Genomic DNA, 112987 nt, shown 5'->3' with positions numbered 1-112987 from the left:
GTGAGCGGGGTGTGCAGGGTGATCACGTCGGCGCGGGCGAGCAGGTCGTCCAGCTCCACCTTCTCCACGCCGATGGTGAGCGCGCGCTCAGGGGAGAGGAAGGGATCGAAGGCGATGACCTTCATCTTCAGGCCGATGCCGCGCTCGGCGACGATGGCGCCGATGTTGCCGCAGCCGATGATGCCGAGCGTCTTGGCGGTCAGCTCCACGCCCATGAAGCGGTTCTTCTCCCACTTGCCGGCCTGGGTGGACGCATCCGCCTGCGGGATCTGCCGGGCGAGCGCGAACATCATGGCGATGGCGTGCTCGGCGGTGGTGATGGAATTGCCGAACGGCGTGTTCATCACGATCACGCCCTTGGCGGAGGCGGCCGGGATGTCGACGTTATCGACGCCGATGCCGGCGCGGCCGATCACCTTGAGGCGCGTGGCCTTCTCCAGGATCTTCGGCGTCACCTTGGTGGCCGAGCGGATGGCGAGGCCGTCATAGTCGCCGATGATCTCGGCGAGCTTGTCCTTGTCCTTGCCGAGTTCGGGGCGGAAATCCACGTCCACGCCGCGATCCTTGAAGATCTGCACGGCGGCATCGGAGAGTTTGTCGGAAATCAGAACGCGGGGGGCCATATTGGGGGCTCCGGGTTGCGTGATGTCGGGTCAGGCCGCCGCGATACGGGACTCGAGCGGCGGCCGGCTCTGATGAATTTTGGCTCACTGGCCGGGCAAACGGCGCCGGCGATCTGACGCTCTGCGCGCCCTCTCCCTTTGCAGCCCTCTCCCGCTTGCGGGGGAGGGTTGGGAGGGGGAACTTGCGGGCGCTCTGACAGGCGCACGGGTACAATTTGGCGTACCGGCTGGGGCAGGAATGCCGTTGGGGCAGGCCCTGCCCCCTCCCCAGCCCTCCCCCGCACTGAAGTCGGATGTTTCCGACTTCAGCACCCTGGTGCCGAAACCGGCGTATGCCGGTTTCGCGCGGGAGAGGGAGCGCGTTACGCGATGCGGAGAGGTCGTGTCAGAACGCTTTGAAGTGGGCGCCGCCTCGGGCAGCGCGACGCCTCACGCCGCCTGCGGCAGAGACGACTTGGCGACCTCGAAGGCCCAGTCCAGCCAGCCGGTCAGCGCTTCCACGTCGGTCGCCTGCACGGTGGCGCCGCACCAGATGCGCAGGCCGGGAGGGGCATCGCGATAGGCGCCGATGTCATAGGCGATGTCGCCCTTCTCGAGGCCCGACGTGATCGCCTTGGCGAACGCCGCCTGCGCTTCCGCCGGAAGCGACGTGACCGCAGGATCAACCACCTTCAGGCACACCGAAGTGTTCGAGCGCGTGACCGGATCGACGGCCAGGAAATCCACCCACGCGGTGCGGTGCACCCACTGGGCGATGGCCTCGAAATTGCGGTTGGCGCGCTCTTTCAGGCCCGGCAGGCCACCCACGGACTTCGCCCACTGCAGCGCGTCGATATAGTCTTCCACGCAGAGCATGGAGGGCGTGTTGATGGTTTCGCCCTCGAAGATGCCCTCGATCAGCTTGCCGCTCTTGGTGAGGCGGAAGATCTTCGGCAGCGGCCACGCGGGCTTGTAGGTCTCCAGCCGCTCAACAGCGCGCGGGGAGAGGATGAGGATGCCGTGCGCGCCTTCGCCGCCCAGCACCTTCTGCCAGGAGAACGTCACCACATCGAGCTTGCCGAACTCCAGCGGCTGCGCGAAGGCGGCCGAGGTGGCGTCGCAGATGGTCAGGCCGGCGCGATCGGCCGGAATCCAGTCCGCGTCCGGCACCATCACGCCGGAGGTGGTGCCGTTCCAGGTGAAGACCACGTCATTGTTGAAATCGACGGTCTTGAGATCCGGCAGATGGCCGTAATCGGCCTTCAGGATGCGGGTGTTCTCAAGCTTGAGCTGCTTGGCGACATCCGTCACCCAGCCCTCGCCGAAGCTTTCCCAGGCCAGCATGTCCACGCCACGGGCGCCGAGCAGCGACCACAGGGCCATCTCCACCGCGCCGGTGTCGGAGGCGGGCACGATGCCGATGCGGTAATCCGCAGGCACTTCCAGCACTTCGCGGGTGAGGTCGATGGCCAGCTTGAGCTTGTTCTTGCCGACCTTGGCGCGGTGCGAACGGCCGAGGGGCGCGTCGCGGAGCGCATCCAGCGTCCAGCCGGGACGCTTGGCGCAGGGGCCGGAAGAGAAATTGGGGTTTGCCGGCTTCTGGGCCGGGGCATCCGTCGCAGTCATGTATCCATCCTTACAGATGGGCGCTCCCCGTTGGGGGGGAGTGTCCCGCTGACGGGTCTAGGACCGGCCTGTGGAAAAAGCAAGGTGCATTTCAACCCTGCGTCATCGCGCCGATCCGCTGCAACGCAACAGAACAACCGCGACATCTTTCATCCGCGGAAAGAAGCTTTCCGGCGCGTCTCGCAACTCCGGATCATCCCTCGCATCCAACTATTTCCCGCCCCTCGCCGGAACCTCCGTCGATACCGCGCGTTTGGAAAAGTATCAGTGATTTATCAGGAGTTTACAGTCATGCGACGCACCCTCGTGCTTCTGGCCACCGCCGCCGCGCTCGCAGCCCCGCTGGCTCCCGCCCAGGCCCAGAATGCGGTTGCCACCGAGACCTTCATCAAGGCCACGCCCACCGATGTGCTCAGCTACAACCTCATCGGCCTCAAGGTGACGAACCCCGCCAATGAGAGCGTGGGCGAGATCAAGGATCTCATCCTCTCGCAGGGCCAGCTCGCCGGCTACATCCTGTCCGTCGGCGGCTTCCTCGGCATCGGTGAGCACTATGTCATCGTGCGCCCCGCCGCCGTGAAGGTGGCCTATAGCGAGGCCGACAAGAAATGGTCGGCCGTGATGAGCACCACCAAGGAGGCGCTGAAAGCCGCCCCCGAATTCAAATACGACGGCCGCTGGAAGCGCTGATCCATCGCTCAGGAAGGGCCCCGGAGACGGGGCCCTTTTTCGTGCGCTGAGCATTACGCGCGCAGATCAAAATACCTCCGGGCAGGCGAAGGCCTGCGCTAGACTGCGGCTACGTCCGCAAGGACACGATCAGCTGGAGACGGCACATGGCCGGCGAGACGCCCACCGAGACCTCGCTTGCAGCCGTATCCCCCGCAGCCGCCACACCCGCAGCCACGATGCCCGCCGCGCCGCCCGCGGCCGATGCCGTCGTGCCGCTGGCGGACGACCAACTGGATGGCGTGTCCGGCGGTGCCAACATCGGCAATCGCAACACCGACTCCCCCTTCTGACGCGTAGCGCATCGATCCCTAGCGGAGGCCCCATGGACACCGATACCAAGCCCGGCACCACCCTCGACACCACCGCGGCCGGCACCGCCGGCAGCCGGCCGGACGCAGTGCCGGACGCCCCCACCGCGCTTCCCGACGAGGCGCTCGACAACGTGGCGGGCGGCAATCAGGTGCTGCGCAATCCCAAGTCCCCCTTCGATACGCCGCTGGACTGACATCCGGCCGACGCCGCCCGTCCCGCCGCATGCGGGCGGGCGATGCGCGCGGATGCCCCGGCAGGCCGGCCCGCAGCCGGACTTCCGTTCGGCGCGCCCTTCGCGATAGCATGCGGGATGCGGTTTTCTCCGCACGCGCCGCCAACACCGAAACGCCGCCATGCCCCAGCGATCGTCCAGTTTGCGCCCATCCACCCTGCGCCTGTCGCTTGCCGCCTTGTCCGGGCTGGGCGCGCTTGGCCTATCCGGCCCGGCGTCCGCCGCCGAGCTGACGCTGGCCCTGCCCGAGGGCACGCAGGTGCATCAGGTGAAGACCTCCTATGCCTGCCCTGCGGGCGCGGCTTTCACGGTCGCCTACATCACCGCCGGTAACAGCGCGCTGGCCATCGTGCCGGTGGCGGGGCAGGAGCTGATCATGGCCAATGTGCTCGCCGCCTCCGGCGCGCGCTATGCGGGCGGGGCCTATGTCTGGTGGACCAAGGGGCCGGACGCCGCGCTCTATGACGTGCGGCAGGGCGAGAACGCCGCCCCGGTCATGACCTGCCAAGAGAAGAAATAGCGGCACCGTTACGGCTGCTCAGGCCGGCGCGAAGATCAGCTTCACCACACTGCGGAAGGTCAGCACCTGCCGCTCCAGCCGGCGGGGATCGTTCAGCGCCTTGGCCATGATGATGCCGCCATCCACCACGCAGGACAGCATGGCGGCCAGATCCTCCAGATCCACCTCCCGGCGCGGCGGATGCACTGCCGCGATCTGCGTGAGATAGCCGTGGAAGCGGGCGTTCCAGCTCGCCACGGAGCGGGCGTTCAGGTCCCGCACCTCGCGGTCGAACAGCCGCTCCTGATAGCAGATGCTGGCGATGACGCAGCCGGGATGCCCGCTCGGCAGGTCCGCCATCAGCTCGGCCAGCAGCTTCAGCCCAATGAGGAAGGCTTGCAGCGGATCGTCGGAGAGCTGCCGGGCGCGGTCGAATATCTCATCGAACAGGCGGTCGTTGGCTGCCACATAGCGCAGCACCATGTCCCGGGCGAGCGCATTCTTATCCTTGAAATGATAGAAGAAACCGCTCTTGGTGATGCCCGCCTCGGCGATGATCTCATCGATGGAGGTGGCGCCGAATCCCTTCGCCAGCACCGCCGCCTCGGCGATGCCCAGAATACGCTCCCGTGTCGCCGCGCCTTTCCCCATGGCTCACTCCATGGTTCGTTCCGCACGTTTTCGCACCGCTGGTACAGTTTCCGGACGCCTGAGCATAACATTGGCGGCGGCATAGCCGCCACATGTCGGATCATCCATCTGTTATTGCTTTGAAAATCAGGAAAGCACAGCAACCGGACCACGCGTTTTCTAGCCGCCGGGACCACCGGCAAGGCACAAATCTTCCTGCATGCAGCCCGCCGCCGCCCCGGCGTCCGCGCTCCATGCCCGGAGCAAGCCCATGATGCCGAGATACAGAAACCACCTGCCGCAGCTCGGGAACGGGCTGTTCCTGAGCGACGGCGGTCTTGAGACCTCGCTGATCTTCCATGACGGCGTGGACCTGCCGCACTTCGCCGCCTTCATCCTGCTGGACAGCGCGGACGGGCGCGAACGGCTGACGCGCTACTACCAGCGCTACATGGCCATCGCCCGCGCCGCCGGCACCGGCTTCGTGCTCGACAGCGCCACCTGGCGGGCCAATGCGGACTGGGGGGAGAAGCTGGGCTATGACGCGGCAGCCCTCAGGGCGGTCAACATGGCCTCCATCCGGCTGCTGGAAGATCTGCGCGCGGGCTGGGATGCGGAGGCCGGGCCCTGCGTCATCAGCGGCGCCATCGGCCCGCGCGGCGACGGCTACAAGGCCGGCGCCATGGATGCGGACGCGGCGCAAGCGTATCACGCGCCCCAGATCGAGGCCTTCGCCGATGCGGGAGCGGACATGGTGACGGCCTACACGCTCACCGGCATCGCGGAGGCCATCGGCGTGGCCCGTGCAGCCCAGGCCTGCTCCATGCCCTGCGCCATTTCCTTCACGGTGGAGACGGACGGGCGGCTCATCACCGGCCACAGCCTGCGGGAAGCCGTCGAGCGCGTGGACACGGCCACCGGGTCTGCGCCCGTCTACTTCATGATCAACTGCGCCCATCCCACCCACTTCCAGCCGGCGCTGGAGGCGGGCGAGCCCTGGACGGCGCGGATCCGGGGCGTGCGGGCGAACGCCTCCACCCTGAGCCATGCGGAGCTGGACGAGAGCGAGACGCTGGATGCGGGCGATCCCGCCGAGCTCGGCCGCCATTACCGCGCGCTGCGGCAGTCCTTCCCCGGCCTCAAGGTGCTCGGCGGCTGCTGCGGCACCGATCATCGCCACGTGGCGGCGATCTGCGAGGCCTGCGTGGCCCCGGCCGGCGCGGCGTGATGACCACCCGGTGACACGCCCCTCCATTGCCGCACCGCAGCGGGTCTGTTAGGCGTGGGATGGACCGACACACGTGGTGATCGCGCGGCGGAACCGGGCCGTTCAGCCCTTCCGCACCCGCGCACCGCATGAGGATGCGCACCGCATGGCCCTGTTCCCGGCCTCCCTTGAGACCACGCTCCAGACCAAGCTCCTGGCCCCTCTCACCCCCACCGATCCGGCGCTGGGCTGGAGCGGCCTCGCGTGGGATTTCCTCACCCTCTACGGACTGACGGTGGCGGGCATCCTCGTGGTGCTGGTCACGGTGGGCACCTTCTTCGAGGTGATGAACGCCCGCCATCCCGAGCGGCGCATCCAGAAGACGCGCATCAACAAGCGCAAATGGCAGGAGCTGGCCCACGCGCCCGGCTCCATCGCCATCATCGCCTTCTGTTTCGCCAGTGGCCTGTTCGCGCAGGCACAGGGCTGGACGCTGGTCTCGCCGCTGGCGCTGAGCTGGTGGTCCGGGCCGCTGATGCTGGCCATTTCCGTGGTGCTCTATGATGCGTGGTTCTACTGGATCCACCGTCTGCTGCACTGGAAGCCGCTGTATCGCTTCCACGCCCTGCACCACAAAAGCGTGGCGCCCACCGTGTGGACCAACCATCACGAGAGCCTCACCGAGGGCCTGCTCAATCAGGCCTTCTATCTGCTGCTGCCCTTCATCCTGCCGATCCCGTGGCAGATGCTGGTGCTCCAGAAGCTCTATGATCAGGCGAGCGGCATGCTCGGCCATGCGGGGTTCGAGCATTTCGCCTCGCCCGCCGGGCGCACGCCCTTCCCCTTCGCCTCCACCGTGTTCCATGACCAGCACCACGGCCATTTCAAATATAATTACGGCCACACCTTCTCGTGGTGGGACCGGCTGATGGGCACGCTCCACCCGCGCTATGACGCCACGCTGGAAAGCTTCGAGCCCGCGCAGATGCAGGCGGCGGCCGGACAAGGCGAGAGCAAGGGCGCGAAGGCGGATTGATCAACAGGCACCCGCGCGCCGGACGGCAGCGCGGGCATGGACGGGATGGGGGAGACCATGACGGGCGACACGACCGGGACCACGCAGGAGCCGGGGCAATCTGCGGACAGCCCGTTCCCTCACACGCGCCTCCGGGGCGCCCTGAACTTCGGCAATGCGCTGTTCACCGGGCGGGATGAGAACGGCGGGCCCGTGGGTCTGGGCATGGACCTCATGCGGGCACTGGCCGCGGACTTCGGCGCCGAACTGGAGATCCTCTCCTATGCCCAGCCCGGCGACGTGGTGGTGGCGGCGAACGCGGACGCCTGGGACGTGGCCATTCTGGCCATCGAGCCGGCGCGGGAAGAATTCGTGTCCTTCGCCGCGCCCATGACGCGGATCGAGGCCAGCTGCGTGGTCGATGCCGCGCTCCCCGACACCCCGTTCGCGGAACTGGATCGCCCCGGCTTCCGCATCGCGGCCATGGCCCGCGGCGGATACGAGCTTTACCTCAGCCGCACCCTGAAGCAGGCGAGCGTGGTGAAGACCGCGTCCTTCGCGGAGTCCATCGAACGCTTCAACGGGGGCGAGGCGGATGCGGTGGCCGGGCTCACCACCATGCTCGCCGCGCGCCTGCCGGATATGCCGCGCGGGCGGCTGATGGCCGAGAGCTTCCAGACCATCCATCACGGCTTCGCGGTGCCGCATCACCTTGCCGCCGCGCTCCCGGCGATCAGTGATTTCGTCGCCCGCCGCGCCGGCGCGGTGATCGCGGATGCGATCCGGCGCCACGGCATCAACGGGCTGACGCCCCTGACATCCTGATGGAGAGCGCGGGGCCGGCCCGGCGGATGATCAGGCGCGCGCCTGCTTGCGCGGGGCCTTTTCGGGCGGGACGGTGCGGAGCTTGCCGCCGCCGCGCAGATAGTCGCAGCGCAGCCGGAAATCGGCCAGCCGCCCGGCGAAATCGGGCACCAGCGCGACGCGGCGGCTGAGTTCCTGATCAGCGAGCGTCCACAGCGTCTCGTCATGGCGGATCAGCTCATTGACGATGTCCAGCTCCGACAGGGAGAGCATGGCCTTGAGGCGCGGCACCGAGGCGGTGTGGGTGGAACGGTTGCGCAGGATGTATTCCATGCGCAGACCACGCGGCATGTAGACCGGCGAATTGAAATATTCGAGCACCACCATGGCCTCGTCATAGCGCTCCATGGGCCCGCACAGCGCGAACTCCCGATAGATCGCCCAGGCGGCCTCCACATCGCGCTCGATAATGGGGCGGCCGTAAAAGCCGCCGCAGCCAAAAATGTTCACCTGCGGACTGTTGATCTGGTTCGGATAGTGGCGGAGCACCCATTTGACGAAGACGTCGATGGACATGTCCCGCGCCGAACGGCAGAAGACGTCGTCCAGCCCCGCTCGCTGGTAGAAATTATACATGGAGACCAGACGGTCCCACGGCCTGCGCAGCAGCGCCATATGGAAGAAGCGGAGATCGAGCGCCTGCTCAACATCGCGAAACCCCTGCCCCATGAAACTGTGGCTGGAAACCGCCTTCAGCTGCGGATTGTCGCGGAGCAGTGTCGCCAGCACGTCCGGGGGGATCAACTCGCCGTTGCGCTCCAGCGTGGTGAAATCCGCGCCGAACTGATGGGCCAGCGAGGAATCCAGCGATGTCCCGGCATTCTTGAAAATATGGTGATGAAGTATAACGAACCGCATCCTGCTCTCAACCGGCGCACTTCAGACTCAAATTGACCCCAATAATGGTTATGCGCCTGTTGCCGGCAATTCAATCTGAAACAAGTAAAAGGCCAAAAATACTAACTCAGTACCTCCAAGCAATAGTTAGCAACATAAATGAGCAAGTCCGATCAATCTTGAGCTGTGCCTTACCTGACGTCCGGGACACGCGGCCATGGGTCGGCGCGCCCGAACCGGCTGTTGTCGTCAGGCGATATTGGGCCGGCGATGGCTGGCCGGCGCTCAGTTGGTGAGCGCGCCGGCCTCGAAGTCGCGCACGAAGGCGGCCACGCGGCGGTCGATGCGGATGTCGGAGGGGCGGATCGCCCGCACCAGCGACAGGCCCGCCAGCGAGCGGGCGCGGGAGAGCGCCACATAGGATTGCCCGGCCGCGAAAGCACCGTTGTCGAAATCGATGCGCACGTCTTCCAGGGTCAGGCCCTGCGCCTTGTGCATGGTCATGGCCCAGGCGGGCGCCAGCGGCATCTGGGTGAAGGTGCCCACCACCTGGCCCTCGATGCGGCCGGTCTTGTCGTCGAAGCCGTAGCGGATGCGCTCCCAGGTGAAGGCCTCGATCTCCACCGTGCCGCCGCCGTCGAGCCGCACCAGCACCGAGTGCGCGCCCATGCCGGCCACCGTGCCCACGGAGCCGTTGACCCAGCGCCGGGCGGGATCGTTGCGCAGCGCCATCACGCGGGCGCCGGTCTTCAGCACCAGATTGTGCGGCACCGGCAGGCGGTCGCCATCAAGGCCGAACTCGCCCTTCATGACGCCCTCATACATGCGCTCGCCGCCCGGCAGCGCCGCGAGGCCCCGCTGGTTATAGGCATCCGCGCGCGCATTGGTGGGGGTGAGCAGAACCGGCAGCACGCCGGAGCGGTGCGGCCGCACGCAGGCCTCGTTGAGCGCGCCGATGGCTTCCTGCAAATTCCAGCCGCGCCGGATGGCGGCCAGATGAGAGATGAATTCGCTGTCCGACTGGCGATGCACCACGGTGAAGGGCACATGCTCGAACGGATGGTCGGCCAGCACCTTGGCGTGGAAGGCGAACGGGCCTTCATAGCCCATATGCTCCAGCACCTCCTGCTCGGCCATGGGCACCACGGGGGGCAACTGGAGGAAATCCCCCACCAGCACCACCTGCACGCCGCCGAAGGGCACATTGCTCTCGCGGGCGATGCGCAGCGTCCGGTCCACGGTGTCGAGCAGGTCCGCCCGCACCATGGAGATTTCGTCGATCACCAGCCGGTCCAGCTTCTTGAGCAGCCGGCGCACCTGCACGCGCGGCTTCACATCCTCCGGGTGGAGGATGCGCGGCGGGATGCCGAAGAAGGAATGGATCGTCTGCCCGCCGAGCTGGAGGGCGGCGACGCCGGTGGGGGCGAGGAACACCTGCTTGCCGCGCTGGCTGCGCCGCAGATCGTGCAGGAAGGTGGTCTTGCCCGTGCCCGCGCCGCCGAGCACCATCACCCCGCGCGCGCCCGCATCAATGTGCTGGAGGGCGCGGACGGAGCTGTCGTCGGCGGCGTCAGGCAAAGTCACCGTGTCACACCTCTCAGGCCAGCAGGCCGGTCTCGCGGGCGAGGTCGAGCAGGTTGCGCTCGGGCCGGGCGCCCACATGGGAGATGACCTCGGAGGCCGACAGCGCGCCGAGGCGCAGCGAGGTGGCCGGATCGAGGCCCCTGGTGCGGCCGGCGAGGAAGCCGGCGGCGAACAGGTCGCCCGCGCCCGTGGTGTCCACCACCCGGTCCACCGGATAGGCGGGGGCGGTGACGACCGCATCCTTGGCCACGAACAGCGCGCCGCGCTCGGAGCGCGTCACCACGGCGGAGGCCACATCGCGGCGCAGCTGGATGAGCGCGGAGTCCACGTCCGCCGTCTCATAGAGCGACTTCAGCTCGGCCTCGTTGCAGAACACGAGGTCCACCACATTCTTGCGCATGAGTTCGAGGAACTCGGCGCGGTAGCGGTCCACACAGAAGGAATCCGAAAGCGTCAGCGCCACTTCGCGGCCGGCCCCATGGGCGATGCCGGCGGCGGCGAGGAAGGCTTCCTTGGCCGGCGGCGGATCCCACAGATAGCCTTCCAGATAGGTGATGGCGGCGCCCTTCACCAGCTCGGCGTCGAGATCGGCGGTGGTCAGGTTCTGGGCCGCGCCCAGATAGGTGTTCATGGTGCGCTCGCCGTCCGGCGTCACCAGAATGAGGCAGCGGGCGGTGGTGGGGCCGTCGCTGGCCAGCGGGGTGGCATAGGCCACCTTGGCGGCGCGGATGTCATGGGCGAAGGACTGGCCGAGCTTGTCCTCGCGCACCTTGCCGATGAAGGCGGTGCGGGCGCCGAGCGTCGCCGCGCCCACCGCCGTGTTGGCGGCCGAACCGCCGGAGATCTCCGTGCCCGCCCCCATGGCGGCGTAGATCGCCTCCGCCTTGGCCTCGTCGATGAGGGTCATGGAGCCCTTGGGCATGCCCTGCGCGGCCAGGAACGCCTCGTCGGCGCGGGCGATGACATCGACGATGGCGTTGCCGATGGTGAGAACGTCGAGGGTGGCAGACACGGGCGCTCGGCTCCTGAAGGGATTCTGTGCGGAAAAGCTCTTGGGGCCCCGGTTAGCATCCCCGGCCAAGGCAGGCAAACCGCAGGCCGCCTCCCGGTCGAGAAATACTCCCGCGAGCACTGCCATATCGGAACAGCTCCCGGTCGCAGCAGCTCTGAACCTCGGTTAAGCTCACTCACAAATCGTGACTGCGATACCCCGCGCGGGATGGTAAGAGCCGGGTGGGATTTGTGTGGGTGTGCATGGGGTTGGGTGCGGGCCGGTGCCGGCAAGGGGTTGAGTGTTTCCCACTCGCGGCTGGTAAGGGGTCGTGCGCTCTCCACTCTCGGGTCGTCATCCCCGGACTTGATCCGGGGATCCACGTCGGGCCGAAAGTGGACGGCGCGACAAGCTGGGACGCCGGCAACCGTTCGCGAGAGGACAAACCGTCCTCCCGGCGGATGGACGTGGATGCCCGGATCAAGTCCGGGCATGACGATGCTCTGTAATGAAGGCCGGGCACTGCGCATCCCGCGCGGTGATCGGATCACCGGGTGATCGGACGGGCCGCCCCGTCCGTAAGATTGCAGGCGGCCCCATCGCCGCAGGCTGAACAGAAGACAAAAGGGTTCGTCGCATGGCGCGCAAGTATTTCGGAACGGATGGTGTGCGGGGTCGGGCCAATGCGACCCTGACCGCAGATCTCGCCCTGCGCGTGGGCATGGCCGCCGGCCTCGCCTTCCGGCGCGGCGAGCACCGCCACCGCGTGGTCATCGGCAAGGACACCCGCCTGTCCGGCTACATGATCGAGAATGCGCTGGTGGCCGGCTTCACCTCCGTGGGCATGGACGTGATGCTCCTCGGCCCCATGCCGACCCCCGCCGTGGGCCTGCTCACCCGCTCCATGCGCGCCGACCTCGGCGTGATGATCTCGGCCTCGCACAATCCGTTCGACGACAACGGCATCAAGCTGTTCGGCCCCGACGGCTTCAAGCTCTCCGACCAGATCGAGCATGAGATCGAGGCGCTGATCGACGAGAACCTGACCAAGAAGCTGGCCGCCCCCGCCGACATCGGCCGCGCCCGCCGCGTGGAAGGCGAGCGCGCCCGCTACATCGAATATGCCAAGCGCACCCTGCCCCGCGACCAGTCCTTCGACGGCCTGCGCGTGGTGCTGGACTGCGCCAACGGCGCCGCCTACCGCGTGGCCCCCGAGGCGCTGTGGGAGCTGGGCGCGGACGTGGTGTCCATCGGCGTCGAGCCCGATGGCCTCAACATCAACCGCGACGTGGGCTCCACCCATCCCGCCGCTCTGTCCGCCAAGGTGCGCGAAGTGCGCGCGGACATCGGCATCGCGCTCGATGGCGATGCGGACCGGGTGATCATCGTGGACGAGAAGGGCCATGTGATCGACGGCGACCAGATCATGGCCGTCATCGGCAAGAGCTTCATGGACGACGGGCGCCTCTCCCGCGCCGGCATCGTCGCCACCGTCATGTCCAACCTCGGGCTGGAGCGCTATCTGCAGGGCGTGGGCCTGACGCTGGCGCGCACCTCGGTGGGCGATCGCTATGTGCTGGAGCGCATGCGCTCGGAGGGCTTCAACGTGGGCGGCGAGCAGTCCGGCCACATCATCCTGTCCGATTATTCCACCACCGGCGACGGCCTGCTGGCGGCCATTCAGGTGCTGGCCGTGGTGGCCCGTCTGGGCCGTCCGGTGTCGGAGGTGTGCCATCGCTTCGACCCGCTGCCGCAGGTGCTGAAGAACGTGCGCTATTCCTCCGGCAAGCCGCTGGAAGAGGACAGCGTGCAGACCGCCATCGCGGATGCCGAGCGGCGCCTCGCCAATCACGGCCGCCTGCTGATCCGCCCCTCGGGCACCGAGCCGGTGATCCGCGTGATGGGCGAAGGCGACGACCATGAGCTGGTGGAAGGCGTGGTGGACGACGTGATCGCCGCGCTCAGGAAGGTGGCGGCGTAAGGCGAGAGATCGCCCGATCAGCAGCACCCGGCAGCCGGCCCGAGGCCGGCTGTTTCCATATGACAATCAATAGCTTACCTTCCGCCACCTGAAATCGGCCCATGGCCGGAGCGGTGGAAGGTAAGACCATATGCGACACGCACAGCGGATCGCCCTCCGGGGTGTCCTCCTGCTCCTTGGCGCGCTTGCCGCCCCGATCAGCACCTATGCGCAGACGGCAGTTCCCCGGCCGTCCGATGCCGCACAGCCGTTCGACGCCGCGCGGGCCTTCTGCGAGCGGCAGACCTTCGCTCTGGAGACCATGGCGGAGGTCGACCCGTGGCTGGCGTATTTCAGCGGTCTGCGGACGGGCCGCACGCCTGCCCCGGACGACGATTGCCCGAGCAGGACCGTTCACACCATCATCAGCATCGTGGGCAGCGGCAGCGTCGAGGCCGCCGAGGCGTCGCGTGCGGCTTTCCACGGCTTCTATGTCACAAGGGCCATGGAGCCCCAGTCCGCTGAACGGCGGCTCGATACGGACACCTCGTTTCGCTATCGCAACGATCTGGTGCTGGCCGGCTTCGTCTGGATGCTCTGCCCCGGACGCGGGCCGCAGCAAGTGGCCTGCGTGAAGCGCGTCATCGAGGGCTTTCCCGCGCGCTTCCTCCAGACCAGCCCCGTCTTCTGCGACTTCGCGCCCGGCCAGCCAACGCAGGTGGAATGGCCCGCCAGCCCGCAGACCCGCCCACTCACCTGCGCGAAGGGTGGAAACGCCACCGCCGCCGATGCCGAGGCATGGCTGAAACAGGCCGCGAATGTGCTGGCGGACTAGGCAGGGTTCCGCCTGACGAAAAGTAAGGTGCCCTTATTTCGGCAATATCCAGCCACGCGGACAGAACATAGCAGCTTCAACGGCTGAGCATGTCGGCTTGTGGATAGCTCATCACCCCAGACACATGGGTCCAATCTGGAAATGGAATCTGTCCAAGCACGCCTTTGTGCGAACGCACATCGGTTGATATTGCGGCGCAACAACTGTAGACGGCCGTTCAGAGCTTAGCAGAACGGAGGGCTCTTCGCCCATGCGTCATAGTGACAACAGCGGCCGCCCGACCGCCTCGCCCATCCTCAGCATGAACCGCCGCCAGCTTCTGGGCTCCGCGCTCGCCGCCGGTGCTGTGGCAGCGCTGCCGGTCCTGCCGGCGCTGGCCCAGCCCGCGGGCAAGGCCGTGGATGTGCTGCTGATCGGCGGCGGCGTCATGAGCGCAACGCTCGGCGTGCTGCTGCATGAGCTGGAGCCCAACTGGACCATCCAGATGCTGGAGCGCCTCGACGATGTGGCGATGGAAAGCTCCAATGGCTGGAACAATGCCGGCACCGGCCACTCCGCCCTCGCCGAGCTGAACTACACGCCCGAGGACACCAAGGGCAATGTGCAGATCTCCAGCGCCATCAACATCAACGAGCAGTTCCAGATCTCGCGCCAGTTCTGGTCCCACCAGCTCGATCAGGGCGTGCTGAAGAACCCGCGCTCCTTCATCAATTCCACCCCGCACATGAGCTTCGTGTGGGGGGAGGAGAACATGGCCTTCCTGGAGAAGCGCCATAAGGCCCTGCAGGCGAGCCCGCTGTTCGCCGGCATGGAATTCTCCACCGATCCGAAGAAGATCGCCGAGTGGGTGCCGATCATGATGGAAGGCCGCGATCCCAAGCAGGGGATCGCCGCCACCTGGTCGCAGCTCGGCACCGACATGAACTTCGGCGAGATCACCCGCCAGTATGTGTCCTTCCTGAAGACCCAGCCGCAGTTCGCGCTCCACACCAACAGCGAAGTCACCGCCATGGAGCGGAACTCCGACGGCAGCTGGAACGTGACCTATGCCGACGCGAAGAGCGGCGCCACCACCAAGGTGAACGCCAAGTTCGTGTTCGTGGGCGCCGGCGGCGGCGCGCTGCACCTGCTCCAGATGTCCGGCATTCCGGAAGGCGAGGATTATGCCGGCTTCCCCGTGGGCGGCTCCTTCCTCGTCACCGAGAACCCGGCCATTGCCGAGCGCCATCTGGCCAAGGCCTATGGCAAGGCCTCCACGGGCTCCCCGCCCATGTCGGTGCCCCATCTCGACACCCGCGTGCTGGACGGCAAGCGCGTGATCCTGTTCGGGCCGTTCGCCACCTTCTCCACCAAGTTCCTGAAGAACGGCTCGCTGTTCGACCTGCCGGCCTCCACCACGCTCAACAACGTCCTGCCCATGCTGGATGTGGGCTATGAGGAGTTCGATCTGGTGAAGTATCTGGCCGGCCAGCTCATGCTGTCCGACGCCGACCGCCTTGCGGCGCTGCGCGAATACTTCCCCAATGCCAAGGCCGAGGACTGGCGCCTGTGGCAGGCCGGCCAGCGGGTGCAGATCATCAAGCGGCAGAGCACCGCCGACGGCGCGCTGAAGCTCGGCACCGAGATCGTCTCGGCCAAGGACGGCTCCATCGCAGCCCTGCTGGGCGCCTCGCCGGGCGCCTCCACCGCCGCGCCGATCATGCTGGATCTGGTGAAGAAGGTGTTCCCCGACAAGCTCGCCTCGGCGGACTGGCAGGAGAAGATGCGCCGCATCGTGCCGAGCTACGGCACCAAGCTGAACGGCAACCCGGAGGCCGTGGCGACCACCTGGGCCACCACCGCCGAGAAGCTGCAGCTGGCCATCGCCTCCCCTGCCCTCTCCACCACGGCGGCGCCCGCCGCCACTCCCGCCGCCCCGGCGGGCGAGGTGAAGCGTACCCCCGATATGGCGCTCTGAGCCGGCGCCACACCATCTACCCTAAGGGCACCCCGACCCGCCGGCCCTGCCGGCGGGTTTTTCTTTGCGTGGAAACGGTTTCACCCTTCGGTAGGGTTAATCCGTGGTTAAGTCCTGCATGCGAATCTTTGACCCTATCGCGGCGTTGCGCCGCCCGGAGTCGGATCCGTTCGGATGGTCCCATCCGAAGGGTGAATCCGCTTCCTGAACATTGATGGGGCCCCCCGCGCCCCGATGGGATTGCCGCCGCCCATGCGTCTCGTCAGTAGCGTTCTTCTCCTTCTCGCCGCCACCACCGCATCCGCGGCGGAGACCGAGAACCTGTTCAAGGATCTGCCCATGCTCGGCCGGCCCGGCGACTTCTCGCTGGAAGCCCCGGAGGTGGATGAGACCGAAAGCGCGTCCGGCTTCTATTTCCGCACCATGCTGGGCAAGTCGGGCGTGAAGGGACGCATCTCCGGTGCCGCGCGCGGCACCGCCGACGAGCCCACCTCGCGCCTCATGGGCATCGGCGCGGGCTATCAGTTCTCGCCCTGGCTGCGCGGCGACATCACCGTGGATCACGCCAACGACGTGTCCATCCAGCGCCCCATCGGCAAGGCGCGCTTTTCCGCCAATTCGCTGATGGCCAATGTCTATTGGGACATGTTCACCATCGGCCGCCTGACGCCCTATGTGGGCGCCGGCGCCGGTTTCGGCTTCACGCGCTTCAATTTCGAGCCCCTGCGCGGGGCCGCCGCCTGGGGCCAGACCGACATCAATTTCGCCTGGAACGCCACCGCGGGCGTGGGCTGGGCCATCTCCGACAACTGGACGCTGGACGTCAGCTATCGCTATGCGGCGCTCGGCCAGCCGAGCTTCTCCCTCATGGGCCAGCCCTTCACGGTGGAGGACGCCGTGTCCCATCAGGTCCGCGTGGGCGTGCGCTACAGCTTCCACTGAGCGGCGGCAGGGCTGAGCGCCCGCTGGGAAAAGCCGGACGGGTCGGTCCGCCGATGTCCCAGACGGGCTCTGAGCGCCCGCTCATTCCTGGAGCAGGCGCGCCCGTGCGGCGTGCTGGCGCTTGATGCGCTCCAGCACCAGTTGGGGATCATAGGGCCGCGCCAGCTGCGGGCCGTTCTCGCACAGCTCTGCGGCTTCCTCGGCCGCGCGCTCGGGGGCACCGGCCAGGATCACGTCGGTTTTCGGATGGGTCTCGCGCATCCAGCGGGCGAAGGAGAAGCCGCCGAGACGGCCCGGCGCCTTCATGTCGCAGAGCACCGCGCCCACGTCGATCTCGCCCAGCGCGAAGAAGTTCTGCGCCTCGTCCGTGCTCGACGCCTCGATCACCCGGTATCCGCAGCCGCGCAGATACTCCGAGAGCGCATGGCGCACCAGCACGTCCGCATCCACCACCATCACCGTGGGAAGGACTGTAACGGCAGCTTCCGGCATCAAGTCTCCTCCTGTCCTGATCACGTCCCGATCAGCTGCATCGCAATCCGATCGGTGAAACGTTCTCCATCAGCCTCTCAGCCGGTCGAGGATCAGGACCACGACCGTTTCGAGGTCATAGGGCTTGGCGACGAAATCGGGGAGCTGGGCTGCAACGGTCGGATCGAGATCGCCCGAGGTGACGACCACGGGCAGGTCCGGCCAATGCGCGCCGAGACGGCGGCGCAGCTCCACCCCATCCATGCTTCCGGGCATGCGGACGTCCGTGAACACCGCATGCACGACGAGACCGGCGGCGAGCGCGGTGAACGCCTCGTCGGCCGTCGCCGCCTCGATGACCGTGATCCCTGCATCACGCAGGGCGTCGGCGATCATCAGGCGCAGGAAGGCATCATCCTCCGCGACGAGAACCGTTGGGGAGGCGTCCGAGAGGTCCGGACGGTAAGCAGCACTGGCCATCCGACCATTCTCACACAAACCACTGGCCTCTCAACGTGAGGACCACGCAACGGTTCCGCTCAGGCTGGCATTTAAAAAGGTGATTTGGCTAGAGCGGGACTGCAGGCCCTGCGCTCAGCGGAAGGCGTAAGCGCCCACCACCGCCGCCAGTGCGATGAGCGGAATGGGGTTCACCCGCGCCAGCAGGATGGCGCCGAACACCACGGCGGCAATGGCGATGCTCTCCCAGCCGGTGATCGCGCCCTTGGCGATACTCATGACGCCCGCCAGCAGCAGGCCGATGGACACCGGCCCGAGCCCGCGCTGGATGGAGGCCTTCCACGGCCAGTCGGCAAGGCGCACCCACAGCCGCCCCACCAGCAGGGTGAGCAGGCCCGTGGGCAGGAAGAAGGCCGCCGTCACCACGATGGCGCCCACCGGCCCCGCCACCCATTGCCCGATGGCGGCGATCATCATCATGTTCGGCCCGGGCGCCATCTGCCCGATGCTGTAGAGATGGATCAGCTGCGGGAAGTTCACCCAGTGGTGCACGTCCACGGTCAGGTATTTCAGCTCGGGAAAGGCGGCCATGCCGCCACCCACCGTCAGCAGCGACAGATAGGAGAAGACCCCGATCAGCGGCAGAAGCTGGTTCACGGGTGGCCTCCGGTCTTCTTGTCCTTGCCCGTCTTGTCCTTGCCCTTGCTGCGCGACAGCCGGGCGGCGGTGCCATCGAGAAAGCGCAGCGTGCCCGCGAACAGCGCGCCGTCCTTGGAGGCGCCGCCGGGCCGATACCAGAAGATCGCCAGCGCGCCCACGCCCGCCAGCACCACCAGCACCGAGAGGTGGAACACCTCCACGCCGATGATCGTCAGCGCAACAAAGACGAGATCGGCATAATTCTTCAGCGTCTTGAAGCCGAGCTGGAGCGAGACCGCCAGCACCATGCCCACCGCCGCGGCGGAGACGCCGTGCAGCATGCCGTCCACCACATTGCCCTGCGAATGGGCGGCGCCGTAGGCGATGGCGGCGGCCACCATCATCAGCCCGCCCGGCAGGCAGATGCCCACCAGCGCCGCCGCCGCGCCTGACGTGCCGCGCAGCCGGTCGCCCACGAGGATGGCCATGTTGGAGGCGTTCAGCCCCGGCAGGCTCTGGCAGATGGACAGCAGCTCGATGAAGGTCTCGTCATCCACCCAGCGGTGCCGGCCCACGAGGGCCGAGCGCAGATAGGCCACCACGCCACCGCCGAAGCTGGTGGCGCCGATGGACAGGAAGGCGAGGAAGATGGCGAGGATGCTGGGGGGCGCATCCTGCGCCGTCGCGGGCGCGCCCTCCCCGGCTGTGATGTCACTCATGGCTCTGGGGCGGAGCGCCCTTCAGGCGATAGACGGCGCCGGTCTTGGTGGTGCCCAGCGACACCCAGTCCTGCGCCGCATGCTGGAGCGCCACGAAGAAGGCGCTGGAGCGCTCGATCGCCCTGGCGCTCACGTCGGCGCGGCGTTCCATGCGCATCTGGTAGGAGAACTCGCCCACCAGCTGGTGCTGGTCGCCGCGCGTGCGCCACACCGAGACGTTGGAGGCGGCCATTACGCCCTTGCCGAAATCCAGCGTGCCGAGCTGCTGGAGCACCTCTTCCACGGCGGTGCGGTTCACCAGCCCCACATGCTCCTTGGAGCCGGAGAGCACCTGCGCCAGCGCCGGATAGGTCTTGCACAGCGAGGTGGCGGAGGAGGGATCCTCCCACATGTCGGTGGGGTGATACTTGAACTCGACATTATGGGAGAAGAGCTGGCGCGAGCCGCCGAGGCGGTCCTTCAGCGGCAGCAGCTCTTCCTTGAACTTGATGCGGTAGGGGCCGGAGATGTTGGGCCGCACATCCAGCAGGGTGGCGGTCTCGAGATCCGGATGGCGGAACTTGAACACCATCTCCGGCTCGCCCACCGGGAAGCCGTCCTCATAATTGATGCGGCGGCGCAGGATGAAGGCGTTGTTGTAGAGCTTGAAGTCCTTGGTATCGAGGAACAGCACTTCGCGGATCTGCGGACGCAGCCCTTCCGCCTCGGTCTCGTCGAAATCGACGCCGGTGTCTTTCGCCACCTTGCGCACGATCTTGGCGAAGTCGAAGAAGTTCTTCACGCTGGTGAAGCGTGATCCGTGCAGGATGATCTTCGCCTCGATGTAATGGATCTCGTCCAGCGGATGGCCGTCCGCATAGGTGCGCGGCGCCTCGGGCGGATGGGCTGCCGGGTCCGAGCCCAGCGCATTATCGGACGCCAGCGCGCCCTTCTTCTTGTCCGACACCGCGTCCCCCCGTCCTTGACGTCCGCCGGTCCGATCTGGCCGTCCGGCGGGTTCGGGTAGAGTAGTGCGGCACCTCGCCGCTGGAAAGCGCGATTGCCCCCGGATTGGCGGGAACCCACCGGCGTGTTCGGGCCATGCCGATAGCCTTCCCCAGGGATAACGCGGCCTTTTCGCCTCCGCCCGGCGAAAGCACCCTCCCCGCTGGCCCCGGCGCGGCCGATGGTGTCACATGGCCATCAGCCGGACATGACACAACCGCCCGGCCCTTTTGAGGAGACATCCCATGTCCGATCTCATTGCCATCGTCTATCCGACCGAAGAGACCGCCGAGAAAGTCCGGCAGGAGCTGATCGCCCTGCAGAAGGAATATGTGATCACGCTGGAAGACGCGGTGATCGCGGTGAAGACCGAGGATGGCAAGATCCGCCTCAACCAGCTGGTGAACACCACCGGCGCGGGCGCGCTGGGCGGCGGCTTCTGGGGCCTGCTGGTGGGCACCATCTTCCTGATGCCCGTGGTGGGCGCGGCCATTGGCGCCGCCTCGGGCGCGCTGGCGGGGGCGCTGTCCGACTACGGCATCAACGACGACTTCATGAAGGATCTGGCCGGCTCCATCTCGCCCGGCAATGCGGCGCTGTTCGTGCTGATCAAGGCGATGACCGAGGACAAGGTTCTGGACGACATCAAGGGCTATGGCGGCGTGGTGCTGAAGACCTCGCTCGACCGCACCAAGGAGCAGGCCCTGCGCAACGCCCTCGCCGGCGTCCCGGCCCCCTCCGCGCCGGAGCGCGAGGAGCCCGCCGTCCCCGCCACGCCTACGCCGCATGTGCCGCCGGTGATCTGAGGCGGGAGTCGTGATTGATGGAGACGCCGCTCCATCTGTCTGGAGCGGCGTCTCCATATATTTCGCGCAACGTTCTTGCAGCAAAGCATCGTCATGGCCGGACTTGATCCGGCCATGACGAATGGAGAGGGAGCGGCTTCTTCATGTGGCGGCCAGCGAAACCCTAGCCCTTCCGCCCCACCAGCTGGATCACCGTCGCCAGCGCGGCCAGCACGATGCCGAAGGCCGTCACCGCCGACCAGCCGCCCTCGGCCCAGGCGAGCGCCGCGCCAGAGGAGCCCAGCGCGCCGCCGAGGAAGGCTGAGCCGATGAACAGGGTGTTGAGACGCGAGCGGGCCTCGGGACGCAGGCCGAAGACGATGTGCTGGTTCGGCACCAGCGCATATTGCAGGCCGAAGTCGAGCACGATCACGCCCACCACCAGACCGGGGATGGAGCCCCACAGCGCAAACACCACGAACGAGGCCAGCACCACCGCCGAGCCGATCACCACCACGCGCTGCGCCCCGAAGCGATCGGCGAAGCGGCCGGCGATGGGGGCGCAGACGATGCCCACCACGCCCACCACGCCGAACAGCCCCGCCACATCCGCGCCAAGCCCGAACTGCGGCTCGGCGAGGCGGAAGGCGAGCGTGGTCCAGAAGGCGGAGAAGGCCGCGAACAGCAGCGCCTGCGTGTAGCTCGCCCGGCGCAGCGCCGGCAGCTCGCGCCACAGCTTCAGCAGCGAGGCCATGAGGCCGCCATAGGAGAGGCCGCTGTTCTCCTTGCTGCGCGGCAGGAGCGCGGCCATCAGCAGACCGGCGCCGAGCGCCAGCGGCATGCCGAGCCAGAACATGGCGCGCCAGCCGAAATGGGCGGCGACGAAACCCGCCAGCGTGCGCGAGAGCAGGATGCCGGTGAAGATGCCCGACAGCACGAAGCCCACCGTCGCCCCCCGCTTCTCGGGCGCCGCCAGATGGGCGGCGAAGGGCACGATCTGCTGCGCCACCGTGGCGGCCACGCCCACGGCGGCGGAGGCGATCAGCATGGTGAGCGGGGTCGGCGCCACCGCCGCCAGCAGCAGGGCCACGGCCAGCAGCACGAACTGGCCCACGATCAGCCGCCGCCGCTCCACCAGATCCCCCAGCGGCACGAGGGCGAACAGGCCGAGCGCATAGCCGAGCTGGGTGGCGGTGGGCACCATGGCGGTGAGCGGACCGGGCAGGTCCTGCTCCATCACCGCCAGCATGGGCTGGTTGTAATAGATGTTGGCGACCGCAAGGCCCGCCGCCGCCGCCATGGCGAAGATCACCAGCCGGCCGCGTCCGGTATCGGCAGGGCTGGCGGCTGTGGTTTCAAGCGTACTCATGGGATCTCTCCGGGGCCGGATGGCCCTGCACACGGCCGGCGCGGGGACGCCGCAACCCGTGTTGCGTTGCGGCAAAGATAGCCAGTAACGCGTTTCGATCTAGCGACAGCGGACGTTACGCGATTATATCGCCCATCGTTACAATAAGGACGGCAGGCCATGGATTTCGACGGGCTGGCCATTTTCACCGAGACCGCTGCGGCCGGCAGCCTCGCCGCCGCCGCCCGGCGGCTGCATGTGACGCCCATGGCCGCCAGCCGGGCACTGGCGGCGCTGGAGCAGGAACTGGGCGTGCGCCTGATGCATCGCACCACCCGCGCGCTGGCGCTCACCGACGAGGGGCAGGTGTTCCTGCCCCATGCCCTTGCCCTGCTGGAGGCGCGCGAGGCCGCCATCGCCAGCGTGCAGCCCGGCCATGAGGGCGCCTCCGGCCTGCTGCGGCTGAGCTGCTCGGCCATGTTCGCGCGGAAGATCGTCAATCCGCTGCTGGAGCGCTTCATGGCGGAGAACCCGCGCGTGGCGGTGGAGCTGATGGCGGTGGATCACGTGGTGGACATGGTGGCGGAGGGCATCGACCTCTCCATCCGCATCGCCGTCCTGCCGGACAGCAACCTGGTGGCGCGGCGGCTGGTGGACAATCCCTGCCTGCTGGTGGCCTCCCCCGCCTATCTCGCCCGCCACGGCCGCCCGCGCGTGCTGGCGGACCTGAAGAACCACCAGTGCCTCTCCACGCCGGCCCGGCCGCACTGGACCTTCGAGGCCGACGGCCGCAAGACGCGGGTGAAGGCGCAGGGGCGCTACGTGACCAATGCCATCGAGGCCATCCATCAGGCGTCGGTGTTCGGCTTCGGCCTCGCCGTGCTCTCGGCCTGGAACGTGGCCGAGGAAGTGGAGCGCGGCGTGCTGGAGGCGGTGACGCTGGAGGATGCGGAGCCGGAGACGCTGGCCATCTGGGCTGTTTATCCCACCCGCCGCCTCGTGCCGGCCAAGGTGCGGCTGTTCATCGAGGCGCTGTCGGGGCACCTGCGGGGGTGAAGGGGGCGTTGCCGTGGGACGCGGCCGGCGTCCTTTGCGTCCGGGACAGGCCGTCGCCGTCGGTGGGGCCGGACACCTTCTCCTCCAGGATGGCCACATAGAGGTCCTGCATCCAGCGCGAGGTCATGGTGTGGTCGGAGCCATCCACGATGCGCAGGTCCGCCAGTCCTCGCTCCAGCAGCCGCCGGCCCTGCTCGGCGAACACGATGCCCAGTTCCACCAGCCCCCAGTCATCCCTGCTGTAAACGAGGGTGAGCGGCACGCCGGCCGCCTTCACCGCCGCCACCAGCCGCTCCTCGTGGCTCGCCAGCCAGTCCCGGCCGGACAGGCGGTTCAGGGCGGCGATCAGCTTCAGCTTCAAGGCCAGCTGGCCATAGTGGAGCACCAGCAGCAGGCGGCCCGCCACATAGCGCCGGCGGAAATAGGCCGGGCCGAGCATGGGGCGATCATCGGGCCGATGGTCCAGCCCGTGGTTCGCCCACCAGTTGCGCGTGCGCGCCAGCAGATGCAGGGCGAGCGCCAGCGGCCGGCGCCAGAGCGGGATGGAGGGGTCTTCGTCGCGGATGTAGAAATAGGGCAGGTTCACCAGCACCGCGCCGCTGACCCGTGGATCACCGGCCGCCGCCGCATGCAGGCCCATATAGGCCCCCGCGCAGATGCCGGTGAGCACCACCCGTCCATAGCCCGCCGCCGCCAGCAGATCGAGCGCGGCGCGGATATCAGCCAGCCGGCCGAGATCATGATAGCGCACCAGTTCGGCCGGATCGGTGGGAGCCGCCTCGCCGATGCGGCCGAAATCCATCCGCAGCACGCCGATGCCGGCGGCGGCAAGGCGGCGGGCAAGGCGCACGCTGCCGCGCCCGTTGCCGGTGTGCAGATTGAGGCCGGCATTCAGGATCAGCACGGCGCGGTCCCGCCGGCCGTTCGCGGCGTGGGTGAGCACGCCGAAGCAGCTGCCGTCGGCGCCGAAATGCATGCGCGTCTCGCTGAGGCCGGGGGCGACCTGAAGCTGCGAGGGTTCGCCCGGCAGGGGCCGGTGCGCGGGCGCGGGCGGCGCCCCTCGCCGCAGCCAGGCGGCGCAGCTCTCGAATACCCGCACCGGAATGACGATGTCGGCCGCATGCTGCATCAGGCCGTCGAAATGCTGGAACGGCAGATAGTCCACGCCGGACGGCAGATCGTCCGGCCATTCCTCCGGCGACACCAGCAGGACACGCCGTGCGCTGCCGGCGCCGCGCGTGGCGCGCTGGTCCATGCTGCGCAGGCGCTCAATGTCCGTGGCGTGCAGGCGATAGCCGAGGATTTCCTTCCAGTCGCAGGGCACGCTGCCTTCCGGGAAGGGCAGCATGGCGCCGCTCAATATCTGCTCGCGCGCAAAGGCGCGCCCGGCCAGCACCGGCGCCAGCAGCGCCAGCGCGCAGATGTCGCCGAAGCGTTGCGCCGCCTCGATGGCCAGCAGGGCGCCGAGCCGGTAGCCGCACAGCGCCACCTCGGCCACACCGTGACTGTCCTTCAGATAGCGGGCGGCGGCGCCGATGCTGTCGATCCAGCGGTCGATCTGCCCCGGCTCCTCCTCGCGCGCGCTGTCGCCCGTGCCGGGATAATGGAAGCGCAGCACGGTGAGGCCATCGGCGGCGCACAGTTCGGCCAGCGTGAGCATGGCGCGCTGGGTGGCGAGCGCCTCATAGCCGAAGGTCTCGCAGATGATCACCGCGCGCCCGCTCAGCCCCGGCCGCCGCGCGGGGTGCAGCATGGCGGCGCAGCCATCGAAGGCGACGGGAATGGAGGGCGGCGGCATCATGGCCCGCCTCGTACAGGACGGGAGACATGGGAGCCGGACACAGCGGGGCCACTTTTGCCCCAGCCTTGCCTTCCCCCTCCCCAGCCCTCCCCCGCAAGCGGGAGAGGGGGCCTGTCGCGCTCACCGATACGGCACGCGCGAAAACCAGGCGGGGAGAGCCCTCTCCCGCCCGAAACCGGCATCGCCGGTTTCGGCACTAAGGTGCCGAAGTCGGAAACATCCGACTTCGGTGCGGGGGAGGGTTGGGAGGGGGAAGGGTGCAACGGGTGTTCGTTGAACATGGGCTCACCCGAACAGCGCCGCCCGCACGGCGGCGGGCCAGCTGGTGGGTGTAAAACCGTGGTGGCGGAACAGAGCCAGCGTCAGCCGGTCGATGCCGAAGGCGACGCATCCGGTGTGGGCCATGGCGCCATCCGCCGTGGTGAGCGGCCAGATTTCCGAGAAATGCGTCATGTGGAGATTGCAGCTCATGCAGGCGGTAGGTTCCTCCACACTGCCCACGGGCACCAGCATCTCGAACTTCAGCTCCTGATCGCGCTGGCCATCGGCCATCAGCTTCCCGGCACGGCCGAAGAAGGGATCGTTCGCCAGCGCCGCCTCGAACGGCAGGCCGAGGCGCTCCAGCCACGCCGCCCCGCGTTCCAGCCACCGATTGCGGAAGGCGACCACCTCATCCGGCGTGCCGATGCGCACATTCTCGCGCATGCGGAACATCTGCATGCGGCAGGGGTCCACGGAGGGCTCGTGGCGGAAGCACCAGGAGGAGACGTCCACCACCAGCCCGCCCGCCTGCAGCGGGCCACGGCGAGCGATGACCGGATAGATGGGGTAGCAGGCCGCAGGGGTGACGACCACGTCCGCCGGCTGCTGGAACTGCGAGAAATCCTCGCCCTCGCCGATGCAGGCGAGCATGCGGCGGTGGTCGGCCTCATTGCCGCAGAAGCAGCTGATGGTGCCAGCCAGATGCGGAAAGCCCTTCAGATAGCCGCTGGCGAGAAAATCCTGCCGCGACAGCAGCGGCGGAAAGCGCATCTGCTCCGGCCTGTCGGCGGCGGACAGGCGTGTGATCGACTGCTCAAGGGCGGTCACGACCTGCTCATAGGTCTCGCTGCGGCCATAGAGGCCATCGACGCCCGTGGGGATGAGCAGGCCGGCGTCAAGGAGCGCCGCGCGATAGGCTGCCGCCGGGGAGAGCGGGGTTTCGCCTTCGGGGGCCAGGGTCTCATGCGTCATTGCGCGATCTCCTCTCCCGCCTCGTGCGCCGCATCGAACTGCCCGACCGTGAGGCGGGTCGCCAGCAGCAGGCGGCCGGCATCGCCGAGGATGGCGTCGTTATTGATCATGAGCGGCGCGGCGGTGAGATCGCGCAGGTGGCGGCCGAGACTGTAGGGCGTGTCGTTGCGATAGCCGGAGAGGCCGCACACGCGCATGCCCGTGGTCGCCACCCGCAGCGCCATCTCGGACAGGCTGGTCTTCAGCAGGATGATGTCCAGCGCCTCGCGCGCGGCGTGGCCCGCCTCATACAGTGCGATGGCCCGGCGCAGGCAGGTGTCCATGTCGGTGACGAGGCCGGTCATCTGCGCCAGCAGCGGCAGGCCGACGCGCGCCGCATCCGGATTGGTACGCATGCGGTGGCGCAGGAAGGCGCGGCAGCGCGCCACCACGTCCATGGCGATGCCCAGCCACACCGCGCCCCACAATATGTGCGAGGTGGGCACCATGGTCTCGGTGGCGATCACGCCGAAGGGTACGGGCAGGATCTGGCCCGCCTCCCCCTCGCCCGCGATGTGGAAGGCGCCGCTGGCGGTGCCGCGCAGGCCGAGCGCATCCCAGCCGCCCTTCGCCTCCAGCCTCACCTGATCGCGCGGCAGCACCACCAGCACCTGATCGCCGGCATCCGCATCCGGCGCACGGCGCGCGGTGACGAGATAAGCGTCGGCCTCGGCGCCATAGGAGACGGCGGAGGCCGCCTTCTCCAGCGCGAATCTGTCGCCCGCGAGCGGCGTCACGGCGCAGCGGCTGGTGCGCAGGCGCCCGCCGATCCCCTCCTCCGAGGTGGCGGAGGCGAGCAGCAGGCCCTCATCGGCGATGCGGCGCTGGAAATCGCGCAGCCACGCCCCCTCCCCCGCATGGCGGATGAGGCAGGCCAGCTGGTTGTGATGCATGGCGAAGGCCATGGCGGTGGAGGCGCAGGCCGCGCCCAGCTCGCAGGCCATGCGGGCCAGCGTGGCGAAGCCCATGTCCCGGCCGCCAAGGTCCCGCGGCAGCGCCATGGTGAGCGCGCCGGACGCGCGCAGCGCCGCCGCCGCCTCGACGGGGAAACGGCCCGCTTCATCCACCGCCACCGCATGGCTGCGGGCGATGGCGCAGACGCTGGTCCAGTCCGGCGCGGTGGGGATCTGTGTGGCTGCGGATGCGGGCGCGTCCATCACGCCGCGCTCGCGGCGGAAAGGCTCGTGACCAGGGCGCAGAGGCTGGCGATGGTGCGGAAGGTCTCCCGCGTCAGTGCCGCCTCGGGGATGTCGGCATCGAGGCGCGTCTCGATGTCCATCATGACGTTGACGGTGGCCAGCGAGGACAGGCCGAGGCGATAAAGATCGGCATCGACCGCGATGGCGGCGGTGGAACCAGCCAGCTTTCCGTGCTGGCGAAGAATCTCGCGGACCATGCGCTCCGCGTCGTCATGGGCAATCGGCACAGGGACCTCCCACCAAACACTGAACTCACAAATCAGTTACCTTGATACCGCATTAATGATGAATGAGCGGTAAAAGTGGAATACTGAAGTACCGTATTCATGATAGTTACCTCTGTGAGGCTTGTGCCAGGCTTTGGTGCCGCAGCGGCACGGAAGCGCAGGCGCCGGCGCGTGATCGCCCCCTCATACGCGGGCAGGCGCCGGCCGGATGCGGGCTTACAGAAGGTAAAGCTGTCCGGCTGTCGGGCGCCTGAAAACGGCACGCGCGGCAGGGGAGAGCGGCTCGGGAGAGAGGCTTGGGCGGGGCAGCGAGGCCACGCAGGGCCGGCGCGCGGGGCGCCTGTCTCAACGGCAGGGCCGGAGACGCACAAACGCGAAAGGCCCGCTCGGGCGGGCCTTTGCTTACGGTCAGGATGCCGCCGGGCGAAATGTCCGGCGGGCAACAGTCAGGTGGCGCGCACTTACGCGGCGCGCTTGCCGCCGAGCGGCACCTCGATGTCCACCGCGAGGGTGGAGACGCTGGCCCCGCGCTCCATGCGGACGCTGACCTTGTCGTCATCGATCTGCATGTGCTTGGCGATCACGCGCAGGATCTCTTCCCTGAGCTTGGATACGAGGTCAGGGCCGTCCATGGACCCGCGCTCATGCGCGAGCAGGACCTGCAGGCGCTCGCGCGCGGCCGGAGCCGACGGGGGCCTTGAAAAAAGGCGGAGCAGGTTCATGCCGCTTTCCTTCCGAAAAACTTGCCGAAGAAGCTTCTCTTCTCGCCCGGAATAGTTACTGGCAGGTTCTCGCCGCGCAGACGCTTCACAGCATCGAAATAGGCCAGAGCCGGCGCGCTGTGCTCATCCGCCAGCGTGACGGGGGCGCCGAGGTTGGAGGCGCGCAGCACGTCCATGCTCTCGGGGATGATGCCCAGCAGCGGGATCGACAGGATTTCGAGGACGTCGTCCACCTTCAGCATGTCGCCCCGCTCGGCGCGGCTGGGCGAATAGCGGGTCAGCAGCAGGTGCTTCTCCATGCGCTCGCCGTTCTCGGCCTTCACGGTCTTGCTGTCGAGCAGGCCGATGATGCGGTCCGAGTCGCGCACCGAGGACACTTCCGGGTTCGTGACCACGATGGCCACGTCCGCATGGCGCATGGCCAGCGTCGCGCCGCGCTCGATGCCGGCCGGGCTGTCGCAGATCACCCAGTCGAAGCTCTCCTTCAGCGCGCCGATGACAGCTTCCACGCCCTCGGGGGTGAGGTTGTCCTTGTCGCGGGTCTGGGAGGCGGGCAGCAGGTGCAGGGTCTCCAGCCGCTTGTCGCGGATGAGGGCCTGGGAGAGCTTGGCCTCGCCCTGGATCACGTTCACGAGGTCATAGACCACGCGGCGCTCGGCGCCCATGACGAGGTCGAGATTGCGCAGGCCCACATCGAAATCCACCACCGCGACCCGCTCGCCGCCGCGTGCGAGAGCGGCGCCGAGGGCAGCGGACGAGGTGGTCTTGCCCACGCCGCCTTTGCCCGAAGTGACTACGACTACCTTGCCCATCGATCTCTCCTGTTAAATGGACGCGCCGTCTTCAGGCGAGCGATCCGACGTTGAATGTTTCGCCGTTCAGCCAGAACTGGACGGCATGGCCGCGGATGTCCGGACCAAGGTCATCGGCGGTCTTGTAGAGGCCGTCGATGGAGACGAGTTCCGCTTCCAGCCGGCGGCAGAAGATGCGGGCTTCCCCATTGCCCATGGCCCCCGCCAGCGCCCGGCCGCGCAGCGTGCCGTACACATGGATGGAACCGCCGGCGATCACTTCCGCGCCGGAGGCGATGTTGCCCATCACGGTCACGTCGCCATCCAGATGGATGATCGACTGGCCGGAGCGCACGTTCTCGTCGAGGATGAGGGAGGACGAGGCCTTGCGCGGCTGCGTCTCCACGATGCGCTCCACCACCACGCTGCGGCCGGAGGCGGGAGCGGTGCTCTCCTCCACCGTCTCGCCGCTGTCGCGGCCGCCGGACATGGCGGGCGGCAGATCGGGGGCAAGCGCCGAGGGACGGGCACCCTCGATGCCCAGCACGCGGACATTGCGGGCCGCGAGCTGGGTGGACAGCGCACGCAGCTGGGTGCGGTCGATGTCGAGTTCCTCGACATCCAGGACCACGGGCCGCCGCAGGAAGAAACCGGGCGAGCGGGCCGCGAGGTCGTCGAGCCGCATCAGCCAGTCCTCGATCGGCAGATCGGGCTTGAGCGTGAGGGCAAGATAGGAGCGCCCCTTGAGGCGGATCGGCCGGGGTGTGGTTAACACGGCGGTTATCTTCGTGAATTTTCGGTTGCCAAGATTTAGCGACGGAATGGTTAACCAGCCGTAAAGAGGGGTTAACGGGAGTTGTGGATTCCGCCCCCTGCCCTCACTCCGCCGGGGTTGGCGCCGCCTTCTCCACCGCCGGCTTTTCCCGCGCGGGATCGCGGAACAGCCACAGCGCCAGCGCGCCCGCAAGCAGCGCGCAGCCCGCCGCCACCAGCACCAGCACCCGATAGCCATGGGCCTGCGCGATGCTGAGCGCCAGCGCACCAGAGGCAAAGCCCATCAGCGTGTAGAAGCTGCACTGGGCGGTGAAATCCGTGCCCGCCGTGCGCGGATCGGCATGGTCCATCATGATGGTCATCATGATGGTGGCGATGGGATTGTAGATCAGGAACACCAGCAACAGCGCCGGCAGCACCAGCTGGCTCTCCCGCTCGCCCCCGGCCAGCGGCAGCAAGGCGAGGATGGCCGCCGCCTGCACCAGCGCCGCCCCCACCAGCATGGCGCGCCGGCTCCATCTGCGGATGAGCACGCCGGTGATCAGCACCGCCGGCAGGCCGACAAGGGAGCCGGTGACGTTGAGCGTGAAGCCCACCCGCTCCAGCGACCAGCCGATATCCACCAGCATGGGGGTCAGCAGGCCGAACACCATGCCGATGCCCACAGGCGTCAGCATCATCACCAGCGCCCAACGCCCGATGCCCGGCCGGCGCCAGAAGCGCCACAGCCGCGCATAGGACTGCCCTGCCCCACCCTTCGCCTCCTCCTCCGCTTCCGTGGCGGCGGGTTCGCGGAACAGGACGATCTGCACCAGCGTGGTGGCCACCACCGCCGCCATCAGCCACAGGCAACCGGCCCAGCCCACCAGATTGTAGAGCGCCAGCGTCGCCCCGCCGCCGAGCGCGATGCCCACCAGCCCGCCGCCCACCTGCAGGCTGTTGCCCACCCCGCGCATACCGGGCGGGATGAGGCGCACGGCGATGGCATCGGTGGCGATATCCTGCGTGCCCGCGCACATGGTGAGCACGAGGCTCAGCGCCATGAGCAGGCCCATGTCCGACACGCCGTCGATGCGCGAGATGAGCAGCAGCATGATGATCATCGCGCTCTGCATGAAGATGAGCCAGCCGCGATAATGGCCGAGGCGACCGAAGGAGATGCGGTCCACCAGCGGCGCCCACAGCACCTTGACCACCCACACCAGCCCCAGAAGATAAAGCACGCTCAGTTCCTCCAGCGAGCGGCCCTCGCTGCGCAGGATGGCCGGCAGGCCCATGAAGAAGAAGGACACCGGCAGGAACTGGGTGACATAGAGGCTGGCGATCAGCAGCCAGTGGGCGGGGGTCATGAGCGGCTTCTCCACAATGACGCCGGCCGCAGCACGAATGCTGCGGCCGGCGCGCGTCTTCAACTGTGCGCCCCGGGGGAGGCGCGATGGGGGTTTCAGAACGTGGTGGCCACCCCGAGGCCCAGCACCCGCCCGCGCGAGACCAGCACCGAATTGATGCTGCCCGTCATGTTGGCGCCCTGCTGCTCCAGCAGCTCGCCGACGAGGTTCTCGCCATAGGCATAGACTTCCATCCGGCCGGTCTTCACGCCGAGGCGCGCATCGATGATGTGCTGCGGATCAAGATCGAAGGTGTTGGCGGTGTCGCCGGCCCGCTCGCCCACATAGCGATAGGCCAGATAGCCGTTGAGCCGCGCCGCATCGAAGCCCATGAAGCCCGTCTGCCCCTGATAGGTCAGGCGGATGTTGCCGGACCACAGCGGCACGTTGGGCACCTCGTTGCCCACGGTGGCCGGCAGCACGCTGTTGAGCGGCACGCCGGTGATCTCCGCATGGGTGAGCGCGAAGCCCGCCGACAGGCCGAAGCCGTGCGCCAGCTCCTGCTGCACCTCGCCCTCGACGCCATAGGTCTTCAGGTCGAAATTCTCGATGGGGAAGGAGGCGGTGAGCGCGTCATAGCCGAAGATCGCCTCGTCGCTCACGTCATTGTAGAACAGCGCCGCGCTGAAGGAGGTGCCGGTCTCGCGGATGCGGGCCTTGGTGCCCAGCTCGTAGGCCCACACGGTGGTGGCGTCATAACCCTGCTCGGGCTCGCCGATGGCGGCATTGCCGGTGAAGCGCGGATAGCCGCCCGCCTTGGTGCCCCGGTTGAGGCTGGCATAGATCAGGCTGTCGTCGGTGAGCTTGTAGCTGAGCGACAGGCGGCCCGAGAGCAGGTCGAAATTGCGCGCCGCATCCTGCGCATAGGCGGCCACCGTGCCGGGGAAGCCGTTCGACAGATAAGTGGCGTCGATGGACTTGCGATCGTGCGTGTAGCGCATGCCGAAGCCGATCTCGAACCGCTCCGCGAAGGGCTGGGCCACATCGAAGAACAGCGCCGCCGACGTGCCCTTCAGATTGACGTCGCGGGTGCCGTTGATGGACGCCGACATGGAGGAGGAGCCGTACACATTCTCCGTGAAGTCATTGTAGGAGATGACGCCGCCCAGCACCCATTTGGTGAGCGCATTCTCCAGCGACTGCAGGCGCACCTCCTGATAGAGCTGCGTCTCGCGCTGGCCGGTGACGTTGTAGTCGCCATCGAACGTATAGGCCGAGACCGGCACCGGCATGCCATAGGCGCCGAAGGTGGCGCTGTTCACATAGCCGTCGGAATTGTCGGTCCAGTTGTAGATATCGTAATAGGTGACGCCGGTGACGGTCTTCAGCGTGAAATGCTCGAAATCATGCGAGCCGTTGACCGTCAGATACATCAGGTCGCGCTCGAAGACCGGCGTCTGCTGATAGGCATTGTTGTCGCGCAGCAGATAGGGATAGCCGGTGTCGCCGTTGTATTTCTCATAGCCGGCGGTGACGCGGATCTCGGTGCCGAGGCTGGGCAGCCAGCGCCACGAGGACTTGAACGCCCCCACATCCATGGCACCGATGTCGTCCGCGCCGGGATGGTCGTTGGTGACATAGGCGCCGCGCCGCTGGTAGCGGGCCGAAAAGCGGCTGTAGAGCGTGTCCGTGATCGCCCCGCCGAAGCTCATCTCGCCCTTCAGCGCGCTGTCGGTGCCCACTTCCGTGATCAGCATGCCGCCGGGCTTGCCGTCCGGCAGCACGCTGATGACATTGATGGCACCGCCGGTGGAATTGCGGCCGAACAGCGTGCCCTGCGGGCCGCGCAGCACCTCCACCTGCCCGATGTCGAGCAGCTGCGCATTGGCGGCAAAGGCCGGCATGGGCACGCCATCGATGATGGTGGGCGCGGTGCTGTTGTCGGGCGAGAGCATGGTGGACAGCGTGCCGATGCCGCGGATGATCGGCTGCGCCGTGCGCGGGTCGTCGCCGTAATTGGGGATCAGCAGGTTGGGCACGCGGTCGGAGAGATCCTCCATCACGCTCACGCGCTCGCTTTCCAGCTGCGCGCCACTGACCACCGACAGGCTGATGGGCACGCTGAGCGCATCCTCACCATAGCGGCGGGCCTCCACGGAGACCACGTCCAGGAGGATGGAGCCATCCTCCGCCAGTTGCTGCGCCCGCGCCGAACCCGCGCCCATGGACAGGATCACCGCCACGCCGCAGAGCAGATGGAGATGCAGGCAGCTGCGCCCCTGCACCGCCGCAGCCACGCCGTTCTGTCCCGCATTCCGGCCACGCCGGCCCCCACGCGCTGGGAACTCCATTGCCCTCATCCCTCCGGCTTCCTCAGAAAACCGCCGCGTCCGATGGTTTCCCGCGGGAAACCGCATGATGCGGCGGCTGATTGGCCGCTTATTCCATATCCGAGAGCTGGCCAGAACGTGCCCCATTATGATCCGGGACAGGACGATTATGCGGGAGGACAAAACACTTCAACCGCGAATAGGATCAGGGCCGAACTCTATATTTTGATTTATTATAGGGTGACGCAGAAGGACGGACGGCTCACGCATGGCCCGCGCGGCCAATGTCGTCCGGCTGGCCGCTCATGCGCCCCGGCGAGGTGCCGAAATGGCGCAGGAAGGCGGTGCAGAAATTGCTCGCATGGGCATAGCCGGAGAAATGCGCCGCCTGCGCCACCGTCCAGCCCTCGCGCAGCAGCCCCTCCTTCGCCCGCTCCATGCGCACGTCGTGCAGGAAGGCGAACACCGACTGGCCATAGACCTCGCGGAACTTGGCCTTCAGCCCGGACACGCTGACCCCGCCCTCGCGCGCCAGCGATTGCAGGCTGTGGGGCGCGGCCGGTTCCGCCATGATGAGATCGCGCACCCGCGCCATCTGCGCACGATGGGAGGCACGCACCACGGCACGGGTGGCACGGCCGATATCGTCCGCGCAGCTGATGGCGATGGCCAGCAGCTCCAGCACGCTGCTTTCCATCAGCAGCCGCCCCACCACGCCCTCGGATGAGCGGCCGAACAGCTGCTCGGAGAGCGCATGCATGCGCGGATTGAAGCCCAGCGGGCGGATGTGGCTGCCGGCGACACAGCGCTCCACATGCTCGGCCAGACTGTCCTCGGCGATGGTGCCGGGGCGCAGCTGGATGAGGATGGACTTGCAGCTGTGGCCGTTGCGGTAGTGGCCCTGCGTCTCCACCTCGTCGGAGAAGGAGAAGAAGGCCGCCTCGCCCGGCCGCAGCACCATGCGCTCGCGCCCGTTGCCGGGATCGAACTCGGAGGAGAGGCCATCCAGCGTCAGCACGAGGCTGAGCGATTTCGGGAAGATCGCCTTGTGGGTGCTGTCGCTGAGCGCGATCATCTCGGCGGTGCTGAGGCGCGGTCCGGTGCTCAGCTCGCGGGTGGCGAGCTGGCCCCGGAACAACTGCCGCCCCGCCGCCGCGCCGTCATCCAGCGCATAGCGGTCGCAGAAGCGCATGGAGGCTTCCGAAAAGGCCTCCGCCGAGACGATGACGTCCTGTGCCGCCGCGGGATCGGGAGACGCACGCATGTCAGGCATCCGCAGCCCCCGCCGGCCGGGCGGCGGTGGGGGAGACGCCGAAGCGGCGGCGAAAGGCGGTGGTGAAATTGGCCGGGTGCCGATAGCCCACATGGAAGGCCGCCTGCGCCACGCTCCAGCCCTCCTCGCGCAGGCCGGTGCGCGCCCGCTCAAGGCGGTGCTCGCGCAGGAAATGGAACACCGGCTGGCCCAGCACGGCGGCGAACTTCACCTTGAAGCTGGAGGGGCTCATGCCCGCCATGCGCGCCAGATCGCCCAGCCGGTGGTCCGCATCCAGATGCGCCAGCAGATGATCGCGCACCGCCAGAAGCCGCGCCCGGTCGCGTGGATGGACGGGGCCGCTCTCCTCCGGCTCGTCCTCCAGCGCCAGCGCCAGCAGCTCCAGCGCGCAGCTTTCCACCCGCAGCCGGCCCACCACCCCGGCGGCGTCGGGCTGGAACAGCGCATGGGCCAGTTGGCCGGCACGGCGGGAAAAGGCGAGCGGCGCGCAGCGGGTGCGGGCGAGCCGGCGATGGAGCGCCTCGGCCAGCTCGGGATCGGCTGCATCGTCCTCATGCACCTGCAGCACGAGGCTGCGGGTGCGGTCCCCCGCCTTCAGCACCTCGGTGAGCGAGAGGCTGTCCGACACCGCCACCGCCATGGCCTCGCCGCAACCCACGGTGAGCGGCGCGCGGCCATCCACCAGATAGTGCTGCGCCATGCCGTCGAGCACGAGCATGATGTTGAGCGAGCGCGTGAACGTGCCGGTGCGGCGATTGCCGGACAAGGTGGTGAGGTCGCAGGCACAGAGCCGAAGGCCCGAGGACAATTGCCGCGTGGCCAGCAGCCCGCGCGCCAGCAGCGCATCGGTGGCCACATCGCCCACGGCGGGGCCGGCCTCGCTGACGCCGCAGGCATAGCCCCAGTCGCGTGCCACATCGGTCAGGCTGGAGGCCGCTATTGCCTGCCCGCTCATTGCCGCGCCGTCTCCGGCTGCCTGTCCGTACATCCTGCCCATATGCTGGCGCGTTGCTGGAAACCTGCCCTGAGGGTACCGCCTCCGCTGCCCCAAATCCATGCGGCGGCCGAACATTGGGAGTGTTCCAGACGGCGCCGGCGCCAGCCCGTCGCGCCGGCTCAGAACCGCACCTCCGCGCCCAGCCCCACCACGCGGCCGAGGCCCGGCGTCACTGCAAACACCGTGCTGGTATAGGCCGTGCCCGCCGTCTCGATATTGTCGTCGAACAGATTGCGCGCGAAGGCATAGACCTTCACCTGTTCGCCCTGCCAGCCCACGCGGGCATTCACGATGTTGTAGGGCGCGAGATAGAAGGTGTTGGCAAGGTCCGCCGCCCGTCCGCCCCAGGCGAACTGGTATTCCACATTGCTCACGAGCCGCCCCGGCAGGCCGAGGGAGGAGAGCGGCGTGCTGGTCTCGATGCCCGCCACGCCCTGCCAGTTGGGCACGTTCGGCAGGCTGTTGCCATCGGCCGCGCCGGAGGCATCGCCCGTCGCCACATCGAAGAAGGCGGCTTTGGTGTAGCCGATGCCGCCATAGACGCTCAGGCCCTCGTTGATGCGCAGCCGCGCATTGGCCTCGAAGCCGTAGGTGTAATAGTCGAGCGCCGTGATGGTGAAGGAATTCGCCAGCAGATCGAAGGCGTTGACGTGGCCGTCCTGCACATTGTTGTAGAAGATGGAGCCGTCCAGCCTCAGCCGCCCGTCCAGCAGCGCCGTGCGCCCGCCGATCTCATAGGTCCAGGCATAGGAGGCCGGATAGGAGGGAGCCGGCTGGCCGAACACCGAGAAGATGTTGAAATAGGGGAAGCCGGCGTTGGAATAGCCGCGCCGGATGGAGCCGTAGACGAGGCTGTCCGCATCCACCTTGTAGGAGAGCGAGAGACCGCCGGCCACATAAGGGTCGCTCACCTCGCCGCTCTCGGCGAAGGCGGGCACCGTGCCGGCGGCGCCGTTGGAGATGTAGAGCCCGTCGCGGGAGAGCGTGTCATAGCCCACGCGCACGCCCGGCGTCAGCGTCCAGCGCTCGTTCAGCGGAATGCCGATCTCGCCGAAGGCGGACGTGCTGTCGAGCGTCATCTGCGTGTTGTAGGTGCCGTTCTGGGTCGGGCCGAAGGAGGACACATTGGTGCCGCCCTGCTCGAAATCCGAATGGTAATAGCTGACGCCCGCCGTCCAGCGCACCGGCGCATCGGCCCTAGAGGAGAGCCGCACCTCGGCCGAATAGGCCGTCTCCTGGAATTTGTAGCGCGTGCAGTCGGTGCAGGCCGGGCCGGCAGTGCCGGTGAAGAAGGAGGGCGAAAGCCCCGTCACCTGCGCATAAATGAGCGCGTCCGTATTATCGGAATTCTGGTGCGAGGTGATGTCCTGCACGCTGAAGGTGGCCGTGAGGTCGAAATCATCGAATGCGTGCTTCACCTCCGCCGTGCCGATGGCCAGCCGGCGCGAGAAGCCCAGCGGCTGGTCCAGCATCACCGCCGGATAGTTCGCCCCGCCGCGCAGGATATAATTGAAGGTGTCGCTCTCGTTGTTCTCGTAGAAGCCGGAGACGGTGATCGTGGTGCGCTCCCCGGCGAACAGCCGCAATGAGCCGCGCGCGGCGGCGATCTGCTGGTCCGGCAGGGTCTGGCCGGTGAGGAGGTTCGTCACATCGCCCTTGCCGCCGGTGAAGCGGATGGCGCCGCGCCCGTTCAGCACGCCGGGAATGAGCGTGCCGCCGGCGATGACGTCGGTGAGGTAATTGCCATTGGTGCCGATCTCGCCGCGCACGCGCATGTCGCGCACGCCATCGGGCTGGGCGGTGACGATATTCACCGTGCCGCCCTCGCTGGAGCGGCCGAACAGCACGTTCTGCGGCCCGCGCAGCACCTCCACGCGCTCCACATCCAGCATCTGCTGCGAGCCGGAATAGAGCGAGAGCGGATTGCCGTTGAGCGCATAGCCGATGGTGGAATCGAACGGGTTCTGCGGGAAGCTCAGCGTGCCCACGCCACGGATGGCGCCGAAGGCGAACAGCGGGTTGCCCACATCCGTCACCGCATAGTTCGGCACCGCGCGGGAGATGTCCACGGCCGCATTGGTGGGCGCCTCCAGCTCCAGATCCTGCGCCCGCACCAGACCGACGCTCACCGGCACCGCGCTCAGCGGCTCGGCATCGCGGCGGGCCGTCACCTCCACCGCGTCGAGCGCGATCGTCTCCCCTGCCCCGGCAGCGGCGGATTGCGCGGCGGCGGACGTCACGCCGCCAAGGCCGGCGGCCAGCGTGAGAAGGAGCGCGAGACGGGGGTTGGGGAGCGAGGGCACGTGTGTCTCCGGCAGGCATGTGCGCGCGGCCCGGCCTCCCGACGCATCGGGAGGCGCAGCGAGCGGCGGCGCTGTCCTTCCGATGAGTAGAGAGGGATGCCGCCGGCAGCCAGTGCCGCCACCTTTGCCGGCGGATGAATCTCCTTTGCGGAACGACAATGGAATTGCTCTCATTTCAGGCCGGATGCACGCCGCCGTCGAGGCCGTTCCAGCGCGCGCGGCCGTGCGCATATGCATTTTGTCCTTTGGCAAAGGTGCCCGGCATGGCCGGGCGGGCGCCCATTGGCTAGCAAGGTCCAGAAGCTGAACGGGACGCTCCGCGCGGCCCAACGGACATCTCTTCTCCGATGAGCCTATGATCAGTCACCTGCGCTCGGCATGGGCCGCCCTCCTCCTCGCCATGCTGCTGCAGGCGGCCTCCGCTCTGCTCATGCTCGCCCCGCTCGCCGGCATGGGCGTGCTGGCGCGCGACATCCTGTCCGGCGCGCCTGACGCGGAGGCGGTGTGGCGCACCATCCTGCTCGCGTCCGCCGGGCTCGGCGGCGGGCTCGCCCTGCGCGGGCTGGCGGAGCTGGTCACGCATTTCGCCGACAACGCGCTGGCGCTGCGCCTGCGCCTCGCCGCAGCGGACCATATGGGCCGCGCGCCGCTCACCGCGCTGGCCCGCATGGGCTCGGGGCGCATCAAGCAGGCGGTGCTGGATGATGTGCTGGCCCTGCACCATCTCATCGCCCATGCGCTCATCGATCTGACCAATGCCGCCGTCACCGTGCTCGCCATCTACGGCTTCCTGTTCGTGCAGGATGCGGCTCTGGCGCTGGTTCTGGTGCTACCCCTGCCGCTGTTCCTGCTGCTCTATCGCCGGGTGCTGGCGGCCAGCAGCGCCGGGCGGATGGCGGCCTATGGCACCGCGCTGGGGCAAGTGAACCAGGCGGTGGTGGAATTCGTCGCCGGCATGTCCACGGTGAAGATGTTCGGCGGCGCCATGCGCTCCCATCGCGCCTATCGGGAGGCCATCGCCGGCTTCGAAGCCTTCTTCACCGCATGGGTGCGCCCGCTGCTGCGGCCGGAGAGCGTCGCCAGTCTCATCATCGCGCCCGTCACGCTGCTCACGCTCACCGCCTGCGCCGGCACGCTTCTGGTGAGCATGGGCGCAATGGATGCGCTCACGCTGGTGTCCTTCGCCTTGTTCGCGCCCGCGCTTGCCGCGCCCGTCGGCCGGCTGGTGACGGGCGCGCAATCGCTCCAGACCGCGCGCGGCGCAATGGCGCGGCTCGATGCGCTCTTCGCCCTGCCGCAGGAGACCCCGCCCGAAGCCCCCGAGCTGCCTGTGGGCGGCGCGGTGCGGCTGGAGAATGTGCACTTCTCGCATAACGGCAGGGATCCCGTGCTCGACGGCATCGATCTCGCGCTGGCGCCGGGCACGCTGACGGCGGTGGTGGGCCCCTCGGGCGCGGGCAAATCCACCCTCGCCCGGCTGCTGCTGCGCTTCCACGGGCCGTATGAGGGCCGCATCACCATCGGCGGTGCGGATCTCCGGCACATTCCGGCGGACGCGCTCTACCGGCACATGGGCTTCGTGTTCCAGGACACGCACCTGCTGCGCGCGAGCGTGCGCGAGAACATCACCCTCGGCCGCCCCGACGCCACGCCCGCCGAGATCGAAGCGGCGGCGCGCGCCGCCACCATCCACGCGCGCATCATGGCGCTGCCGCGCGGCTATGACGCCATCTGCGGCGAGGAAGCGCGCTTTTCCGGCGGCGAGGCCCAGCGCATCGCCATCGCCCGCGCGCTGCTGCACGCGCCGGACGCCTTCGTGCTCGACGAGCCCACCGCCCATGCGGATGGCGCCGCGCAGGCCGAGATCCGGCGCGCCTTCGCCGCGCTCCTCAGGCGCTCCGCCGGACGCACCATCCTGCTCATCGCCCACGATCTCGATCTGGCGGCGGGCGCAGACCAGATCGTGTTTCTGGACCGGGGCCGGATCATCGAACGCGGCACCCACGCATCGCTGCTGGCGCAAGGCGGCGCCTATGCGCGGCTCTGGCAGATGCAGCACGGCGCGCCGGAGACCGCATCATGATCCTCGCCCGTCTGTCGCGCCTCATGGCGGCGCAGGATGCCCGCCGCATCCCCGCCTTCCTCACCGCCGCCGCCGTGGCCGGCGTGCTGCAAGGGCTGGCGCTGGCGCTGGTGGTGCCGGTGCTGGACGCGCTGCTCACAGGCGCGCACACGCGGGCCATCCTGTGGTGCGCGGCCATGCTGGCGGCGACGCTGGCCAGCTGGGCGGCGAGCCATGCGGCGGCGCTCGCCGGCTTCGAGCTGGCGCTGGCGGTGCTGCGCAACGTGCGCCGGCAGATCGGCGATCATCTCGCCGCGCTCCCTCTGGGCTGGTTCACCCCGCTCCACACGGCGCGGCTTTCCGTGACCATCAGCCAGGGCGTGATGCAGCTCCTGGCCCTGCCCGCGCATCAGCTGCTGCCGCTGGTGCGGGCGGCGGTGGTGCCACCGGTTCTGGTGCTCGCCATCGCGCTCTTCGACATCCGCCTCGCGCTGGCGGCGGCCGCCACCTTTCCGCTGCTGGCGCTGGTCTATTGGTGGGGCGGCCGGCTCGGGCAGGCGGCCGACCGCGCCGTGCACCATGCGGCGGAAGAGGCCGGCCAGCGGGTGATGGAATATGCGCAGGCCCAGAGCGTGCTGCGCGCCTTCGGCGTGACGCAACGGGGCCATGCGGCACTGAAGGATGCGCTCACCGATCTCGCCCACGCCAGCCGCCGGCAGATCTGGATGGTGCTGCCGCCGCTGGTGGCCAATTCCTGGCTGGTGCAGCTGGGGTTCCTGGGCCTCATGGCGCTTACCGCGCTCATGGTGCTCGGTGGCTCAGCGGGTGATGCGCCGGTGCTCATCGCGCTTCTGGTGCTGGTCAACCGGGTGCTGGAGCCGCTGGGGGATGTGGCGGCGGCGAGCGCCGGCATCCGCATGGCCTCGGGCGAACTCGCCCATGTGGAAGGCATCCTCGCCGAGCCGCCCTTGCCCGCACCGTCGCGGCCCGCCGCCTTGCCCGCGCGGCACGACATCCGTTTCGAGGCCGTGCGCTTCGCCTATGCGCCGGGCACGCCGGTTCTGGACGATCTCGACGTCACCCTGGCCGAGAACACCACCACGGCGCTGGTTGGCGCCTCGGGGGCGGGCAAGTCCACGGTGCTGCATCTTCTGGCGCGCTTCTGCGATGTCTCGGCGGGGGCGGTACGCATCGGCGGCACCGATGTGCGCGATCTCGATCCCGCCGCGCTGGCGGGGCTGATCGCGCCGGTGTTCCAGACCACCCATCTGTTCTCGGGCACCATCCGCGACAATGTGCTGATGGCGCGGCCCGAGGCCGATGCGGCGGCGCTGGCGCATGTGGCGCGCCTCGCGCGGCTCGACGAGATGCTGGCGCGCCTGCCCGGCGGCTGGGCGTGCGAGGTGGGGGAAGGCGGGCATGGCCTTTCGGGCGGCGAGCGCCAGCGGGTGTGCATCGCCCGCGCGCTGCTGAAGGATGCCCCCATCCTGCTGCTCGACGAGCCCACCAGCGCGCTGGATGCGGAGAACCGGCAGGCCCTCACCCGCCTGCTGGCCACGCTACGCGGCCGCAGGACGATCGTGGTGGTGGCGCACCAGTTCGAATGGATGTCGGCCGCCGACCGGGTTCTGGTGCTGGAGGGTGGCCGTCTGGTGGAAGACGGCGCGCCTGCGGCGCTGCTGGCCCGCGGGGGTCGTTACGCAGCGCTTCATCGCGCGGCACATGGCGGCTGAAGCGGCACACCGCGGCAACCGCTCACGGCAAGCGGAAGCCCGCCCGGCGCTGGATGTCGAATGTCATGAAACCGGATCGGGAAGTGGTGGAGCCGAGGGGAATCGAACCCCTGACCTCTGCAGTGCGATTGCAGCGCTCTCCCATCTGAGCTACGGCCCCGATCCATGGGAGGCGCCATTTACGGGGTGCCCTGCCCCCCTGTCAAGCGACCCCCAAGGGGGATTTTTCCGCCATACACAGCTCGTCATCCGCGCACGCCCGGGCGCCCCGCCGCAACCGGCGGGAGCGCGTGCCATACCAGGGGCTCATACGAAATCCGTGGAGCGGGTGAGGTCTTCCCACGCGGTGATCTCCGCCTGCACCGTCTCTAGCTTGTCGCGCACCAGCCCCAAGGCGTCGGTGCCCAGCAGCAGGCGCAGCGGCGGATCTTCCGAAGCGACCAGCTTGAGCAAAGCGGCTGCCGCCTTGTCGGGATCGCCCGCCTGCTTTCCGTCCTTGGCCTGACGGGCGGCGCGGATGGGATCGAACACCGCGTCATAATCGGGAATCGCGCGCGGCGTGCGCACCATGGAGCGGCCGGCCCAATCGGTGCGGAAGGAGCCCGGCGCCAGCGCCGTGACCTTCACGTTGAAGGCTGCCACCTCCTTCGCCAACGCCTCCGAAATGCCTTCCAGCGCGAACTTGCTGCCGCAATAGGCGGTGATGCCGGGCATGGTGATGAAGCCGCCCATGGAGGTCACGTTGACGATGTGGCCGGCCCGGCGCTGGCGCATGCCGGGCAGCACCGCCTTCATCATCGCCACGGCGCCGAAGACATTCACGTCGAACTGCCGGCGCAACGCGTCGAGGGAGGTTTCCTCCAGCGTGCCCTCATGGCCGTAGCCGGCATTGTTGACCAATACGTCGATGTGCCCCAGTTCCGCTTCCACGCCCGCCACGGCGGGGCCGATGGCGTCGAAGTCCGTCACGTCCAGTTGCAGCGCCTGCCCGCCGGTGTCGGCCTCGAAGGCGGCGGCGGCATCGGCGCTGCGCACAGTCCCCACCACATGATGCCCGGCGGCCAGTGCCGCGCGGGAAAACGCCCGGCCGAAACCGGAACTCACGCCGGTGATGAGAAAGTTCCTGCTGTCCATCCGTGTCCCTTTCCTGCATCCGCCGGGGCCGACGGCGATGGAGCGAGACATAGGCATGGCGGACTGATCGAACTATCGGCTAGAATTGGAATGAACTCATTGGATATTGAGGCATAATGCGCGGCCACGAATATGCGGACCTGAAGGCCTTCGCCACCGTGGCTGAGGCCGGCAGCTTCGCCCGCGCCGCCGAGCGGCTGCGGATCTCGCCCTCCACCCTCAGCCAGACCATCCGCACGCTGGAGGAGCGGCTCGGCGTGCGCTTGCTCAACCGCACCACGCGCAGCGTCTCGCTGACCGAGGCGGGGAGCCGCCTGCTTACCCGCTTCCAGCCGGCCATGGCGGAGATGCAGGCGGCGGTGGACGAGGCCCGCGCCCTGCGCGATGCGCCCTCCGGCACCGTGCGCCTGCATGTGCCCCGGCTGGCGGCGACGGTGCTGGTGGAGCCCATGCTCGGCGCCTTCAACGCGGCCTATCCGGACATCGTGCTGGAGCTGGCCATCTCGGATGCGGTGGAGGACATCGTGGCCGGCGGCTTCGATGTGGGCATCACGCTGGGCGAACTGCTGGAGAAGGACATGGTGGCGGTGGCGCTGGGCGGCGAACTGCGCCAGCTGGCCGTGGCCTCACCCGCCTATCTCGCGCGGCATGGCCGGCCGGAAACGCCGGCCGACCTGCATGCCCATGCCTGCATCAACTGGCGCAAGCCGGGCAGCGGCAAGATCTACAATTGGGAGTTCTTTCACGACGGACGCTGGATCACGGTCGCACCCGAGGGCCCGCTCATCGTCTCCCATCGTGAGATGGCGCTGGAGGCGGCGGCGCAGGGCGTGGGCATCGCCTTCGCCTACTGGTCGGCGCGCTGGATGCAGCCGCTGCTGGAGGCCGGCCGGCTGGAGACGGTTCTGGAGGCCTTCTGCCCGCCCTTCCCCGGCTGGCACCTCTATTATCCGCGCCAGCGCTATGCCCTGCCCGCCGTGCGCGCGCTCATCGACTTTTTGCGGGCCAATGCGAAGCCGGGGTGAGCCCGGCTCCGCCCGATCTCAGTTCAGCCCGGCGATGGCGCGGGAAAAGTCCTTCGCGGAGAAGGCCTGAAGGTCGTCCGCACCCTCGCCCACGCCGATCATGTGCACCGGGATGCGGTGCTTTTCGGAGATGGCGACAAGGATGCCGCCCCGCGCAGTGCCGTCGAGCTTGGTCATCACGAGGCCCGTCACGCCCGCCATGCGGGTGAACACCTCCACCTGCGTCAGCGCGTTCTGGCCCACGGTGGCGTCGAGCACGAGCAGCACCGCATGCGGCGCGGAGGGCTCCAGCTTCTTGATGACGCGCACCACCTTCTGCAGCTCGTCCATCAGCTCGGCGCGATTCTGAAGCCGGCCAGCGGTGTCGATCATCAGCACGTCGGAGCCGTTGGCGCGGGCTTCCGTGATGGCGTCATGGGCGACACCGGCGGCATCCGCCCCCTGCTCGCGCGCCACCACATGGGCGCCGGTGCGCGCGCCCCACACCTTGAGCTGCTCGATGGCGGCGGCGCGGAAGGTGTCGCCGGCGGCGAGCGTCAGCTTGAGCCCCTCGGCTTTCCATTGCTGGGCGAGCTTGCCGATGGTCGTGGTCTTGCCGGAGCCGTTCACGCCCACCATCAGCACCACGAAGGGCTTCTGGCTGCGATCCACCACGAGGGGCTTGGCCACGGGGACGAGGATCTTCTCCACCTCGGCGGCGATGAGGTTTTTCACCTCGTCCGGCTCGATCATCTTGTCGTGCCGGCCCTTGCCCACGGCCTCGACGATGCGAGCGGCGGGCACCGTGCCGAGATCGGCGCGGATCAGCACGTCCTCCAGTTCCTCCAGCGTCTCCGCATCCAGCTTGCGCTTGGTGACGAGGTCGGTGATGCCCTGCGTCAGCGAGGTGGCGGTGCGGGCGAGGCCGCTGGTGAGGCGGCGCCAGAAGCCGGTCTTTTCGGGAGGATTCGTTTCGCTCATGCAGCCACCAGACGCGCGCCGTCATGCCCGGCGATGCGCAGATCGATCACGGCGCCCGGCTGCGCCGGCCGGCGCAAACGCACCGGCGTGAAATGGGGGGTGCGGCCGATGCCGCCGCGTTCCACCAGCACCGGCCGCCACGTTCCCACCTGCTGGGAGAGATGACGGCGCAGCGCCGCCTCCCCCGCCTCGCGCAGGCGCTGGGCGCGCGCGGAGACCAGCGGGCCGGGCAGCTGCGGCATGCGCGCGGCGGGCGTGCCGGCACGGGCGGAATAGGGGAAGACGTGCAGGAAGGTGAGGCCGCAATCCTCGACAATGGCGCGCGAGTTGCGGGCCATGGCCTCGGTCTCGGTGGGAAAGCCCGCGATCAGATCCGCGCCCAGCACGAGATCGGGCCGCAGGCGGCGCATCTCGCCGGTGAGCGCGATGGCTTGCGCACGGGAATGGCGGCGTTTCATGCGCTTCAGGATCATGTCGTCGCCGGATTGCAGCGAGAGATGCAGATGCGGCATCAGCCGCTCCTCTTCCGCCAGCGCGCGCAGCAGGTCGGCATCCGCCTCCACGCTGTCGATGGAGGAGAGGCGCAGGCGCCGGAGTTCGGGCACCTGCTTCAGGATGGTGCGCACGAGGCGGCCCAGCGTGGGCGCGCCCGGCAGGTCGCCGCCATAGGAGGTGAGGTCCACGCCGGTGAGCACCACTTCGCTCTGCCCGGCTTCCACCAGCGCGCGGATGTGGCTGATCACCTCGCCCATGGGCACGGAGCGGGAATTGCCCCGGCCATAGGGAATGATGCAGAAGGTGCAGCGGTGGTCGCAGCCGTTCTGCACCTGCACGAAGGCGCGGGTGCGCCCGTCCATGCCGTCCACCATGTGGAGCGCGGTCTCGCGCACGGCGAAGATGTCGTCCACGACGATCTTCTCTTCCGCGCTTATGCCGAAATCGAAGGCGGCGCGCGCTTTCGCCCATGTCTCGGGCGCGCCCTTGGCGCCGTTGCCCACCACGCGGTCCACTTCCGCCATGGCGGCGAAGGTGGCGGGTTCCGTCTGGGCGGCGCAGCCGGTGACGATGACCTTCAGGCCCGGATCGGCGCGCTTCAGGCGGCGGATGTTCTGCCGCGCCTGCCGCACCGCCTCGGCGGTGACGGCGCAGGAGTTCACGATCACCGTGCGGGTGAGGCCGGCGTCGGTAGCGGCGCGGCGGATCTGCTCGCTCTCAAGCGTGTTGAGCCGGCAGCCGAAGGTGATGACCTCGACCCCCGCCTGCGCACCGCCCGCCGCGCCCGCAAAGCCCTCCCCCCTTGCGGGGGAGGGTTGGGAGGGGGGTAACGCGGCTGCGTCTGTCGTACCCGCAGACTGGGCTGATCGTGCTTCAGCGGAGAGGGCATTACCCCCCTCCCCAGCCCTCCCCCGCAGGGGGGGAGGGGGCGCGTCGCGGCGCGTCGCCGCCTCGCCCAAGCCTACTCCACCCAAGCCCGCCAGCCCGCCCATGGCTCAGGCGGCCTCGGTGAGCATGTCGGGGGTGAGGGTGCCGGAGAACTCCAGCGCCACCGGGCCGGTCATCAGCACATGGTCGTCGCTCTCGCGCCAGTCGATCTTCAGATCGCCGCCCGGCAGGGTCACGCGCACGACGCGGCCCGTCCGGCCGGTGCGGGCCGCCGCCACGGCGGTGGCGCAGGCGGCGGTGCCGCAGGCGCGGGTCCGGCCGGCGCCGCGCTCCCATACATGCAGCAGGATGTGATCGGGGCTGAGCACCTGCGCGAACGAGATGTTGGCCCGCTCGGGAAACAGCGGATGGCGCTCCAGCGTGGCGCCGAGCTGGTCCACGTCCACCTCGGCCACATCAGGCACGAAGAAGATGGCGTGCGGATTGCCCACGGAGACGAAGCTGGCGGGGCCGAGGGCGGCAAAGCCCTCGATCTGATAGGCGCTGGTGTCGGCCACCGGGCGGGCGAGCGGGATCTCCTCCCAGCCGAGGTGCGGCGCGCCCATGTCCACGGTCACGCGGCCGTCCGGCTGCATCACGCAGTCCAGCGGGCCGGCGCCGCTCTCGAACAGGATGTGGCGTTCACCCGTGCGGCCGGCCTCATAGGCGGCGATGCAGCGGGTGCCGTTGCCACAGGCCCCGGCCTCGGAGCCATCGGAATTGAGAATCCGCACGAAAGCGGCGCTGCCCTCGGCGCGCGGCGGATAGAGCACCATGGCCTGATCGAAGGGCAGCACGCCGGGCCGCGCCAGCGCGCGCGCCGCCGCCGCCGGCACCTCCTCGGGGTCGGTGCGCAGGTCGAGCACGAGAATCTCGTTGCCGAGACCGTTCATCTTCACGAAGGGGCGTTGGGCCAGCATGGTCGGATCGCGCACCAATGACATCAGTGCGCCCTTATATGGCGGGAGGGTGGGCCGATGCCACCCCCGGCAGCGCCCTCTCCCCTCCGGCAGGGGCGCACAACTGCCGTTCGGGAAGAGCGGGACAGCCACGAAACGGCCCTGCTCACCCCCTTGGACGCGGCGCGGGACGTGGTAGAGGGATGAGCGGCGGGTCGGCTGACAGGAGAGCGAAGATGCGCGCAGACGAGGCCATTGAAGCGCGGCTTAAGGTTCGGCGGCAGCTCTGGCCGGCACGGGCGCGCACGGCGGCAACCGCCTTGTGCCTCCTTGCCATGGCCCTGCCGGCCGGCGCGCAGACGCCGCCCCCGGCGAGCCCGCCCGCACAGGCTCCGGCGCCCACCGACAGCCAGCCCGCGCCCCCGCCGCCGGCCGCCGTAGCTCCCGCTCCGGCGCAGGTGCCCGCTCCCCCCAAGCCCGCAGAGGGCAGCACACAGGCCCCCGCCCCCGGCGGTCAGGCCGGTCCGGTCTCGCCTTTGCCGCCCACCGCCTCGCCCGCGCCCGACAGCCATGGCCAGACCGTGTTCGGCGGCGAGGGCGCGGTGCTCTCGCCGGTGCCGGTGATGACCAAGGGCGGCCAGTCGAGCTGGGACGAAGGCTATGATTCCATCGTCGCGGCGCTGAACGCCATTGCCGGCGAGATGAAGCGCCTCGGACTCAGCGAGGCCGGCCAGCCCATGGTGGTCTATACCCAGAGCGACGATGCCGGCTTCGAGTTCGAGGCCCAGATCCCCTTCTCGGGCGCCACCACCGCCAAGCCCGGCGAGGGCGTGAAGCTGGGCGCCTCGTTCAACGGCAAGGCCCTGCGCTTCCAGCACAAGGGCTCGTTCTCCGACATGGACGATACCTACGAGCAGATCGCCAATTTCCTCGACGCCCGCAACATCATCGCGCTCGACAATCTCTATATCGAGCAATACCGCACGGACCCCCGCACCACCGCCCCGGATCAGCTTGTGGTTGATATCCTGGTGCCGGTGCGCTGAGGGGGCGCTTTTCACGAGCGCGCGAATCTCATTCACTAGCCATACTGCTTTCGGGCGGAATGGGTCCTTTCCGATGCGCGGAGGTTCCGATGCCTCGGCTTTTCACGGCCATCGAAATTCCTGAAGAGGTGGGGGATACCCTCGCCCTGCTGCGCGGCGGCATTTCGGGCGCGCGCTGGATCGACCCTGAATTCTACCATGTGACCCTGCGTTTCATGGGCGACGTGGACGATGCCCTCGCCCGCGACATCGCCCAGATGCTGGGGCAGGTGCGCCGCCGGGCGTTCGACATGGTGCTGGACGGGCTCGACCAGTTCGGCGGCCACAAGCCGCGCGCGGTGATCGCCAGCGTGAAGGCCAATCCGGCCCTGCTGGAGCTTCAGGCGGAGCAGGAGCGCATCATGCAGCGGCTCGGCCTCGCCCCGGAGCGGGCCTATCGCCCGCACGTGACGCTGGCCCGGCTGCGCGATGCCTCCACCCGGCAGGTGGCGGACTATCTGGCCATGCGCGGCCTTTACCGCTCCATGCCGTTCCACGTGCCGCGCTTCGTGCTCTATTCCTCACGCGACAGCGTGGGCGGCGGCCCCTATGTGGTGGAAGCGGCCTATCCGCTGAGCTGAGACGGACCTTCCCCGCCCCCCTCACCTTCCCTTGGGAAGCGGCTTTCGCGGGTGAAGAAAGCCGTCTAATCAGGATCGGCAGGCCGCCCGGCCCGCCCGCCCCTCAGCCTGAAGCGAAAGCGCGCGCACGCCCCGCCGCGCCAGAGAGCCCCCGTGACCGTCCTCGCCGCCACCGAAGACCGCCTCTCGCGTCACCCGGCCTTCCTGGCCTTCTGGCTGTCGCGCGTGCTCACCTCGCTGGGCTTCCAGATGGCCTCGGTGGTGATCGGCTGGATGGTCTATGAAAAGACCGGCAGCGCCTATGATCTCGGCCTCGTCGGCCTGTTCCAGTTCCTGCCCATGGTGCTGCTCACCTTCGTGGTGGGCACGGTGGCCGACCGCGTGGACCGGCGCCGCATCGTCATCGTCTGCCAGGCGGTGGAGGGGCTCACGCTCGCCGGCCTCGCGCTCGGCGCCATCACCGATACGCTGAGCGTCACCGCCATCTTCGTGGCCGTGGCGGTGCTGGGCGGCGCGCGCGCCTTCGAGCATCCCACCCTCTCGGCTTTGCTGCCGGGCCTCGTGCCGGAGAACATCCTGCACAAGGCCATCGCCATGTCCTCCTCGGCCATGCAGACGGCCACCATCATCGGCCCCTCGCTGGGCGGCCTGCTCTATGCGCTCGGCGCGCCGGTGCCGCTGGGCCTTGCCGCCGTCTTCTTCCTTGCCGCCGCCACCGCCATGGCGCTGGTGCAGCTGGAGCGGCCCGCCCCCCAGCGCGAGCCGGTGACGCTGGCCTCGGTCTTCTCCGGCATCGGCTTCGTCTGGTCGCGGCCGCTGCTGCTGGGCGTGCTGTCGCTGGACATGTTCGCGGTGCTGCTGGGCGGGGTGACGGCGCTGCTGCCCATCTTCGCCGCCGATGTGCTCAATGCCGGGCCGTGGGCGCTCGGCCTGCTGCGCTCGGCCCCGGCGGTGGGCGCCATCGCCATGGCCTTCGCCCTGTCCCGCTTCCCGCTCAACCACCGCGTGGGCCTGAAGATGTTCGCGGCCGTCATCGTGTTCGGCCTCGCCACCATCGCCTTTTCCGCCTCCGGCCATCTGTGGCTGTCGCTGATCGCGCTGGTGGTGCTGGGGGCGGCGGACAATGTGAGCGTGGTCATCCGCCACTCGCTGGTGCAGCTCGCCACGCCCGACGAGATGCGCGGGCGGGTTAATGCGCTGAATTCGCTGTTCATCGGCACCTCCAACCAGTTGGGCGAATTCGAGAGCGGCATGACCGCCGGCCTGTTCGGCGCGGTGGCGGCGGGCATTCTCGGCGGGGTGGGCACGGTAGCGGTCGCCCTCCTCTGGATGCGGATCTTCCCCGCACTGCGGGAGGCGGACACGCTGGCCGGAGAGCGCAGGAAGCTCGGCTCACAATAATGTGCCCCGGAGCACGTCCGGCTTCCATGGCTCGGACATCCGGGCCGCAAGACGTTGTCAGTCAAGCCTGGGAAGGCGGCTTCACGGACGTGATTGCTTCTGTCCGAACCGATCATGCCCCAGCGGAATGCGAGAAATTGCTGCACTGCAAGATTGACGCAAGCTAGCTCAGGTTGGTTGCGCGCTACCACCACCACACGTTAGGTGCGAGATGCGCATTACGATCAAAACCACCCTTGTCTCTCTGTTCTGCCTGATGAGCCTCATCGTGGCCGCCTTGTGCGCAGTCTCGCTGAAGAGCAGCTTGTGGGCATTCACAGCGGCTCGGGAGGCAGCGACGCTCTCCCAGATCGACCGCAATCTCTATCAGGGCCTCGCCTATTTCCGCTCCGAGCGGGGCGAAGCCGGCGTGTCTCTGGCGCTGGGGTCCGATCGCAACCAGCGCAACATCGCCAACATGAATGCCTTTCGGGCGAAGATGAACGAGGGCACCGACGCCACGCTCAAAGCCCTCGACGCCGACAGCCTCTCCGATCCCCGCGCCGGCGCCCTGCTGCGCGACCTGCGCAGCCAGTATGAGAGCATGAAGACCGTGCGCCAGCAGGTGGACGCGCAGCTCGCGCTGCCGCTGGCCAGCCGCGACCCCGCCCCCGGCCAGCGCATGGTCACGGAAGGCGCGCGCCTGCTGACCACGCTGGAGCAGCTCTCCAACGCCGTCGAGGCCGACATCCGCACCCTCGACCCTTCGCTCTCGCAGCTGATCCTCGCCCGCTCCATGGGCTGGGCGACGCGCACCTATGTGGGCATCGGCACGCTGCTCATCAACGCCGCCGTGTCGCAGGACCGGCCGCTGACCGCCGCGGAAGCCCGCTCGCTGCTCGCCAACGACGCCCGCGCCGACGTGGCCTGGGCCGCCGTCACCGAGATCGCCACCGCTGCCAACGCCCCGGCCATCCTGCGCGATGCGGCGCAGAAGGCGGAGGACTTCTACTTCAAGGGCTCGTTCAAGCAGCTGCGCGACGCCATCGTCGCCAAGGTGACAGCCGGCGAGAAGAGCGGCGTGAGCGTGCCGCAGTGGCGCGAGCCCATCGAAGTGGCGCTGTTCAACTTCAACGAGGTGTCCGGCGCCGCCGTGGAGAGCCTGGAAACCGCCGCCAACCACAACGAAGCCGGCGCCCGCAACACCGCCATCGTCTATGCCGTCGTGCTGCTGTTCTCCATCGCCGCCGCCGTGTTCGGCCTGGTGGTGGTGATCCACCGCGTGGTCCGCCCCATGACCCGCCTCACCGGCGTGATGCAGGACGTGGCCGGCGGCGACCTCGCCGTGGAGGTGCCCGACACCGCGCGCCAGGACGAGATCGGCGCCATGGCCAAGACGCTGCTGGTGTTCAAGGACAGCCTCGCCCGCAACGCCCAGATGGAGCGGGATGCGCAGGAGGCGCGTGTGGTGGCCGAGGCCCAGCGCCGCCAGTCCATGCACGCGCTCGCAGACCAGTTCGAGGCCGCCGTGGGCAGCATCGTCGGCGGCGTGTCGGAGGCCTCCGGCACCCTCTACGAGACCGCCCGGCAGATGTCGGATGCGGCCGAGAAGACCTCCAGCCAGTCCACCGCCGTGGCCGCCGCCGCCGAGCAGGCATCCACCAACGTGGTGATGGTGGCTTCCTCGGCGGAGGAGCTGGGCGCCTCGGTGGACGAGATCTCCCGTCAGGTGTCGCAGTCCTCGCAGCTCTCGGCCAGCGCGGTGGCGGAAGCCAGCCGCACCGGCGAGGTGATGCGCGACCTCTCGCAGGCCGCCTCCCGCATCGGCGACGTTGTCCAGCTGATCAACACCATCGCCTCGCAGACCAACCTGCTGGCGCTGAACGCCACCATCGAGGCGGCCCGCGCGGGTGATGCCGGCAAGGGCTTCGCGGTGGTCGCCTCCGAGGTGAAGGAACTGGCCACCCAGACCGGCAAGGCGACGGAAGAGATCGCCTCGCAGATCGGCGCCATCCAGTCCACCACGCAGGAAGCGGTGAAGGTGATCGAGGGCGTGAGCCAGCAGATCCGCCAGATGAGCGATGTGGCCACCGGCATCTCGGCGGCCGTAGAGGAGCAGGGCATCGCGACCCGCGAGATCGTGCGCAACGTGGATCAGGCGGCCTCGGGCACCAGCACCGTGACCACCCACATCTCCGACGTGGCCCGCACGGCACACGAGACCGGCACCTCCGCCGGGCAGGTGCTGGACGCCTCCTCCACCCTCACCGATCAGGCGCGGCGCCTGGAAGAAGAGATGCGCCGTTTCCTCGACACGGTGCGCGCCGCCTGACCGGCACGCGCCCCAACGCAAAACGCCCCCGAAGCGGACGCTCCGGGGGCGTTTTTGCGTGCGGTGCTGCCGGCGTGCGGTGCTGCCCGCGTGGGGCTCAGGTCGGCTTGGGCGTGGACTTCGGCTTGTCTCCGGGGATCGGCTTCCAGTCCACGGTCCCCGTATAGCCTGCGGACACGCTATCGAGCTGGGTTTCGGTCAGCGCCTCCGGCGCCGCCGGGGTCTGCGTCCCGGCCGCAGCCTGCGCCTCGGCGGACTTCGGTGCCGGTTCCTGATCCCTGCTCATCACTGTCTCCCTGATCTCATTGCCGGACCACGGTAGCGCAAGCGGCGCGCGCCCGCCAGAGCGCGGGCGAACGGCCAAAAAACGAGCGAAATCAGGAGAATGGTGTCCCCGGGGTGACTCGAACACCCGGCCTACGGTTTAGGAAACCGCCGCTCTTTTAGGCCCCTTTGTCCACATACCAAAAATTACCAGTCCGTTATGTGGGACGAGAAGACGCTGTGCACAGGCGCGAGAAGGCGCGCTATCCATTCAGCGCTGAAGCCTTCTCGCGCCTGTGTGCAGGGGCGGATGGATATTTCATGCGCGCTCGAAGAGCTTGGCATCTCAAAAAACGGGGCAAGGCAGCAACGTGCATGCACAGGGCCCGACGATGGTTGGGGCGTCGGCCGCCGCATGATCGGCAATATAATACCCCAAGCACCCTTGCCGTCGGCACGAGGATCTGCGGTCCCATTCCGAGACCAAATCGCGCAAAATTTTGCAAGAGCCCCACCAAAACAGAGCCCAAAGCCGTCCTCGGATGGATTACGATTTGGGGGTCGGAAGGGTCAGGTTGCGTGCGCGGGCGCCTAGTTCCCACAAATCGCTTCTCATTCGCCTCGCCCGACACGCTCTCCGCAGCCGTGACAGCCCAACTTGATCCGAGGAGCCGCAATTTCGACTTTCGGTCGGCTTGATCCATTTACAGGTATCTGATTAAGGGGTTTGCGGGGCTGCCGGTTGCCCCGCACTGTCCTGTCAGCTGGCGGCGGGATACCCTCTGACCGGGTATTTGCGATCTCGAATGGCCAGCAGGAAGTCGCGCCAAGTGGTGCTTGGGCTGCCTGCCAGGCTTTCGTCCGACTGACGCGTAATGACCTGCGCCCTGAAGAGTGATCCTCCGCAAACACGGGCGGTTCAGCGGGCCACTCAATCAGAAGCCGCTCCCGTCAAACCTCGCTAGACACGGCCGCGACAGAGGCGGAGGGAAGACTGAACTCAAACAGAGCCCCTCCCAACGGTCCATTCTGTGCGTGTAGAGTTCCTCCGAAAGACTCCACGATTGTCCTGCAGATCTGCAACCCCATCCCGACGCCATTTGGCTTTGTCGTAAAGAATGGCTTGAACAGCTTCTCGATCTCGCCATCTGGAAAGCCCGGTCCCCGGTCTTCGACCGATACCGTCACTTCGCTCTCCGAGGCGAAAACCGCCACGGTCACAAGCCGTTCGCCCTCCTGCTCCCGCATGGCGTCCATCGCGTTCGTCAGCAGATTGACCAACACCTGCTGCAATTCGATCGGATCCGCACGAACAAGGCACGGCGCCTCGGCCAACCGCAGCTCCACAGTCGCGTTGGCATTGCGCGCCTCGCGCCGCAGTAGGTTGCGCGCTTCCATCGCAATATGGGACACATCTACGATCTGCACCGTGCGGCGCCCGCTGGCGATGGAGTCACGTGTTCGTTGCACAATACCGGCGATACGATCGGCAGTCCGTGCCAAGCGCTCGAGAATACGTACGGCAGCAGCCACGTCGGGAGCATCGCGCCGAAGCCAGCGAAGGCCTGTCTGGGCATCCATCACAATGGAAGAGATCGGTTGGTTCAGTTCGTGGGCAATCGAGGCGGAGAAAGCTCCCACGGTCGCGACACGGTTAGCACGTGCCAACTCCTCTTGAGCCGCCAATCGCATTTCCTCGATGTGCTCCTGATGGGTCAGATCGATATGGCTGGAAAGCTGGCGGCCATCTGACAGGTTGCTCACCATGTACAGGATTGGGATCCTTCTGCCCTCCCTTCCAACCAGTGTCGTACGCCCCTCAATGTGCGCCCACTTGTAGAAGGCCATCTCCAGTTGGTGAATCAATACGAGACGCCCCTCCTCGGCATTCTGCTCGGGGGGCATGGCCGCCAAGGCCTCGACCGTGTCGTAACCCAGCAGGCGCGCGAGGGCGCGATTGACACGAACCGTTCTGATCGAGCGCACACAGCGATCCAGCAAAACGGGGTGACTGGACATATAGGTGCGAAAATCGGTGACACCCTGCTCGTGCAAGTTGCGTAACAACACCAGCGCCTCGCCGAGGTCCTGCTCGGCGAAGGTGAGATTGCTCAGATCAAAAATGCTCTCGAAACGAGACTCGGTCTTTAGCAATTCGGCTGTGCGCTCAGCGACGCGCTGCTCCAGCGTTTCATTCAGTTCCTTGATCTGAAGCTGTGCGAGTACCACCTCGTGGACATCGGACGTGCCACCATAGTAGCGAATGATTTCACCCGTTTCAGGCGCACGAACGGGCCGTGCTACCAACGAGACCCAGCGATAGTTGCCATCAGCATGCTTGAGCCGATAGACGGCCTTCAGGTCGTCTTTCTCCGCAAAAGCTCCTTTTACCCTCTCCAGAAACCAATCCCGATCATCCGGGTGAAAATCTAGAATCCAGTCCTGATTGGCAATCGTCTCTCTGGAGTCTCGCCCTATAATTTCCGTATACCGCTTATTATAGAAATCAACATACGCATCCCGCGTCGACCTCCAAAGAATATGCGGCACTGAATTCGTAAAATTCTCTAACTCAAATTTACTTTCTTCCAACTCATAGCGAACGCGTTGTAACTTCTTTTTGCTCAAGATGAGAGCACCTGTCAGGGCAATCGTTATCAAAGAAAATAGAAGACGCAGAACGCTGCTCCACAGGAGGGCGGCTCCATGGGAGATCAGCCAGGACAGGATTGTCAGCGCAACACAGCCGGCGACCATCTGGAACATCCGCCGTTCACTAGCGCCGCCAGCTGCTATTACGAGCACCAGCACGTATAGGATGGACATCGTCACATCCGGCTGTGCAAACAAATCGAGTAGGAACACGCCAGCCGCCAGAACGACGGCGATGTGCACGGCGTTAAGCGGTACACTAGAGAATTTCATCCGCTTCGACCTGCGCCGCTGTTCAGCCTACGGGAAATTATCACAGGACTGCCGGGGACCGGCATAACGCCATCAAGGCAAACATTCAAAGCCCGAGCAGCTCGATTTTACGGATCATGTCCGCAACGGATATCGCATTCAACTTACGCCCAGCACTAGAGCGGTGCATTTTGACGGTAATCTCCGATATCCCCAACTCATAGGCAATCTGCTTGCTGAGGAGCCCCCGGCCCACGCCACGTAGAACATCTATTTCCCGTGGTGTCAGTTGCTCCGCCAGCCCGCGTATCTTGCCGAGTTCCCGATCTCCAACACGCCTTTTGGCATCCCTACGCAGCGCGTCATTCACAGCATCCAGGAGTTCCTGATCCCGGAACGGCTTGGGCAGGAAGTCCAATGCCCCAGCCTTCATCGCCCTCACCGAAGTGAGGACATCCGCGTGGCCGGTGATGAAGATGATGGGAATGGGTACCCCTTGCTCGCCCAAGACGGCTTGCAACTGCAAACCGCTGGACCCAGGCAAGCGAAGATCCAATACCAAGCACGATGGCCGGTCTGGCAGACTATAACCCAGGAACTCGGAGGTGGACGCGAACACCCTCGTATCGAGGCCTACCGAAAGAAAGAGGTCCGTTAGGCTGCTTCGCATGTCGGGGTCATCGTCAACCACCAAAACCAATGAAGCCAATTTCGCTCCCGCGGTATCCAGCTGCGCTGCGACAGAATGAAATCCCGATGCCATCGCTCCTTCTCCCCACCAGACCGTCGCATTGTAACGGCTTCGGCACACCCAAACCAGCATCAGCAAACCGAGCAAACCCATACCGAAGTATGGGATCGCATCGATTGCCCCCCTCCGCAGGAAGGGGTAGCACAGTCACAGGCCCCGGCGTGAGGAGGCCGAGGCAGAACGCCGTACCGTGGAGGCCGATGCCTTGGCGCACGGTGCGAGGTAGGAGGCACGTCTGGTGGCAACAGAGTCCGACGGGCGTATTTCGCCCGCTCTCATTGCCATCGTCGACGACGACGCCGACGTGAGGGTCTCGTTGGAAGCCTTGGTACTCAGCACTGGGCTTTCAGCCATGTCATTCGAGACAGCGGATGCCCTACTGGCTTCCCCCACGCTTCGTCAGGCAAACTGCATCATCAGCGATGTGCAATTGCCCGGAACCAGCGGCGTTCAACTGGCACGACGGGTGCACGCGGAACTGGGCACCCCCGTGATACTCATCACAGCCTATCCAAACGAGATTATCGAGCAGCAGGCGCACGAGGCAGAGGTGCTCTGCTTCTTGCGCAAACCTTTTGACCCTTCGATCATTATCGATCACCTGACGAGAATGTTCGGATAGTACCACTCTTGGTACTTCTCATATTGACGAATTGCTCAGGCCACGCCTTCCAGCCCCATAGGGCGTGACGCATCATACTGAGCTCCCCGACATCAGGATGCATCGATGGACCGAAACTTGATGAGTATGGGCGGTCCTTCAAGTAATTCGTCGAAACGTACGGCGAGTGAGCGGAAAGCCGGCGCGTTGGCGTGGGCCTCCAGAGCCGCTTCGCTTGCCCATCCTTCCAGCATCACGATGCGATGCTCATTTTCCACGTCGACGTTCATGTCATAGCGAATGCAGCCCGGCTCCCTCCGGACGCTCGGAATGATGGAGGCTAGCGCCTCCTGTAAGGCCGCCGTACCACCCTGCCGGGCGGTCAAGAGTGCGACCAACTGGATTTCTCCTGTTGATGCGTTGCCCAATTCAGTTCCTTCCAATAGCTGCCAAACTCATCTTCCAGCTCCACCGAGCCCCTGTCGGGCACCGGCTGGGTGCTCCTCCATCAAAAGCCTTCCAGCACGATCTTGCCCTTGGCCTTGCCGCTCTCGATCACGCCATGCGCCTTCTTCAGATTGGCCGCGTTGATAGGGCGCAGGGTCTCCGTGACCGTGGACCGGATCTGGCCTCCGTCTATCAAACCTGCCACTTGGTCCAACAGTTTGCCCTGCACGTCCATGTCGGGCGTCCCGAACATGGAGCGGGTGAACATCAGCTCCCAGTGGATCGACACCGCCTTGCGCTTGAACCCCATGACGTCCAGCGCATCGGGATCGTCGATCAGGCCAAAACGCCCTTGCGGCGCGATCAATTCCACAATCTCTGCCAGATGGCGGTGGGTCTCTGTGGTGGAGAAGACAAAGGCCGGCGCGCCAATACCAAGTGCTGCCACCTGCGCCGCCAGCGGCTTGCTATGATCGATCACATGATGGGCACCGAGCTCCTTCACCCAGGCCTGCGTCTCGGGACGCGAGGCGGTGGCGATCACCGTCACGCCGGTCAGGGCGCGGACCAGTTGAATGGCGATGGAGCCTACGCCGCCAGCCCCGCCAACGATGAGGATAGCGTTGGCCGCGCCCGGCACTGGCTTGCGGATGTCGAGACGGTCGAACAGCATTTCCCAGGCCGTAATAGCCGTCAGCGGCAGGGCGGCAGCTTCGGCCTTCGACAGGGATTTCGGCGCGTGGCCGACAATGCGCTCGTCTACAAGGTGATACTGGCTGTTTGCACCCGGCCGCACGATAGAGCCGGCATAGAAGACTGCATCGCCGACCTTGAAGGCTGTGACCTCCGGGCCGATCTCCACCACTCGGCCTACCGCGTCCCATCCGAGCACTTTCCACTCGCCGGCCGTCGGAGCCGCACGCTGGCGAACCTTGGTGTCCACCGGATTTACGGAGATGGCCTCCACCTCCACCAGAAGATCGCGCCCTGTGGGGACGGGGCGGGCCAGTTCGATGTCCACCAGCGCATCGGTCCGATCGATAGGGCCGGCCTGTTCGTATCCAATCGCTTTCATGTGCCACTCCAAGGGCATTGCTCAAGCGAGAGATCGTCCTACATTCGAGAAAAGACAATACGCACAAGCACCTCACATAGTATCGCCCACCACACTCAGTATCATGCTGGATACTGTCTCAATGAAGGATGGACCCATGGCCAAGGCTCGCCATGCCCGTTTCGATTGCAGTCCCGGATGCGCTGTAGAGGCGGCTATCGGCCTGATAGACGGCAAGTGGAAGGCCGTGATCCTGTTCCATCTGCTGACAGGCAACACGCTCCGTTTCAGCGAGTTGCGCAAGCACATGGAAAACGTCACCCCGCGCGTGCTGACAAGCCAGCTCCGGGAACTTGAGGAAGACGGCCTGATCGTCCGCCGGGTATATGCACAAGTGCCGCCCAAAGTGGAATATAGCCTCTCGCCGCTTGGGCGGAGCATGGAGCCCGTGCTGATGGCTTTGAAGGCTTGGGGGGATGCCAATCTCGATCTCTACGGCAAGCCGTTGACTACAAATGCCAATGGCAAATCTGCAGCAGGTGCGGATGCAACGCATCCGTCGACCGGATAGCCCGTGCCGCTCCGACCTTATGCGACCTCTTCCGCAAAAGCAGCTTCATCCGCCCCACGGGACTGGCGCCTGATCACCTGCGGCGGCTGTCCATAGGTGCGCACGAATGCGCGACGCATCCGATCGCGATCGGCGAACCCGGTCAACTGCGCCACCATATCGATGGAATGCCGTGTGTCCTCCATCATGGCCCGGGCAGCTTCGAGGCGCAGGTGCTCGACGGCCTTGGCTGGCGTCTGCCCCGTCTCGTTCTGAAACGCGCGGCTGAACTGACGAGGCGAAAGATGCGCCACTTCGGCCAATTCCTCCACGCCGAGGCGACTGTCCAGATTCCGGCGTGCATAGGTCAACACGCTCTGAATGCGATCGGATCGCGGCTCCAGCTCAAGCAGCGACGAAAACTGGGACTGTCCGCCCGCGCGGCGATGATAGAGGACCAGCTTGCGAGCCGAGGAGCGCGCCACATCCCTCCCCAGGTCCTCCTCGATCATAGCGAGGGCGAGATCGATACCGGCCGTCATCCCGGCCGACGTCCAGACCGGGCCATCTGAAATGAAGATGCGATCCTCTTCCACCTTCACCTTCGGATAGCGCTCCCTTAATTCCCGAGCGCGAGACCAGTGGGTGGTCGCCCGCCGCCCATCGAGAAGACCTGCCTCCGCGAGCACGAAGGCGGCCACGCACACGCTGGCGATGCGGCGGCAATAGGCGGGCGCCTGTCGGACAAAATCGACCAATTCGGGGGATGCGCTCTCCATGCTGCCGCCGACGACCAACAGGTCATAATGCTCGCCCGCGAAGGCTTCCGTATGGACCGAAAATCCCTGCGATGTCCGCACGGGACCGCCCGAAGGAGAGACCATGTGCACGTCGTAGGCGCGTTCCGGCATCTGCAGGTTCGCAACCTCAAAGGCGGTGCTCACGGCAAATCCCATAGGGGAGAAGCCGGGGTAAACGATGAAACCGACCCGTCGCATGCGGCGCCTCGCGTCTTAAATCGCCGTTCATATGACATTCGAGACGTGGATCGACAAGGTTACAACCGCTGTGCGTCATCAACGGCGCATGGAGACTGACCATGACCACATCCCGGGGCACAGCCCTCGTAACCGGCGCCTCCTCGGGCATCGGCGCCATCTACGCGGACCGGCTTGCCCGGCGCGGCTATGATCTTATCCTTGTCGCCCGCAATGCGGAGCGGCTCCAGTCCGTCGCTGCGCGGATCGCGGAAACGACGGGGCGATCGGTCGAAGCACTTCAGGCCGATCTGAACAACGCGATGGACCTGCGTGGCGTGGAAGCCCGACTGCGGGATGACACCTCGATTTCTCTTCTTCTGAACAATGCCGGCTTCGGCGGTGCTGCTCCGCTTCTCCAGTCCGACGTGGACAAGATGGAGGAGATGATCGCGGTGAATGTCACCGCACTGACCCGGCTCACCTACGCGGTCGCCCCCGCCTTTGTGAAGCGGGGCGTCGGCACGATCATCAACATTGCGTCGATCGTCGCTATCGGTCCGGAGATCCTCAATGGCGTCTATGGCGCATCCAAAGCCTATGTGCTTGCCCTGACGCAATCGCTCAATCACGAGCTCGCTGACAAGGGACTGCGCATTCAGGCAGTTCTGCCTGGCGCCACGGCGACGGACTTTTGGCAGATCGCCGGTGTCGGCGGCCACGAGAACCTGCCAAAGGAAATCGTGATGCGCGCCGAGGATCTGGTGGATGCGGCATTGGCTGGTCTGGACGCCGGAGAAACGGTGACCATTCCGCCCCTGCAGGATGGCGATGAATGGACGCGCTATGAAGCTGCGCGCCGGGAAATGTCCGGCCATTTCAATCACACCAAGCCGGGCCCCCGCTATCTGAAATCGGCCACGGCGGCTGCCTGAAAGCAGGGTATCCGCCAAGGGAAAACTATACCCATTGAAAGAGCGCCGCTGGCCACCGCCAGCGGCATTTTTTTGACCTCGAACGGAGGTCTCAAGGAGGCCTTGTCGACAGAACTGGTCTGAGGACTCTCGTCGGTCGAGAAGCCCCGGTCCCATGGGCTCGAACGCGTCACGATGTTATCACGCAACGTCAAGCCCCTTCCCCGCCCGCTACCAGCGCAAACAAGAAACGGGCCGCAGCAACGCTGCGGCCCGTTCGCCCGGATCCTGCTGGTGTAGGGAGCTGGCCTCAAGCTGCGTTGGCACAGGCCGTCGGCACCCGAGAAGGCCGAAGGTTGAGAATGCAGGCCGCAATCACGAAGGCGGCGCCGGCAAAACCCAGATTGCGCACACCATCCATGCCGAGGACCACCGCTCCCAACGCCGCCCCAAGCGAAAAGCCGAAATAGTGAAAGGAGGCATTGAGCGATAGAATAACAGGTGCATTCTGCACACCCGCTATGGCAATCAGACGAGCCTGCTGCGCCGGATAGAAGGCCCAGGCGGCGAAGCCCCAGATAGCGATGCCGATCAGCATCGGAACCAGCGCAAACGACATCGGCATGAGATTTGCGGTGAAAGACAATCCGAAAAGCCCGAATGCCAGCATGGGCAGTGTCATGTTCACCACACGTCCGGCCCCGAGTTTGTCCGTCGCACGTCCGCCGATGGCCAACCCCAGAAACGCCGCCCCTCCCCATGCGAAGAGGACCGCGCCGACCCAAGCCCCTTCCAAGCCCGAAACCACAGGGACATAAGAGGCGAGATAAGGGTAGAGCATGAAAGGTCCCGTGGCCCAAAGGGTAGTCACGGCAAGCGGCCGCCAGACGGCCGGGAACCGCAGCACATCGAGCCTCTGCTGGAGGCTCACCACGGGAATTCCAGCTCCCACCGCCTTCGGCAAACCTGCGACCAGTCCGACGACCGCGAGGATCGCGAGGCCAGCCACCGCGACGAACGTCATGCGCCAACCAAACCCCTGCCCGACCAGTGCGCCCAGCGGCACCCCAAAGACAATGGCGAGACTCAAGCCGCTGGTGACCACTGACAATGCCCACCCGCGCTGGTTCGGGGGAACAAGGCTGCCCGCGACCGCGGTCGCATTCGGAACATAGAGCCCCGCTGCCATCGCCAGAAACACCCGCGCGACAACGAGGCCAGCATAACTCTCGGCAACTGCAGCCACCACGTTGGCCAGGACGAAGAAGGTCATCGAGCCGATAAGTAGCATCCGCCGATTGACCGCCCCGGTGAGCACGGTGAGCAACGGCGAGGAGGCCGCATAGGTCAATGCAAACACCGAGACCAACTGTCCGGCGACCTGTGTACTCACAGACAGATCCAGGGCGATCTCAGGTAGGATCGCGGCAATCATAAAGCTCTCAGTGCCAACGGCAAACGCGCCGAGGGCCATCCAGTAGAGAGGCGCTCTTGCGGACATGGAATGGCTCCACAGGCTATGAGGAAGGGTCTACGCGGCAGACCGCCGCCGGTTGCACGTGTTATGCCGCCGGTGCCATGCGACCGAAATGTCAATTAACCGGCGATTCCAGACAGCAACCGCCATCGAGCTCAGGGCGCAAGGAGGGGACGGACGCCTTCGTCAGCCCCCTCCTTTCACTTGCCACCTAGAACAGGCCCTTGGGACCACGCGGGTAATACGGCCGCTGCACCGGCCCCGGCGAAAAGAGCGAATGCCCGCCATTGTCTTCCATTCGCATTTCGAAGCCACGGGCCCCGAGAAGATGACCCTCTGCGGAAACCTCCCGCTGCACCTGGTTCTCGCGCGTCACATATTCGTCTGCGCTGGCGGAGGGGGCGAAGGCTGCGACCGTCAAGGTGGCCACGACACCGATAAGAACTGCACGATACATGATACTTCTCCTATTCTATGATGATTGAGCGATCAGTTGACACTGGGGTCGAAGGAGGGGCCCGAATGCGCATCGTAGGACGGGCCAGAGATCATCGGCCGGACGATGGGCATATTCAGCCTGTTGGTGTGATTACCCAGCGGCCGCAGCGTCTCCTGGCGGGAAACGGCGTACTGCTCGGCATTCTCGGGACCGACGTCGGGGCCGGCGAGTACGCTTCCGGCCGCCAGCGTCGTGGTGATGGAAAGGACGGCGAAAACAGTGTGAAGCTTGTTCATGTCAGGCACTCCGTTGTTGACCGTCAAAATGTAGATCCGGCGCCTGTTCTGATAAATTATACAGTAAACGTGATGCCCTCGAAGTTTGTAGCTATCCATCCAATACCAACGTATGTGCATTGGCGCGGGAGGCATGCTTCTACAAGTCTCCCGAGGCTCCACGACGCGACATAGAACAGAGCCCCCTCCAATGCGCCGGGCGATGCCCCAGTCTCTGCGCTCGAATCCGAATGACAACGAAGCGATCGTTCGCCCAACGCATCAGGTGCTTGCGGGGAGTTGTACCCCTAACGCGCATGGATAGGCGGCTCCACAAAGAAGGCCTGAATCTAGGTATTTGAATGCCATTTTGCAGCATCGCGCCGCGAATGGGCATACGGATGTATGGGGCTGGATATACAAGCCTATCGCCGCGTGCCCAACAGGCATAATTCACCGCAAGCAAGCAATAGCGCAGCATCCATCCGTCAAAAGCGGAACACCCCGATGCACGCCATTCCCAAGCTAATCATGGTTCTCGGCACTATCGGCTTTATGGCCGTGGGCATTGGGCTGTCGGGTGAATCCGTGTTTCGCCAACCACTCCTACCGGGCGAGGCAAATATTGGCGATCGCACACAAAATCTGTGCGCACCCGTACTCTGCTTCCGGGCTTGAGCCGCCTTGCGACGGCTCCAGCGACCGCGCTTTCTCCCGGCGCTCAGGCCGCCCAATCTCAAGCGCCGACGTACTGACAATCGGTCTCTCAATTCCAAAAACTGATCAGGAGCTTATCATGGCTAATTCTCGACTCACATTCGCACTTGCGTTGTTTCTAACGCCCAGTTTAGCCATCGGGTCGATTGCTGCTGTTGCTCAGGCGAACAACATCGATACAGCACAGGCGCTGGCCAAGCTGCCGGCGGAACGCGACATCGGGGTTATTGAGCCTGTCTTCCAATTCCGAGAGGCTATGCCCACAGGTGTAGCTGTCTCATCTGACCGCCGCATTTTCATGACCTTCCCGCGCTGGGGGGACGACGTACCCTTTACAGTCGGTGAGATCCGCGGCGGGAAGGTCGTGGCCTATCCCGATCAGGCCATCAACCGCTTCGATCCCGCACGTCCGGCTCAGACTCTTTCAAGCGTCCAGAGCGTAGTGGTGGACGCCAAAAATCGCCTCTGGCTTCTCGATACTGGGGCTCCGAAATTTTCCCCACCGATTGCCGGCGGGGCCAAGCTGGTTGCCGTGGATCTGTCCACGGACCGGGTGGTGAAGACCATCGTCCTTCCCTCCGAAAGCGTGCTGCGAACGACCTATGTGAATGACGTTCGATTCGATCTCAGCAAGGGAAAGGCCGGCATCGCTTATATCACCGACTCATCGGTTTCCGGCCCTGGGGGGCTGATCATGGTGGATCTGGAGAGCGGCGAGAGCTGGCGTAAGCTTTCGGGCCACGCGTCGACCTCCCCCGATCCTGCTTTCATTCCCATTGTCGAGGGCGAGAGGCTCGCAGTGCGCGAGACGGGCAAGCCGCCGGTGCCCTTCAACGTCGCATCGGATGGCATCGCGCTCTCCGCCGATGGCGAGACCCTCTACTACTGCCCTCTCTCCAGCCGTCATCTGTTCGCTATCCCGACCGCGGTCCTGCGAGATCGCAATGCAGATGAGGCGAAGGTCTCTGCAGCAGTGGTCGATCTCGGCGAAAAAGGCGCGTCGGATGGCCTGGAGGCGGATGACAAAGGGCGCATCTATGCATCTGACTATGAGCACAACAGTATCCGCCAGCGTCAGTCGGACGGCGAGTGGAAAACCATCGCCCACAATCCCCGCATGCTTTGGCCTGACACCATGGCGATGGGCCCGGACGGTTACCTCTACTTCACGGCCAATCAGTTGCAGCGGCAGGCACAGTTTCATTTCGGCAAGGACCAGCGACAGAAGCCCTATTCGCTATTCCGCGTGAAGGTGGATGCCGCACCCGTGCTGCTGAAGTGAACCGACACTCATAACGACCGCTACCCCCCGCGCTGTCGTGTCATCCGCAGTGCCTCCCGGGCATTTCCCTCGCCAAGGCGGCGCGGCGGTCCCCAATCACATACGCACGGACTGAAGAACATGTCGTCCCCTTCTCGCGTCACCAAAGCCCCCCAGATGCGCGCACAATTACTAACCGCGACCGGTAGCCCCGAGAATTTTACGCTGGCGAAAATCGATCGTCCCGAGCCCGGCCCAGGAACGGTCCTCGTGCGCCTTGCCGCCACGTCCATCAATCAGATCGATGTGAAGATCCGAACCGGCCTTCCCATCGGCCCCGTACTACCCGCAATTCTCGGTGCGGACATTGCGGGCAGCGTTGAGGCTGTTGGTCCGGGCGTGACGGACTTCAAGGCCGGCGATGAGGTCTATGGATGCGCAGGTGGTGTTCGTGGCCTCGGCGGAACGCTCGCCGAATACATTGTCGCCGATGCCAGATTGCTGGCACCCAAGCCCCGATCTCTGTCCATGCGTGAGACTGCTGCCTTGCCGCTGGTCTCCATCACCGCCTGGGAAGCCATAGAACGTACGGGCCTCGCCGCTAATGAGCAGGTCTTGATCCATGGCGGCATCGGTGGTGTCGGGCACATCGCGATCCAGCTCGCAAAGGCCAGGGGAGCAAGGATCGCCACGACCGTGCCGAACGCGGAGGCTGCTGATCTCGCGCGCAGCCTCGGCGCAGACGAGACCATCATATTTACCGAAGAAGGCGTTCAGGCCTATGTCGAGCGCCTGACGGCCGGGCTGGGCTTCGACGTAGTCATCGATACGGTGGGCAACGCCAACCTCGACAAGTCCCTTGCCGCAGCGAGTCTGAACGGCCGGATCGCCGCTACCGCGGCCCGTAGCACCCATGACCTCTCGCCCATGCATAGCAAAGGCCTATCGCTGCATGTGATCTTCATGCTGATCCCGATGCTGCACGGCATCGGCCGTGAACGGCATGGCCGGATCCTGCGAGAGCTGGCGGCATTGGTAGACCGGGGCGAGGTCCGGCCGCTGATCGACCCGCAATTGTTCACGCTGGACACGGCCGCCGATGCGCACCGCAGGCTGGAGTCCGGCCGGGCCGTCGGCAAGGTCATCGTAGACATCATTTGAACCATGACGGGAGCAGCGCATTCGCGCACGCGACGATCCACGCCGCTCCTTGGATAAAGGATCTCCCCATGAACAAAGTCGTTGTAGCCGCCTCAGCGGCCGCTCTGGTTCTGAGCACCGGCGCATCTACTGCACAGGTGCAGCCGGCGCTAGCCTTATCCGTTGCCGCCGAGAGCAGCGAAATGATCTGGAATGCAGTCGCCACGGATCGTGGTCGCATCTTCGTGGCCGGTCCCCGCTGGAGCGGCTCCCGTGGACCATCTCTGGCTCGCATCGATGCGGAAGGCAAACCGCAGCCTTATCCTGATGCGGCCTGGAACGCCTGGCAGCCGGGCTCCGATAACGGGGCAGCCTTCGTGAACGTCAATGCCATTCACCTCGATGGTATCGGCGGGCTGTGGGTGGTTGACACCGGCTCCCCAAAATTCGGAGGAGATCCACTCCCGGGCGGGGCCAAGCTCATCCGTATCGACCTGACGACGGACAAGGTCGACCGCATCGTTCCTCTGGGCCCCGATGTGGCGCTGGCTGGAAGCTACGTCGACGATATCCGGTTCAACAGAGCCCATGCCTATCTCACCGATGCGGGACGGCCTGGCCTCATCGTGCTCGATGTGGCCAGCGGCGCGGTACGGCGTGTGCTGGACGGCCATCCCTCCGTGGTCGCTCAACCCAGCCGTGACATTTTCCTTGACGGTCAGCCCGTACGGGGGCCGGACGGTGATCTGCTGCGCGTGAACAGCGATCCCCTGGAGGTCTCTCCGGATGGGCGCTGGCTCTACTACGGGCCGCTGCCAGGACCGTGGTCTCGGATCGAGACCCGCTGGTTGGACGATGCCACGCTCCCATCCAAGGATCTGGCCACCAAGGTCGAGCCTTGGGCTGACCTCCCACCGGTCGGCGGCACAGCCATGGACCGCAATGGCGACCTCTACTTCACCGACCTCGCCGCCAACGCTCTACGTCGGCGCGCCCCCGACGGCACGATCACAACGCTCATCCAAAGCCCTGATCTGCATTGGGTGGACGCGCCCTTTATCGACGCCGAGCGAAGGATCTGGCTTCCCGTGCCCCAGATCGACCGCGCACCGATGTTCCAGGGCGGCGTTGGAAAAACCCTCTGGCCTATTCGCCTCTACACGCTGCCGCTTGGCAGTGATCGCTAGGAAAGAAGATCGCTATGCCTCGACAGTTCAAATGGCCGCGCGTGCCGGCCTCATTCTTCGGCATCGTGCTCGGACTCGTGGGACTGGGAAACAGTTGGCGTGCTGCCCATGAGCTCTGGGGACTGCCAGCCGTGATCGGTGAAGTTCTCATGCTCGCCGGTGCAGTGGTCTGGTTCGTGTTGGTGGTGCTCTATGCCGCCAAATGGTTCGAGGCGAAGGCCGACGTAATCGCTGAGGCTCGCCACCCGGTGCAGTGCTGTTTCATTGGTCTGGCGGGTGTCTCCACCATGCTCATGGCGCTCGCCGCCCATCCCTATTCGCACGCTGCCGCGGTCATCTTCTTCGCCGTCGGATGCACCTTCACACTTGGCTTTGCCCTCTGGAGGACAGGTATCCTTTGGCAAGGCGATCGCGATCCCGCTGCGACAACACCGGTACTTTATCTCCCAACCGTCGCGGGCTCGTTCGTCACGGCCATGGCCCTCTCTGCTCTTGGGCATGCCGATTGGGGACGTCTGGCATTTGGCGCGGGCTTTTTCTCCTGGCTGGCCATCGAATCCGTGTTGGTGCACCGGCTCTACACCTCGCCGGCGCTTGCGCCCGCGTTGCGACCGACGTTGGGCATCCAGCTTGCCCCCCCAACCGTGGGTGCCGCCGCCTACCTGAGCGTCACCAGCGGGCCACCTGACATGATGGCCGACTGCCTTATCGGCTACGGCCTCTTCCAGGCAGTGTTGCTCGCCCGGTTACTGCCTTGGATCCGTGAGCAGTCCTTTTCAGCGGCGTACTGGGCCTTCACCTTCGGCCTGACCGCCCTCGCGACGGCTATGCTCCGCATGACCCAACGGGGGGACACGGGGCCAGTCGCCACCCTTGCCCCCGCAGTGCTGACCATCGTCACCGCCATCCTCGCGGTGATTGTCACACGCACGCTCTGGCTGCTGGTTTCAGGTCGAATCCTGCCAGCAGCGCCAGCCACGCCGACCGCAGTTCGCCCCTCCTGAAGGTATCCGGCGCGGAAGGCCCTTTCGCGCCGCGTCTCCCCTCCATGAAAGGAACCAAGATATGTCCAGTCAGACCACCTCCAAGGACCTCTATGCCGACCCCGTCAATCCCGCCTTGCCGAAAGGCGACATGGAGCTGGATTTATCGCGCACCGCCCTTGTGGTCATCGACCCACAGATTGACGCTCTGAGCCCCGAAGGCGTTGCATGGCCGGTCGTTGGCGAAAGCGTGACGGAGCATCAGGTGGTGCCCAACCTCCTGCGGCTTTTCACCGGCGCCAAGGCAGCTGGCATCGTCGTCGCCGTTTCACCGCATTACTACTATTGCTGGGATCATCATTGGCGGTTCGGCGGGCCGCTGGAGCATTTCCAGCACAAGGTCGGCGCCTTCGACCGCAAGGGGCCTTATACAGTCGAGGGCTTTCGCGCTTCCGGCGCCGATTTCATGCCGGAGTTCAAGCCGTTCATCGAGGATGGAAAAACCATCATTTGCTCACCACACAAGCTTTATGGGCCGCAGGCGAACGACCTCAAGTTGCAGCTCGGCAAGCAGCGCATCGACCAAGTCATCCTCGCCGGGATGCTAGCCAACATGTGCGTTGAATCGCATCTCCGCGATCTGCTGGAAAGCGGTTATGAAGTGGCGGTCGTGCGCGATGCCGTCGGCGCACCGAAGGTGCCAGAGGGAGACGGCTATCTCGCGGCTCTCATCAACTTCCGCTACATGGCCAATGCGGTTTGGACGACGAGCCAGGCGCTAGCGAAGATGGGACAGGCTGGCTGAGGCTCGTACCGATCTGACCGATCATAGCCGTAAAGATCCCTACCCGCCGTGTCACACGGCGGGTTTTCTTGTTTCTGAATGAGAGCCTATAAACTTAAACGATCAGCGCGTGTCTCTAGGTAGGGAGCCGACCCAAGCCATCGAGAATTCGTAGCGACGAGGATGATGGCAGCGAGATAGTTGACCGCCGGCCTGTCTATAGCGCGTCGCGATGCGACACCAGTTGTTGTGCCTACCGAACATCCACATCCGCCAGTTCGCGCGGAACCAGCCCGATCATCGTTACCTGCTCTATGCGATCAAACTGGGCTTCGGCATCATGGCCAGCCCCCTCGGGCTCGTCCGACTGCAGCAACAGATCAGGCCGCCTGCACCGGCGCGTCGATCGTCAGGGGTTCGACATCGGTGCAAACCACCTTGTTGATCAGGCTGGTGAAGGAGTTCTCCGCCCCGAGCGCGACTATCTCGACGATGCGGGCGTCGTCGCCCCCTGCAGCGCGGACCGCGTCCCGGCTGATCGTCGCCAGTCCCGAATTCCTGGGCGCGCACGGAGAGCCCCCCCCAACAATCTCACTGGGCAGCCTTGCGTCGGTGTCGGATTCATCAACCTCGCGACCTGGCGGAGATTCCGAGTGCCCGGAGCCAGCGCTGACCACAATGTGCATGTAAAATGCAGGCTCACCCAGGGGGCTCGGCGGCCGGGTTAGCGAGATAGGCCCGCAAGCCGCCGATAGGGGTTCCGCCATGCGGCCCGACATCCGAGCCGAGACGCATAGCCGCCGTCTTGCGGAAGCCGGTGCGAGCCCGACCGGGTTCGACGACAGTCACGCTGATGGGAAACAGGCCCACGCGCCGCGGTTCGGGCGCGGGCTCGCGGGTAGCAGAAGACGTCCACGCGACTAGCGGCCAGCCGCTTCGAGCTGCTCGAACTCCTCACCGGTCAGGGTGATCGAGAGGGCTCGGAGGTTCTCCTCGAGATGCTTGACCGACGTCGTTCCCGGGATCGGTAGTATGGCGGGACTGCGTTGAAGCAGCCATGCGATCGCAATCTGGCCCGGGCCGACACCGTGCCGCGTGGCGATCCGTTCGAGAATTGACCCCGGTTCCGTAAGGCGCCCCGCAGCCAGCGGGAACCACGGAATGAACCCGATACTGTTCGCATCGCAGTAATCGAGCACGTCTTCGCTTCCGCGATCGGCGAGATTGTAGCGGTTCTGCACCGTGGCAACCGGGAAGACTGCGCGGGCTGCCTTGATGTCTTCGACACTAACCTCACTCAAACCAGCATGGCGAATGACGCCGTTGTCCAGCAACTGCCTGATGGCGGCGAACTGCTCGTCACGTGGCACGCGAGGATCGATCCGATGGAGCTGCCAGAGGTCGATGCGCTCGACTTCAAGCGTCTCACGACTGCGCTCCGCCTGCGCCAGAAGATACTCCGGATCGCCGCGTGGCACCCACTGGTCCGGACCGGGGCGGGCTAATCCGGCTTTGGTCGCGATGTGCAATCCTGGCGGATAAGGGAAAAGCGCCTCACGGATAAGCGGCTCGGACACGCCCGGGCCGTAGCTGTCTGCGGTGTCGATCAGGTTGATGCCGAGTTCAGGGATGCGGCGCAGCGTCGCGAGCGCTTGTTCCCGATCGGTAGGAGGGCCCCAGATGCCTGGCCCCGTCACCCGCATTGCGCCGTATCCAAGGCGGCAGACCTGCATGTCTCCGCCGATCGAGAATGTCAGATCAGTCATGTCGCCCCCTCACGCAGCCAGCTTGGCGTTGAGGACGCGAAGCTGGGTGAAGTCCTTCATGCCCTCGATGCCATTCTGGAGACCAATGCCGGATTCCTTCGCCCCGCCGAACGGCACATCGAGTGGCAGCGACATATGCTGGTTCACCCAGATCGTGCCGGTTTCGATCCTGCTCGCGACCTGGATCCCGCGCTTGACGTCGCTGGTCCAGATCGTGCCGCCAAGGCCGAGCTCTACATCGTTCGCGCTGGCGATCGCATCGTTCAAATCGTCATAGACCTGGATCGGAAGCACCGGGCCGAACTGCTCTTCACGAACAAGCCGAGCATCCTCGGGAAGTCCGGTTACGATGGCAGGAGAGATGAAGTAGCCGTTGCCAGTCGCTTCCCCGCCGGTCAGGAATTCACCGCCCTCCTCGCGTGCCGAGGCGATGTAAGCGAGGACCTTCTCGAGCTGCATCTTGTTCTGCAGCGGCCCCATCGTCGTCGCGGGATCCATTCCATCCCCCAGAACGGCCGCCTTGGCACGGCGCGTCAGCGCGGCTGCGAGCGGCTCGGCCAGCGAACGAGGTGCGTAGACTCGCTTCGTCGCGTAGCAGACTTGGCCAGCGTTGATGAATGCCGCCGCATAGATCTTGTCCGCCGCCCATTCGACGTCCACGTCATCGAGCACGATCGCCGCGTCGTTGCCGCCAAGTTCCAACGTGAAACGCTTCAGCGTGTCTGCGGCGGAAGTAAGCACCTTCTTGCCAGTCGGAGTGGAGCCGGTGAAACTCACATGAGCCACATCCGGGTGGCTGGACAGCAGCGAGCCGAGATCGTTCGCGTCGACGAGCGTCTGGAACACACCGCGCGGGAAGATGTCCGCAGCGATCTCGCCCAGGATCAGCGTCGCGAGCGGCGTGGTCGGAGCAGGTTTGGCGATGACGGTGTTGCCCGTAATCAAAGCTGGTCCCAGCTTGAACGAGAGCAGCGTCATCGGCCGGTTCCAGGGCATGATCGCGACAACTACGCCCTGCGGGTAGTGCTGCTCAACGATCAGCTCGCGCTCGTTCTCACGGATCACGCGATCTTCTAGCTTTTGGGTGGCAAAGTGACGGATCGCGTCGGTCGCGCGGCCGACCTCGAAGCGGCAGTCAGCAATCGGGCCGCCACGTTCTCGTGTCAACGTCTCTGAGATCCTGTCCGCATTGGACTCCATCGCGTCGGCGAAGCGCTCGAGATAGGGCCGACGCCCCTCGTAACCGAGAGCAGCCCATGCCCGCTGCGCGCGCCGAGCCGCCGCGATGGCCACCTCGGCCTGGGTCACGCTCGCACGGGGCGCCTTTTCAAAAGGCTGGGCCGTCGTCGGATCGATCACGTCCATCGAGAGGGCCCCCTCGATGAGGTCTCCATCGATGAGAAGACGGGGTGTCATCGGGCATTCTCCTGTGATGCAAAGGCCACCAGCGCATCGGCGACGGCCTCCGGGTTATTTTCGGCCAGCCAGTGGCCTGCATTAGGGATGGTCGTGACAGAGACGATTTGCGCCTCGCGACCCTGCATCAGCGCCTCGGGAAGATCCGGCGCCTGGTGGAAATGGAAATGCCAGACCTTGGTGCCGTCCCGCGACACCTCGTCGAACATCTCCGTCCCCGGGATCACGAAATCCAGGATGGCTAGACGCGCGGTGCGTTCAGGATATCTCATCGCTGATCTGCCAATTAGGAGGAACAAAGCTCTTGTGGAGCTCGGCCGCCACGATGCTCTGCCACTCCATGACGCGATACCGCTCCATGGTGCCAGCGGCCGGCATGAGATCCACACGCTCGGCGCGATCGCGGATATATTGGGCGATCACCATGTTCTCGGTGAGGTCGGTGCCATCACCGATCTCGATGAGAGGCACCATTCCGCGAGGAGCGACGCCGCGATAGCCGCTCCCGTCAGGGCGAACCTTCTTCGTGACCTTGACGACCTCGAGGTCGAACGGTCCACCGATTTCGCGCAGGAGTATGTGCACGAAGAGCGAGCTCGCGCCCGGGTGCGTATACAGCTTCATGACGCGCCCGATCAGAACGAGGTGATGACCGAGCGGGCGATGGCGCCGTGTTTCAGGTCCTCATAGGCCTCGTTGATCTCGGAGATATTGACCTCCCGCGAAATCAGGTCGTCGAGGTTGAAGCGGCCCTGGAGGTAGAGCTCGGCATACATCGGGATATCGTGCTTGATGTTGCTCGACCCCATGAACACGCCCTTCAAGTCGACCTGCCGGACGATCAGGTCAAGGCCCGCGACCGGGAAGGTCTGGCCCGGACGATGAAGCCCGATCAGGTAGGCGGAACCGCCCGGCCGGACCACACTGACGGCCAACTCAGATGTCACCGGAAGACCAATGACCTCGAAGGCGTGATCGGCGCCGCGCGGCAGGATAGCCTTGACCGCCTCGGCGGCATCACCGTCCCCCGAGTTGATGAAGTCGGTCGCGCCGAACTTCCGGGCCAGTTCCTCCTTGGCGGGCTGGTTGTCGATCGCAATGATGTGCGAAGCGCCGGCGAGCTTCGCTCCGGCGATTGCATTCAGCCCCACACCACCGATACCAATGACTACGACCGTGTCGCCGGCCTTAAGGTCTGCGGAGTTGATCGCGGCGCCGGCTCCCGTGATCACCCCGCAGCCGAGGACGGACGCCTGCGGGAACGGCACTTCGTCGGGGATCTTCACGAGCTGGTTCTCGTGGACGAGCGCCTGCTCCGCGAACGCAGCCGTGCCCCAACCGGTGTAGACGGGGGTGTCGTCGGAAGCCCGGGTGAGGCGCTGGCCGTCGCTGGCTGCCCGCATCGTCTCCTCCGGGTGCTCGCATTGGTAGGTGCGGCCCGACAGGCACGAGACACAATGGCCGCAGAACTGCACGAGTGAGCCGACGACATGGTCGCCGACCTTCAGCTCGCGGACGTCGGGACCGACCCCACGGACGATCCCCGCAAGCTCATGCCCGAGGACCGCCGGGAGCGGTGTGCCGTAATTGGCTTCGGCAAGGTGCAGGTCCGAGTGGCACAGGCCGCACGCCTTTACGTCCACCAGGACCTCGCGGCCCTTCGGCGCATCGATGCGAACCTCCTCGATATCGAAGCGACCCTCGTTCGCGTTTAGGACTGCTGCCTTCATGAGCTGTCACCCTCGTTCGGTGAGCGCCCGCCAGAGGTGGGCTTCTGTCCTGAGGATGCGGGATTGAGCCGGGACAGCCAGCCCTACGCCGGTATCGGTGCCGCCGCACTCGGTATGCCACACTGCGAGCGAAGGCCTGATTACATAGCCTCTCCGCCCCCTTCCAATGGCGCCATCGGCCATACCAGGGTATGGCTGTGCCGACCGTCGCCTCTGCGGCAACCTCCAGGCGCAGGGAGAAAGGTCGGACACCCGGATGGACGTATCGGGCCCCCGTGACCGATCAAGCCCTTCACTGGGTGGAAGCGACGTTCCCAAATTCGGATGGTCGGCTCCGGCTGCCTCTCCCGCAGATGGACCAGGGTCGGCCTCTTTCATTGCGGAAAGTCGCAGACACCCTGGCCGATCGCCCTCTACACACTGGAGAAGAAGCAATGACAGCCATCCGCGTCGGCCACATCGACCTCGGCTTTCACGACGCCAGCGCACGCAAGATCGAAGCCGTCCTCGCGAGGCATGGTCACGAGATCGAACGCTCCACCGCGCCGCACGAGGAAATGTTCATGCGCATGGGGCGCGGCGAGGTCGACTTCCTCGTATCTGCTTGGCTTCCCGCGAGCCACGGCACTTACCTCGCCCCATTCGAAGCGGATGTGCGCAAGATCACTGTCCTCTACGAACCCTACTGCATCTGGGGTGTGCCGAGCTTCGTCCCAGCCGAAGTCGCCTCTGTCGCCGACCTGCTCCGCGAGCCGGCGCTGTCCCGGATGGACCGCCTCATCCAGGGGATAAATCCCGGCGCCGGCATCAGCCGGTTTTCCCAGGCGATCGTCGATCACTATGGGCTGGACACCGCAGGCTATCACTTCGAGACCGGCACCGAGGCGCAGTGCTTCGACCGCTTCGAGGACGCGGTCTCACGTAACGAATGGGTGGTCGTGCCGCTCTGGCACCCGCAGTATCTGCACGCTCGCTATCGTATTCGCGAACTCGCCGAGCCGGCCGGCCTACTGGGCGGCACGGACCGGGCGACACTGATCGTCCGCCGGGATGCCGAGCCACGCGTAAATCCCGCCGCGCTGGAAGAACTGGCCAATCTGCAACTTGGGAACCAGCGCGTCAGCGAATTGGAGGACACGCTGGTGCGGGCCACTCCCCCGGCCTAGCCACCGAGGAATATCCAGGCGTGTTTCAGGAAGAGCTCTGGATGCTGGAACTGCGAAGCATGGCTGGCATCTGGATAGATGATGGGCTGCGCGTCGGGGATATGCTGCTGGAGATGGAACGAGCTGATCGTTGGGAGCATAACGCCGATCGTGCCATTGCCGATCAGCGTCGGAACCGTGATCGCCGTGAGGTCCGCGAAGCCGTCGCTATGCGGTTCCAGCCAGTCGCGACCCGCCAATCGCGGGTCCATGATATCCTCAGGATTCCGGTCCGCGGTAAGCTCCACGTGGCGTTCCCGGAACGATCGGCCGGCCGCCTTGCCGGTCTCTGAATGCCCGAAGAACAGCCAGACGAAGTCGTCCTGGCTCGCATTACCGGTCGCCCGCTGACGCACGTCCTCGATGTAAGGTGGAGGGCTCACCGCCGCTCGGGCTCGTCCCGTACAGGATGAGTCGGTTCAGACGTTGAGCCTTCGCCTTCGCGAAGGCCTGCACGACCATGCCGCCGATCGAGAAGTCAAGAAGATCGAATTAACGAAACCGCGACGAATTCGAGAATGGCTGAGGCCACGCCCTCAATGGTCTGTGGCGCCTCTTCGATCGAATCGCCATCCCGCGGACATCGACGAGAATGACCTCACGCCACCATGCAAGACCGTCCGTCAGTAGAGGGGCCGAATGATCCAGGCTGCCGGTGCCGTGCTGAAGCAGCACGATCGGCATTCCTGTCTTCCGCCGAAACGACGACAAACGAATTTCATGCTACCAACTTCAACATACCGCTTCTGTTCGGTCTGATGACTATCCATCGCGTTTCTCCTCGCCGCATGAACTGGAGCGGCTCTGGTCGCTTTGTGCTACCTACGATGGTCTGGGGTGGGGGTGTAGGCTGGTCTCCAACCATGAACTGATTGATGCGGAAGACGGAGAGACATGACGGCTGATTGGGCGAAATGGGCCGGGAGAATCTGCGCTGTCGTGGTTGCGGCCATCATCTTCACAATCGACTGCATCGTCGATTTCGACGTCTCCATCTCGATCCTATACATCGGGACACTCGTTGCCGTCGGCGTGAGAGGTTCGGACAACGAGATCATCCGGACGGCTGCGGTATGCGCCACGCTCTCGTGCATCTCCTGGTATATCGTACATAGGGACGCGCCCGACATCGCCAGCAGCCTACGGCTCGGCTTCGCGCTCGTCGCCATCGGCGTAACGGCGGCCCTACTCGTCAGCCGCAAGCATCTCGCCGCCGCCCGTCGAGAGCTTGAAGAGAGCCGAGGAGAACTACAGAACTTCACCGATTCCGTGCCTCAGCTGCTATGGCGGTTTTCGGTCGACAAGGTCGACTTCTTCAACCGCCGCTACACCGAGCTGACCGGGCATGATCGAGAAGAGGCGATTGCCAAGCAGAACTGGATCGAGTGGTATCACCCGGAGGACAGGACGGCTTTCGCCGAAAAGATGGAGCATTCGCTGCTCACAGGCGAAGATCTCCGCGCGACCTTCCGGATGCTGCATGCCGACGGTTCATACCGATGGATGTCACTCGTCGGTCGGCCCATAATCTCTAAGGATGGGACCATCGAGAAATGGTATGGCGGAACGTCCGACGTCCATGAGGAGGTCACCGCCCGTCAGGCGCTGGAGCGGCTCCAGAGAGAGCTCGAGGAGAGTCAGGCAGAACTGATCAACTTCATGGATTCCATTCCACAGATCCTCTGGCGAGCTACGCCGGAAGCCTATGTGGACTTCTATAATCGACGTTACTCTGAAGTCATCGGGCGAAATGCCGATGAAACCATCGAGCGCCAGGATTGGTTGGAGGACTTCCACCCCGACGATCGTGGCCCCTATTTGGAGAAGGTTCGCTCGTCCTTTGCCGCCGGCGAGGAACTGAACGCGAAAATAAGACTCATGCAGGCGAGCGGCGATTACCGTTGGACATCGCTAATCGGCCGTCCTTACCGGGATAAGTCTGGAAAGCTGGTCCGATATTATGGCGCCACCACGGATATCCACGATGAGGTCACCGCGCGCGAGGAGCTTCAACGCACCCGCGCCGCACTCGAAGAGAGCCAAGCCGAGGTCGAGTTCTTCGCCAATTCGGTGCCCTACATCCTCTGGCGCAGCAATGGGGCGGGCGAAGTGCAGTTCTTCAACAAGCGCTGGACCGACATCACAGGGATGGCCCGAGAGGACGCACTGAAGGACCAGCGATACCTCGAAACCGTGCACCCCGATGACCTTCCCGGATTGACGGTCGCCATCGTGACCGCAATCGAGACGAATGGCGTCTCCGACGCAGAGGTCCGGGTCCGGCAGGCGGATGGCACCTATCGCTGGATGCGTCTTTATGACGGGCCTGTCGGTCTGACTGCGGACGGCGAGATCCAGCGCTTCGGCGGTGCTACGGACATCCAGCAGGTGGTCGACATCCGGCGTCAGCTCCAGGAACTGAACGAGACGCTTGAGCAAAGGGTCGTGGAGCGCACCGCAGACCTGATTAAGACGGAAGCCCGCTACGCGGGCCTGTTCGATGTCAGCAACATGACCTTCGCCGAGATGGACTTCAAAGCGACTGAGCCGCTCCTCGACGAGCTCAGAAAAAGGGGCGTGACGGATCTCAGAGCCTATTTCAGCGAGCACCCGGACGAATTTGCGCAGACGCTGTCGCTGATTCGAACGACGCGCGTGAACGAGGCGCTGGCGCATCTCATGGGCTATGAGAGCGTCGCCGAGCTCGTCGCCAATCCGCCCGCACAGAACGCTGACGACGGCCCCGCCGTTCTGCTTCGGCAGTTGGAGATGTATTACAACGGCATCAATCATATCGATGGCCGCACCGTGCTTGTCGGCAAGGGCGGAATCGAGATTCCCGTCTATTACACGGTCAACAGGCTTGCCGAGGGCCTTCACCTGTCGAGCCATATGAATCTCACCGAGCAAGAGCGGATCGCGGAGATGCGCGAAGCCGCGCAGGAGGAGCTTGCTCGTGCAAATCGGATAGCCACGGTCGGCGCGTTCTCGGCATCGATCGCGCATGAACTTAACCAGCCCATCGCCTCCATGTTGATGGATGCGCAGACTGGCCTTCGATACCTGCAGCGCGGAGAGCCCGATCTCGAGGCCGCCGAACGCATCCTGCAGAGGCTGACCCGGACGGTGCAGCGCGTTTCCAACATCGTTCAGAACACCAGGGACGCCATCCAGTCGGGTCGGCGCGAGACGGCCCGGATCGACCTGCGCGAGATGGTCGAGGAGACGGCCGAGCTTATGGAGCGCGAACTGCGCCGTTCCGAGGTGTCGTTCGGGATGAGAGGCATGGAAGCCCCTCCGCTCGTCACTGGAGATCCCGTCCAACTCCAACAGGTGCTGATCAACCTCATGACGAACGCAACCGAGGCCATGCGCGAGGTCGATGGCCACCGTTCGATCACCGTGACGATAGTGGCGCTCGATGATGAAATCGCAGTCACGGTCGAGGACAGCGGCCCCGGCATCCCGGAGGAGAACCTAGAGAGGCTTTTCCAGCCGTTCTTCACGACCAAGGCCGAAGGCGTTGGAATGGGCCTTCAGATCTGTCGCACCGCCATCGAGGGAATGGGCGGCCTGTTGACCGCCCGCAATCTCGAGAAGGGCGGCGCAGCCTTCACTTTCACCCTCCCGACCGCGGTGACGGCCGAAGCCGCCTAGCTGCACCGACAATGGTATAGGCGCAGGCCGCCCTTATCACGATGGCGCGAAACGGCCCGTAGCCGCATGGTCATCGCGCGGCTTTCGCGAGGAGCGTGATGTCCTCCCCCCAGCAATCCGACCCATGCCGATCCGATTGGCCAACCATCTTTTGCTTCCACCGTCGCTTGCCGGCTGTAAATCACCTCACGCCCCCAGACGCCGACGGTTTTCGAGGTGCCCAGCTGTCAATCAGCTGGGCGGGGGTTCCTGCGCTGGCAAGGGCATAGAAGAGGTCTGTCCAGATGCTCTTGGGGCTCAACGGACACAGCAACCGTGTTGCGAAGGCCCAATATTTCATGAGCCTGAGCCCTAGGAACCTGGCCTTCGAACGAATGCATTGGCCTCTCATTCAGGTGGCAGCGTCCTCCAGGCAGCGGATCAGATCATCCGCGATAATCGGCTTTCTCAGCAGTTCCTTCGCGCCGCCGGCGAGGGCTCTCCGCCTGACAACTTCGTCCCGCAAAGCGGTCATCATAATGACGGTCATATTCGGATAGCGCTGCCGAACGATATCCTGCAGCTCCAAGCCGCTCATCCCCGGCATATTGACGTCCGTCAGCAGATGCGAGATTGCCGCTTGCCCGGAGAAGCTCAGGAAATCCTCTCCCGAGCTGAACGCAACCGCACTATAGCCGAGAGACTCCAGAAACTCCGAAGTCGCATCGAGCACAGCCTGATCGTCATCCACGATCGCCACGGCTTTTCCAAGGGCCGACACGTTCAATTCCTCCGATAGGCCTATATGCCCTCCCTGCTACCAAATGGGGCAGGTTCGTCGGAGCCGTAATTATACAATGGTTTTAAGGCACTAAACGGAACCAGTTCAGGCGAGCTGCACGGCAGATGAATATTATTTATTTTCAATGCGTTAAATGCAACGTCGACCCGATGCGCGGGGCGTATCCACGCTCCAACATTCTGTCAGGGCAAGACGCCCACCCGCCCGAAGGCGGGCTGCGCCTTCAACCCGCCGAATGAGCCTTGACCAGCTCGGCCTTGCGAACCAGATCGGCGACCGAACCCGCCTGCATCTTTCGCATGACGTTCCCGCGATGAATTTTCACCGTGATCTCGCTCAGGCTCAGCTGATGCGCAATCTGCTTGTTGAGCAGCCCGGTAACCACCGCTGCCATCACTTCCTTCTCGCGCGGCGTAAGGGTCGCCGCCAGAGTAAGGACATCGGCTGCAACCGCGCTTTCGGTGCGCCGCAGCTGATCACGCTCGATCGCAGAAGATACAGCGTCCAGCATCTCCTGGTCACGGAACGGCTTGGTTAGGAAATCCAAGGCGCCAGCCTTCATGGCCCGGACAGTCATAGGCACATCGCCGTAGCCGGTCAGAAATATGACCGGCATCTTGTTGCCCATGGCGCTGAGCCTAGCCTGAAGATCCAATCCGCTGCTACCCGGCAAGCGGACATCGAGGATAAGGCATCCCGGCCGGTCCGGAAGGGTGGCGGCGAGCAGGTCCGTCGTCGAGGCGAACGCGATGGATTCGAGCCCAACCGACGACAGGATGTCCTTCAATCCCTCTCGCACACCGTCGTCGTCGTCAACGATGACGACGAGTGGAGCGGTACTGGTGCGTGCGTCTCCTGGGCGCTTCATCTCTACCTCTGGAACAGTCCACAAATGTGCGGTCACCGAGATGGTCCCAGCAAGCCTCCGACATGACGTAAGGAGAGAGAACGGAGTCCATTTTCTGCCTGAATACCAAGCACACATGTTCGCGCCCCAGACAACCTGTCAAGCACGTTACCAGTGTCCGAAGAGTCGCGTTCTTGTCGAAATGCACGGCAGGGAGCGGCGAGATTCAGCACTCATCTGGACATGCCTACTGGCAGATAGTAACGCGAGGTGCCTGCTTTCGGCCTTCTTCCCGCACATGCCCTAAGGGTGCCCACGCTCTGGCCGTGTGGCCTGCGTGTTGAAACCGACTTGCGCAACTTGAGAGGCATATGGAATGAGCGCTTCAGATGCGCGCGCTGCGGGGCAGACCACGTTCCGCGTCCTATTTGCAAGCCTGGTTGGCACCGCCGTCGAGTTCTATGATTTTTACATCTACGCGACAGCCGCCAGCCTGGTGTTCGGCCCCCTGTTCTTTCCCGCCTCCCTGCCCTCCGCGGAACTGATTGCAGCGTATGCCAGCTTCGGTATCGCCTTCATCGCCCGCCCTCTCGGTGGCACAGTGTTCGGCCACTTCGGAGATCGGGTGGGACGTAAGACCACGCTGGTCGCAGCTTTGCTCCTGATGGGTGGTTCGACGGCGGCGATCGGCCTGCTTCCCACCTATGCGGTCGCCGGCTGGCTCGCTCCGGTCCTCCTGTGTACGCTCCGTTTCGGACAGGGCCTCGCACTTGGCGGTGAATGGACGGGTGCGGCGCTGCTGGCCCTTGAGAACGCACCGCCCGGCTGGCGCGCCCGCTTCGCCATGTTCGCCCCACTCGGCGCCCCTGTTGGCTTCATCATTGCCAATGGGCTGTTCCTCGGCCTCACCATCACCCTCTCTCCCGAGGAGTTTCGTGATTGGGGCTGGCGAGTGCCCTTCCTCGCAAGTGTGCCTCTCGTCTGGCTCGGCCTTTGGGTCAGGCTCAACCTGGTGGAGACGGAGGAGTTCAGGAGATCGGTGGCGGAAGCCCCACCACCACGCGTGCCTTTGCTCGAAATGATGCGAGAACACGGGGAACAGGTGATCGCCGGCACGTTCGGCGTCGTCGCGTGCTTCTCACTCTATTATGTTGCAACCGCATTCGCTCTTGGTTACGGCACCACCACGCTAGGGTACAAGTGGTCAACCTTTTTGATCATTGAGCTCGGCGCCATCCTTTTTATGGCCGCGGCCATCGTCGCTGCGAGTTGGCTGTCAGACCGACTAGATCCGGCGCGCGTGCTCATTCTGGGATGCGCCGGAACCATCCTCTCCGGCATACTGCTGGCCCCCATGATGGGCAGCGGATCACTGCTGGTGATCTTTCTGTTTCTCGCTTTCTCCCTGCTGGTCATGGGCTTCGTCAATGGCCCGCTCGGCGCCTGGTTGCCCAGCCTGTTTCCGGCACGTGTGCGCTATACTGGCACGTCAGTTGCCTTCAACATCGGCGGCATCATCGGTGGGGCATTCTCTCCGCTGATATCCCAGGCCCTCGCGGAGCAGAGCGGTCTGATAGCCGTTGGCTTCTATCTCGCGATCACAGGTGGGATGAGCCTGATCGCTTTCGACTTCAGCGCACGCAAAAGCGCCCAGGGCGCGCTCATCCAGAGCGAGCGGCGCTATCGCTCCATCTTCGAACAAACCCATGTGTCTTTGTGCGAATTGGACTTGTCCGGCGTCCAAGAGCATCTACGGGAGCTTCGCAGTTCAGGAATTAAGGACCTTGCCGCTCTCGTACAGAAACATCCAGAGTTCCTTGGCGAATGGGCGCGTGAGATCGTTCTGATCGACGCGAATGACGCCACACTGCGTATCCTCGGCTGTGGGGCACGTAGCCAAATCCTAGGTCCCATTGCGCGCTTTCTGCCGGCCCGGAGTGAGGTCGTGACGGGCATCGTGCAGTCCATGTGGCAGGGAGGAGGTCGCCTCGAGCTGCAAGGGCGCTTGACATCTCAGGATAAGCGAGAGGTCACCGTTGTCCTGCTCGTTGCCCTGCCCGATGATCCGAGAGCTTTCGGTCGCGTGGCATGCGCTATGATCGACGTGACGGAGCGAGAGCTGGCAAAGGAGGCACTGCTGGCTGCGCAAGGCGAGCTCGCGCGTGCGGGCCGTATTTCTACCGTCGGAGCGATCTCTGCCTCCATTGCACATGAGGTCAATCAGCCCATAGGCGCCATGGTCATGAGCGCTCAGGCATGTGTTCGCTGGCTGAAGAAGGAGCCTCCCGATGTCGATGCCGCGACACGCGCCGCAGAACGCGCGGTGCGCGATGGTCTGCGTGCAAGCCAGATCGTTGAGAAAACGCGCGAACGCCTGCGTCAAAGCCGCCAGCGCCCTGGCGCCATTGCCCTTCGCCAGATCATCGACGAGGCGGCGACACTGCTCGACCGCGAATTGCTAATGAGCGGAACCATCATTCAGGCGACCATGCCGGACGACGTACCGGACGTGATCGGAGACAGAGTCGAACTCCAGCAGGTCATCGTCAATCTGATGACCAATGGCATCCACGCGATGGCGCAGACACCAGATGCCCTCAAGGTGCTGAAGATAGAGCTTGTGCCTCTCAATGACGATCTCGTGCAGCTGACCGTGCGTGACCACGGCATTGGCATCGCCGCCGAGAACCTTGCTCGCCTGTTCAATCCCTTCTTTACGACGAAACGTGAGGGTATGGGGATTGGCCTCGCCATCTGTAAGACCATCGTCGAAGCGCATGGTGGCTCGCTTTCAGCCCGCAACCACGATGATGGCGGCGCGATTTTCGAGGTTGTTCTGCCGACGGCTGAATCGCACAGCCATATTCCGCACGACGCATCGGAGCCAACCGAGGCCTAGGGAAAGCGCGTCCCTCCTAGGCGGGCGCGAGACGTCCTGAACGGCGGTTGGCTTCTCGAAACGCGTGCAATTTCATAATGATGAAAAAGGAGCATGCCTTCCCCTCCCCGCCTCCTGATGGATCAATACGCACCATCGTATAGGGGAGGATACATACGCGGATGATTCCTCGCGCGGCACGGAAAGGACACTGTCGCCTACAGACGCTTGCACGAGGAAGTATGGATATGCGGAGCATCGCCTTCGTTCTCTCGCCCCATTTCCAGATCATCGACTTAAATGCCGTCATGGCCTTTCAACTAGCCAACAGCCTCACACAAGTCGGCCACTATGCCGTCTCTTTCTTGTCGGAGGTTGGCGGCGACGTTTCGAGTACCTTTGGCATTGTCGTGAATAGTGAACCGATCGGCACGCAAGGCCACGACACGTTGTTCCTGATCGGCGCGCCCCAACCGTTGCCGATGTCGGAACAGTTAATGCGCTTGCTTTCTACCGCCGCAACCAGCACGCGACGCATCGCTGCAGCGAGCACTGCGGCCTTCCAGCTCGCCGAAATCGGCCTGCTCGACGGGCGTAAGGCGACAACTCACTGGGCCCACGTCGAGACGTTCAAGGCCGGCTATCCGGCTGTTCTGGTAGAACCCGATCGCATCTTCGTTCGAGACGGGGATATCTGGACTTCCGCAGGCATGAGTGCCGCGCTGGACCTGGCTCTCGCCCTCATCGAGGATGACCTTGGCCGCGAGATCTCGTGCGAGATCGCCAAGCAGCTTGTATTGTATTATCGGAGACCTGGAGCGCAATCCCAGATTTCCACCCTGCTCGATCTAGAGCCGCAGACGGATCGTATAAAGCGTACGCTCATCTATGCGCGACGCAATCTCCAGAACGATCTATCGGTGGAAGAGCTGGCCGAGGTTGCGCATCTGAGCCCTCGCCAGTTCAGCCGCCTGTTTCGTAGCGAGACAGGGCAGTCGCCTGCGAAGGCGGTTGAGTCGCTGCGTATAGAGGCTGCACGCATCATGTTGCAGGAGGGGCGTCTGCCGCTCGAAACGGTGGCACGGCACGTGGGATTTACCGACCGCGACCGCATGTGCCGCGCCTTCGTGCGAGCCACGGGCCAAACGCCGAGCCACCTGAAGGACACAGGCCTACACCCACGCCCTTCCGTTTCCCTCCCCGAAGGTCTTCCCTCGCCCTTCCCGGCAGTGCCTGCCAACGCATGCTACGCCACGGCCTGATGGCCCCGGACGGTGACGCACAGTTTCCAGCACAAGGACATGGTTGCGCCCTATCTCACGGCTGAACGCGCCACCACACCCAAATGACTTTCCCAGAAGAGACCTGCACCTCGATTCCGCGACAGGAGATCTTTCCGGAAATGCCCCACTCGTGCTGTCGAGCAACCGCACGAAGGGCCGTTCTATAGGCAAAGTTGCCGCCATGCCCGTTCTCCCGTCCCCATGCAGACGTGCGTGCAACGTGGGCACATGAAATTGCCCTCGTTGCACTTCTGAAATCAGCGACGTATGAAACGGAGAAAGCCGCCTCACGCGCCAAATTTGGCCTTCGCAAGCGGCAAGGCCCGAATATGTCGTCCGGTCAGGGCTGCAACCGCATTCACGACCGCCGGCGCAATTCCAGGGAGTCCCGGTTCACCGACCCCGCCCATAGGCGCACCGCTCTCCACGATCTCGACATGGACACGAGGCATCGCGTCTCGGGCCAGGATCGGATAGTCGTCGTAATTGTGCGACAAGCGCTTGCCCTTCTCATAAGCCAGCTCTTCGAACAATGCCGCCGACAGACCGAGCGCTGCTGCCGATTCCACCTGCGATTTCACAATTGCCGGGTTGACGATGCTTCCGGGATCGAAGGCGATCCAGAGATCATGGACCCGCACCTCCCCCCTTTCGATGGACACCTCCGCAATGGTGGCCGTCTCTGAACCGAAGGGCGAGGCCATGGACACCCCCCGTGCACGCTTGGTCCCGCCCACATCGAACGGGCCGCGCTTCCAGCCGCCGGAAAGCGTGCCGACGGTTTCGAGCAGCTTGAGATGTCGCGGTTTATTAGCCAGCAAGGTGCGACGCAGCTCGAACGGATCCTTGTTGCCCGCGTCGGCCATCTCATCGAAAAAGGCCTCATAGAAAAAGTCGTTCATGGAGTGCCCCACCGATCGCCAGAAGGCGATGGTGACGGGATGCACGAACTTGACGTATTCCATGCTCCGGTTGGGAATATCGTAGGGCTTCTCGACGATGCCCTCCACCGCCGAGCTATCCACCGCTCCGCCAGACGCGGCGGCACCGAACCAACGGCCGAGCGGGCCCTCGCCTACGGTCCGCACCTGGATGGCGACGGGCATGCCGTCCTTGCCCACGGCACCTCGAAAGCGGCTGAAGCTCAGCGGACGGACCGCATCCATCTTGAACTCCTCCTCCCGCGACCACAGCACCTTTACGGGTCGCCCTGTCGCCTTCGCCAGCAGGATAGCCTGCTGGAACGGGTTGGACTGGCCATAGGCAAAATGGCGGCCGAAGAAGCCTCCGAGGATAGGTGAGTGCAGGATCACCTTTTCGGGTGTCAATCCAGCCAGCTTTGCAGCAATGGACTGAAACAGTTCAGGCATCTGGTTCGGCGTCCACATCTCCAAAGCCCCATCGGCATTGAAGCGGGCAATGGACGACGGGGGTTCCAGCTGGCCATGTACCAGATACGGAGCCTCGTAATCAGCCTCGATGATCTTCGCTGCACCAGCAAAGCTCGCCTTCGTATCGCCAACAGCCTCCGCTCTCTCGCCTGCTACGCTTGACGATTTCAGTGCTGTCAGGATCGCGGAGGACGAATAATCCGCGGCCACTGCATCGAATCCGCTGGCGGGGGGGGCACTCCAAGAGACCTGCAGGGCCTCGACGGCCTGCCGAGCCCGATACCAACTGTCGGCGGTCACCGCAACCGCGCCTGGAAGGAGATGCACGTCGTGGACGCCCGGCATGCCTCTCGCGACAGACTCGTTGATCAGTCGCACGGGCTCGGTTCCCAGAACGGGCGCATGCTGGACGGCCGCATACAGCATGCCTTCCACCTTCTGATCGATGGCATATTCAGCCCTGCCTGTGGACTTGGCCCTTACATCCAGTCGCGCGACCGGCTTGCGGATATAACGGAATGTGGCGGGATCGCGCAGCTTCACGTCGTCCGCCGGCGTCAACGCCAGAGCCTCAGCGGCCAACGCACCGTAGGGAATGCGCAGCGAACCAGCATCCACCACATGACCATCGTCTGTCGTCAGCGTCGATGCCGGCACATTCAGCCGTGCCGCGGCAGCCCGGATCAGCATGTCCCGCGCCGTTGCTCCGAGACGGCGCATCAATTCATAGCTTGAACGAGTCGAGAAGCTGCCGCCGGTCATGCGCATTCCGCCCACCACCGCATAGTCGGCGCCGGGTGGCGCACACTCGACCTCGAAGCGGGCCGGGTTCACATCCAACTCCTCGCCGACGATCTGCGCCGTGCCGGTGTTGATGCCCTGACCGCCTTCGACGAAAGGGCTGAGCAGTTTGAAGCTATTGTCCGGCCCGATCACCAGAAATGCGGGCACGCGTGTACCGGGCTTCACGGCGACCGGCGTTGGCTGCGCCGATGCCTTACCAGTTGATAGAAGTCCCCCGAGCAGGAGCGCGCCGGCTCCCAGTCCCAGCAACTGTCGGCGGGAAAGGTTGGTAATGCCCTGCTGCCGAAGGAGAGGAGCGGCCGCCGCAGCGTCGATCTTGATAAGCGCGTTCATGTCGGCACCTCAACCTGCGGCCTGGTGGATGGCCGAAGCCACACGGTTATATGTGCCGCAGCGGCAGAGGTTCGTCATGGCGTCTGCGATGTCGCTATCCGTCGGGTGCGGGTTCTGTTTGAGAAGAGCAGTCGCAGCCATCACCTGACCGGATTGGCAATAGCCACATTGGGGCACCTGCTCTTGGACCCAGGCCTCCACGACCTTGCGGCCAATCTCATCCCTTTCGATCGCTTCGATGGTGCGGATATCGGCAGACCCCACACTATCAACCGGCATCTGACAGGAGCGAATGGCCTGGCCGTCGACGAGAACCGTACAGGCGCCGCACTGGGCGATGCCGCAACCATATTTAGTGCCCGTGAGGCCAAGTGTATCGCGCAGAATCCAAAGCAATGGGGTCTCCGGCTCTACTGCCACCTCATAGGCCTGTCCGTTTACATTAATAGTCGTCATGACGAGGGTCCGGATAGAAATTCGCTATCCCAACTTTAGGGGGGCCACACCACAATGCGCAGGACGAAAGCCCGGCGTTTCCGGACATTGCTGCCGACGGATTGGGTCCAGGTGTCGGCGTAAGGCTGGACATGCAACTCAGCTCGAACCGTATGCGGGTTAGTCCCTGCGGCGGACACTAGACCGCCGCACAGCCTGCCTGAGCCAGAGGGTAGTGGAGGCGCAAAATTGGGGCTTGCGATGTCGCGTCCTCTAATTTAGGTGTATATCCACTTATTTTAGAGATGCCACTCAGGGGCGGAGCCAACCGGGAACGCTGCGCACGCAAGGGCGTAGGCGCCCCTGTTCCAGGGCTTTGCACATGAGAACGCATGGTATGTGAAGGGAATGGATCATGTCTGCGAGCGATATCATCCTCGGACATCCCGTTCGGACTCCCATCGGAGCCTATAACGGCGCCCTGAAGGGCGTGGCTGCCACGGAACTTGGCGCCATTGTCGTGAGCGAGACACTGCGGCGTGCTCGGCTCGCGCCAGCGATGATCGGTAGCGTGGTCATGGGCAATGTCGTGCAGGCCGGCAACCGCATGAACCCGGCACGGCAGGCCAGCATCGGAGGAGGCCTCCCCGTCGAGGTTCCCGCCATGACGGTGAACCGTGTCTGCGGCTCCGGCGCGCAGGCCGTGCTGACCGCCGCGCAAGAGATCGCCTCTGGTGCTGCGGAGATCGCAGTGGCGGGCGGCATGGAGAACATGGACCGCGCGCCCTATCTCTTGGATGGCGGGCGCTGGGGTTACCGCATGGGCCCGGCGCAGGTTCTCGACAGCATGCTGACCGATGGCCTCAATGACGCCTTCTCCGGCCAGCATTCGGGTTGGCATACGGAAGATCTGGTGGCGCGCCTCCAGATCACCCGTGCCGCGCAGGATGCCTTCGCCGCCCGCTCCCAACAGCGGTTCAGCGCGGCCCAGAAGGCAGGCAAGTTCGAGGACGAGATCGTTCCGGTCGAAATCAAGGGACGCAAGGGGCCGGCCCCCTTCGCCGCAGATGAGGCGCCGCGTGCCGACACCACCGAAGACATTCTCGCCAAACTGAAGCCCGCCTTCCGGCCAGACGGAACCATCACCGCCGGAAATGCGCCGGGCCTCAACAGTGGTGCGGCGGCGATGATCGTCGCCAGCCGTACGGCGGCCGAACGTGAGGGCATCACCCCCATGGCACGGATCGCCGGTTTTGGCGCCGCGGGCGTCGAGCCGGGCCTGTTCGGGCTCGGTCCCGTGCCCGCGGTGCGGATCGCACTCGAGCGCGCCGGCTGGACGTTGGGCGACATTGAGCGCATCGAGATCAATGAGGCCTTCGCCGCCGTTCCCCTCGCTGTTGCCCGCGAACTGGGCCTGCCGGACGACATCATCAATGTGGAGGGCGGCGCGGTGGCGCACGGCCATCCCATCGGCGCCACCGGCGCTGTGCTGATCACGCGGCTCCTTCATTCCATGCGGCGCGACGGCCTCTCCCGGGGCGTGGTCACGCTGTGCATCGGCGGTGGGCAGGGCATCGCGCTCGCCCTTGAGACGCTCTGAGGACGGCCCCCCATGACCGACATTGCCACCGCCCTCCCCGCCGCGGTTGCCGAGGAGCGCCCCGCGGATCACCGCACCCGGCGCCTCCTCGAAGCGCCGATCCTGCCGCTGCTGATCCGCCTCGCCTGGCCAAACGTGCTCATCATGATCGCCCAGGCCTCCACCGGCCTGATCGAGACCTGGTGGGTCGCCAAGCTGGGCACGGACGCGCTCGCCGCCATGGCGCTGGTGTTTCCCGCCGTCATGCTCATGACCACCATTTCCGCCGGTGCGCTTGGCGGCGCGATCTCCTCCGCCGTGGCCCGCGCGCTCGGGGCGCGCAGGCAGGACGAGGCCAATGCGCTGGTGCTGCAGGCCGTCGTGATCAACGTCGCGTTCGGCCTCGCCTTCTCGGCGCTCTTCCTGCTGGCCGGGCGCCCCATCTACCACCTGCTCGGCGGCACCGGCCCGGATCTTGAGGCGGCGCTCATCTATTCCAACGTGGTGTTCGCTGGCAACGTCTTCACCTGGCTGATGAACGGGCTGGCCAGCGTGATCCGCGGCACGGGCAACATGCTCTATCCGGCCATCGTCACCTGCGTGGGCGTGGCCTTCCTCGTGCCGGTCTCGCCGGTGCTCATCTTCGGCTGGGGCCCCGTTCCGGCGCTCGGCATCGCCGGCGGCGGCGTGGCGCTGGTCGCCTTCTATCTCCTCGGCGCGCTGGCCATGGCCTGGCACATCTGGGCGGGCCGCAATCCGGTGCGCTTCCAGTGGGCGCGGCTGCGCTGGCGGCCGATGGCCAGCATCCTGCGCATCGGCGCGCTGTCCTCCTTCAACTCCATCCAGACCAATGTGATCATCGCCGGCGCCACCGCCCTCGTCGCCGCCTATGCGGGCATGGACGCGGTGGCGGGCTTCGGCACCGGCGTGCGGCTGGAATATCTGCTCATCCCGCTGGTGTTTGGCATCGGCGCGCCCATGGTGGCCATGGTGGGCACCAACATGGGCGCGGGCCAGCCGGGCCGCGCGCTGAAGGTGGCGCTGGCCGGCGCGGGTCTCGCCTTCGCGGTGACCGAGGCCATCGGGCTGGGGGCCGCGTTCTTTCCGGATGTCTGGCTGAACCTGTTCAGCGCCGAGCCGGGCATGATCGCGGCGGGCAGCGCCTATCTGCGCCTCGTCGGCCCCTTCTACGGCTTCTTCGGGCTCGGCCTCGCGCTCTACTTCGCTTCGCAGGGGGCTGGCCGCCTGCTCTGGCCGCTGGTGGCGGGCGCCCTGCGGGTGCTGATCGCGCTGGGCGGCGGCTGGGTCGCCTTGTCGCTCGGCGCGCCGCTGTCGGCTCTGTTCGTGGCCCTTGGCCTCGCGCTGCTGGTCTATGGCGCCACCATCTTCACGGCCGTCCGCAGCGGTCTGTGGCTGCGCTGAGCAGGGGGAGGAGGATCATGCGCCTTGACAGTTACGTTGATATGCACGCTGATGCGCCGATCATGGCCTCCATCGATCCGGCGCTCCTGTCCCTCGTCAGCCAGACCTGCGTGTGCCGCCGTGTGCAGCGCGCCAGCCGGACGGTGGGCAAGCGCTTCGACGAGGCCGTGCGCCCGCTGGGCCTGAACAACTGGCAGTTCACCATGCTGATGGCGCTGACCCGCACCGCAGCGCCCACGGTGAACCAGTTGGCCGCCGACCTCGCCATGGACCGCACCACGGTGACCAAGAACCTGCGCCCGCTGGAACGCCGGGGCCTGCTGGAAATCCGGGCGGACGAGAAGGATGGCCGCGTGCGGCGCATCGTCCTCACGGAGACCGGCCGGACGCTTCTTGCCGACGCCATCGAACGCTGGAAGGTGGTCAACCAGCAGGTGGCGGCGGGGCTCAGCCCGGAGACCCTGGCTGCACTCATGACCGGCCTGGAAGCGCTCGCCACCGAATAGCTGCCACACGGTGCAAACGGTCTGGCGTGAACACATGACCATATAAGTGGATATCCACTTATATGGATGAGATGACGGCTTCGGAGCTTCTGTTCGCCCGAAGCCGTCTGCGGGCGGCCGATCCGCCCCGAGGCCGCCCGCCCCTCTTCCCCGCCGTGCCGCGCGAGCGCGCACCGCTTATGACGAGCTGACCCATGACACGTCGCAAAGCCCTCCTCCTGTCGGTGCCGATCATCGCCGTCCTGGCCTTCGGCGCCGTGAAGCTGTCCCAGTCGCAGCCGGCCGCGGGGAGCCCCCAGGCGAACGATCCGCGGCAGGAGCCGATCCTCGTGGCCGTCGCCGCCGCCCGCCCCGCCGGGGCCGGCGAGCGCGCCTTCACCGGCGTCATCGCCGCGCGGGTGCAGAGCAATCTCGGCTTCCGTGTCACCGGCAAGGTGATCGAGCGACTGGTGGATGTGGGCCAGCGCGTCACCGCCGGCCAGCCGCTGATGCGCATCGACCCGAAGGACCTCTCCCTCGCCCTTGAGGCCCGCCGCAATGCCGCCGAAGCGGCCCGTGCGCAACTGGTGCAGGTGGAGGCGGACGAGGTGCGCTACCGCAAGCTCTCCGCCGACGGCTGGACGCCGCGCCAGCGCTACGAGCAGGCCAAGGCGGCGCTGGACACCGCCCGCGCGCAGCTCGCCGCCGCCGAGGCCCAGGCGGAGGTGGCCCAGAACGAGACCGGCTACTCCACCCTCACGGCGGATGCCGACGGCACGGTGATGGATACGCTGGCCGAGCCGGGACAGGTGGTTTCCGCCGGCCAGGTGGTGGTGCGCCTCGCCCATGCCGGCGCCCGCGAGGCAGTGGTGAATCTCCCCGAGACCGCGCGCCCGGCCATCGGCACGGCGGCGCAGGCGGGCATCTACGGCATGGACGGGACGCGTTCTCCCGCCCGCCTGCGGCAATTGTCCGATTCCGCCGATGCCCTGAGCCGCACCTATGAGGCGCGCTTCGTACTCGACGGCACCGCCGCCGAGGCCCCGCTCGGCGCCACCGTGACGCTCTGGCTGCCGCGCGGCGGCGGACAGGCGGATGCGGCGCAGACGCAGATCCCCCTCGGCGCCCTGCTCGACGACGGCCGCACCACCGGCGCGTGGGTGATCGACGGCTCATCGCAGACCGTAAGCCTGCGCGCCCTGCGCATCGTCCGGCTCGGGCAGGAAAGCGCCACCGTCACCGGGCTTCAGCCGGGCGAGACCATCGTCGCGCTGGGCGCCCACCTTCTGCACGCGGGTGATCGGGTCCGCAGCACACAGACACAGGCGGCCGCGAAATGAGCGCCTTCAACCTCTCCGCTCTGGCCGTGCGCGAGCGCGCGGTCACGCTGTTCCTCATCATCGCCATCGCGCTGGCGGGCGCCAATGCCTTCCTCAAGCTCGGCCGCGCGGAGGATCCCTCCTTCACGGTGAAGGTGCTCACGGTCACTGTCGCCTGGCCCGGCGCCACGGCGCAGGAGATGCAGGATCTCGTCACCGAACCGCTGGAAAAGCGCCTGCAGGAGCTGAGATGGTATGACCGGGTCGAGGCCATGGTGCGCCCCGGCCTCGCCTTCCTGACCCTGACCCTGCGCGACGACACGCCCCCCGCCGACGTGCCCGAGCAATTCTATCAGGCCCGCAAGAAGCTGGGCGACGAGGCCCGCAACCTGCCCACCGGTGCCCTCGGACCGTTCGTGAACGATGAATATTCCGACGTCACCTTCGCCTTGTACGCGCTGCGCGCGTCGGGCCTCGCCCCCCGCCTGCTGGCGCGGCAGGCGGAGGCCATCCGCCAGCAACTGCTGCATGTGCCGGGGGTCAACAAGGTCAACATCCTCGGCGAGCGGCCGGAACGCATCTTCGTCGAATTCTCCTATCCGCGACTCGTGACACTGGGCGTCTCGGCGCAGGACATCTTCACCGCCCTCGCCCGCCAGAACGCCATCACCCCCGCCGGCTCCATCGATGCGCAGGGGCCGCAGGTCATCGTGCGGCTGGAAGGCGCCTATGACGATCTGGAGAAGATCCGCGACACGCCCGTGGTCGCCTCGGGCCGCACGCTGAAGCTGTCCGACATCGCCAGCGTGGAGCGCGGCTATGAGGACCCGCCCACCTTCAAGATCCGCAATCAGGAGGAAGCCAGCCTCGCTCTCGGCGTGGTGATGCGCACCGGCTGGAACGGGCTGGAGCTGGGCAAGGCGCTGGAGGCGGAGACGGCGCGCATCGCCGGCACGCTCCCGCTCGGCATCACGCTCGCCAAGGTCACCGATCAGGCGGTGAACATCAAAGAGTCCGTCAATGAGTTCATGCTCAAGTTCTTCATGGCGCTGGGCGTGGTGCTGCTGGTCAGCCTGATCAGCCTCGGCTGGCGGGTGGGCGTGGTGGTCGCCGCCGCCGTGCCGCTGACGCTCGCCGCCGTCTTCGTCATCATGCTGGAAACCGGGCGCTTCTTCGACCGCATCACGCTCGGCGCGCTCATCCTGGCGCTTGGCCTGCTGGTGGACGACGCGATCATCGCCATCGAGGTGATGGTGGTGAAGATGGAGGAAGGCATGGACCGGGTGAAGGCCGCCGCCTACGCCTGGAGCCACACCGCCGGCCCCATGCTGTCCGGCACGCTCGTCACCATCATCGGCCTCATGCCCGTGGGCTTCGCCCATTCCTCGGCCGGCGAATATGCCGGCAACATCTTCTGGATCGTCGCGTTCGCCCTCATCGTCTCCTGGCTCGTGGCGGTGGCCTTCACGCCCTATCTGGGGGTGAAGATGCTGCCCGACATCAAGCCGGTGGAAGGCGGCCACCACGCCATCTACGACACGCCGCGCTATCGCCAGCTGCGGGGTACGATCGCCTGGGCGGTGCGGCACAAGTTCGTCGTCGCCGGTGCCGTCGTGCTCGTCTTCGCCGTCTCGGTGGTCGGCATGGGGCGCGTGCGCCAGCAGTTCTTCCCGGTCTCCGACCGGCCCGAGGTGCTGGTGGAGGTGCGCCTGCCGGAGGGCACCAGCATCGGCGTCACCGAGGCCGCCGTGCGCAAGGTGGAAGCCTGGCTGAAGGAGCAGCCGGACGCGGAGATCGTCACCAGCTACATCGGCCAGGGCGCGCCGCGTTTCTTCCTCGCCATGGCGCCGGAGCTGCCCGATCCCGCCTTCGCCAAGATCGTGGTGCTCACGCCCAATGCCGAGGCCCGCGAGGCGCTCAAGCTGCGCCTGCGGCAGGCGGTGGCGGACGGGCTCGCGCCGGCCGCCTATCTGCGCGTCACCCAGTTGGTGTTCGGCCCCTACACGCCCTTCCCGGTGGAATTCCGGGTGCGCGGTCCCGACGCCACCGTGCTGCTGGGGATCGCCGACGAGGCGCTCGCCGTCATGCGCGCCAATCCCCACACCCGGCAGGCCAATCAGGACTGGGGCCGGCGGGCACCCACCCTGCGCTTCGTGCTGGATCAGGACCGCCTGCGCCTCATCGGCCTCTCCCCCGCCGAGGCCGCCCAGCAACTGCAGTTCCTGCTCACCGGCGTCACCGTCACCCAGGTGCGCGAGGACATCCGCACCGTGGACGTGGTGGCGCGCAGCGCGGGCGGCGAGCGGCTCGATCCAGCCCGCCTCTCGGACTTCACCCTCACCTCCCGCGACGGCCGTCTGATCCCGCTGGACCAGATCGGTCATGCGGAGGTGCGCATGGAGGAGCCGATCCTCAAGCGCCGGGACCGCGTGCCCACCATCACCATCCGCTCCGACATCCAGGAGGGGCTGCAACCACCCGAAGTCTCGAAGGAGATCCTCACCGCGCTCGCCCCCCTCATGCAGCGCCTGCCGGCCGGCTATCGCATCGAGACCGCCGGCTCCATCGAGGAGGCGGGCAAGGCAAACGTGGCACTGGCCGCCGTCTTCCCCCTCATGCTGGCGCTGATGCTGGTGGTGATCATGATCCAGGTGCGGTCCTTCTCGGCCACCGCCATGGTGGTGCTGACCGCCCCGCTGGGCCTCGTGGGCGCGGTGCCCACCCTGCTCGTGTTCGACCAGCCGTTCGGCTTCAACGCCATCCTCGGCCTCATCGGGCTCGCCGGCATCCTGATGCGCAACACGCTGATCCTGATCGGCCAGATCCACACCAATGCGCAGGAAGGGCTCGATCCCTACCGCGCCGTGGTGGAGGCGACGGTCCAGCGCGCCCGTCCGGTCATCCTCACGGCGCTGGCGGCGGTACTGGCCTTCATCCCGCTGACCCATTCCGTGTTCTGGGGCTCGCTCGCCTACACGCTGATCGGCGGCACGGCCATCGGCACGGTGCTGATCCTGATCTTCCTGCCGGCGCTCTACGCCATCTGGTTCCGGGTGACGCCACAGACCAGCACGGCCCCCCTTCGTGCGCCGGCCCCTGACGCCGGCGCCGCGGCAGCAGCCGAATAGCCCAGCCAGCATTCCGCGGCCGCAGCGGCGGCCCGCCAACTCGGGGCGCCCTTAGCGCCCCGAGCCCATCCCAAGCCACAAGAGGACTATCAGTGAAGATTTTTGACCGCCCCGGCTTCCCCAACCCCGCCCGCATCCGCATCGTCCTTGCCGAGAAGAAGCTCGAACATCTCGTGCAATTTGAAAGCGTCGACCTGATTGGCGCGGCCCATAAGCAACCGGACTTCCTGACCAAGAACCCGTCCGGCGTGCTTCCCGTCCTCCAGCTCGACGACGGCACATACATCTCGGAATGCACCGCGATCACCGAGTACCTCGACAATCTCGATGGCACCCCGACCCTGACCGGGCGCACGCCGAAAGAGAAGGCCGTCATCCATATGATGCAGCGCCGCGCCGAAGCGGAGGTTCTGGATCCCGTGGGACATTACTTCCACCATGCAACGCCCGGCCTGGGTGACAGTCTCCAGGCTTTCAAGAGCCCCGATTGGGAAGGGCGCACGGTCTGGGGGCAGAGGGAGGGAGATCGCGCTCTGCGTGGCATGTCCTACTTCGATGAGGTGTTGCGCGCCGATACCTATGTGGCGGGCGAGACCTTCTCGATGGGGGACATTACCCTGTTCGCCGGGTTGATGTTCGCCGACGCGGCAGGACTTGGCGTTCCCGAGATGTTGACGGCCCTGCGCGAATGGCGTGATCGGGTGATCGAACTGCCAAACGTCAAAAGCCGCAGCGGTCAGACTTTCCTGACAGACGATTTACGCCGCCTGGGCTTCTGAGCAAACATCGATCGCGACGGCTCCTATGCCCTTAGGAGCCGTCGCAATCCGATCTCGGCCCTGCCCTCAGCGGCCCGAACACCCGCCGCGCCCCGCGATCGAGATCGTCCATCACGGTGAATACCGTCGGTACGTAGACGAGGCTGAGCATCGTTGAATTCAAGAGCATGCGGATGACGGCGAGGGTCATGGCGGGCCGGAAACCTGCGGCGGCGCCAATACCAACGCCAGCGGCAACATTTCCCCCCCCATAGTCAACGTGGGAATGACGATTGCCAAACCTTAATCAGGGTGGGACTGCTATGAAACCCCAAGCCCTCTTCTGATCCAACTCGGGCATTGTCTATCCTGCAATGACATGGTCGGATTTTGACCCTTTGCGGAAGTCCTGAATGTCCACGTTCAAGGAGATCATGCCGACCTCCACAGCACCGCCCCGCAAACGATCGCAAGGCCGCTTGGAGCAACGCCGACCAAATCACAGATCAACAATGCGCGTGTCCGCGATGGTTTCGGCGAAGCCGTTGCCGAACATCCCGGCAGGGGTCTGAAACCCCGGACGGCTCTCTCCCGCCAGAACGCGCCGTGCGGCCTCGGCAGCCGCCATAGGCGTGAAGCTGTATCCATTCACCGTGTCGAGTATCGAGCGGACGATCACTCCATTGTCCCCAGTGACCTGCACCGCCGCCTGATATCGGTTTGCCTCGCGAGCCTCCGCTGACGGTCCATCGGGGAGGTGCGAGAGGTCGCCCGCGGGAAAGGCATCGCCGGACACATGCACAAAGGTCTCGATATTTGGAATACCAGTCGCTTTTGCGATGGTGATGAGATCGGGAAGCGTCACAGGGAAGCTGTCGACCGGCCCTTTGCCGAAGTCGAAAGGCACAAGTTCACTGGCTGGCCGGTCGACCAGTTGCCCGTCCATTCGCATCAGCGTGCGCGCGCTGACATTCTGGCTGGCGCTGATCGCCGACCCCCGCGACATGGAACCAGAGACGTGGAGAGCAATCGCGATCTTCTGCGGGCGTGTCACCCGACCTGCGGCATGACCGGCGAGGCAGCCGAGCATCGCAACGCTTCCGCCGCTCCCCGGCAGCAGCATGACGCCCGCCGCCAGTGCCTTAGCGTCCAGCTCTTCAGCCAGCCGGTAGCTGTCCAGCTCGGCGGCGATGTCGAGATAATGCACGCCGTTACGGATGGCAGCGCGCATCAGGGGTTCGGCCGTGTGCATGAATGGCCCGGCGCAGTTGAGGAGGACGCCGACGTCCGACAAAGCGGCGTCGATGACGCCCTCGTCGTCAAGGCCAAACACGCGTGGCTCGGCCTGAAGCGCCTCAGCGAGGTCGACGATGGCGGAAGTGCGGCCTGCGAGGATGAGGGGAAGGCCGGCTTTGCGCGCGTGCGCGGCGGCCATGCGACCGGTGTATCCGGTCGCGCCGTAGATCATCAGTTTGGTCATGGAGGTCTCTGTCGCGAGGATTATTCGAGGTCGGCGTCGATGCGCACGATGCGTCCGGTATCGTCGATGGCGATGTCCAGGCGGCCGATCTCGTGCCCGAAATCGCCCGTGAAATCGACCCTGACCCGCGCATTGTCTTCGCCCAGGGTCTGTATGGACAGGAAGCGGGTCACCGTGTGGTAGCCCACGAAGAAGCGCGCCACGTAATCACGGATGCCCGCGTGGCCATCGAACACATGGCCGGTCGATGGATCGTCGATCACGGCGTCAGCCGTGAAGAGCGCCAGGACGCGGTCCACGTCGTAAGCATTCGTTGCGGCGATCAGCGCATCGGCTGCGGCGTGGAGGCGGCTGTTGATCATCGTATCACCTGCCGTGCTGCCAGCTTTTGTAGACGAACTCGAGGCTGTAGCCGTCCGGATCCCGGACCTGCCCGGCGTAATAGCGTGGATCGTAATGATGCTGCGGGCCCGGGGGGTGGATTTCCGCAGCGCCGGCCGCCAGGGCGGCGGCATGCGCTGCATCCACCATGGCCTGCGAGCCGGCAACGAAGCCGACATGCGCCGCCCGCCCCTCGACCACGCCCACGCGCAGCCAGAAGAAGATGCGGCCGCCGCAGCCGAACCCCTTGAGGTCCGGGTGTCCGGGCGGGCCATCGGCGCCGTCGTAATCGACGCGGTCGGTGATGCCGAGAGGCGCGAGCGCGGCGGTGTAGAAGGCGATGGAGCGTGCCAGATCGCTGACGGAGAGGAAGACGTGGTCAAGCATCTGGGCGTTCCGATCAGATGATGTAGCCGCCGCCGACTTCGACGTTCTGGGCGTTGATCCAGCCGCTGTCCTCGCACAGCAAGGTGGCGACGACGCGCCCGACGTCGTCCGGCTCGCCAACACGGCCGAGGGCGGTCTGGCCAGCGAGCATGGTCTCGAACACCGCGTTGAGGCCGCCGCCCAAATCGGTGCGAATGGCGCCGGGGGCGATGGAGTTGGCGCGGATGCGGCGCGGGCCGAACTCCTTGGCCATGTAGCGCGTCAGCACCTCCAGACCGCCCTTGAAGGCGGCGTAAGGGGCAACGCCCGCCGTGGCGACGCGGGTGGTGGCACTGGTCATGTTCACGATGGCGCCACCGTCCTTCATAAGCGGCAGCAGCGTCTGGGTCAGGAAGAAGGGGCCCTTCAGATGAACGTTGAACAGGCCGTCGAACTGCGTCTCACTGATGGTTGCGATCGGCTCGAAGAGGCCATGACCGGCGTTGTTCACGAGATAGTCGAAATCGGCACGCGTCCAGACCCGCTGGAGTGCCTCGACGACTTGCTCGCGGAACGTGGGGAAGGTGGAGATCCGACCGACATCGAGCGGGAGGGCGATCGCCTTGCCGCCGGACTGCGCGATCTCCGCAGCGACGGCTTGCGCCCCGGCCGGGTGGCTGTTGTACGTCACGATGACCCCCATGCCGCGGGCCGCGCACTGCAAGGCGGCGCTGCGGCCGAGGCCGCGACTGCCGCCGGTGATGATGACAACGCTCATGGGCTGATCCTCCGGGTGCCCAATTGATAGCCGCGCCATCCGGGTCGTCGCTCGCCTGATCCTCCCCGATCCTTGCCCATTTCTGCTTTCGCATTGATCGTCGATGCGCTGGGTGAGACAAGGTCCGACATGGACATGCAACTTCGAGAACTCAGGACGCTGGCAGCGCGGGCGGAAAATCGCCGCACCGAGACGGGCATTCCACGCGTGGCCATGGTCCAGGGCGAAATCCCGGAGCACCAGTTGGCCGCCGTCTACGAGCCCATGATCAACCTGATCCTGACGGGTTCGAAGTCGATGACGGTCGGAGACCGGACGCTCCGCTACGACCCCGCGACCTATTTCGTGATGTCGGTCGACCTGCCCGCGGTGGGCTCGGTGCATCCGTCGGACGCCGATGAGCCCTATCTGGCTGTCAGTCTCACTTTGGAGCCCTCGATCGTCGCCGGTTTGCTGGCCGACCTGCCCAAACCTGCCGGAGGCGAACTCTACGCATCGGGCTTCTCCGTTGCCTCGGTCACGCCCGAGTTGCTCGATGCGTGGCTGCGGATGCTGCGCCTGATGGAGCATCCGCATGACATCGCAGTGCTCGCACCCGCCTACGAGCGCGAGATCCTCTACCGCGTATTGCAGGGACCGCTCGGCTGGATGCTGCGCGACATCGCGACCCCGGACACCGCCTTGTCGCGGATCGGCGTCGCCATCCAGTGGATCCGGGAAAATTTCGCCAGGCCGCTGCGCGTCGAGGCCCTGGCCCAGATGGCCGCGCTTAGTGTTTCGGCCTTCCACCGCCACTTCAAGGCGGTCACGGCGTTGAGCCCTCTCCAGTATCAGAAGCATGTGCGGTTGCTTCATGCGCGCTCACTGCTGATTTCGGGGCAGGGAAACGCCACCTCTGTCGCCCTCGGCGTTGGCTATGAGAGCCCCAACCAGTTCAGCCGGGAATATGCCCGGCAGTTTGGACTGCCGCCTTCGAAGGACGCCGTCAGACTCCGCGCGCATGCCTGCAGGGAATGAGAGCTGATGGATCGCCTCTCGACTTTACAGCTATTCGTTCGTGTCCTGGACCTCGGCAGCTTTACGCGGGCGGCGCGCGAACTCGGCCTCGGCCAGCCCGCCGTCAGCAAGCAAGTCGCTGCGCTTGAGGCGCGGCTGGGCACGCTCCTTCTGGAGAGAAGCTCGCGCGGCCTGCGCCCCACGCCTGCGGGCCAGGATCTCTATGGCGCCGCCGTCAGGCTCGTCAGCGATCTGGAGGAGACGGAGAACCGCGTCCGGGGTGTGAGCCAGTGCCCCGGAGGGGTGGTTCGCGTGGCCATGCCGCCGACGCTGGGACGGATGTATGTCATCCCAAGCCTGCCAGCCTTCTTCGCCCTCTATCCCGAAATCGCCGTCGAGTTCTCGGTCGCGGACCGGCGTGTCGATCTTGTGAAGGAGGGGGTCGACGTGGCCTTGCGGGTTGGAGATCTGAGGCCGTCCGCTTTGGTCGCCCGCCGCATCGGGAGCTTGCAGATGATCGCGGTGGCGAGCCCCGCCTATCTGGCGGTGCATGGGACGCCCCGATCCGTTGGGGATCTTTCCAGCCACACGCTTATCTCAGGCCAGATCGAAGGCGCCAGCGTGCCCTGGGCGTTCAAGGTCGATGAGGAGGTCATTTCGATCGCAGCGACCGGGCGCATCCGATCCAACGATGGTGAAGATCTGCGCGCCTCGGTGCTCGCGGACCTCGGCATCACCTATGGGCCGACGGCCCTGTTCCGTTCCGATCTCAAGGCAGGGAGGCTGGTCGAGATCCTGAAAGACGACGCGCCGGACCCTGTTCCGGTCCACGCCGTGAGCGCGGGGGGCCGCAAGATGGCCCAGCGGGTCAGGCTGTTCACGGACCACCTGGCGGCGACCTTTGCGGCCGAGCCGAGCCTGAGGCACGCATTCCAGAGCGGAATAGATGGTATGAGTGGCGACGGCCTGCCTTACCGGGCTGCAAGGCCTACCTGCTGAGAACCTTCGCCGAAGGTCTTCGGAATGTTTGACGCAGGAAAAATCATGTCCAACACAGCCCTCATGCCCTCCGATCTCCACGCCGCCGACCGGCTGGCGGTCGTCGAGGCTCTCTATCGGTTCGCCGCCGGCATCGACAAACGCGACTGGGACCTGTTCGCGTCCGCGATCGCCGAGGATGTCGTATCCGACTTCGGACCCGCGGCCGCCAAGGCGGGCTTTGACTATCCGGTAATTCAAGGCCGGAAGAATCTCATCGCGGCGCTCTCCGCCTCGCTGGGCACGCTCGACACGACACATTCCGTGAGCAATCCGCTGGTCGAAATCGACGGCGATACGGCGCGTCTCGACGCGCTGGTAGAGGCCCAGCACGTCCCGATCAGCGATCCATCCCGGCATTATCTGATGAAGAACCGGTACGACGTCGAGTTGGCCAGACAAGGCGATGTCTGGGTTATCACTCGCAACACCGTCGACAATGTCTGGCGTTCCGGCGACGTAAGCGTGATGTCAGTCGCCTGAACCCTCCGCGCGCCCCCGCCTACGCGCAGTGATCCCAGCGCCCTTTTTGGGGCCAAGAGCGGACTGGCCGGTCTTGGTCGCCGCTGTGCCCATTACTGCCATTCCACAGCCGCCCATCTGGGAATTGGAAATGTCCGCTCTCGGCTGTCCCGATGCGGCCCCTGAATTTCAAGGCGCCGCCTCCTACACATCGAGAGTTATGGACGAGACAGGCATCGCCACGCATGGCAGACAGTGGTCACCATCAGGCTTCGTTACGCTGGCAGGGTAATCCACCTCTCCCACGTCGAGGCGAATGGCACAGGCTTCGCATTGGCCAGATCGGCAGCCGCTCGCGCTTTGGACGCCGGCGTCTTTCAGCAAGTCGAGCAGGGAGCCGCTTTCGGGGGTCCAAGTGAGGACGCGGCCAGAGCGTCCCAATCTCACCTGCTGGGGCGCGCTCGGTCTTGCAGATCGTGCCGAAGGCCCGAAGGTCTCGAAGTGGACATGACTGTCGGCCACGCCCGCTTTTGCGAGCGCATCGGTGATCGCTGTAACCAAACCTGAAGGGCCGCAGATATGGAACTGCGACCCGCCCGAAGTAGCCTCAAGAACGTCCGATGGAGAGATGCGCCCTGCTTTGAAAGCGAAGCCACTCGCACTTGGGGGAAGGGCCTCTCCGCTTTGAAATATCTGCACTGAGAGGCGAGGCAGATCCGCCGCGATCGCCTTGATTTCGCTAGCGAACGCAAGTTCGTCCGGCGACCGAACGCCGTAGAGGAAACGGATGGGGGCTTCTTCCCTGCCCGCTCGCAACTGGTGGAGCATCGCCAACAGCGGGGTCACTCCGATCCCACCAGCCACGAGCACGATCGAGCCGGAAGGCATTGTCGGACGATGAAGGATGAAATCACCCTTCGGAGCCCGCAAAGCAACCCGAACTGGCGCCTTCCCCTTGAGGCCATGCAGGGCAGCAGACATCAGTCCCCGTGTCCCCGTGGCGCCGCGGGCCAATTTGACCGAGATTCGATAAGTCCCGTCGCCGGATGGACCGGACAGCGAATAGCAGCGCACCAACGTGCCGCCTTCGGGGAGCGGAAGGCGAAGCACGATATGCTGCCCGCCGTGGAAAGTGGGCAGCGCTGGTTCGTCAGCTGGGCGAAGGTGAAGGGACAGGATGTCTTCCGCTTCCATCTCGCCGGCCGTCATTTCGAACGGCCTCCACCCGCTCCAGGCAAGCGATGGTTCGCTCTTCAATGGCACGATTTCGCAAATGGAGGAGCGAAGACCTGTGGCCCCGCTGACAGGATCGGCGTGACGATCCGATATGAGGCGATTGTAGTTCGGACCCAAAGGGTCCAACGCGCCGAAGGATGGGAGCCCGAGGACATCATTGGCCTGCCACCAACCATACTGAGCGCTGACAACCCGTGGATCCAGGCTCGCATCAAGCTTGGCCCGCATACGCGCGGATCCACGGTCCGTCCGTATCTCGACCCATTCACCCTCGCTGATCCCACGTTCGCCCGCAGCATCCGGGTGCAGGGTCACTTCCGGATCAGGAACGCGCCGCCGCAGAGAGGGCACATGCCGGTGCTGCCCGTGGCAATATTGGACGACCTTCGCGGAGGTCAGGACAAGCGGGAATGCCTCGCCGCCCGGTCGGTGAGGTGAGAGAGCGGGCTCGACGAAATCCGGAAGCGGCGACTGCCCGGCTTCCAGCAAGGCTTCCGAGAAAATCTCGATCAGCCCGGTTGGTGTCTTGAAGCCATCGCGCTTGTAACGGCCATACATCGGAGCCCCGTCCAATGTGACGCCGGAGGGCTGCTCCCGGAGCTGTTGGGGATCGATGCCCAGGGGGGCGAGTATCGCTTTCAGCCCTTCCTCGATTTCTCCATCCCAGAACACGTCACCCAGGCCGAGGCGCTTGGCCAGTTCGAAGACAACGAATGCGTCCGATCGAGACTCGCCTTCGCTTCGTATTGCTGCCTGTCTGAGCTGAACGTGATTGTGGGCTCTCTGATTGCCCTCGAAGCTGACGCGCAACGCCTCGCGTTCCCAGGGTGTATTGATCGGAAGAACGATGTCCGCATATGCGGCGGTCGGCGTGAGCACGACATCCGTATGGAGATAGAACTCGAGCTTCTGCAATGCGGCGGCTCCCCGCTGCGCATCTGCATGGTTGACGAGAAAGTTGCGTCCAAAACCGACAAGGCCACGGATCGGATAAGGTTTGCCATCCAGGATGGCGTCATAAAGCAGGTCGGACCCAATCCACCCCCGCTTTGCCGGGCCGACGGCTGAACGCGAGAAGCCGATGCACTTCGACCGCTGCTCTGCCGATATGAGGTCCTGCCCGGAGACATCGCGCGCTGCGGGCTTCGAAAATTCGACGTTTCCGCCCGGCGCATCGAAACTGCCCGTCAACGCCATGAGGATCGCAATCGCGCGGTCCGTCTGGGTAGCATTCGTATGCTGTCCCACGCCTGACCAGGCATAGTAACACACAGGCCGGGATGCGAAGATCAGCTTGGCGGTCTCACGGATCTGGGCGCTGGGTATCCATGCCAGTTGCTCGACGCGTTCGGGCGGATAGTCCTCGCACAATGCCCGATACAGCGTGAGCACGGATTGGCAACGAACCCCAGCCCCACCCGCGATCATGACTTCGAGGTCGGCGTATATCTCGGGGCTGCAACCCGGCGCAAAGGTTCGGCGACTGGGCGAATAAGTGAGCAACTGACCAGTCTGCCCATCGACGGCAACGAGATCTCCATCTTCGGCTTCCGATGGAAGAGAAGCGAGTTCATTGGCTCGCAGAAAGCGCCCGGTGTCGCTGCGCACCAAAAGCGATGCATTGGTTCGATCCCGCACGAAATCGGAGTCAAACCAGCCATTGCGGAGCATCTCGCCCGCTATGCCGAGGGCCAGTGCACCGTCGGCTCCCGGGCGGACCCGAAGCCATTGATCGGCGCGGCCCGCAAACCCCACCTGGCGGGGATCCACCACGATGAGCTTGGCTCCCCGTGCCTTGGCGGCTGTGGTGGCCGTGGCGTGATCCAGCCAGGTTGCACTCGGATTGTGACCCCAGAGAACGACGCACCCGGTGTGCTCAAAGTCAGGCGATGCGATACCGCGCCCGAACGTGAAGGCGTGTGCAAAATCCTTGTGCCAATTGCAGATCTCCGTGCCGTTGGCGACATTCGGCGTCCCGAAGGCGTTGGCGAGGCGTTCGATCCAGCGCAGATCGTCCGCGATCGGCGTCCCGCTTGGGGTCGTCCAGCCAAACGCGACGGCCTCGGCTCCATGTTGATCACGGATGCGCGCCATTTCGCGCGCGCTGTGTTCAAGTGCCTCATCCCAGCTGATGCGCTCCCAGCCGGGATCGGGGTCGCCGCGGGGACGGGTTCGCCGGACGGGATGGAGCAGGCGCTGGGTGTTGTAGACGAGCTCCGGCGCGGCCTTTCCCTTCACGCACAACGCCTGACCCGTGGGATGGGACGGGTCAGGCTCCTGGCCGATGAGACGGCCGTCTCGCGTAACCATGATCGCCCCGCACCTGGACTTGCAAAGCGCGCAGAAACCGGGGGTCCTGATCTCCGAGGTCTGCTGATTGGCGGTTCGTGCGTCTGCCATTGCCTTGCCCCCGGTCGTCCCTGATCTGGTTCGTCGTGGAAAATTCCTCTTCATGCCTGCTCGCACAAGAAGAAGATTTGGGACATCATGATGCCGAAACGGCATCATGACTGGGGGCAATGTGACAGACACGCGCTATCGGATTCACGCGGCATCACTCGTCTATTTCGATGCCGTTCGTCGTGCCGGGAGCATCCGTGAAGCCGCCCGGCGCCTGAATGTCGCGTCGTCCGCAGTCAACCGACAGATCCTCGCGTTGGAGGCGGAACTCCAGACGCCATTGTTCAAGCGCTTACCCAATGGCCTCCGGCTGACATCGGCCGGAGAGATCCTTTCAAATCACGTTACCGGCGTGCTGCGGGATGCGGAGCGGCTGCAATCGGAATTGGACGCGCTCAAGGGGCTTGATGCAGGCCATGTTGAACTGGTCACCCTGGAAGGGCTGTGTCACCACATCGTGCCGAGTGCGATCGCGGCAATGAGCGTGCGTCATCCGCGTGTCAGCATCGGAGTAAGCATCATGGGGTCCGCGGAGATACCCCGCGCCATTGCCTACGGAGATGCGGACCTCGGATTGGCTTTCGAGGTGCCCACCCAATCTGAACTCCACCGCAAGGAAGCGGCCTCCTTTCGCCTGGGGGCGGTGGTCCTGCCGACGTCACCGCTGGCAACAGCACCGCACCTGACACTCACGGACCTCCGGGCGGAAAAGCTCATCGTGCCCAAAGATAATTTTGCCAATAGGGTCCAACTGAATCCCGCGATGCTGCATGCGGAGATCTCACGTGCAAGCCGCTATGAAGCGGGCTCGATCGACCTCATGAAACAGTTGGTTCTGAGAGGCCTGGGGGTTGCGCTGATGACGCAGGTTGGCCTGGAGGCCGAGCTCGCATCAGGCAAGCTCATCCATGTCCCGCTCCGACACGGCAAAGGATATCTCCCTAGTGCCCTGGGTCTCTACGCTCGTAGCGGGACTGCACTTTCGCTGGCTGCCGAGGCTTTCGCCCAGCATTTATCGAAGGCCATGCTCGATGCGGCAACCAACGAGCAGAGTGCCTCCTAGCTTGGCACCGCCTGTTCCAACACAGCAAGCTCCGCAGATCCAAGTTCATTGAGGAATTCGAGTTTCGCCTCGACGCTCAAGCCCTCGATCGCGACCGCTCGCTCGACATAGTTCGTCAGTCGGCCATAGGCATCGCTCGCGACTCCTGCCGGCAGCGGGCCACCGTCATAGGCATCTACAAAGCGCCCGGCGAGATCTGCGAGAAGGCGCGTTGTGGCGGCGCTTCCTTGATGCTCAACGCGAGCCATCTGCATCCGCTTCTGAAACTCGAGATAGGTATGTGCGCCGCCGCTCTGCTTCCCCATCCAGGCTAAAATGTCCTTCATGGCACGCTCCGCTTCCATCATTGGATCACCTTGCTGATGGCCGTTCGCATCACGGCGACGCCGTGGACAAAATCATTGAGGTCCATGGCCTCTGAGGGATTGTGAGAGCCGTTCGCATTACGCACGAAGACCATGGCGCTGGGGATGCCGGCATTGGCGAAGACCGCCGCGTCGTGTCCTCCTCCGCTCGGGATTTCTTCGTCCTCCAGCCCGCGTTCGCGAGCGGCCGCTTTCAGACGCTCAATCCACACCTGATCGAGGGTGGCGCCTGGCGTGTCGCACCGAGTGTCCCGTCGAAACTGCACGCCCCGCTCATCGGCGATGCGGTCACATTCCCCCTGAAAGAGCCCGTAAAACGACTCGAGGGTCTCACGGCTATGGCTGCGGAAATCTATGGAGAAACTAACGAGCCCGGGTATGCGGGCGATGGCCTGTTCCCCAGCCTCGGTGCCGAAAATCCCCGAGGTGACGACCAGATCCCGCCCTTGCTCAAGGAAACGGCACCAATGCTCGTCCAACCTTGAAATGAGTTCGGCCGCAGCGAAGACCGCATCGTGCCGCAGCCAACGGGGGACAGCGCCGGAATGCCCGGCTTGACCGATGCACGCGATGGTCCGGTGCCGAACATTGCCGCGGATACCTTGGACGATACCGATCGGGAGATTGCGGGCCTCAAGGACTGGTCCCTGTTCGATATGCAGCTCCAGCCATGCTGCGACCGATTTCGCGTCGATGATCGCTTGCCCACGTGCGACCCTGTCCACATCGACCCCGACGTCCCTCATGCAGTCGCCAAGGGATCGACCTGTGTCACCGGCAGGAAGCGCCAACTCGCCCGGAGGAAGCTGACCCAGCAGGCTGCGCGATCCAATGTAGGCCCTTCCAAAGCGTGCGCTCTCTTCGCCCCTGAGGCCGTAGACCTTGACGGTTCGGCGTGGCCTGAGGTCTTCGTTGAGGAAGCCTGCAAGGACCGCGAGGCCTGCGACGACACCTGCCGCCCCATCAAAGTTGCCGCCCTGTGGGACGGAATCGAGGTGCGATCCGCAGGCAATGAAAGGAAGGGCAGGATCGGAGCCTTCAAGGGTGATCACGAGGTTGCTGGCCGCGTCCCGTCCCGCATGCAAGCCAAGCTCTCTTGCTTTTGAGGCGATGAGATCGAGCGCAGCCGTTTCCCTATCGCTGTAAGCGACGCGCGAAATGCCCTTGCCATCGCTGGTGGCCCGGCGAAGGTCATCGAAAAGCGATCGGGCGAGTTCTAGGTCGCTGTCGCGATCGCGCACAAGGGGCGGAGATCTCTCAAGCGTGAGGGTCATGACTCGGGACCAAGCCAGGCAACATCCGCTTCGTCGGCTTCCTCCGTGATCACGCCACCGATCAGATCCGTGACGCGAGGGATCTCCCGGCGCATGCAGAAGGCCTCGAGACCGTCGATGATGGTGGTGATGGCCGCCGGCTGGAGGAACGTCGCCGTACCGACCTGCACCGCACTGGCACCGGCCAGCATGTACTCGACGGCATCTTCCGCCGAGGAAATGCCACCGCAGGCGATGATGGGGATGTTCACGACCTTCGCGCACTGGAACACCTGGCGCAGAATGATCGGCTTGATCGCGGGGCCCGACAGGCCGCCCATGATGTTACCGAGGCAGGGTTTGAACGTGTTGACGTCGATGGCCATCGAGAGGATCGTGTTTGCGACGACGAGGGCATCGGCACCGGCCGCCTCGGCTGAAGCTGCGATCTCGGCGATCGCCCCCGTATTCGGGGTCAGCTTGAGCCAGAGTGGAAGGTCGGTCGCGGACCGCAGGGATCGTGTCACGCGGGCCGTAGCCTCCGCGCTCATGGCAAATGCCTTCCCATCCTCCTCGATGTTGGGGCACGAGATGTTCGCCTCGATCGCCGACACGCCGGCGACCGAGAGTTCGGCGGCGAGGGCCGCAAATCCATCGACCGTCGGTGCCGAAATGCTGGCCACCAAGGGAGTGCTGTATCCCCGATAGTAGGGCAGTACATTGCTCAGGAAATGCGGAATGCCCTTCGACGGAATCCCGATCGCATTGATGAGCCCCTGAGGCCTCTCGATAATACGCGGAAGCGGGTTCCCGTTGCGCACCTCCCTTGTCACAGTCTTCAGGACCACGGCCCCAAGGCGGCCGAAGTCCATGACCTTGTCCAATCCTTCGGCAAAGGTGCCCGACGCGGGCATGACAGGATTGAGCAGGCGAAGGCGGCCGAGCTGCACCGACAGATCGACGGCAGGACGGGCGGCAGGGCGGCTCATGGCAGCGCCTCCCGGATGTCGAAGACAGGGCCATCCCAGCACACGCGCCGGCTGACGATCTGACCGTCCACATTGAAGTCGCGGACGCAGCAGTAGCAAAGCCCGATCCCGCAAGCCATCTGCTGCTCCAGGGCGACCTGGCCGGGAAGATTGAACTCCACTGCCAGCCTTTGCAGAACCCTCAGGAGACGGCTCGAACCGCAGGTGAAGAGGGCATCGCAACGCCCCTCCGCGATCGACCGGCGGAGGATCCGCTCGACGTTCGCCGGTCCGGACGTCTGCTCCTCGTCCGTGACCTCCACCACATCGACACCATGGGAAGGAAAGCGGGAAGAACGCACGAGAAGATCCAGGCGACGGGCGCTGACGACCGCGGTCACGTTCGTTCCATTCGCCCGGGCCGCCTCGATCAACGGTGCAAGTGTTGCGAGCCCTGCGCCTCGCCCCACAGTCACGATCTGCTTCCAGGTGGGATCGAGATGAAAACCCACCCCGAGTGGCCCCATTACGTCCAGCCTGTCACCGACCCTGAGGGTGGCAAGCCCGCGCGTGCCCGCACCCGTGATCTTGTAGAGGAACTCGACCGTGCCAGCGTCGGCATCCACGCCGTACACACTCATGGGACGCCGCAGGAACGGCTGCTCCCCGGGAGGTTGCGGACAGAGCAGTTGGAAGAACTGCCCCGGCCGGGCTGCGGCCGCCTCAGGCCCACAAGCGACGACGATATGACGGTACTCGGCGTTGACGGCCTCATGGCGGATAACTTCGCCCGCCTCGGCGACGATGGTCGGACGCCAGGTGGAATTCGGCGCGGTCGCGTCCTCGGCGGGCACACGCGGGACGGCAACATCCCGTCTCGGCAATGGGATAATGGCTGAGCCCCTCATGCGAGTTCTGCCCCCTTGCGCTCGGGGATCAGCAGCCACATGGCGAGGATATCGAGCAGATACAGCAGCGCCAGCAGCGCAATTGCCGTATCGAAGCCCCATGCCATGGCCACCGCGCCCATGATCACAGGGCCAAATCCGCCGATGGCACGACCAAGATTGAATAGCACGTTCTGGGCGGTGGCCCGCGCCACCGTTGGATACAGCTCGCTGATGAGCGTGCCGTATCCACCGAGCATGCCGTTGACGAAGAAGCCCATAATGGCGCCGACAATCAGCAGTGCCATCGGATCGGTCAGGCGGGAGTAGATGACCACCATGATGGCGGCACCGAGCATCCAGGTGAAGAATGCAGGCTTCCGTCCCATGCGATCGGCAACTTGACCAAAGACATAAATGCCGATGGCCATGCCCATGATCGTCACGGCCGTCCACGCAGCCGACTGCGTCAAGCTGAAGCCGAACCGCGTCGAGAGGTAATTCGGCAACCAGATCATGACGCCGTAATAGCCGAAATTCTGTACTGAGCAGAGGATTATGATCCCGATGCTACGCCGCGTGGTCTCGGAATCCGATGCAAGCAACTTGAGCGAAGCACCTGCGGAGGCGGTGCCGACCTTCCTCACGAAGATCTCCGGCTCATGCAGGCTATGGCGAATGAAATACGCGGCAATCGCCGGGAAGACGCCGACGGCGAACATGCCTCGCCAGCCGATGATCGGGAGCAGCAACGGCGTGAGGAGCGCCGCAGCCAGCACGCCGAGTTGCCATCCGAGGCCGACATAGGAGGAGGCACGGGCACGCTTCGAGTTCGGCCAGGTTTCAGCAACCAGCGCCATGCCGATACCAAACTCGCCACCGAGGCCAATGCCGGCGATGGTTCGGTAAAACAGCAGGTCCCAGTATCCTTGTGCCAAGGCGCACAGGCCGGTGAACACCGCGAACAGGACGATGGTCCAGGTCAGGACCCGAACGCGACCCAACCGGTCGGAGAGCATCCCGAAGAAGAGCCCGCCCAGAACAGCCCCAACCAGGGTTGCGGTGACGAGGGATGCTGCCTCGGCCTGAGTCAGGCCGAGGTCGGCGGAGATCGCGCGCAACATGAAGCCAAGGATGAGCAGATCGAACCCGTCCATCGCATAGCCGAGTGTCGATCCTGCCAAGGCTTTCCACCCCGCCCTGTCGACAACATCCACGGGTGCGCGGGCGGCGCCCTCCTTCTGGAGCGACCTATCGGAAACGTGTGCCATTGCGGCGTTCATCCTGGAACTGAGGATTGACCTTCAGGCACACGACCGCACGCGCACGCCTATGCCAGCGTCGCTTCAGCGAACCGTCAGTGCCCCTCTGCGGCGTCCAACTTCTCCAGCCAGAAATGTCGGGTCTGGGTTCGGATCGCTTCGGTGACAGTCTTCGGAATTGCGAGTTCTAACAAGAAGAAGATTTCGGACATGGTGCTGCCGAAACGGCATCAAGCGGAGCGGCGCTAGGGTCGAGACTCAACGCAGCCAGCATATGACGAGAGCCTCGATGCAAAGCGCTGCGAGATAATTTCTGGCGGGCTTGTCGTATCGGGTGGCGATGCGCCTGAAGCCCTTGAGGTGACAGAACATGCGCTCGATGGCATTGCCGTCGCGATAGCGTTTGCGATCGAAGGGATGACCGCAACCTCATTCGCACTTGTACAGGAGAAGGGCGAACCCGAGCGAAGGCCAAGGGCATCAAGTTCGGCCGAAAGCCCAAGCTCACGATTGAGCAGCAAGCCTATGTGGCGAGGCTGCGCGCCGCCGGCGAAGGCGTGCGACAGATCGCCAGCATCGTGGGCGTGAGCAGCGCTACGATCGGGCGCATTCCGCCGGCCCCGTAGGCCGCCCTGCACCAGAATCAGACCTTGCCAACTGCGTGCCCGAACGAGAGGTATGGGGCCGGAAGCAGACTGTCCGCTTCTAGCGTCACGCCAGTCAAAGCGGACGTCGTGGTTGAGCCAGGCATGAAAGCCCGAGCGGGAGACATCCTGCGCATCGCAAAGCCATGCTACAGGCCAGATGCTCCGGTGCCTCGCGATGAAAGCGAACATCATGTCACTTCCCTCGCGAAGAAGGCTGCGCTCGGCTCAACTAAAAAAGTTTCGCCGCCACCCTGCCGCGCTCACGCAGTCCAAACCTTCGTCAGTCAGCGGTTCCGCACCTTCGGCGCTTCGGGACTGCTTGATGAGCAATTCAGCTTCGGTGGACGAAATCGGATGTCCCATCGCCGACGCAAATTGCACGAGCTCCCGGGGGCTCCTCAGGCTCGCGCGGAGCGCGGCGAACTCCACCGGCATGTCGCGAATTTTGGCAACGAAGGTGACAAACGACTCAACGCTCATAACTGACTCCCTGAAAACTGATTGTGGCCGGAGCACATTCTGGTTCAGGGAAGGCCGCTCCGGCCAC

102 protein-coding genes, 1 tRNA gene and 2 pseudogenes (1 of these 105 cut by a window edge) are annotated in these 112987 nt (G+C 65.5%); 43 read left to right on the top strand and 62 right to left on the bottom strand.

Annotated features, from left to right (window positions below; all coding sequences use genetic code 11):
• Positions 1-623, bottom strand: the start of a protein-coding gene (gene serA, locus IEW24_RS26285; protein ID WP_188583879.1) for a phosphoglycerate dehydrogenase. The gene continues 964 nt to the left of window position 1, outside the view; 623 of the gene's 1587 nt are visible here — the first part of the coding sequence; its start codon is at positions 621-623; its stop codon lies beyond the left edge, outside the window.
• Positions 624-1052: 429 nt separating this feature from the next.
• The gene (locus IEW24_RS26280) at positions 1053-2228 is read right to left on the bottom strand and encodes a phosphoserine transaminase (RefSeq protein ID WP_188583878.1); all 1176 of its coding nucleotides are present in this window, start codon (positions 2226-2228) and stop codon (positions 1053-1055) included.
• A 291-nt stretch (positions 2229-2519) separates the two neighbouring features.
• Between IEW24_RS26280 and IEW24_RS26275 the strand changes: the two genes are divergently transcribed.
• The 4 genes from IEW24_RS26275 (at position 2520) to IEW24_RS26260 (ending at position 4024) form a co-directional block, all read left to right on the top strand.
• Positions 2520-2918 carry a PRC-barrel domain-containing protein gene (locus tag IEW24_RS26275; protein ID WP_188583877.1) on the top strand — a complete coding sequence of 133 codons (399 nt, stop codon included), beginning with the start codon at positions 2520-2522 and terminating at the stop codon, positions 2916-2918.
• 146 nt (positions 2919-3064) lie between these two features.
• Positions 3065-3250 (top strand): hypothetical protein, encoded by a 186-nt coding sequence (locus tag IEW24_RS26270; RefSeq protein WP_188583876.1) that lies wholly within the window; start codon positions 3065-3067, stop codon positions 3248-3250.
• A gap of 32 nt (positions 3251-3282) precedes the next feature.
• Entirely contained in the window at positions 3283-3465 is a 183-nt protein-coding gene (locus IEW24_RS26265; protein WP_188583875.1) for a hypothetical protein, read from the top strand.
• A 160-nt stretch (positions 3466-3625) separates the two neighbouring features.
• Positions 3626-4024 (top strand): MliC family protein, encoded by a 399-nt coding sequence (locus IEW24_RS26260; RefSeq protein WP_188583874.1) that lies wholly within the window; start codon positions 3626-3628, stop codon positions 4022-4024.
• 18 nt (positions 4025-4042) lie between these two features.
• Here the strand turns inward: IEW24_RS26260 and IEW24_RS26255 are convergent, their stop codons facing one another.
• The gene (locus IEW24_RS26255) at positions 4043-4654 is read right to left on the bottom strand and encodes a TetR/AcrR family transcriptional regulator (RefSeq protein WP_188583873.1); all 612 of its coding nucleotides are present in this window, start codon (positions 4652-4654) and stop codon (positions 4043-4045) included.
• A gap of 253 nt (positions 4655-4907) precedes the next feature.
• Here IEW24_RS26255 and IEW24_RS26250 point away from each other — a divergent pair, with 253 nt between their 5' ends.
• The 3 genes from IEW24_RS26250 to IEW24_RS26240 all read left to right on the top strand — a co-directional run bounded on the left by IEW24_RS26250 (position 4908) and on the right by IEW24_RS26240 (position 7680).
• Entirely contained in the window at positions 4908-5861 is a 954-nt protein-coding gene (locus IEW24_RS26250) for a homocysteine S-methyltransferase family protein (protein ID WP_188583938.1), read from the top strand.
• A gap of 145 nt (positions 5862-6006) precedes the next feature.
• Positions 6007-6876: a sterol desaturase family protein gene (locus tag IEW24_RS26245; RefSeq protein ID WP_188583872.1), complete on the top strand. Its 870-nt coding sequence runs from the start codon at positions 6007-6009 to the stop codon at positions 6874-6876.
• Positions 6877-6933: 57 nt separating this feature from the next.
• Positions 6934-7680 (top strand): transporter substrate-binding domain-containing protein, encoded by a 747-nt coding sequence (locus IEW24_RS26240; RefSeq protein ID WP_188583871.1) that lies wholly within the window; start codon positions 6934-6936, stop codon positions 7678-7680.
• A gap of 30 nt (positions 7681-7710) precedes the next feature.
• Here IEW24_RS26240 and IEW24_RS26235 read toward each other — a convergent pair whose 3' ends face one another.
• From IEW24_RS26235 to IEW24_RS26225, 3 genes are all read right to left on the bottom strand, one after another.
• Positions 7711-8577 carry a sulfotransferase family 2 domain-containing protein gene (locus IEW24_RS26235; RefSeq protein ID WP_188583870.1) on the bottom strand — a complete coding sequence of 289 codons (867 nt, stop codon included), beginning with the start codon at positions 8575-8577 and terminating at the stop codon, positions 7711-7713.
• A gap of 264 nt (positions 8578-8841) precedes the next feature.
• Positions 8842-10140, bottom strand: a complete 1299-nt coding sequence (locus tag IEW24_RS26230) for an ATP-dependent DNA helicase (protein ID WP_244644687.1) — start codon at positions 10138-10140, stop codon at positions 8842-8844.
• A gap of 13 nt (positions 10141-10153) precedes the next feature.
• Positions 10154-11152, bottom strand: a complete 999-nt coding sequence (locus IEW24_RS26225) for an adenosine kinase (protein ID WP_244644686.1) — start codon at positions 11150-11152, stop codon at positions 10154-10156.
• Positions 11153-11768: 616 nt separating this feature from the next.
• Here IEW24_RS26225 and glmM point away from each other — a divergent pair.
• The 4 genes from glmM (at position 11769) to IEW24_RS26205 (ending at position 16825) form a co-directional block, all read left to right on the top strand.
• Positions 11769-13112 carry a phosphoglucosamine mutase gene (gene glmM, locus IEW24_RS26220; protein ID WP_188583867.1) on the top strand — a complete coding sequence of 448 codons (1344 nt, stop codon included), beginning with the start codon at positions 11769-11771 and terminating at the stop codon, positions 13110-13112.
• A gap of 130 nt (positions 13113-13242) precedes the next feature.
• Positions 13243-13926, top strand: coding sequence for a hypothetical protein (locus IEW24_RS26215; RefSeq protein ID WP_188583866.1), 684 nt, complete (start codon positions 13243-13245; stop codon positions 13924-13926).
• Positions 13927-14176: 250 nt separating this feature from the next.
• Positions 14177-15883, top strand: a complete 1707-nt coding sequence (gene mqo / locus IEW24_RS26210) for a malate dehydrogenase (quinone) (RefSeq protein ID WP_188583865.1) — start codon at positions 14177-14179, stop codon at positions 15881-15883.
• Positions 15884-16135: 252 nt separating this feature from the next.
• Positions 16136-16825: an outer membrane protein gene (locus IEW24_RS26205; protein WP_188583864.1), complete on the top strand. Its 690-nt coding sequence runs from the start codon at positions 16136-16138 to the stop codon at positions 16823-16825.
• Positions 16826-16906: 81 nt separating this feature from the next.
• On the opposite strand, the gene IEW24_RS26200 is transcribed toward IEW24_RS26205, so the two are convergent.
• The 5 genes from IEW24_RS26200 to IEW24_RS26180 all read right to left on the bottom strand — a co-directional run bounded on the left by IEW24_RS26200 (position 16907) and on the right by IEW24_RS26180 (position 20059).
• Positions 16907-17317: a response regulator gene (locus IEW24_RS26200; protein WP_188583863.1), complete on the bottom strand. Its 411-nt coding sequence runs from the start codon at positions 17315-17317 to the stop codon at positions 16907-16909.
• Between the two features lie 69 nt (positions 17318-17386).
• Complete coding sequence (locus IEW24_RS26195) at positions 17387-17776, bottom strand: response regulator (protein WP_188583862.1); 390 nt, start codon at positions 17774-17776, stop codon at positions 17387-17389.
• A 114-nt stretch (positions 17777-17890) separates the two neighbouring features.
• Positions 17891-18412 carry a chromate transporter gene (locus tag IEW24_RS26190; RefSeq protein ID WP_188583861.1) on the bottom strand — a complete coding sequence of 174 codons (522 nt, stop codon included), beginning with the start codon at positions 18410-18412 and terminating at the stop codon, positions 17891-17893.
• Positions 18409-19113 carry a chromate transporter gene (locus IEW24_RS26185; RefSeq protein ID WP_188583860.1) on the bottom strand — a complete coding sequence of 235 codons (705 nt, stop codon included), beginning with the start codon at positions 19111-19113 and terminating at the stop codon, positions 18409-18411. Before IEW24_RS26185 ends, IEW24_RS26190 begins: the two co-directional genes overlap by 4 nt.
• The gene (locus IEW24_RS26180; protein ID WP_244644685.1) at positions 19106-20059 is read right to left on the bottom strand and encodes a hypothetical protein; all 954 of its coding nucleotides are present in this window, start codon (positions 20057-20059) and stop codon (positions 19106-19108) included. Before IEW24_RS26180 ends, IEW24_RS26185 begins: the two co-directional genes overlap by 8 nt.
• A gap of 283 nt (positions 20060-20342) precedes the next feature.
• On the opposite strand from IEW24_RS26180, the gene IEW24_RS26175 reads away from it, so the two are divergent.
• Positions 20343-20903 (top strand): DUF1269 domain-containing protein, encoded by a 561-nt coding sequence (locus IEW24_RS26175; RefSeq protein WP_188583859.1) that lies wholly within the window; start codon positions 20343-20345, stop codon positions 20901-20903.
• Between the two features lie 163 nt (positions 20904-21066).
• Here IEW24_RS26175 and IEW24_RS26170 read toward each other — a convergent pair whose 3' ends face one another.
• A complete protein-coding gene (locus IEW24_RS26170; protein WP_210324292.1) occupies positions 21067-22251 on the bottom strand; it encodes an MFS transporter in 1185 nt (394 codons plus the stop codon).
• 159 nt (positions 22252-22410) lie between these two features.
• Between IEW24_RS26170 and IEW24_RS26165 the strand changes: the two genes are divergently transcribed.
• A complete protein-coding gene (locus IEW24_RS26165; protein ID WP_188583858.1) occupies positions 22411-23286 on the top strand; it encodes a LysR family transcriptional regulator in 876 nt (291 codons plus the stop codon).
• Here the strand turns inward: IEW24_RS26165 and IEW24_RS26160 are convergent.
• The 12 genes from IEW24_RS26160 to IEW24_RS26105 form a co-directional block, all read right to left on the bottom strand.
• The gene (locus tag IEW24_RS26160; protein WP_188583857.1) at positions 23252-25087 is read right to left on the bottom strand and encodes an alpha/beta hydrolase; all 1836 of its coding nucleotides are present in this window, start codon (positions 25085-25087) and stop codon (positions 23252-23254) included. The genes IEW24_RS26165 and IEW24_RS26160 overlap by 35 nt on opposite strands.
• Before the next feature lie 285 nt (positions 25088-25372).
• Positions 25373-26320, bottom strand: a complete 948-nt coding sequence (locus IEW24_RS26155; RefSeq protein ID WP_188583856.1) for an amino acid--[acyl-carrier-protein] ligase — start codon at positions 26318-26320, stop codon at positions 25373-25375.
• Positions 26317-27516 (bottom strand): acyl-CoA dehydrogenase family protein, encoded by a 1200-nt coding sequence (locus tag IEW24_RS26150; RefSeq protein WP_188583855.1) that lies wholly within the window; start codon positions 27514-27516, stop codon positions 26317-26319. The genes IEW24_RS26155 and IEW24_RS26150 overlap by 4 nt, the downstream gene beginning before the upstream one ends.
• Positions 27516-27785: an acyl carrier protein gene (locus tag IEW24_RS26145; RefSeq protein WP_188583854.1), complete on the bottom strand. Its 270-nt coding sequence runs from the start codon at positions 27783-27785 to the stop codon at positions 27516-27518. The genes IEW24_RS26150 and IEW24_RS26145 overlap by 1 nt, the downstream gene beginning before the upstream one ends.
• 461 nt (positions 27786-28246) lie before the next feature.
• A complete protein-coding gene (gene minE / locus IEW24_RS26140; protein ID WP_188583853.1) occupies positions 28247-28507 on the bottom strand; it encodes a cell division topological specificity factor MinE in 261 nt (86 codons plus the stop codon).
• Positions 28504-29319: a septum site-determining protein MinD gene (gene minD / locus IEW24_RS26135; RefSeq protein ID WP_188583852.1), complete on the bottom strand. Its 816-nt coding sequence runs from the start codon at positions 29317-29319 to the stop codon at positions 28504-28506. The genes minE and minD overlap by 4 nt, the downstream gene beginning before the upstream one ends.
• A 31-nt stretch (positions 29320-29350) precedes the next feature.
• Positions 29351-30082 carry a septum site-determining protein MinC gene (gene minC / locus IEW24_RS26130; protein WP_188583935.1) on the bottom strand — a complete coding sequence of 244 codons (732 nt, stop codon included), beginning with the start codon at positions 30080-30082 and terminating at the stop codon, positions 29351-29353.
• Positions 30083-30176: 94 nt separating this feature from the next.
• Positions 30177-31421, bottom strand: coding sequence for an MFS transporter (locus IEW24_RS26125; RefSeq protein WP_188583851.1), 1245 nt, complete (start codon positions 31419-31421; stop codon positions 30177-30179).
• 95 nt (positions 31422-31516) lie between these two features.
• Positions 31517-33697 carry a TonB-dependent receptor gene (locus tag IEW24_RS26120; protein ID WP_188583850.1) on the bottom strand — a complete coding sequence of 727 codons (2181 nt, stop codon included), beginning with the start codon at positions 33695-33697 and terminating at the stop codon, positions 31517-31519.
• A gap of 295 nt (positions 33698-33992) precedes the next feature.
• Positions 33993-34994, bottom strand: a complete 1002-nt coding sequence (locus tag IEW24_RS26115; protein WP_188583849.1) for a helix-turn-helix transcriptional regulator — start codon at positions 34992-34994, stop codon at positions 33993-33995.
• Between the two features lies 1 nt (position 34995).
• The gene (locus IEW24_RS26110; RefSeq protein ID WP_188583848.1) at positions 34996-35958 is read right to left on the bottom strand and encodes a helix-turn-helix transcriptional regulator; all 963 of its coding nucleotides are present in this window, start codon (positions 35956-35958) and stop codon (positions 34996-34998) included.
• A gap of 161 nt (positions 35959-36119) precedes the next feature.
• The gene (locus IEW24_RS26105; RefSeq protein ID WP_188583847.1) at positions 36120-38303 is read right to left on the bottom strand and encodes a TonB-dependent receptor; all 2184 of its coding nucleotides are present in this window, start codon (positions 38301-38303) and stop codon (positions 36120-36122) included.
• A 355-nt stretch (positions 38304-38658) separates the two neighbouring features.
• Here IEW24_RS26105 and IEW24_RS26100 point away from each other — a divergent pair, with 355 nt between their 5' ends.
• The gene (locus IEW24_RS26100) at positions 38659-40386 is read left to right on the top strand and encodes an ABC transporter ATP-binding protein (protein ID WP_188583846.1); all 1728 of its coding nucleotides are present in this window, start codon (positions 38659-38661) and stop codon (positions 40384-40386) included.
• Positions 40383-42098, top strand: a complete 1716-nt coding sequence (locus IEW24_RS26095) for an ABC transporter ATP-binding protein (protein WP_188583845.1) — start codon at positions 40383-40385, stop codon at positions 42096-42098. The genes IEW24_RS26100 and IEW24_RS26095 overlap by 4 nt, the downstream gene beginning before the upstream one ends.
• A gap of 84 nt (positions 42099-42182) precedes the next feature.
• Here the strand turns inward: IEW24_RS26095 and IEW24_RS26090 are convergent.
• Positions 42183-42258, bottom strand: a tRNA-Ala gene (locus IEW24_RS26090).
• A gap of 146 nt (positions 42259-42404) precedes the next feature.
• Positions 42405-43232, bottom strand: coding sequence for an oxidoreductase (locus IEW24_RS26085; RefSeq protein WP_188583844.1), 828 nt, complete (start codon positions 43230-43232; stop codon positions 42405-42407).
• Positions 43233-43348: 116 nt separating this feature from the next.
• Between IEW24_RS26085 and IEW24_RS26080 the strand changes: the two genes are divergently transcribed.
• Positions 43349-44257: a LysR family transcriptional regulator gene (locus IEW24_RS26080; protein ID WP_188583843.1), complete on the top strand. Its 909-nt coding sequence runs from the start codon at positions 43349-43351 to the stop codon at positions 44255-44257.
• Positions 44258-44275: 18 nt separating this feature from the next.
• Here the strand turns inward: IEW24_RS26080 and ftsY are convergent, their stop codons facing one another.
• The 3 genes from ftsY to dapF form a co-directional block, all read right to left on the bottom strand.
• Positions 44276-45217: a signal recognition particle-docking protein FtsY gene (gene ftsY, locus IEW24_RS26075; protein ID WP_188583842.1), complete on the bottom strand. Its 942-nt coding sequence runs from the start codon at positions 45215-45217 to the stop codon at positions 44276-44278.
• Positions 45214-46461 carry a tRNA (N(6)-L-threonylcarbamoyladenosine(37)-C(2))-methylthiotransferase MtaB gene (gene mtaB, locus IEW24_RS26070; RefSeq protein WP_244644691.1) on the bottom strand — a complete coding sequence of 416 codons (1248 nt, stop codon included), beginning with the start codon at positions 46459-46461 and terminating at the stop codon, positions 45214-45216. The genes ftsY and mtaB overlap by 4 nt, the downstream gene beginning before the upstream one ends.
• Positions 46462-46707: 246 nt before the next feature.
• Positions 46708-47583, bottom strand: coding sequence for a diaminopimelate epimerase (dapF, locus tag IEW24_RS26065; RefSeq protein ID WP_244644684.1), 876 nt, complete (start codon positions 47581-47583; stop codon positions 46708-46710).
• A gap of 191 nt (positions 47584-47774) precedes the next feature.
• Here dapF and IEW24_RS26060 point away from each other — a divergent pair, with 191 nt between their 5' ends.
• The 4 genes from IEW24_RS26060 (at position 47775) to IEW24_RS26045 (ending at position 52916) form a co-directional block, all read left to right on the top strand.
• Positions 47775-48584, top strand: coding sequence for a GyrI-like domain-containing protein (locus IEW24_RS26060; RefSeq protein WP_188583840.1), 810 nt, complete (start codon positions 47775-47777; stop codon positions 48582-48584).
• A gap of 89 nt (positions 48585-48673) precedes the next feature.
• Entirely contained in the window at positions 48674-49204 is a 531-nt protein-coding gene (thpR, locus tag IEW24_RS26055; RefSeq protein ID WP_188583839.1) for an RNA 2',3'-cyclic phosphodiesterase, read from the top strand.
• Positions 49205-49357: 153 nt separating this feature from the next.
• Positions 49358-50605: an MFS transporter gene (locus IEW24_RS26050; RefSeq protein WP_188583838.1), complete on the top strand. Its 1248-nt coding sequence runs from the start codon at positions 49358-49360 to the stop codon at positions 50603-50605.
• A 211-nt stretch (positions 50606-50816) separates the two neighbouring features.
• Positions 50817-52916, top strand: coding sequence for a methyl-accepting chemotaxis protein (locus IEW24_RS26045; RefSeq protein ID WP_188583837.1), 2100 nt, complete (start codon positions 50817-50819; stop codon positions 52914-52916).
• A gap of 97 nt (positions 52917-53013) precedes the next feature.
• Here IEW24_RS26045 and IEW24_RS26040 read toward each other — a convergent pair whose 3' ends face one another.
• The 3 genes from IEW24_RS26040 to IEW24_RS26030 all read right to left on the bottom strand — a co-directional run bounded on the left by IEW24_RS26040 (position 53014) and on the right by IEW24_RS26030 (position 56847).
• Positions 53014-53202, bottom strand: a complete 189-nt coding sequence (locus IEW24_RS26040; protein ID WP_188583836.1) for a hypothetical protein — start codon at positions 53200-53202, stop codon at positions 53014-53016.
• Positions 53203-54131: 929 nt separating this feature from the next.
• Complete coding sequence (locus IEW24_RS26035) at positions 54132-56105, bottom strand: PAS domain-containing sensor histidine kinase (RefSeq protein WP_188583835.1); 1974 nt, start codon at positions 56103-56105, stop codon at positions 54132-54134.
• Positions 56106-56190: 85 nt separating this feature from the next.
• Positions 56191-56847 (bottom strand): response regulator transcription factor, encoded by a 657-nt coding sequence (locus IEW24_RS26030; RefSeq protein ID WP_188583933.1) that lies wholly within the window; start codon positions 56845-56847, stop codon positions 56191-56193.
• A 226-nt stretch (positions 56848-57073) separates the two neighbouring features.
• Here IEW24_RS26030 and IEW24_RS26025 point away from each other — a divergent pair, with 226 nt between their 5' ends.
• Positions 57074-57457: a response regulator gene (locus IEW24_RS26025; protein WP_188583834.1), complete on the top strand. Its 384-nt coding sequence runs from the start codon at positions 57074-57076 to the stop codon at positions 57455-57457.
• Between the two features lie 92 nt (positions 57458-57549).
• Here the strand turns inward: IEW24_RS26025 and IEW24_RS26020 are convergent, their stop codons facing one another.
• Together IEW24_RS26020 and IEW24_RS26015 are read right to left on the bottom strand one after the other, a co-directional pair.
• The gene (locus tag IEW24_RS26020) at positions 57550-57834 is read right to left on the bottom strand and encodes a putative quinol monooxygenase (RefSeq protein WP_244644682.1); all 285 of its coding nucleotides are present in this window, start codon (positions 57832-57834) and stop codon (positions 57550-57552) included.
• A 110-nt stretch (positions 57835-57944) separates the two neighbouring features.
• Positions 57945-58958 (bottom strand): zinc-binding alcohol dehydrogenase family protein, encoded by a 1014-nt coding sequence (locus IEW24_RS26015; protein WP_188583833.1) that lies wholly within the window; start codon positions 58956-58958, stop codon positions 57945-57947.
• A 136-nt stretch (positions 58959-59094) separates the two neighbouring features.
• Between IEW24_RS26015 and IEW24_RS26010 the strand changes: the two genes are divergently transcribed.
• A complete protein-coding gene (locus IEW24_RS26010) occupies positions 59095-59508 on the top strand; it encodes a winged helix-turn-helix transcriptional regulator (RefSeq protein ID WP_188583832.1) in 414 nt (137 codons plus the stop codon).
• Positions 59509-59525: 17 nt separating this feature from the next.
• On the opposite strand, the gene IEW24_RS26005 is transcribed toward IEW24_RS26010, so the two are convergent.
• Positions 59526-60485: a GlxA family transcriptional regulator gene (locus tag IEW24_RS26005; RefSeq protein ID WP_188583831.1), complete on the bottom strand. Its 960-nt coding sequence runs from the start codon at positions 60483-60485 to the stop codon at positions 59526-59528.
• Between the two features lie 101 nt (positions 60486-60586).
• Here IEW24_RS26005 and IEW24_RS26000 point away from each other — a divergent pair, with 101 nt between their 5' ends.
• On the top strand, positions 60587-61399 hold the full coding sequence (locus tag IEW24_RS26000; RefSeq protein WP_188583830.1) for an SDR family NAD(P)-dependent oxidoreductase: 813 nt from the start codon (positions 60587-60589) through the stop codon (positions 61397-61399).
• A gap of 289 nt (positions 61400-61688) precedes the next feature.
• On the opposite strand, the gene IEW24_RS25995 is transcribed toward IEW24_RS26000, so the two are convergent.
• The 3 genes from IEW24_RS25995 to IEW24_RS25985 form a co-directional block, all read right to left on the bottom strand.
• The gene (locus IEW24_RS25995) at positions 61689-62879 is read right to left on the bottom strand and encodes an MFS transporter (RefSeq protein ID WP_188583829.1); all 1191 of its coding nucleotides are present in this window, start codon (positions 62877-62879) and stop codon (positions 61689-61691) included.
• A 187-nt stretch (positions 62880-63066) separates the two neighbouring features.
• On the bottom strand, positions 63067-63312 hold the full coding sequence (locus tag IEW24_RS25990; RefSeq protein ID WP_188583828.1) for a hypothetical protein: 246 nt from the start codon (positions 63310-63312) through the stop codon (positions 63067-63069).
• Between the two features lie 32 nt (positions 63313-63344).
• The gene (locus tag IEW24_RS25985) at positions 63345-63590 is read right to left on the bottom strand and encodes a hypothetical protein (RefSeq protein WP_188583827.1); all 246 of its coding nucleotides are present in this window, start codon (positions 63588-63590) and stop codon (positions 63345-63347) included.
• A gap of 775 nt (positions 63591-64365) precedes the next feature.
• On the opposite strand from IEW24_RS25985, the gene IEW24_RS25980 reads away from it, so the two are divergent.
• The 5 genes from IEW24_RS25980 (at position 64366) to IEW24_RS25960 (ending at position 69662) form a co-directional block, all read left to right on the top strand.
• A complete protein-coding gene (locus IEW24_RS25980; protein ID WP_188583826.1) occupies positions 64366-65568 on the top strand; it encodes an L-dopachrome tautomerase-related protein in 1203 nt (400 codons plus the stop codon).
• A 120-nt stretch (positions 65569-65688) separates the two neighbouring features.
• On the top strand, positions 65689-66708 hold the full coding sequence (locus IEW24_RS25975; protein WP_244644681.1) for a zinc-dependent alcohol dehydrogenase family protein: 1020 nt from the start codon (positions 65689-65691) through the stop codon (positions 66706-66708).
• 68 nt (positions 66709-66776) lie between these two features.
• Complete coding sequence (locus tag IEW24_RS25970; RefSeq protein ID WP_188583825.1) at positions 66777-67874, top strand: L-dopachrome tautomerase-related protein; 1098 nt, start codon at positions 66777-66779, stop codon at positions 67872-67874.
• Between the two features lie 14 nt (positions 67875-67888).
• A complete protein-coding gene (tehA, locus tag IEW24_RS25965; protein ID WP_188583824.1) occupies positions 67889-68878 on the top strand; it encodes a dicarboxylate transporter/tellurite-resistance protein TehA in 990 nt (329 codons plus the stop codon).
• Between the two features lie 61 nt (positions 68879-68939).
• Positions 68940-69662, top strand: coding sequence for a cysteine hydrolase family protein (locus tag IEW24_RS25960; protein WP_188583823.1), 723 nt, complete (start codon positions 68940-68942; stop codon positions 69660-69662).
• Between the two features lie 359 nt (positions 69663-70021).
• On the opposite strand, the gene IEW24_RS25955 is transcribed toward IEW24_RS25960, so the two are convergent.
• From IEW24_RS25955 to IEW24_RS25930, 6 genes are all read right to left on the bottom strand, one after another.
• Entirely contained in the window at positions 70022-70327 is a 306-nt protein-coding gene (locus tag IEW24_RS25955) for a hypothetical protein (RefSeq protein WP_188583822.1), read from the bottom strand.
• Between the two features lie 234 nt (positions 70328-70561).
• On the bottom strand, positions 70562-71407 hold the full coding sequence (locus IEW24_RS25950; RefSeq protein ID WP_188583821.1) for an aldo/keto reductase: 846 nt from the start codon (positions 71405-71407) through the stop codon (positions 70562-70564).
• Between the two features lie 9 nt (positions 71408-71416).
• Positions 71417-72823: an aldehyde dehydrogenase family protein gene (locus tag IEW24_RS25945; protein ID WP_188583820.1), complete on the bottom strand. Its 1407-nt coding sequence runs from the start codon at positions 72821-72823 to the stop codon at positions 71417-71419.
• A complete protein-coding gene (locus IEW24_RS25940; protein ID WP_188583819.1) occupies positions 72820-73032 on the bottom strand; it encodes an alpha/beta fold hydrolase in 213 nt (70 codons plus the stop codon). Before IEW24_RS25940 ends, IEW24_RS25945 begins: the two co-directional genes overlap by 4 nt.
• A 49-nt stretch (positions 73033-73081) precedes the next feature.
• Positions 73082-73447 carry a glutathione S-transferase family protein gene (locus tag IEW24_RS25935; RefSeq protein ID WP_188583818.1) on the bottom strand — a complete coding sequence of 122 codons (366 nt, stop codon included), beginning with the start codon at positions 73445-73447 and terminating at the stop codon, positions 73082-73084.
• Between the two features lie 11 nt (positions 73448-73458).
• Entirely contained in the window at positions 73459-74553 is a 1095-nt protein-coding gene (locus IEW24_RS25930; RefSeq protein ID WP_188583817.1) for a Zn-dependent alcohol dehydrogenase, read from the bottom strand.
• Positions 74554-74987: 434 nt separating this feature from the next.
• Between IEW24_RS25930 and IEW24_RS25925 the strand changes: the two genes are divergently transcribed.
• Positions 74988-75719, top strand: coding sequence for a glycine betaine ABC transporter substrate-binding protein (locus tag IEW24_RS25925; RefSeq protein WP_188583816.1), 732 nt, complete (start codon positions 74988-74990; stop codon positions 75717-75719).
• Here the strand turns inward: IEW24_RS25925 and IEW24_RS25920 are convergent.
• A complete protein-coding gene (locus IEW24_RS25920) occupies positions 75716-76141 on the bottom strand; it encodes an alpha/beta fold hydrolase (protein WP_188583815.1) in 426 nt (141 codons plus the stop codon). The genes IEW24_RS25925 and IEW24_RS25920 overlap by 4 nt on opposite strands.
• Before the next feature lie 511 nt (positions 76142-76652).
• Between IEW24_RS25920 and IEW24_RS25915 the strand changes: the two genes are divergently transcribed.
• On the top strand, positions 76653-79415 hold the full coding sequence (locus tag IEW24_RS25915; protein ID WP_188583814.1) for a PAS domain-containing sensor histidine kinase: 2763 nt from the start codon (positions 76653-76655) through the stop codon (positions 79413-79415).
• Between the two features lie 391 nt (positions 79416-79806).
• Here the strand turns inward: IEW24_RS25915 and IEW24_RS25910 are convergent, their stop codons facing one another.
• Both IEW24_RS25910 and IEW24_RS25905 read right to left on the bottom strand, forming a co-directional pair.
• The gene (locus IEW24_RS25910; protein WP_244644680.1) at positions 79807-80154 is read right to left on the bottom strand and encodes a response regulator transcription factor; all 348 of its coding nucleotides are present in this window, start codon (positions 80152-80154) and stop codon (positions 79807-79809) included.
• 265 nt (positions 80155-80419) lie between these two features.
• Complete coding sequence (locus tag IEW24_RS25905) at positions 80420-81064, bottom strand: response regulator transcription factor (protein ID WP_188583812.1); 645 nt, start codon at positions 81062-81064, stop codon at positions 80420-80422.
• Between the two features lie 355 nt (positions 81065-81419).
• On the opposite strand from IEW24_RS25905, the gene IEW24_RS25900 reads away from it, so the two are divergent.
• Both IEW24_RS25900 and IEW24_RS25895 read left to right on the top strand, forming a co-directional pair.
• On the top strand, positions 81420-83942 hold the full coding sequence (locus IEW24_RS25900) for an MFS transporter (protein WP_188583811.1): 2523 nt from the start codon (positions 81420-81422) through the stop codon (positions 83940-83942).
• Positions 83943-84169: 227 nt separating this feature from the next.
• On the top strand, positions 84170-85183 hold the full coding sequence (locus tag IEW24_RS25895) for a GlxA family transcriptional regulator (RefSeq protein WP_188583930.1): 1014 nt from the start codon (positions 84170-84172) through the stop codon (positions 85181-85183).
• A 308-nt stretch (positions 85184-85491) separates the two neighbouring features.
• On the opposite strand, the gene IEW24_RS25890 is transcribed toward IEW24_RS25895, so the two are convergent.
• Together IEW24_RS25890 and IEW24_RS25885 are read right to left on the bottom strand one after the other, a co-directional pair.
• Entirely contained in the window at positions 85492-87732 is a 2241-nt protein-coding gene (locus tag IEW24_RS25890; RefSeq protein ID WP_188583810.1) for a xanthine dehydrogenase family protein molybdopterin-binding subunit, read from the bottom strand.
• Positions 87733-87741: 9 nt separating this feature from the next.
• Complete coding sequence (locus IEW24_RS25885) at positions 87742-88188, bottom strand: (2Fe-2S)-binding protein (RefSeq protein WP_188583809.1); 447 nt, start codon at positions 88186-88188, stop codon at positions 87742-87744.
• Between the two features lie 394 nt (positions 88189-88582).
• Between IEW24_RS25885 and IEW24_RS25880 the strand changes: the two genes are divergently transcribed.
• The 6 genes from IEW24_RS25880 to IEW24_RS25855 all read left to right on the top strand — a co-directional run bounded on the left by IEW24_RS25880 (position 88583) and on the right by IEW24_RS25855 (position 96879).
• Positions 88583-89767 carry a thiolase family protein gene (locus IEW24_RS25880; protein WP_188583808.1) on the top strand — a complete coding sequence of 395 codons (1185 nt, stop codon included), beginning with the start codon at positions 88583-88585 and terminating at the stop codon, positions 89765-89767.
• A gap of 12 nt (positions 89768-89779) precedes the next feature.
• A complete protein-coding gene (locus tag IEW24_RS25875) occupies positions 89780-91168 on the top strand; it encodes an MATE family efflux transporter (RefSeq protein WP_188583807.1) in 1389 nt (462 codons plus the stop codon).
• A 17-nt stretch (positions 91169-91185) separates the two neighbouring features.
• Positions 91186-91674: a MarR family winged helix-turn-helix transcriptional regulator gene (locus IEW24_RS25870; protein WP_244644678.1), complete on the top strand. Its 489-nt coding sequence runs from the start codon at positions 91186-91188 to the stop codon at positions 91672-91674.
• 194 nt (positions 91675-91868) lie between these two features.
• Positions 91869-92993, top strand: coding sequence for an efflux RND transporter periplasmic adaptor subunit (locus IEW24_RS25865; RefSeq protein ID WP_188583806.1), 1125 nt, complete (start codon positions 91869-91871; stop codon positions 92991-92993).
• Positions 92990-96100, top strand: coding sequence for an efflux RND transporter permease subunit (locus IEW24_RS25860; protein ID WP_188583805.1), 3111 nt, complete (start codon positions 92990-92992; stop codon positions 96098-96100). The genes IEW24_RS25865 and IEW24_RS25860 overlap by 4 nt, the downstream gene beginning before the upstream one ends.
• Before the next feature lie 92 nt (positions 96101-96192).
• Positions 96193-96879 (top strand): glutathione S-transferase, encoded by a 687-nt coding sequence (locus tag IEW24_RS25855; protein ID WP_188583804.1) that lies wholly within the window; start codon positions 96193-96195, stop codon positions 96877-96879.
• Between the two features lie 478 nt (positions 96880-97357).
• On the opposite strand, the gene IEW24_RS25850 is transcribed toward IEW24_RS25855, so the two are convergent.
• Genes IEW24_RS25850 through IEW24_RS25835 form a run of 4 tightly spaced genes read right to left on the bottom strand, consistent with a single transcriptional unit; the run spans position 97358 to position 99863 of the window.
• Positions 97358-98338, bottom strand: coding sequence for a saccharopine dehydrogenase family protein (locus IEW24_RS25850; RefSeq protein ID WP_188583803.1), 981 nt, complete (start codon positions 98336-98338; stop codon positions 97358-97360).
• A gap of 20 nt (positions 98339-98358) precedes the next feature.
• Positions 98359-98700: a nuclear transport factor 2 family protein gene (locus IEW24_RS25845; protein ID WP_188583802.1), complete on the bottom strand. Its 342-nt coding sequence runs from the start codon at positions 98698-98700 to the stop codon at positions 98359-98361.
• Between the two features lie 4 nt (positions 98701-98704).
• Positions 98705-99106 carry a VOC family protein gene (locus tag IEW24_RS25840; RefSeq protein ID WP_188583801.1) on the bottom strand — a complete coding sequence of 134 codons (402 nt, stop codon included), beginning with the start codon at positions 99104-99106 and terminating at the stop codon, positions 98705-98707.
• A gap of 13 nt (positions 99107-99119) precedes the next feature.
• The gene (locus IEW24_RS25835; RefSeq protein ID WP_188583800.1) at positions 99120-99863 is read right to left on the bottom strand and encodes an SDR family NAD(P)-dependent oxidoreductase; all 744 of its coding nucleotides are present in this window, start codon (positions 99861-99863) and stop codon (positions 99120-99122) included.
• 129 nt (positions 99864-99992) lie between these two features.
• Here IEW24_RS25835 and IEW24_RS25830 point away from each other — a divergent pair, with 129 nt between their 5' ends.
• From IEW24_RS25830 to IEW24_RS25820, 3 genes are read left to right on the top strand one after another with little or no spacing between them, the layout of a single operon-like run.
• Entirely contained in the window at positions 99993-100880 is an 888-nt protein-coding gene (locus tag IEW24_RS25830) for an AraC family transcriptional regulator (RefSeq protein WP_188583799.1), read from the top strand.
• Positions 100881-100886: 6 nt separating this feature from the next.
• The gene (locus tag IEW24_RS25825; protein WP_188583798.1) at positions 100887-101858 is read left to right on the top strand and encodes a LysR family transcriptional regulator; all 972 of its coding nucleotides are present in this window, start codon (positions 100887-100889) and stop codon (positions 101856-101858) included.
• A gap of 45 nt (positions 101859-101903) precedes the next feature.
• Positions 101904-102380, top strand: coding sequence for a nuclear transport factor 2 family protein (locus IEW24_RS25820; RefSeq protein ID WP_188583797.1), 477 nt, complete (start codon positions 101904-101906; stop codon positions 102378-102380).
• A gap of 183 nt (positions 102381-102563) precedes the next feature.
• On the opposite strand, the gene IEW24_RS25815 is transcribed toward IEW24_RS25820, so the two are convergent.
• Entirely contained in the window at positions 102564-105995 is a 3432-nt protein-coding gene (locus IEW24_RS25815; protein WP_280514999.1) for a molybdopterin-dependent oxidoreductase, read from the bottom strand.
• Positions 105996-106101: 106 nt separating this feature from the next.
• On the opposite strand from IEW24_RS25815, the gene IEW24_RS25810 reads away from it, so the two are divergent.
• On the top strand, positions 106102-107058 hold the full coding sequence (locus IEW24_RS25810; RefSeq protein ID WP_188583795.1) for a LysR family transcriptional regulator: 957 nt from the start codon (positions 106102-106104) through the stop codon (positions 107056-107058).
• Here IEW24_RS25810 and IEW24_RS25805 read toward each other — a convergent pair.
• The 6 genes and pseudogenes from IEW24_RS25805 to IEW24_RS25780 form a co-directional block, all read right to left on the bottom strand.
• On the bottom strand, positions 107055-107384 hold the full coding sequence (locus IEW24_RS25805) for a hypothetical protein (RefSeq protein ID WP_188583794.1): 330 nt from the start codon (positions 107382-107384) through the stop codon (positions 107055-107057). The two genes, IEW24_RS25810 and IEW24_RS25805, sit on opposite strands and share 4 nt — an antisense overlap.
• Positions 107385-107401: 17 nt before the next feature.
• A complete protein-coding gene (locus IEW24_RS25800; RefSeq protein ID WP_188583793.1) occupies positions 107402-108697 on the bottom strand; it encodes a hydantoinase/carbamoylase family amidase in 1296 nt (431 codons plus the stop codon).
• Positions 108694-109665 (bottom strand): dihydroorotate dehydrogenase, encoded by a 972-nt coding sequence (locus IEW24_RS25795; RefSeq protein ID WP_188583792.1) that lies wholly within the window; start codon positions 109663-109665, stop codon positions 108694-108696. The genes IEW24_RS25800 and IEW24_RS25795 overlap by 4 nt, the downstream gene beginning before the upstream one ends.
• Positions 109662-110498 (bottom strand): dihydroorotate dehydrogenase electron transfer subunit, encoded by an 837-nt coding sequence (locus IEW24_RS25790; RefSeq protein WP_244644676.1) that lies wholly within the window; start codon positions 110496-110498, stop codon positions 109662-109664. Before IEW24_RS25790 ends, IEW24_RS25795 begins: the two co-directional genes overlap by 4 nt.
• A gap of 50 nt (positions 110499-110548) precedes the next feature.
• The gene (locus IEW24_RS25785) at positions 110549-111802 is read right to left on the bottom strand and encodes an MFS transporter (RefSeq protein ID WP_244644675.1); all 1254 of its coding nucleotides are present in this window, start codon (positions 111800-111802) and stop codon (positions 110549-110551) included.
• A gap of 249 nt (positions 111803-112051) precedes the next feature.
• Positions 112052-112192 (bottom strand): annotated as a pseudogene (locus tag IEW24_RS25780) (IS5/IS1182 family transposase); the annotation flags it as partial.
• A gap of 32 nt (positions 112193-112224) precedes the next feature.
• On the opposite strand from IEW24_RS25780, the gene IEW24_RS28910 reads away from it, so the two are divergent.
• Positions 112225-112419, top strand: a complete 195-nt coding sequence (locus IEW24_RS28910) for a helix-turn-helix domain-containing protein (protein ID WP_188583927.1) — start codon at positions 112225-112227, stop codon at positions 112417-112419.
• Positions 112420-112530: 111 nt separating this feature from the next.
• On the opposite strand, the pseudogene IEW24_RS25770 reads toward IEW24_RS28910, so the two are convergent.
• A pseudogene (locus IEW24_RS25770) lies at positions 112531-112659 on the bottom strand (IS3 family transposase); the annotation flags it as partial.
• Between the two features lie 6 nt (positions 112660-112665).
• On the bottom strand, positions 112666-112987 hold a 322-nt coding region (locus IEW24_RS25765), incomplete at its 5' end, for a hypothetical protein (RefSeq protein WP_210324291.1).

This window comes from Azorhizobium oxalatiphilum, assembly GCF_014635325.1.
GTDB classification, from domain to species: domain Bacteria; phylum Pseudomonadota; class Alphaproteobacteria; order Rhizobiales; family Xanthobacteraceae; genus Azorhizobium; species Azorhizobium oxalatiphilum.
This window is presented reverse-complemented; position numbering and strand designations above follow the sequence as displayed.

What these genes read in the sequence shown, in the direction of transcription:
- IEW24_RS25815 (WP_280514999.1), bottom strand. Translation starts at nt 105,995, where the DNA reads ATGGCAGACGCACGAACCGCCAATCAGCAGACCTCGGAGATCAGGACC.
- IEW24_RS25915 (WP_188583814.1), top strand. Translation starts at nt 76,653, where the DNA reads ATGACGGCTGATTGGGCGAAATGGGCCGGGAGAATCTGCGCTGTCGTG.
- IEW24_RS25810 (WP_188583795.1), top strand. Translation starts at nt 106,102, where the DNA reads ATGACTGGGGGCAATGTGACAGACACGCGCTATCGGATTCACGCGGCA.
- IEW24_RS25895 (WP_188583930.1), top strand. Translation starts at nt 84,170, where the DNA reads ATGCGGAGCATCGCCTTCGTTCTCTCGCCCCATTTCCAGATCATCGAC.
- IEW24_RS26185 (WP_188583860.1), bottom strand. Translation starts at nt 19,113, where the DNA reads ATGAGTGACATCACAGCCGGGGAGGGCGCGCCCGCGACGGCGCAGGAT.
- IEW24_RS26000 (WP_188583830.1), top strand. Translation starts at nt 60,587, where the DNA reads ATGACCACATCCCGGGGCACAGCCCTCGTAACCGGCGCCTCCTCGGGC.
- IEW24_RS25860 (WP_188583805.1), top strand. Translation starts at nt 92,990, where the DNA reads ATGAGCGCCTTCAACCTCTCCGCTCTGGCCGTGCGCGAGCGCGCGGTC.
- IEW24_RS25785 (WP_244644675.1), bottom strand. Translation starts at nt 111,802, where the DNA reads ATGGCACACGTTTCCGATAGGTCGCTCCAGAAGGAGGGCGCCGCCCGC.
- IEW24_RS25940 (WP_188583819.1), bottom strand. Translation starts at nt 73,032, where the DNA reads ATGTTCGACGAGGTGTCGCGGGACGGCACCAAGGTCTGGCATTTCCAT.
- IEW24_RS26260 (WP_188583874.1), top strand. Translation starts at nt 3,626, where the DNA reads ATGCCCCAGCGATCGTCCAGTTTGCGCCCATCCACCCTGCGCCTGTCG.
- IEW24_RS26270 (WP_188583876.1), top strand. Translation starts at nt 3,065, where the DNA reads ATGGCCGGCGAGACGCCCACCGAGACCTCGCTTGCAGCCGTATCCCCC.
- IEW24_RS26205 (WP_188583864.1), top strand. Translation starts at nt 16,136, where the DNA reads ATGCGTCTCGTCAGTAGCGTTCTTCTCCTTCTCGCCGCCACCACCGCA.
- IEW24_RS26280 (WP_188583878.1), bottom strand. Translation starts at nt 2,228, where the DNA reads ATGACTGCGACGGATGCCCCGGCCCAGAAGCCGGCAAACCCCAATTTC.
- IEW24_RS26165 (WP_188583858.1), top strand. Translation starts at nt 22,411, where the DNA reads ATGGATTTCGACGGGCTGGCCATTTTCACCGAGACCGCTGCGGCCGGC.
- thpR (WP_188583839.1), top strand. Translation starts at nt 48,674, where the DNA reads ATGCCTCGGCTTTTCACGGCCATCGAAATTCCTGAAGAGGTGGGGGAT.
- IEW24_RS26175 (WP_188583859.1), top strand. Translation starts at nt 20,343, where the DNA reads ATGTCCGATCTCATTGCCATCGTCTATCCGACCGAAGAGACCGCCGAG.
- IEW24_RS25970 (WP_188583825.1), top strand. Translation starts at nt 66,777, where the DNA reads ATGAACAAAGTCGTTGTAGCCGCCTCAGCGGCCGCTCTGGTTCTGAGC.
- IEW24_RS25890 (WP_188583810.1), bottom strand. Translation starts at nt 87,732, where the DNA reads ATGAACGCGCTTATCAAGATCGACGCTGCGGCGGCCGCTCCTCTCCTT.
- IEW24_RS25980 (WP_188583826.1), top strand. Translation starts at nt 64,366, where the DNA reads ATGGCTAATTCTCGACTCACATTCGCACTTGCGTTGTTTCTAACGCCC.
- IEW24_RS26245 (WP_188583872.1), top strand. Translation starts at nt 6,007, where the DNA reads ATGGCCCTGTTCCCGGCCTCCCTTGAGACCACGCTCCAGACCAAGCTC.
- IEW24_RS26125 (WP_188583851.1), bottom strand. Translation starts at nt 31,421, where the DNA reads ATGACCCCCGCCCACTGGCTGCTGATCGCCAGCCTCTATGTCACCCAG.
- IEW24_RS25850 (WP_188583803.1), bottom strand. Translation starts at nt 98,338, where the DNA reads ATGACCAAACTGATGATCTACGGCGCGACCGGATACACCGGTCGCATG.
- IEW24_RS25975 (WP_244644681.1), top strand. Translation starts at nt 65,689, where the DNA reads ATGTCGTCCCCTTCTCGCGTCACCAAAGCCCCCCAGATGCGCGCACAA.
- IEW24_RS25870 (WP_244644678.1), top strand. Translation starts at nt 91,186, where the DNA reads ATGCGCCTTGACAGTTACGTTGATATGCACGCTGATGCGCCGATCATG.
- IEW24_RS25865 (WP_188583806.1), top strand. Translation starts at nt 91,869, where the DNA reads ATGACACGTCGCAAAGCCCTCCTCCTGTCGGTGCCGATCATCGCCGTC.
- IEW24_RS25840 (WP_188583801.1), bottom strand. Translation starts at nt 99,106, where the DNA reads ATGCTTGACCACGTCTTCCTCTCCGTCAGCGATCTGGCACGCTCCATC.
- mqo (WP_188583865.1), top strand. Translation starts at nt 14,177, where the DNA reads ATGCGTCATAGTGACAACAGCGGCCGCCCGACCGCCTCGCCCATCCTC.
- IEW24_RS26080 (WP_188583843.1), top strand. Translation starts at nt 43,349, where the DNA reads ATGCGCGGCCACGAATATGCGGACCTGAAGGCCTTCGCCACCGTGGCT.
- IEW24_RS25945 (WP_188583820.1), bottom strand. Translation starts at nt 72,823, where the DNA reads ATGACACCCCGTCTTCTCATCGATGGAGACCTCATCGAGGGGGCCCTC.
- IEW24_RS25805 (WP_188583794.1), bottom strand. Translation starts at nt 107,384, where the DNA reads ATGAAGGACATTTTAGCCTGGATGGGGAAGCAGAGCGGCGGCGCACAT.
- IEW24_RS25995 (WP_188583829.1), bottom strand. Translation starts at nt 62,879, where the DNA reads ATGTCCGCAAGAGCGCCTCTCTACTGGATGGCCCTCGGCGCGTTTGCC.
- IEW24_RS26215 (WP_188583866.1), top strand. Translation starts at nt 13,243, where the DNA reads ATGCGACACGCACAGCGGATCGCCCTCCGGGGTGTCCTCCTGCTCCTT.
- IEW24_RS26275 (WP_188583877.1), top strand. Translation starts at nt 2,520, where the DNA reads ATGCGACGCACCCTCGTGCTTCTGGCCACCGCCGCCGCGCTCGCAGCC.
- ftsY (WP_188583842.1), bottom strand. Translation starts at nt 45,217, where the DNA reads ATGAGCGAAACGAATCCTCCCGAAAAGACCGGCTTCTGGCGCCGCCTC.
- IEW24_RS25905 (WP_188583812.1), bottom strand. Translation starts at nt 81,064, where the DNA reads ATGAAGCGCCCAGGAGACGCACGCACCAGTACCGCTCCACTCGTCGTC.
- IEW24_RS26095 (WP_188583845.1), top strand. Translation starts at nt 40,383, where the DNA reads ATGATCCTCGCCCGTCTGTCGCGCCTCATGGCGGCGCAGGATGCCCGC.
- IEW24_RS26235 (WP_188583870.1), bottom strand. Translation starts at nt 8,577, where the DNA reads ATGCGGTTCGTTATACTTCATCACCATATTTTCAAGAATGCCGGGACA.
- minE (WP_188583853.1), bottom strand. Translation starts at nt 28,507, where the DNA reads ATGAACCTGCTCCGCCTTTTTTCAAGGCCCCCGTCGGCTCCGGCCGCG.
- IEW24_RS26030 (WP_188583933.1), bottom strand. Translation starts at nt 56,847, where the DNA reads ATGGCATCGGGATTTCATTCTGTCGCAGCGCAGCTGGATACCGCGGGA.
- IEW24_RS25795 (WP_188583792.1), bottom strand. Translation starts at nt 109,665, where the DNA reads ATGAGCCGCCCTGCCGCCCGTCCTGCCGTCGATCTGTCGGTGCAGCTC.
- IEW24_RS25930 (WP_188583817.1), bottom strand. Translation starts at nt 74,553, where the DNA reads ATGAAGGCAGCAGTCCTAAACGCGAACGAGGGTCGCTTCGATATCGAG.
- IEW24_RS26265 (WP_188583875.1), top strand. Translation starts at nt 3,283, where the DNA reads ATGGACACCGATACCAAGCCCGGCACCACCCTCGACACCACCGCGGCC.
- tehA (WP_188583824.1), top strand. Translation starts at nt 67,889, where the DNA reads ATGCCTCGACAGTTCAAATGGCCGCGCGTGCCGGCCTCATTCTTCGGC.
- IEW24_RS26085 (WP_188583844.1), bottom strand. Translation starts at nt 43,232, where the DNA reads ATGGACAGCAGGAACTTTCTCATCACCGGCGTGAGTTCCGGTTTCGGC.
- IEW24_RS25835 (WP_188583800.1), bottom strand. Translation starts at nt 99,863, where the DNA reads ATGAGCGTTGTCATCATCACCGGCGGCAGTCGCGGCCTCGGCCGCAGC.
- IEW24_RS26060 (WP_188583840.1), top strand. Translation starts at nt 47,775, where the DNA reads ATGCGCGCAGACGAGGCCATTGAAGCGCGGCTTAAGGTTCGGCGGCAG.
- IEW24_RS26150 (WP_188583855.1), bottom strand. Translation starts at nt 27,516, where the DNA reads ATGGACGCGCCCGCATCCGCAGCCACACAGATCCCCACCGCGCCGGAC.
- IEW24_RS26110 (WP_188583848.1), bottom strand. Translation starts at nt 35,958, where the DNA reads ATGAGCGGGCAGGCAATAGCGGCCTCCAGCCTGACCGATGTGGCACGC.
- IEW24_RS25875 (WP_188583807.1), top strand. Translation starts at nt 89,780, where the DNA reads ATGACCGACATTGCCACCGCCCTCCCCGCCGCGGTTGCCGAGGAGCGC.
- IEW24_RS25950 (WP_188583821.1), bottom strand. Translation starts at nt 71,407, where the DNA reads ATGACTGATCTGACATTCTCGATCGGCGGAGACATGCAGGTCTGCCGC.
- IEW24_RS26250 (WP_188583938.1), top strand. Translation starts at nt 4,908, where the DNA reads ATGCCGAGATACAGAAACCACCTGCCGCAGCTCGGGAACGGGCTGTTC.
- IEW24_RS25830 (WP_188583799.1), top strand. Translation starts at nt 99,993, where the DNA reads ATGGACATGCAACTTCGAGAACTCAGGACGCTGGCAGCGCGGGCGGAA.
- IEW24_RS25900 (WP_188583811.1), top strand. Translation starts at nt 81,420, where the DNA reads ATGAGCGCTTCAGATGCGCGCGCTGCGGGGCAGACCACGTTCCGCGTC.
- dapF (WP_244644684.1), bottom strand. Translation starts at nt 47,583, where the DNA reads ATGTCATTGGTGCGCGATCCGACCATGCTGGCCCAACGCCCCTTCGTG.
- IEW24_RS25990 (WP_188583828.1), bottom strand. Translation starts at nt 63,312, where the DNA reads ATGTATCGTGCAGTTCTTATCGGTGTCGTGGCCACCTTGACGGTCGCA.
- IEW24_RS25985 (WP_188583827.1), bottom strand. Translation starts at nt 63,590, where the DNA reads ATGAACAAGCTTCACACTGTTTTCGCCGTCCTTTCCATCACCACGACG.
- IEW24_RS26045 (WP_188583837.1), top strand. Translation starts at nt 50,817, where the DNA reads ATGCGCATTACGATCAAAACCACCCTTGTCTCTCTGTTCTGCCTGATG.
- IEW24_RS25935 (WP_188583818.1), bottom strand. Translation starts at nt 73,447, where the DNA reads ATGAAGCTGTATACGCACCCGGGCGCGAGCTCGCTCTTCGTGCACATA.
- IEW24_RS26155 (WP_188583856.1), bottom strand. Translation starts at nt 26,320, where the DNA reads ATGACGCATGAGACCCTGGCCCCCGAAGGCGAAACCCCGCTCTCCCCG.
- IEW24_RS26040 (WP_188583836.1), bottom strand. Translation starts at nt 53,202, where the DNA reads ATGAGCAGGGATCAGGAACCGGCACCGAAGTCCGCCGAGGCGCAGGCT.
- IEW24_RS26010 (WP_188583832.1), top strand. Translation starts at nt 59,095, where the DNA reads ATGGCCAAGGCTCGCCATGCCCGTTTCGATTGCAGTCCCGGATGCGCT.
- IEW24_RS25880 (WP_188583808.1), top strand. Translation starts at nt 88,583, where the DNA reads ATGTCTGCGAGCGATATCATCCTCGGACATCCCGTTCGGACTCCCATC.
- IEW24_RS25955 (WP_188583822.1), bottom strand. Translation starts at nt 70,327, where the DNA reads ATGCACATTGTGGTCAGCGCTGGCTCCGGGCACTCGGAATCTCCGCCA.
- glmM (WP_188583867.1), top strand. Translation starts at nt 11,769, where the DNA reads ATGGCGCGCAAGTATTTCGGAACGGATGGTGTGCGGGGTCGGGCCAAT.
- IEW24_RS26195 (WP_188583862.1), bottom strand. Translation starts at nt 17,776, where the DNA reads ATGGCCAGTGCTGCTTACCGTCCGGACCTCTCGGACGCCTCCCCAACG.
- IEW24_RS26240 (WP_188583871.1), top strand. Translation starts at nt 6,934, where the DNA reads ATGACGGGCGACACGACCGGGACCACGCAGGAGCCGGGGCAATCTGCG.
- IEW24_RS26005 (WP_188583831.1), bottom strand. Translation starts at nt 60,485, where the DNA reads ATGCGACGGGTCGGTTTCATCGTTTACCCCGGCTTCTCCCCTATGGGA.
- IEW24_RS26170 (WP_210324292.1), bottom strand. Translation starts at nt 22,251, where the DNA reads ATGAGTACGCTTGAAACCACAGCCGCCAGCCCTGCCGATACCGGACGC.
- IEW24_RS25960 (WP_188583823.1), top strand. Translation starts at nt 68,940, where the DNA reads ATGTCCAGTCAGACCACCTCCAAGGACCTCTATGCCGACCCCGTCAAT.
- IEW24_RS25820 (WP_188583797.1), top strand. Translation starts at nt 101,904, where the DNA reads ATGTCCAACACAGCCCTCATGCCCTCCGATCTCCACGCCGCCGACCGG.
- IEW24_RS25825 (WP_188583798.1), top strand. Translation starts at nt 100,887, where the DNA reads ATGGATCGCCTCTCGACTTTACAGCTATTCGTTCGTGTCCTGGACCTC.
- IEW24_RS25800 (WP_188583793.1), bottom strand. Translation starts at nt 108,697, where the DNA reads ATGACCCTCACGCTTGAGAGATCTCCGCCCCTTGTGCGCGATCGCGAC.
- IEW24_RS25885 (WP_188583809.1), bottom strand. Translation starts at nt 88,188, where the DNA reads ATGACGACTATTAATGTAAACGGACAGGCCTATGAGGTGGCAGTAGAG.
- IEW24_RS26115 (WP_188583849.1), bottom strand. Translation starts at nt 34,994, where the DNA reads ATGCGTGCGTCTCCCGATCCCGCGGCGGCACAGGACGTCATCGTCTCG.
- IEW24_RS26015 (WP_188583833.1), bottom strand. Translation starts at nt 58,958, where the DNA reads ATGAAAGCGATTGGATACGAACAGGCCGGCCCTATCGATCGGACCGAT.
- IEW24_RS26160 (WP_188583857.1), bottom strand. Translation starts at nt 25,087, where the DNA reads ATGATGCCGCCGCCCTCCATTCCCGTCGCCTTCGATGGCTGCGCCGCC.
- IEW24_RS25845 (WP_188583802.1), bottom strand. Translation starts at nt 98,700, where the DNA reads ATGATCAACAGCCGCCTCCACGCCGCAGCCGATGCGCTGATCGCCGCA.
- minD (WP_188583852.1), bottom strand. Translation starts at nt 29,319, where the DNA reads ATGGGCAAGGTAGTCGTAGTCACTTCGGGCAAAGGCGGCGTGGGCAAG.
- IEW24_RS26255 (WP_188583873.1), bottom strand. Translation starts at nt 4,654, where the DNA reads ATGGGGAAAGGCGCGGCGACACGGGAGCGTATTCTGGGCATCGCCGAG.
- IEW24_RS26200 (WP_188583863.1), bottom strand. Translation starts at nt 17,317, where the DNA reads ATGCCGGAAGCTGCCGTTACAGTCCTTCCCACGGTGATGGTGGTGGAT.
- IEW24_RS26100 (WP_188583846.1), top strand. Translation starts at nt 38,659, where the DNA reads ATGATCAGTCACCTGCGCTCGGCATGGGCCGCCCTCCTCCTCGCCATG.
- IEW24_RS26035 (WP_188583835.1), bottom strand. Translation starts at nt 56,105, where the DNA reads ATGAAATTCTCTAGTGTACCGCTTAACGCCGTGCACATCGCCGTCGTT.
- IEW24_RS25925 (WP_188583816.1), top strand. Translation starts at nt 74,988, where the DNA reads ATGACAGCCATCCGCGTCGGCCACATCGACCTCGGCTTTCACGACGCC.